The 115,343-nt window shown below is 44.1% G+C and carries 106 protein-coding genes, 1 tRNA gene and 6 pseudogenes (2 of these 113 only partly in view); 39 read left to right on the top strand and 74 right to left on the bottom strand.

The annotated features are described in order from the left end of the window. Together A8140_RS17440 and cueR are read left to right on the top strand one after the other, a co-directional pair. Nucleotides 1-208, top strand: partial view of a YgjV family protein gene (locus A8140_RS17440; protein WP_005431786.1) — the 3' portion only. 41 nt of this gene lie to the left of the window's left edge; 208 of the gene's 249 nt are visible here — the last part of the coding sequence; the start codon falls outside the window, past its left edge; it ends in the stop codon at nucleotides 206-208. A 168-nt stretch (nucleotides 209-376) separates the two neighbouring features. Next, nucleotides 377-763 (top strand): Cu(I)-responsive transcriptional regulator, encoded by a 387-nt coding sequence (gene cueR / locus A8140_RS17435; RefSeq protein ID WP_005530611.1) that lies wholly within the window; start codon nucleotides 377-379, stop codon nucleotides 761-763. 86 nt (nucleotides 764-849) lie between these two features. On the opposite strand, the gene vctC is transcribed toward cueR, so the two are convergent. From vctC to A8140_RS17415, 4 genes are read right to left on the bottom strand one after another with little or no spacing between them, the layout of a single operon-like run. Then, nucleotides 850-1,605, bottom strand: a complete 756-nt coding sequence (vctC, locus tag A8140_RS17430; protein ID WP_005530610.1) for an iron chelate ABC transporter ATP-binding protein VctC — start codon at nucleotides 1,603-1,605, stop codon at nucleotides 850-852. A gap of 2 nt (nucleotides 1,606-1,607) precedes the next feature. Beyond that, a complete protein-coding gene (vctG, locus tag A8140_RS17425) occupies nucleotides 1,608-2,558 on the bottom strand; it encodes an iron chelate uptake ABC transporter permease subunit VctG (RefSeq protein WP_005530608.1) in 951 nt (316 codons plus the stop codon). Continuing rightward, a complete protein-coding gene (gene vctD / locus A8140_RS17420; RefSeq protein ID WP_033000044.1) occupies nucleotides 2,551-3,486 on the bottom strand; it encodes an iron chelate uptake ABC transporter permease subunit VctD in 936 nt (311 codons plus the stop codon). The genes vctG and vctD overlap by 8 nt, the downstream gene beginning before the upstream one ends. 22 nt (nucleotides 3,487-3,508) lie before the next feature. Next, nucleotides 3,509-4,417: a siderophore ABC transporter substrate-binding protein gene (locus tag A8140_RS17415; protein ID WP_005530604.1), complete on the bottom strand. Its 909-nt coding sequence runs from the start codon at nucleotides 4,415-4,417 to the stop codon at nucleotides 3,509-3,511. A 244-nt stretch (nucleotides 4,418-4,661) separates the two neighbouring features. Between A8140_RS17415 and A8140_RS17410 the strand changes: the two genes are divergently transcribed. Continuing rightward, the gene (locus A8140_RS17410; RefSeq protein ID WP_005431817.1) at nucleotides 4,662-4,817 is read left to right on the top strand and encodes a DUF3012 domain-containing protein; all 156 of its coding nucleotides are present in this window, start codon (nucleotides 4,662-4,664) and stop codon (nucleotides 4,815-4,817) included. Between the two features lie 84 nt (nucleotides 4,818-4,901). Here the strand turns inward: A8140_RS17410 and A8140_RS17405 are convergent, their stop codons facing one another. From A8140_RS17405 to rbsD, 10 genes are all read right to left on the bottom strand, one after another. Beyond that, the gene (locus A8140_RS17405; RefSeq protein ID WP_005530602.1) at nucleotides 4,902-5,582 is read right to left on the bottom strand and encodes a Crp/Fnr family transcriptional regulator; all 681 of its coding nucleotides are present in this window, start codon (nucleotides 5,580-5,582) and stop codon (nucleotides 4,902-4,904) included. 122 nt (nucleotides 5,583-5,704) lie between these two features. Then, nucleotides 5,705-6,436 (bottom strand): nucleoside phosphorylase, encoded by a 732-nt coding sequence (locus tag A8140_RS17400; RefSeq protein ID WP_005530601.1) that lies wholly within the window; start codon nucleotides 6,434-6,436, stop codon nucleotides 5,705-5,707. Between the two features lie 4 nt (nucleotides 6,437-6,440). After that, on the bottom strand, nucleotides 6,441-7,178 hold the full coding sequence (gene pnuC / locus A8140_RS17395; RefSeq protein WP_005530599.1) for a nicotinamide riboside transporter PnuC: 738 nt from the start codon (nucleotides 7,176-7,178) through the stop codon (nucleotides 6,441-6,443). A 158-nt stretch (nucleotides 7,179-7,336) separates the two neighbouring features. Next, nucleotides 7,337-7,555, bottom strand: coding sequence for a hypothetical protein (locus A8140_RS25685; protein ID WP_005530596.1), 219 nt, complete (start codon nucleotides 7,553-7,555; stop codon nucleotides 7,337-7,339). A 222-nt stretch (nucleotides 7,556-7,777) separates the two neighbouring features. Next, on the bottom strand, nucleotides 7,778-8,788 hold the full coding sequence (locus tag A8140_RS17385) for a substrate-binding domain-containing protein (protein WP_005530595.1): 1,011 nt from the start codon (nucleotides 8,786-8,788) through the stop codon (nucleotides 7,778-7,780). A 17-nt stretch (nucleotides 8,789-8,805) separates the two neighbouring features. Next, nucleotides 8,806-9,723, bottom strand: coding sequence for a ribokinase (gene rbsK, locus A8140_RS17380; protein WP_005530594.1), 918 nt, complete (start codon nucleotides 9,721-9,723; stop codon nucleotides 8,806-8,808). Nucleotides 9,724-9,925: 202 nt separating this feature from the next. Then, nucleotides 9,926-10,804, bottom strand: coding sequence for a ribose ABC transporter substrate-binding protein RbsB (gene rbsB / locus A8140_RS17375; RefSeq protein ID WP_005530592.1), 879 nt, complete (start codon nucleotides 10,802-10,804; stop codon nucleotides 9,926-9,928). 91 nt (nucleotides 10,805-10,895) lie between these two features. Next, nucleotides 10,896-11,879, bottom strand: coding sequence for a ribose ABC transporter permease (gene rbsC, locus A8140_RS17370; protein WP_005431792.1), 984 nt, complete (start codon nucleotides 11,877-11,879; stop codon nucleotides 10,896-10,898). After that, a complete protein-coding gene (gene rbsA, locus A8140_RS17365) occupies nucleotides 11,876-13,381 on the bottom strand; it encodes a ribose ABC transporter ATP-binding protein RbsA (RefSeq protein ID WP_005530590.1) in 1,506 nt (501 codons plus the stop codon). The genes rbsC and rbsA overlap by 4 nt, the downstream gene beginning before the upstream one ends. Before the next feature lie 24 nt (nucleotides 13,382-13,405). Next, nucleotides 13,406-13,825 carry a D-ribose pyranase gene (gene rbsD / locus A8140_RS17360; protein ID WP_005530588.1) on the bottom strand — a complete coding sequence of 140 codons (420 nt, stop codon included), beginning with the start codon at nucleotides 13,823-13,825 and terminating at the stop codon, nucleotides 13,406-13,408. A 537-nt stretch (nucleotides 13,826-14,362) separates the two neighbouring features. Here rbsD and A8140_RS17355 point away from each other — a divergent pair. Beyond that, nucleotides 14,363-16,699, top strand: a complete 2,337-nt coding sequence (locus A8140_RS17355; protein WP_005530585.1) for a putative bifunctional diguanylate cyclase/phosphodiesterase — start codon at nucleotides 14,363-14,365, stop codon at nucleotides 16,697-16,699. Between the two features lie 190 nt (nucleotides 16,700-16,889). On the opposite strand, the gene A8140_RS17350 is transcribed toward A8140_RS17355, so the two are convergent. Next, complete coding sequence (locus A8140_RS17350; protein ID WP_005530583.1) at nucleotides 16,890-17,327, bottom strand: NUDIX hydrolase; 438 nt, start codon at nucleotides 17,325-17,327, stop codon at nucleotides 16,890-16,892. A gap of 573 nt (nucleotides 17,328-17,900) precedes the next feature. On the opposite strand from A8140_RS17350, the gene A8140_RS17345 reads away from it, so the two are divergent. From A8140_RS17345 to A8140_RS17335, 3 genes are all read left to right on the top strand, one after another. Further along, nucleotides 17,901-18,542 (top strand): murein L,D-transpeptidase catalytic domain family protein, encoded by a 642-nt coding sequence (locus tag A8140_RS17345; RefSeq protein ID WP_005452264.1) that lies wholly within the window; start codon nucleotides 17,901-17,903, stop codon nucleotides 18,540-18,542. 210 nt (nucleotides 18,543-18,752) lie between these two features. Then, a complete protein-coding gene (locus A8140_RS17340; protein WP_005530577.1) occupies nucleotides 18,753-19,160 on the top strand; it encodes a hypothetical protein in 408 nt (135 codons plus the stop codon). A gap of 94 nt (nucleotides 19,161-19,254) precedes the next feature. Next, entirely contained in the window at nucleotides 19,255-19,572 is a 318-nt protein-coding gene (locus A8140_RS17335; RefSeq protein ID WP_005530575.1) for a hypothetical protein, read from the top strand. An 85-nt stretch (nucleotides 19,573-19,657) separates the two neighbouring features. On the opposite strand, the gene A8140_RS17330 is transcribed toward A8140_RS17335, so the two are convergent. From A8140_RS17330 to A8140_RS17320, 3 genes are all read right to left on the bottom strand, one after another. Beyond that, on the bottom strand, nucleotides 19,658-20,335 hold the full coding sequence (locus A8140_RS17330) for a DedA family protein (protein ID WP_005431873.1): 678 nt from the start codon (nucleotides 20,333-20,335) through the stop codon (nucleotides 19,658-19,660). A 50-nt stretch (nucleotides 20,336-20,385) separates the two neighbouring features. Next, entirely contained in the window at nucleotides 20,386-20,793 is a 408-nt protein-coding gene (locus tag A8140_RS17325) for a hypothetical protein (protein ID WP_033000040.1), read from the bottom strand. Nucleotides 20,794-20,930: 137 nt separating this feature from the next. After that, entirely contained in the window at nucleotides 20,931-21,449 is a 519-nt protein-coding gene (locus tag A8140_RS17320; protein ID WP_005530573.1) for a DUF4136 domain-containing protein, read from the bottom strand. A gap of 325 nt (nucleotides 21,450-21,774) precedes the next feature. Between A8140_RS17320 and A8140_RS17310 the strand changes: the two genes are divergently transcribed. Next, a tRNA-Gly gene (locus tag A8140_RS17310) sits at nucleotides 21,775-21,849 on the top strand. A gap of 184 nt (nucleotides 21,850-22,033) precedes the next feature. On the opposite strand, the gene A8140_RS17305 is transcribed toward A8140_RS17310, so the two are convergent. The 6 genes from A8140_RS17305 to A8140_RS17280 form a co-directional block, all read right to left on the bottom strand. After that, on the bottom strand, nucleotides 22,034-22,441 hold the full coding sequence (locus tag A8140_RS17305; protein ID WP_005530571.1) for a hypothetical protein: 408 nt from the start codon (nucleotides 22,439-22,441) through the stop codon (nucleotides 22,034-22,036). A gap of 103 nt (nucleotides 22,442-22,544) precedes the next feature. Continuing rightward, on the bottom strand, nucleotides 22,545-23,402 hold the full coding sequence (locus A8140_RS17300) for a sterol desaturase family protein (protein ID WP_005530570.1): 858 nt from the start codon (nucleotides 23,400-23,402) through the stop codon (nucleotides 22,545-22,547). 9 nt (nucleotides 23,403-23,411) lie between these two features. Further along, entirely contained in the window at nucleotides 23,412-24,422 is a 1,011-nt protein-coding gene (locus A8140_RS17295) for a DUF2804 domain-containing protein (protein WP_005530568.1), read from the bottom strand. A gap of 223 nt (nucleotides 24,423-24,645) precedes the next feature. Then, the gene (locus tag A8140_RS17290; RefSeq protein ID WP_005530567.1) at nucleotides 24,646-25,113 is read right to left on the bottom strand and encodes an OsmC family protein; all 468 of its coding nucleotides are present in this window, start codon (nucleotides 25,111-25,113) and stop codon (nucleotides 24,646-24,648) included. Between the two features lie 121 nt (nucleotides 25,114-25,234). Then, entirely contained in the window at nucleotides 25,235-27,598 is a 2,364-nt protein-coding gene (locus A8140_RS17285; protein WP_005530565.1) for a hybrid sensor histidine kinase/response regulator, read from the bottom strand. Then, nucleotides 27,591-28,562, bottom strand: coding sequence for a cytochrome-c peroxidase (locus A8140_RS17280; protein ID WP_005530562.1), 972 nt, complete (start codon nucleotides 28,560-28,562; stop codon nucleotides 27,591-27,593). Before A8140_RS17280 ends, A8140_RS17285 begins: the two co-directional genes overlap by 8 nt. Before the next feature lie 257 nt (nucleotides 28,563-28,819). Between A8140_RS17280 and A8140_RS17275 the strand changes: the two are divergent. From A8140_RS17275 to A8140_RS17250, 6 genes and pseudogenes are all read left to right on the top strand, one after another. Further along, nucleotides 28,820-32,421: pseudogene (locus A8140_RS17275) on the top strand (ATP-binding protein). Further along, entirely contained in the window at nucleotides 32,422-33,564 is a 1,143-nt protein-coding gene (locus tag A8140_RS17270; protein ID WP_005530556.1) for an EAL domain-containing response regulator, read from the top strand. It begins immediately after the preceding pseudogene. 59 nt (nucleotides 33,565-33,623) lie between these two features. Continuing rightward, entirely contained in the window at nucleotides 33,624-35,282 is a 1,659-nt protein-coding gene (locus A8140_RS17265; RefSeq protein WP_005530554.1) for a response regulator, read from the top strand. Nucleotides 35,283-35,684: 402 nt separating this feature from the next. After that, nucleotides 35,685-37,052, top strand: coding sequence for an NfeD family protein (locus tag A8140_RS17260; protein WP_005530551.1), 1,368 nt, complete (start codon nucleotides 35,685-35,687; stop codon nucleotides 37,050-37,052). Between the two features lie 9 nt (nucleotides 37,053-37,061). Continuing rightward, nucleotides 37,062-37,841, top strand: a complete 780-nt coding sequence (locus A8140_RS17255; protein WP_005530550.1) for a slipin family protein — start codon at nucleotides 37,062-37,064, stop codon at nucleotides 37,839-37,841. A 219-nt stretch (nucleotides 37,842-38,060) separates the two neighbouring features. After that, a complete protein-coding gene (locus A8140_RS17250) occupies nucleotides 38,061-38,717 on the top strand; it encodes an NAD(P)H-dependent oxidoreductase (protein WP_005530548.1) in 657 nt (218 codons plus the stop codon). Nucleotides 38,718-38,870: 153 nt separating this feature from the next. Here A8140_RS17250 and choV read toward each other — a convergent pair whose 3' ends face one another. The 21 genes from choV to A8140_RS17140 form a co-directional block, all read right to left on the bottom strand. Then, nucleotides 38,871-40,055 carry a choline ABC transporter ATP-binding protein gene (gene choV / locus A8140_RS17245; protein WP_005530546.1) on the bottom strand — a complete coding sequence of 395 codons (1,185 nt, stop codon included), beginning with the start codon at nucleotides 40,053-40,055 and terminating at the stop codon, nucleotides 38,871-38,873. 1 nt (nucleotide 40,056) lies between these two features. Further along, nucleotides 40,057-40,899 (bottom strand): choline ABC transporter permease subunit, encoded by an 843-nt coding sequence (gene choW, locus A8140_RS17240; protein WP_005425967.1) that lies wholly within the window; start codon nucleotides 40,897-40,899, stop codon nucleotides 40,057-40,059. Between the two features lie 62 nt (nucleotides 40,900-40,961). Continuing rightward, entirely contained in the window at nucleotides 40,962-41,900 is a 939-nt protein-coding gene (locus A8140_RS17235) for a choline ABC transporter substrate-binding protein (RefSeq protein WP_005530544.1), read from the bottom strand. Between the two features lie 29 nt (nucleotides 41,901-41,929). Beyond that, a complete protein-coding gene (gene betA, locus A8140_RS17230; protein ID WP_005530541.1) occupies nucleotides 41,930-43,630 on the bottom strand; it encodes a choline dehydrogenase in 1,701 nt (566 codons plus the stop codon). Between the two features lie 19 nt (nucleotides 43,631-43,649). Continuing rightward, entirely contained in the window at nucleotides 43,650-45,110 is a 1,461-nt protein-coding gene (gene betB, locus A8140_RS17225; RefSeq protein WP_005530539.1) for a betaine-aldehyde dehydrogenase, read from the bottom strand. Nucleotides 45,111-45,126: 16 nt separating this feature from the next. Further along, nucleotides 45,127-45,726, bottom strand: a complete 600-nt coding sequence (betI, locus tag A8140_RS17220; protein WP_005530538.1) for a transcriptional regulator BetI — start codon at nucleotides 45,724-45,726, stop codon at nucleotides 45,127-45,129. Between the two features lie 1,029 nt (nucleotides 45,727-46,755). Further along, nucleotides 46,756-48,228: a hypothetical protein gene (locus A8140_RS17210; RefSeq protein WP_005530536.1), complete on the bottom strand. Its 1,473-nt coding sequence runs from the start codon at nucleotides 48,226-48,228 to the stop codon at nucleotides 46,756-46,758. Nucleotides 48,229-48,266: 38 nt separating this feature from the next. Continuing rightward, nucleotides 48,267-48,917: an OmpA family protein gene (locus A8140_RS17205; protein WP_005530534.1), complete on the bottom strand. Its 651-nt coding sequence runs from the start codon at nucleotides 48,915-48,917 to the stop codon at nucleotides 48,267-48,269. An 8-nt stretch (nucleotides 48,918-48,925) separates the two neighbouring features. Continuing rightward, the gene (locus A8140_RS17200; protein WP_005530532.1) at nucleotides 48,926-50,473 is read right to left on the bottom strand and encodes a TadE/TadG family type IV pilus assembly protein; all 1,548 of its coding nucleotides are present in this window, start codon (nucleotides 50,471-50,473) and stop codon (nucleotides 48,926-48,928) included. 4 nt (nucleotides 50,474-50,477) lie between these two features. Continuing rightward, nucleotides 50,478-51,038, bottom strand: coding sequence for a tight adherence pilus pseudopilin TadF (tadF, locus tag A8140_RS17195; RefSeq protein WP_005530530.1), 561 nt, complete (start codon nucleotides 51,036-51,038; stop codon nucleotides 50,478-50,480). After that, entirely contained in the window at nucleotides 51,025-51,510 is a 486-nt protein-coding gene (locus A8140_RS17190) for a TadE/TadG family type IV pilus assembly protein (RefSeq protein WP_005530529.1), read from the bottom strand. Before A8140_RS17190 ends, tadF begins: the two co-directional genes overlap by 14 nt. Continuing rightward, nucleotides 51,510-52,232 (bottom strand): tetratricopeptide repeat protein, encoded by a 723-nt coding sequence (locus A8140_RS17185; RefSeq protein WP_005530526.1) that lies wholly within the window; start codon nucleotides 52,230-52,232, stop codon nucleotides 51,510-51,512. The genes A8140_RS17190 and A8140_RS17185 overlap by 1 nt, the downstream gene beginning before the upstream one ends. Nucleotides 52,233-52,251: 19 nt before the next feature. Then, on the bottom strand, nucleotides 52,252-53,085 hold the full coding sequence (locus A8140_RS17180) for a type II secretion system F family protein (protein WP_005530524.1): 834 nt from the start codon (nucleotides 53,083-53,085) through the stop codon (nucleotides 52,252-52,254). Continuing rightward, complete coding sequence (locus tag A8140_RS17175; RefSeq protein ID WP_005530523.1) at nucleotides 53,082-53,984, bottom strand: type II secretion system F family protein; 903 nt, start codon at nucleotides 53,982-53,984, stop codon at nucleotides 53,082-53,084. The genes A8140_RS17180 and A8140_RS17175 overlap by 4 nt, the downstream gene beginning before the upstream one ends. Before the next feature lies 1 nt (nucleotide 53,985). After that, entirely contained in the window at nucleotides 53,986-55,257 is a 1,272-nt protein-coding gene (locus A8140_RS17170) for a CpaF family protein (protein WP_005530520.1), read from the bottom strand. Next, nucleotides 55,254-56,495: a CpaE/TadZ family protein gene (locus A8140_RS17165; protein ID WP_038863045.1), complete on the bottom strand. Its 1,242-nt coding sequence runs from the start codon at nucleotides 56,493-56,495 to the stop codon at nucleotides 55,254-55,256. The genes A8140_RS17170 and A8140_RS17165 overlap by 4 nt, the downstream gene beginning before the upstream one ends. A 2-nt stretch (nucleotides 56,496-56,497) precedes the next feature. Beyond that, complete coding sequence (locus A8140_RS17160) at nucleotides 56,498-56,974, bottom strand: hypothetical protein (protein ID WP_005530518.1); 477 nt, start codon at nucleotides 56,972-56,974, stop codon at nucleotides 56,498-56,500. Next, nucleotides 56,971-58,341, bottom strand: coding sequence for a type II and III secretion system protein family protein (locus A8140_RS17155; protein ID WP_005530516.1), 1,371 nt, complete (start codon nucleotides 58,339-58,341; stop codon nucleotides 56,971-56,973). Before A8140_RS17155 ends, A8140_RS17160 begins: the two co-directional genes overlap by 4 nt. Further along, on the bottom strand, nucleotides 58,341-59,165 hold the full coding sequence (gene cpaB, locus A8140_RS17150; protein WP_010647119.1) for a Flp pilus assembly protein CpaB: 825 nt from the start codon (nucleotides 59,163-59,165) through the stop codon (nucleotides 58,341-58,343). Before cpaB ends, A8140_RS17155 begins: the two co-directional genes overlap by 1 nt. 21 nt (nucleotides 59,166-59,186) lie before the next feature. Continuing rightward, nucleotides 59,187-59,624, bottom strand: a complete 438-nt coding sequence (locus tag A8140_RS17145) for an A24 family peptidase (RefSeq protein ID WP_029388759.1) — start codon at nucleotides 59,622-59,624, stop codon at nucleotides 59,187-59,189. A 142-nt stretch (nucleotides 59,625-59,766) separates the two neighbouring features. Then, nucleotides 59,767-59,973, bottom strand: coding sequence for a Flp family type IVb pilin (locus A8140_RS17140; RefSeq protein ID WP_005530508.1), 207 nt, complete (start codon nucleotides 59,971-59,973; stop codon nucleotides 59,767-59,769). A gap of 463 nt (nucleotides 59,974-60,436) precedes the next feature. Here A8140_RS17140 and A8140_RS17135 point away from each other — a divergent pair, with 463 nt between their 5' ends. The 4 genes from A8140_RS17135 to A8140_RS17120 all read left to right on the top strand — a co-directional run bounded on the left by A8140_RS17135 (nucleotide 60,437) and on the right by A8140_RS17120 (nucleotide 64,996). Continuing rightward, the gene (locus A8140_RS17135) at nucleotides 60,437-61,327 is read left to right on the top strand and encodes a LysR family transcriptional regulator (RefSeq protein ID WP_005530505.1); all 891 of its coding nucleotides are present in this window, start codon (nucleotides 60,437-60,439) and stop codon (nucleotides 61,325-61,327) included. Between the two features lie 373 nt (nucleotides 61,328-61,700). Then, nucleotides 61,701-62,444: a hypothetical protein gene (locus A8140_RS17130; RefSeq protein ID WP_005530503.1), complete on the top strand. Its 744-nt coding sequence runs from the start codon at nucleotides 61,701-61,703 to the stop codon at nucleotides 62,442-62,444. A 714-nt stretch (nucleotides 62,445-63,158) separates the two neighbouring features. Further along, nucleotides 63,159-63,512 carry a hypothetical protein gene (locus tag A8140_RS17125; RefSeq protein WP_005530500.1) on the top strand — a complete coding sequence of 118 codons (354 nt, stop codon included), beginning with the start codon at nucleotides 63,159-63,161 and terminating at the stop codon, nucleotides 63,510-63,512. A gap of 932 nt (nucleotides 63,513-64,444) precedes the next feature. Next, nucleotides 64,445-64,996 (top strand): hypothetical protein, encoded by a 552-nt coding sequence (locus A8140_RS17120; RefSeq protein WP_005534855.1) that lies wholly within the window; start codon nucleotides 64,445-64,447, stop codon nucleotides 64,994-64,996. Between the two features lie 340 nt (nucleotides 64,997-65,336). Here A8140_RS17120 and A8140_RS25910 read toward each other — a convergent pair whose 3' ends face one another. Further along, a complete protein-coding gene (locus A8140_RS25910; protein WP_335726556.1) occupies nucleotides 65,337-65,399 on the bottom strand; it encodes a hypothetical protein in 63 nt (20 codons plus the stop codon). 15 nt (nucleotides 65,400-65,414) lie between these two features. On the opposite strand from A8140_RS25910, the gene A8140_RS25670 reads away from it, so the two are divergent. Then, the gene (locus tag A8140_RS25670) at nucleotides 65,415-65,606 is read left to right on the top strand and encodes a hypothetical protein (protein ID WP_005534857.1); all 192 of its coding nucleotides are present in this window, start codon (nucleotides 65,415-65,417) and stop codon (nucleotides 65,604-65,606) included. 423 nt (nucleotides 65,607-66,029) lie between these two features. Here the strand turns inward: A8140_RS25670 and A8140_RS17110 are convergent, their stop codons facing one another. From A8140_RS17110 to A8140_RS25200, 3 genes and pseudogenes are all read right to left on the bottom strand, one after another. Continuing rightward, the gene (locus tag A8140_RS17110; RefSeq protein WP_005534859.1) at nucleotides 66,030-66,368 is read right to left on the bottom strand and encodes a hypothetical protein; all 339 of its coding nucleotides are present in this window, start codon (nucleotides 66,366-66,368) and stop codon (nucleotides 66,030-66,032) included. Nucleotide 66,369: 1 nt separating this feature from the next. Beyond that, the gene (locus A8140_RS17105; RefSeq protein ID WP_005534861.1) at nucleotides 66,370-66,705 is read right to left on the bottom strand and encodes a hypothetical protein; all 336 of its coding nucleotides are present in this window, start codon (nucleotides 66,703-66,705) and stop codon (nucleotides 66,370-66,372) included. Between the two features lie 305 nt (nucleotides 66,706-67,010). Further along, a pseudogene (locus tag A8140_RS25200) lies at nucleotides 67,011-67,169 on the bottom strand (IS630 family transposase); the annotation flags it as partial. A gap of 123 nt (nucleotides 67,170-67,292) precedes the next feature. Between A8140_RS25200 and A8140_RS17100 the strand changes: the two are divergent. The 3 genes and pseudogenes from A8140_RS17100 (at nucleotide 67,293) to A8140_RS25665 (ending at nucleotide 70,217) form a co-directional block, all read left to right on the top strand. Then, nucleotides 67,293-68,303 (top strand): DUF1254 domain-containing protein, encoded by a 1,011-nt coding sequence (locus A8140_RS17100; protein WP_005534865.1) that lies wholly within the window; start codon nucleotides 67,293-67,295, stop codon nucleotides 68,301-68,303. 577 nt (nucleotides 68,304-68,880) lie between these two features. Next, nucleotides 68,881-69,882, top strand: a complete 1,002-nt coding sequence (locus A8140_RS17095; protein ID WP_005534867.1) for a M26 family metallopeptidase — start codon at nucleotides 68,881-68,883, stop codon at nucleotides 69,880-69,882. A gap of 83 nt (nucleotides 69,883-69,965) precedes the next feature. Further along, a pseudogene (locus A8140_RS25665) lies at nucleotides 69,966-70,217 on the top strand (Ogr/Delta-like zinc finger protein). Nucleotides 70,218-70,501: 284 nt separating this feature from the next. On the opposite strand, the gene A8140_RS17085 reads toward A8140_RS25665, so the two are convergent. The 5 genes from A8140_RS17085 to A8140_RS17065 all read right to left on the bottom strand — a co-directional run bounded on the left by A8140_RS17085 (nucleotide 70,502) and on the right by A8140_RS17065 (nucleotide 76,318). Beyond that, nucleotides 70,502-71,545 (bottom strand): GMP reductase, encoded by a 1,044-nt coding sequence (locus tag A8140_RS17085; protein WP_005534869.1) that lies wholly within the window; start codon nucleotides 71,543-71,545, stop codon nucleotides 70,502-70,504. Between the two features lie 452 nt (nucleotides 71,546-71,997). Further along, a complete protein-coding gene (locus A8140_RS17080) occupies nucleotides 71,998-73,533 on the bottom strand; it encodes a bifunctional ADP-dependent NAD(P)H-hydrate dehydratase/NAD(P)H-hydrate epimerase (protein ID WP_005534871.1) in 1,536 nt (511 codons plus the stop codon). A 109-nt stretch (nucleotides 73,534-73,642) separates the two neighbouring features. Beyond that, a complete protein-coding gene (locus tag A8140_RS17075) occupies nucleotides 73,643-74,083 on the bottom strand; it encodes a PAS domain-containing protein (protein WP_005425904.1) in 441 nt (146 codons plus the stop codon). Next, nucleotides 74,083-75,087 carry a response regulator gene (locus tag A8140_RS17070; protein ID WP_005534873.1) on the bottom strand — a complete coding sequence of 335 codons (1,005 nt, stop codon included), beginning with the start codon at nucleotides 75,085-75,087 and terminating at the stop codon, nucleotides 74,083-74,085. The genes A8140_RS17075 and A8140_RS17070 overlap by 1 nt, the downstream gene beginning before the upstream one ends. Nucleotides 75,088-75,409: 322 nt before the next feature. Continuing rightward, nucleotides 75,410-76,318, bottom strand: coding sequence for an aldo/keto reductase (locus A8140_RS17065; RefSeq protein WP_005534874.1), 909 nt, complete (start codon nucleotides 76,316-76,318; stop codon nucleotides 75,410-75,412). A gap of 96 nt (nucleotides 76,319-76,414) precedes the next feature. Here A8140_RS17065 and A8140_RS17060 point away from each other — a divergent pair, with 96 nt between their 5' ends. Then, a complete protein-coding gene (locus A8140_RS17060; protein WP_005534876.1) occupies nucleotides 76,415-76,834 on the top strand; it encodes a helix-turn-helix domain-containing protein in 420 nt (139 codons plus the stop codon). Between the two features lie 11 nt (nucleotides 76,835-76,845). Here the strand turns inward: A8140_RS17060 and A8140_RS17055 are convergent, their stop codons facing one another. Next, on the bottom strand, nucleotides 76,846-77,406 hold the full coding sequence (locus A8140_RS17055) for a hypothetical protein (protein ID WP_033000504.1): 561 nt from the start codon (nucleotides 77,404-77,406) through the stop codon (nucleotides 76,846-76,848). A gap of 662 nt (nucleotides 77,407-78,068) precedes the next feature. Between A8140_RS17055 and clcA the strand changes: the two genes are divergently transcribed. Continuing rightward, on the top strand, nucleotides 78,069-79,475 hold the full coding sequence (gene clcA / locus A8140_RS17050; RefSeq protein WP_005534879.1) for a H(+)/Cl(-) exchange transporter ClcA: 1,407 nt from the start codon (nucleotides 78,069-78,071) through the stop codon (nucleotides 79,473-79,475). A 241-nt stretch (nucleotides 79,476-79,716) separates the two neighbouring features. Then, the gene (locus A8140_RS17045; RefSeq protein ID WP_086015992.1) at nucleotides 79,717-80,682 is read left to right on the top strand and encodes a TDT family transporter; all 966 of its coding nucleotides are present in this window, start codon (nucleotides 79,717-79,719) and stop codon (nucleotides 80,680-80,682) included. A gap of 44 nt (nucleotides 80,683-80,726) precedes the next feature. On the opposite strand, the gene folE is transcribed toward A8140_RS17045, so the two are convergent. Next, nucleotides 80,727-81,380 (bottom strand): GTP cyclohydrolase I FolE, encoded by a 654-nt coding sequence (gene folE / locus A8140_RS17040; RefSeq protein ID WP_005373478.1) that lies wholly within the window; start codon nucleotides 81,378-81,380, stop codon nucleotides 80,727-80,729. Nucleotides 81,381-81,666: 286 nt separating this feature from the next. On the opposite strand from folE, the gene moeA reads away from it, so the two are divergent. Both moeA and moeB read left to right on the top strand, forming a co-directional pair. Then, a complete protein-coding gene (gene moeA / locus A8140_RS17035; RefSeq protein ID WP_005534883.1) occupies nucleotides 81,667-82,902 on the top strand; it encodes a molybdopterin molybdotransferase MoeA in 1,236 nt (411 codons plus the stop codon). A 9-nt stretch (nucleotides 82,903-82,911) separates the two neighbouring features. Then, complete coding sequence (gene moeB / locus A8140_RS17030) at nucleotides 82,912-83,661, top strand: molybdopterin-synthase adenylyltransferase MoeB (protein WP_005534885.1); 750 nt, start codon at nucleotides 82,912-82,914, stop codon at nucleotides 83,659-83,661. Between the two features lie 348 nt (nucleotides 83,662-84,009). Here the strand turns inward: moeB and luxG are convergent, their stop codons facing one another. From luxG to A8140_RS17015, 3 genes and pseudogenes are all read right to left on the bottom strand, one after another. After that, the gene (luxG, locus tag A8140_RS17025; RefSeq protein WP_231708898.1) at nucleotides 84,010-84,729 is read right to left on the bottom strand and encodes a flavin mononucleotide reductase LuxG; all 720 of its coding nucleotides are present in this window, start codon (nucleotides 84,727-84,729) and stop codon (nucleotides 84,010-84,012) included. Between the two features lie 224 nt (nucleotides 84,730-84,953). Continuing rightward, nucleotides 84,954-85,928 carry a luciferase subunit beta gene (gene luxB, locus A8140_RS17020; protein WP_005534890.1) on the bottom strand — a complete coding sequence of 325 codons (975 nt, stop codon included), beginning with the start codon at nucleotides 85,926-85,928 and terminating at the stop codon, nucleotides 84,954-84,956. A gap of 26 nt (nucleotides 85,929-85,954) precedes the next feature. Next, nucleotides 85,955-86,286, bottom strand: a pseudogene (locus A8140_RS17015) (luciferase subunit alpha); the annotation flags it as partial. A 796-nt stretch (nucleotides 86,287-87,082) separates the two neighbouring features. Here A8140_RS17015 and A8140_RS17010 point away from each other — a divergent pair. The 4 genes from A8140_RS17010 (at nucleotide 87,083) to A8140_RS16995 (ending at nucleotide 90,948) form a co-directional block, all read left to right on the top strand. Further along, a complete protein-coding gene (locus tag A8140_RS17010) occupies nucleotides 87,083-89,188 on the top strand; it encodes an LruC domain-containing protein (protein WP_005535820.1) in 2,106 nt (701 codons plus the stop codon). Next, a complete protein-coding gene (locus A8140_RS17005; RefSeq protein ID WP_005535822.1) occupies nucleotides 89,173-89,625 on the top strand; it encodes a hypothetical protein in 453 nt (150 codons plus the stop codon). The genes A8140_RS17010 and A8140_RS17005 overlap by 16 nt, the downstream gene beginning before the upstream one ends. A gap of 137 nt (nucleotides 89,626-89,762) precedes the next feature. Further along, nucleotides 89,763-90,062 carry a hypothetical protein gene (locus A8140_RS17000; protein ID WP_005535824.1) on the top strand — a complete coding sequence of 100 codons (300 nt, stop codon included), beginning with the start codon at nucleotides 89,763-89,765 and terminating at the stop codon, nucleotides 90,060-90,062. Nucleotides 90,063-90,117: 55 nt separating this feature from the next. Next, nucleotides 90,118-90,948, top strand: coding sequence for a sulfurtransferase (locus A8140_RS16995; RefSeq protein WP_005535826.1), 831 nt, complete (start codon nucleotides 90,118-90,120; stop codon nucleotides 90,946-90,948). Between the two features lie 196 nt (nucleotides 90,949-91,144). Here A8140_RS16995 and A8140_RS16990 read toward each other — a convergent pair whose 3' ends face one another. Both A8140_RS16990 and A8140_RS16985 read right to left on the bottom strand, forming a co-directional pair. Beyond that, entirely contained in the window at nucleotides 91,145-92,440 is a 1,296-nt protein-coding gene (locus tag A8140_RS16990) for a glycoside hydrolase family 18 protein (protein ID WP_005535828.1), read from the bottom strand. Between the two features lie 126 nt (nucleotides 92,441-92,566). Further along, the gene (locus tag A8140_RS16985) at nucleotides 92,567-93,568 is read right to left on the bottom strand and encodes a sugar-binding transcriptional regulator (RefSeq protein WP_005425961.1); all 1,002 of its coding nucleotides are present in this window, start codon (nucleotides 93,566-93,568) and stop codon (nucleotides 92,567-92,569) included. Nucleotides 93,569-94,033: 465 nt separating this feature from the next. On the opposite strand from A8140_RS16985, the gene tal reads away from it, so the two are divergent. Both tal and tkt read left to right on the top strand, forming a co-directional pair. Beyond that, complete coding sequence (gene tal, locus A8140_RS16970) at nucleotides 94,034-94,984, top strand: transaldolase (protein ID WP_005535832.1); 951 nt, start codon at nucleotides 94,034-94,036, stop codon at nucleotides 94,982-94,984. A gap of 125 nt (nucleotides 94,985-95,109) precedes the next feature. After that, the gene (gene tkt, locus A8140_RS16965; RefSeq protein WP_005535834.1) at nucleotides 95,110-97,116 is read left to right on the top strand and encodes a transketolase; all 2,007 of its coding nucleotides are present in this window, start codon (nucleotides 95,110-95,112) and stop codon (nucleotides 97,114-97,116) included. A 121-nt stretch (nucleotides 97,117-97,237) separates the two neighbouring features. On the opposite strand, the gene A8140_RS16960 is transcribed toward tkt, so the two are convergent. The 3 genes and pseudogenes from A8140_RS16960 to aroG all read right to left on the bottom strand — a co-directional run bounded on the left by A8140_RS16960 (nucleotide 97,238) and on the right by aroG (nucleotide 100,472). Continuing rightward, nucleotides 97,238-98,800, bottom strand: coding sequence for a methyl-accepting chemotaxis protein (locus A8140_RS16960; protein WP_005535836.1), 1,563 nt, complete (start codon nucleotides 98,798-98,800; stop codon nucleotides 97,238-97,240). A 291-nt stretch (nucleotides 98,801-99,091) separates the two neighbouring features. Next, nucleotides 99,092-99,265, bottom strand: a pseudogene (locus A8140_RS16955) (MFS transporter); the annotation flags it as partial. Between the two features lie 154 nt (nucleotides 99,266-99,419). Next, complete coding sequence (aroG, locus tag A8140_RS16950) at nucleotides 99,420-100,472, bottom strand: 3-deoxy-7-phosphoheptulonate synthase AroG (protein WP_005535840.1); 1,053 nt, start codon at nucleotides 100,470-100,472, stop codon at nucleotides 99,420-99,422. Nucleotides 100,473-100,932: 460 nt separating this feature from the next. Between aroG and A8140_RS16945 the strand changes: the two genes are divergently transcribed. Continuing rightward, nucleotides 100,933-101,913, top strand: a complete 981-nt coding sequence (locus tag A8140_RS16945; protein WP_005535554.1) for an OmpA family protein — start codon at nucleotides 100,933-100,935, stop codon at nucleotides 101,911-101,913. Nucleotides 101,914-102,374: 461 nt separating this feature from the next. Here the strand turns inward: A8140_RS16945 and cyoE are convergent, their stop codons facing one another. The 4 genes from cyoE to A8140_RS16925 are packed head-to-tail and all read right to left on the bottom strand — an operon-like array spanning nucleotide 102,375 to nucleotide 105,614. Next, nucleotides 102,375-103,289 (bottom strand): heme o synthase, encoded by a 915-nt coding sequence (gene cyoE / locus A8140_RS16940; protein ID WP_005535551.1) that lies wholly within the window; start codon nucleotides 103,287-103,289, stop codon nucleotides 102,375-102,377. Beyond that, nucleotides 103,282-104,301, bottom strand: a complete 1,020-nt coding sequence (locus A8140_RS16935) for a COX15/CtaA family protein (protein WP_005535550.1) — start codon at nucleotides 104,299-104,301, stop codon at nucleotides 103,282-103,284. Before A8140_RS16935 ends, cyoE begins: the two co-directional genes overlap by 8 nt. Before the next feature lie 12 nt (nucleotides 104,302-104,313). Continuing rightward, entirely contained in the window at nucleotides 104,314-104,850 is a 537-nt protein-coding gene (locus A8140_RS16930) for a hypothetical protein (RefSeq protein WP_005535549.1), read from the bottom strand. Beyond that, entirely contained in the window at nucleotides 104,847-105,614 is a 768-nt protein-coding gene (locus A8140_RS16925) for an SURF1 family protein (protein WP_033000578.1), read from the bottom strand. The genes A8140_RS16930 and A8140_RS16925 overlap by 4 nt, the downstream gene beginning before the upstream one ends. Between A8140_RS16925 and A8140_RS16920 the strand changes: the two genes are divergently transcribed. After that, nucleotides 105,613-105,849 (top strand): DUF2909 family protein, encoded by a 237-nt coding sequence (locus A8140_RS16920; protein WP_005535547.1) that lies wholly within the window; start codon nucleotides 105,613-105,615, stop codon nucleotides 105,847-105,849. The genes A8140_RS16925 and A8140_RS16920 overlap by 2 nt on opposite strands. A gap of 2 nt (nucleotides 105,850-105,851) precedes the next feature. On the opposite strand, the gene A8140_RS16915 is transcribed toward A8140_RS16920, so the two are convergent. From A8140_RS16915 to coxB, 4 genes are read right to left on the bottom strand one after another with little or no spacing between them, the layout of a single operon-like run. Next, nucleotides 105,852-106,736, bottom strand: coding sequence for a cytochrome c oxidase subunit 3 (locus A8140_RS16915; RefSeq protein WP_005535546.1), 885 nt, complete (start codon nucleotides 106,734-106,736; stop codon nucleotides 105,852-105,854). 11 nt (nucleotides 106,737-106,747) lie between these two features. Beyond that, nucleotides 106,748-107,338: a cytochrome c oxidase assembly protein gene (locus tag A8140_RS16910; RefSeq protein WP_005535543.1), complete on the bottom strand. Its 591-nt coding sequence runs from the start codon at nucleotides 107,336-107,338 to the stop codon at nucleotides 106,748-106,750. Between the two features lie 20 nt (nucleotides 107,339-107,358). Beyond that, a complete protein-coding gene (gene ctaD, locus A8140_RS16905; RefSeq protein WP_005535541.1) occupies nucleotides 107,359-108,999 on the bottom strand; it encodes a cytochrome c oxidase subunit I in 1,641 nt (546 codons plus the stop codon). Beyond that, nucleotides 108,996-110,159, bottom strand: a complete 1,164-nt coding sequence (gene coxB / locus A8140_RS16900; protein WP_005535539.1) for a cytochrome c oxidase subunit II — start codon at nucleotides 110,157-110,159, stop codon at nucleotides 108,996-108,998. Before coxB ends, ctaD begins: the two co-directional genes overlap by 4 nt. A gap of 329 nt (nucleotides 110,160-110,488) precedes the next feature. Here coxB and A8140_RS16895 point away from each other — a divergent pair, with 329 nt between their 5' ends. Continuing rightward, nucleotides 110,489-112,183 (top strand): phospho-sugar mutase, encoded by a 1,695-nt coding sequence (locus A8140_RS16895; protein ID WP_005535536.1) that lies wholly within the window; start codon nucleotides 110,489-110,491, stop codon nucleotides 112,181-112,183. A gap of 86 nt (nucleotides 112,184-112,269) precedes the next feature. Here the strand turns inward: A8140_RS16895 and A8140_RS16890 are convergent, their stop codons facing one another. Beyond that, nucleotides 112,270-112,689 (bottom strand): GNAT family N-acetyltransferase, encoded by a 420-nt coding sequence (locus A8140_RS16890; protein WP_005535535.1) that lies wholly within the window; start codon nucleotides 112,687-112,689, stop codon nucleotides 112,270-112,272. 89 nt (nucleotides 112,690-112,778) lie between these two features. Continuing rightward, entirely contained in the window at nucleotides 112,779-113,411 is a 633-nt protein-coding gene (locus tag A8140_RS16885) for a LysE family translocator (RefSeq protein ID WP_005535534.1), read from the bottom strand. Nucleotides 113,412-113,652: 241 nt separating this feature from the next. On the opposite strand from A8140_RS16885, the pseudogene A8140_RS16880 reads away from it, so the two are divergent. The 3 genes and pseudogenes from A8140_RS16880 to A8140_RS16870 form a co-directional block, all read left to right on the top strand. Next, a pseudogene (locus A8140_RS16880) lies at nucleotides 113,653-114,479 on the top strand (AraC family transcriptional regulator). Between the two features lie 71 nt (nucleotides 114,480-114,550). Further along, nucleotides 114,551-115,294, top strand: a complete 744-nt coding sequence (locus A8140_RS16875) for an AzlC family ABC transporter permease (protein ID WP_033000575.1) — start codon at nucleotides 114,551-114,553, stop codon at nucleotides 115,292-115,294. Beyond that, a protein-coding gene (locus tag A8140_RS16870) for an AzlD domain-containing protein (RefSeq protein WP_005535528.1) crosses the window boundary here: on the top strand, nucleotides 115,291-115,343 show its 5' portion. It continues 259 nt past the right edge of the window; the window shows 53 of its 312 coding nt (coding positions 1-53); it begins with the start codon at nucleotides 115,291-115,293; its stop codon lies beyond the right edge, outside the window. Before A8140_RS16875 ends, A8140_RS16870 begins: the two co-directional genes overlap by 4 nt.

Genomic DNA, 115,343 nt, shown 5'->3' with positions numbered 1-115,343 from the left:
AATCATGGTTGCTATTTCACTAACTATGAAAGACATCGTTAAGCTTCGTATCCTTAACTTTATCGGCTGTGCACTGTTCACAGCTTACGGTTTGATGATTGACTCATGGCCAGTAGTACTAACAAACGGCTTTATTGCATGTGTTAACGTGTACTTCCTTGCAAAAATGCAGCAGGAAAAAAAAAGCCTAGCGCCTGAAGAAGCCTAGTTAAAACGATTTTAGAAAGCCCGTAAGTGTCATGCTTACGGGCTTTTTTGTTTGCCAAATTTTTAGCCCACAGAATCGACAGACGAAAAACAGCATTAAAGTCGTTTTTGAACACCAACACTTAGCGTTATACTCGCGAGAAAGGTTATCTGAAACACAGAGGTCATCATGAATATTGGTGCAGTTGCAAAACTCACAGGATTGTCTTCTAAATCGATTCGTATGTACGAAGACAAAGGCATCATTTCTTCACCAGCTCGCAGTGACTCAGGCTATCGTGAATATTCTGAAAAACACATCCAAGAGCTAAACCTTGTTTCCAGAGCAAAAAACGCCGGTTTCTCATTACAAGAATGCAAAGAGTTCGTACAATTGGCACACAACCCAAACCGCAAAAGTAGCGAAGTAAAAGCACGAACCATGGACAAACTTCATGAAGTGGAGCAAAAAATTGCCCACTTATTGGAGATTAAAAAGCAGTTGGAGGGCTGGGTTTCTTCATGTCCTGGGGATGCAAAGAGCCGCTGCCCGATCATGGACGAGCTCACCAAGTAAACTCGTCACTATTTCTACTTCATCTTGCTGGACTATTGTTTTGATGAGCTCTGCTTTAACGGAATTTTGGTCGATAGAACATAACTCTAATGGTAAGTGCACATACGCTTGCCATTAAACTCAATGATATTAAACGGAGTCTCGTAGATATCCTCTAGCGTTGAAGACTGAATCACCTCGTCGACTTTCCCACTGGCCACTACTTTCCCTTTCTTGAGCGCAAGGATCTCGTCGGAATAACACGCAGCAAAGTTAATATCATGAATCACCACCACCATGGCTTTGTTCATATCGTGTGCAAGACGCTGAACGACTTTCATGATCTGTAGTGAGTGCTTGATATCAAGGTTATTCAATGGCTCATCGAGAAAAACGTAATCCGTATCTTGGGCAATCACCATTGCAATAAATGCCAGCTGTCGTTGACCACCACTCAATTCATCTAAGAATTTATCTTGAATTTCTTTCAGATCTAAGTAGTCGATAGCTTGATCGATTAACGCATGGTCATCTTTGGTTAGGTTACCTTTCGAATAAGGGAATCGTCCAAATGAGACCAACTCTTTTACGGTAAAGCGCATCGTAATTGTGTTTGCTTGGCGCAGTACTGCCAGCTTTTTTGCAAGCTCTTTGGTGTCCCATTCCGCAATCTCTTTACAGTCGATCATAACGCTACCACCATCACGCTCAGTCAATCGTGACGCCATTGATAGTAACGTACTCTTCCCTGCTCCGTTAGGGCCAATAATTGACGTTACTTTCCCTTTTTCAAATTGAGTATCGGCCTCATCAACCACTTTGTTGGGACCAAATGCTTTCGTTAGTTTATCTATAATAATCATGTTTATACGACTTTGTTTTTCAGCAATAGATACAAAAAGTAGATACCGCCAATGAAGTTAATCACTACGCTCAACGTCGTTTCAAATGAAAAGACGTTTTCTATAATCCATTGCCCCGACAATAAGGCACAAATTGCCATCAATGAGCAGCCTATTAACAGGGTACGATGCTGGTAGGAGCAGAACATCTCACGACTTAAGTTTGTCACCAACAATCCAAAAAACATGATAGGGCCGACGAGCGCGGTCGAGATGGCAATGAGAAGCGCGGAGAGAATGAAGACGTTGCGCGTCACTTTAGGGACATCAACCCCTAGACTCTTAGTATTGTCCTGGTCGAGCCAAAACACATCTAAGGTGTGATGCTTGCGATACAACAACCAACAAGCGATGAACAATATTGGCGAGCTCAGATACACCAAGTTCACCTTCACATTGTTGAAACTGGCATACAGTTTAGATTGCACAAACGCAAAGGTATTTGGGTCCATCAGAAGAGAGAAGAACACCGCAATATTGCTAAACAACTGCCCAAAGATCAGCCCAACCAACAGCAAAGTGATGAGATTACGCCCGCCTTTTGAAAAATAAAATCCAAACAGCAATAGCGAAAAGCCTACCATCACCAATACCGCAATCGAGAAGTTGATGTAAACATTCAGAACGAGAGCGCTTAAACCACCAAACAACAAAACAATCAGAACTTGCGTCAACACATACAACGCATCAAATCCCATGATGCTGGGGGTGAGGATCCGGTTATGGGTAATGGTTTGGAACACCAATGAAGATTGAGCAATCGCAATACCTGCCAATACCATGGCTAACACTTTAGGTACACGTCGCGACAAAAAGTACTGGTAGTTATCTGTTGTTAAGCCAATACCAATAAACAAAAATGCAAAAAGCAGCGCAATGCCTGCCAATAAGATCAGTTTCTTGGAATCACGCACTTTGCTTGCCTCGCAACAACATCGCGATAAACACCACACCACCCAAGATGCTGATCACAATTGAAATAGGCATTTCATGAGGGAAAATGATCACTCGGCTAACCAGGTCACACGCTAAAACAAGGAACGCTCCATACATGGCAGTAAGCGGGATATTGCGTTTGAGGTTATCACCGTAGAAGTAACTGACTAAGTTTGGCACGATAAGTCCAAGAAACGGCAGTTGACCAACGATCATCACCACACTGGCTGACATTACCGACACCAAAAATACGCCTAATGTCACCACTTGTTGGTAGTTAAGACCAAGGTTTACTGCAAAGTCTTTACCAATACCAACCGCAGAAATTCGTGCCGCAAACAAGTAACTTAAAAGGGCGACGGGGACAGCGATATAGAGCAGCTCAAAATCACCGCGCAAAATGTTGGCAAAGTTTGCCACACTCCACGCTGACAGACTTTGTAGTGCATCGTATTTGTAGGCAATGAAAGTAGTAACAGCGTCAACAACGTTACCAAAGATGATGCCCACGAGCGGCACAAATACGACGCTTTTAAATTGGATACGCTGAATGAACTGAACGAAAATTAAAGTGCCGAGAATAGAGACAGCAAAGACAAGCCACAGCTGTTCGCCATTTCCAAAAAACACCACACTCATTACGTAACCAAGCATGGCACACTCAATCGTGCCTGTTGTTGAAGGCGCGGCGAATCGGTTTTGGCTAATTTGCTGCATCACTAATCCAGCGATACCTAGCCCGGCCCCAGCAAGTAGAATCGCAAATAGGCGCGGAATCCGGCTAGTGAAGAAGAGTTCTAGTGCTTTTGCATCACCCGAAAACAACTGTTGGGGTGTCATATTTCCCACCCCAACAAACAACGACGCGACGCTTAGAGCAACAAGAACAAGCAATAACTTTTTCAAAGTTAACCTCTGCTAGCTTGGCTTAAAGTTCGATCGTATGTTTAATTTCACTCACCATCTTTTCCGTTGCAGTCACCCCCGACATAGCTAAGTACCACGCATCAACATCTAGGAAGGTAATTTTCTTGTTCTTGTATGCCGAAGTCGCTTTAACCAAATCGTTATCCAGCGATTTAGCAAGGTCATTGTCAGACTTTGCGTGAAGTGTGTTTCTATCAATAACGAGGATATTTTTCGGGTTGGCTTCGCGAATAAACTCATAAGAAATGACGTCACCATGTGTACCCGTTTTGAGATTCTTCACAGTCTCTGCAAAGCCAAAATCCGTATAAATTGCGCCAAAACGAGATTTCGCACCAAATGCACTGATGTTGTCACCAATGCTTAGAATTGTGAGTGCATCATTATTGTTGGTTTGGTTGTAATCACGAATCGCATTGAACTGTGCATCCAGGTTTTCAATTTTTTGTTCAACCTTTTCTTCCATATTGAAGATCTTGCCAACGTTGCGCCATTGCGCTTTTGTGCCCTGCCAGTAGCCTTCGTTTTCACCTGATGCGAGCACAACTGTTGGTGCTATTTCACTTAACTCATCGTATTTTGACGAACCGCGAGGACCAACCAAAATCAAGTCCGGCCTTTGTATGTAGATGGTTTCAAAGTCTGGTTCGAAAAGACTACCTGCCGATGTGTAATGAGTCTTGCTGTATTTAGATAAGTACTTTGGAAGATGGGAGGCGTTCGATACCGCGACTGGATCGATGCCAAAACTATCCAGCATATCGAGTGGGCCAAAGCCAATCACAACCACTCGTTTGGGGGATTGTTCAACTTCTGTCGTACCCATGTAATGGTCAATTTTGACGGTTGCAGCAAAAGAAGGTGAAATTATAAGCAGCGAAAGAATTGCCGCACTGACGATTTTTTCCATTTTTAAGCCTTAATGAGATCCGTTATCATGCGCATTCGCAATATATCCTTACTCAAACAGGCATTCAACCAATTATTCGATAACTTTACATTCGTTACACTTCTAAATAGGCTTATTAAATCAACAAATTACACCATACAGATATCGAATTTGAGACGGTAAGCGCAAAGTTGTCATTTGGATATTTATCAACTCAGTGAATGTTTATACTAGATTTAAATGACTCACTAGAAAGGACTAGATAATGAAGAAGTTAGCATTGGTTTTATTTGTTGCTGCACAATTGATGGCTTGTACTGAAGTTGGTAGTGAAGCGTGGTGTAACGACATGAAAGAAAAGCCAAAAGGCGAATGGACAGCAAACGAAGCATCTGACTTTGCTAAGCACTGCGTTTTCTAATTCAGAAGTAAGCGCTTATCGCTCTAAGCAAAAAGTGCTCATGATGACCCACAACATTGTATTTCGTAATTCAAACGTTGTGGCTTATTCGTAGGCATCAAGAAATGTTTTTAGTACCGTTTCATCAACAATCTCAAGCCCCTGCTCGCCTTTTCTGATCAAACCTTTGTCCATCAGATCTTTTACCGCTCGACGATAGACGCGTCCTGACGTGCCAAATCTTTCTGCTTCTTGGTTTACCTTGTCAAACCCACCCAGCAAGGTGTTGGTCTGCTTTTGTACGAGCAAGTCATAAGCAATGTTGTAAGTAATTGGGTGTAACAAGCGATTGGTATAGATATCCATTGAATCTTGATAATCCCCCGCCAAAGCAGAAGCAAAGAAAAACATCATGTCAGGTTGCTGGTGCAGTGCCTCAGTCAGTTTTTGGATACAGATAATATCCACTTGCATATGTTCATCTGCGACCACGTTCCATTGGCAAGGCGTTTGCGTGAAGTACTCCATTTCACCATAGATATGATAGTCGCAATTGGCTTCACCTAACTGGAACCGGCGACCGTTGGCTGCAATGATACTCATCGAAACTCGCCCTACTGGCACCACATACAGATATTGAAGCTGCTCACCATGGCGAAGGATCTCTTCACCAGAGTCGAAGTATCGACTGCCGATTTGGCATTGATAGATTAAGTCGCGAAACTCAGCACTTTTCTGTTCTAAAAAGCTTTTGAAACGTCCGGTTGGGTAAGGGCTGATTTTCACGTGAGTTTCTCTTTAATGACAACAATCTCAAATAGATTGTACTCGCTAGAATCGTTTGATGACAGCCAATAAAAAAGCGACACCAAAGTGCCGCTTCAAAAATTAACTAAGCTGTGATCCAGTTAACTCTGCGCAATTAAGGCTTCAAGAGCAGCGTAAGACGCTAAACGCTCCCCTTCCATCATCACTTGTGCTTCATCTACGTACTGCCCTACGCCTTCCTTAACATCTTGTTGATAGAGGACGACATTGTTCAAGATAGAAGCAACGTTTAGACCACGCAGGCGACCGACGGTAAAAAGCGCTGATATTTCCATATCTGCGCCTAGGATGCCTTTCTTGTTCCAGTATTCGCAAATCGCTTCTTCGTCGTCGGTATAGAAGCTGTCATGGGAGCGAACCACACCAAAATGATAGCGCGCTTCTTTTTCGGCTAAATAGCTTTCCAGCGCTTTCAGTAACGAAAAGCTTGCGTAAGCCGGATACGAAGAGCGAACGTATGCTTTCGAGCCACCCTCATCTCTGACGGCGCCTTCAGCCACTATCAACTCACCGAGTTGAATGCTTTTTTGCATCGCACCAGCCGATCCCACACGAATCACGTCTGTCACACCACACTGTTTTAGCTCTTCCACCGCAATGATCATCGAAGGAGCGCCTATACCTGTACTGCATACTGAGATTTGCTGACCTTGGTATGTGCCAGTGAACACTCTATATTCACGGTTCTCAGAGGCCAATTCTGCGTTATCAAACAACGCGGCAATACGGTTTGCTCGATCTGGTTCACCGCAGACGATCACTCGAGGCGCTATTTGAGTGCTGTCTACACCAATATGAGGTTGTTTCATCATTGGCTTAACCTTGTGCTGTCGCTTGAGTTAGGGTCTTCTCACCATTGCGTTTCGCACTACGTGCCCACTCTCTTGTGCCGTTTGCTGCGATGAACATGAGAATCGCGTATTGAACCGACATTGCGTACACGCCTTGTGTCGCGTAAATGCCAACGCTGATGATGTTGATTACGACCCAAAGAATCCAGTTCTCAACGTACTTACGTGTCATCAAGATTTGCGCCACGATAGACAGAACTGTCATGGTTGCATCCCAGAATGGGAAAGCATCTGGCTCCAACACAGGTTCAGACAAACCTGCACCGAATACATTTAACGTATCAACGGCAATGTTAGCCAACGCAAAAAAGAATGGATCGATATAGATGGTTAATAGGGCAATCGCAACAATGCTTACTGAACCTGTCGCGATCAGCTTCTGTTTGCTTAACCAGCGCACCTCTAATGTCTCACCTTGTGCATTTGGTCTTGTCCAAGCATACCAACCATAAATATTGGCGCAGAAGAAGAACAATTGAAGCAGAAGCAATCCGTAAAGCTGAATCTGGAAAAAGATAACGGCAAAAAGTGTTACATTCAGCAAACCAAACAAATAGTTAATGGTTTTTTCTTGGCTCGCAAACCAAATACAAAGCAGACCGAAAACCGTACCAAAGGCTTCGATCCAACTCATTGCGTAGCCATCACCAATAGGAATGTTTACGAGGGTATTGTTGATGTCTAACAGGGCAAATAGGTCCATGAAGATGTCCTTTATTATTGTGCTTGGGGTGCGCTCATCTTATGGTGTCGCAGCAAACAAAAAGGAGGACATTTGTCCTCCCTTCGATGTACCCGATCATAAATCAGATCAATACTTGCTTTAAAGTGCCCAGTGAATACTTATCGCGGTATGGTTATTTAAGACTCGTGCCCCAAATAACGTTTCTTGAAAGATGATGCAGAAGCAAAAAATGCAGTTGCAATGAACGTAAAGGCGATGCCCGATAAGTAGACGAATTCTTCATTCGCAAGCAACTCATATACGCTCACAGAAAAAACGAATAAGACTAGGAGAATATTGATACGGTGAGCCCATGGCCTCTTAACCGAATGCTGCGCGTATCTCTTAACAAACATAAAAACTTCCCACCCACTACTATAATTTATAAATCTATTTATAGACTTTTTTAATAATAAGCTTTTTGGGACATTTCTACACTAAGTCTTTTACTTTACGCGCAAAAAATCACATTTTGATGGGCTTATTATGTAAAAAGAAGGCATTTACTTTCTAAATCCATTCAGAAAGCTGATTATTACAAGTTTAGATAAATAAATAATTGAGAGCGAATAACTTCTTTATTCGGAGAGGCACTTCACACTGTTGCGCTCAACCAATGTTGGTTCAAGCTGCACAACCTGAGCTTCTACAGACTTCTCGTCCAGTTTGCGTAACAGTGTCTCTACTGCGGCTTGTCCTAGACGGTATTTTGGCTGGTGAATCGTGGTAAGCGAAGGCGACATAAACTTCGCAATATGAATATCATCGTAACCTATAATAGAAAGCTGTTCTGGAATTTGAATACCGAGTTCATTAGCTGCATTGATAACGCCCATCGCCATCATGTCATTGGAGACAAAGATCGCGCTAGGTAGCGGGCCGCGTTCCACCATTTTCTTGAAGGCTTGATAACCACCCTCACATTCGAAATCAGATTCAACAATCCAGTTTGCATTGAACTCAAGTTCTGCTTCGAGCATCGCGCGTTTGTAGCCTTCATAACGCATTTGCGCTTGGTGCTTAATTAATGGACCAGTGATACAGCCTACCTCTTTGTGGCCGCAGTCGATAAGGTATTTCGCTGCCAGATAACCACCACGAAGTGAGTTGTCTTGAATCTTATCGCTGGTGAACAACATAGGGCCCCAGTCCATCACTACAACCGGGATATCAGGGTAACGTTCGAATACATCAATACGCTCCCCTTCTAACGATGAACACATCAAAATCAGACCATCAACGCGCTTTTGCAACAACGTATTGATAGATTCACGCATGCGCTCGTTATCTCCTTCGGTATTACAAAGGATAAGGCTGTAACCTTTTTGGTAGCAACTGCGCTCAACACCTTTTACGACTTCACCAAAGAATGGGTTGGTTGAGGTAGTAACCAGCATACCAATGGTTTTGGTGCGGTTTACTTTGAGGCTACGCGCCAAAGCAGACGGCGCGTAGTAATTAAGCTCTTTGGCAGCGTTATTGACTCGTTCCGAGATCTCTTCGCTGACAAAGCGAGTTTTGTTAATAACATGGCTCACAGTTGAGGTGGAAACCCCTGCCAGTTTTGCGATGTCTTTCATCGTTGCCATGCTATTTCTCCTTTTGATTATTGTTGTTCAAGGAACTCCTCAACCTCTTTACGGGTTGGAATGGAGGTTTGCGCGCCAAAGCGAGTTACTGAGATCGCAGCTGCAGCATGGGCAAACTTAATCGCTGATTCTAAAGGTAAGTCTTCCAATAAACCAGTGACTAATGCCCCATTAAACGTATCGCCAGCCGCAGTGGTATCTGTTGCTTCTACGCGGAAGCCAGGAATGATTTCACCACGACCATTTTGACTCAACAACACCCCTTTCGCACCGAGCGTGATCATGACGATTTCAATGCCTTTCGAATGCAGGATGTTTGCCGCTTCTTGTGCGCTATCATCGTCTTTTACCCTCACGCCTGTGAGTACTTCCGCTTCCGTTTCATTTGGTGTGATGACATCAATACAAGACAGTAATTCATCTGACAGTTCGCGAGCTGGTGCTGGGTTTAGAATCACGTTGGTTTTGGCATCTTTCGCGATTCTCGCTGCTTTCTCGATGCCGCACATTGGCGTTTCTAATTGCATCAATAAGTAATCTGCCTGACGAATGCGCTCTAGGTCGGGCTCAATCGCTTCTGAGGTAAGTTTTGCGTTCGCTTCTGCGGAGATACAAATGCTGTTCTCACCACTGTCCGCCACCTGAATCATGGCAATGCCTGTTGGGCAGTTTGGCTGCATCTTCACACCAGTGATATCGATGCCATCCATTTTGAAGTTCTCACGAATGTTGATGCCGAACGAATCATCACCAACACACGCAATAAAACCGATGTCTGCGTTTAATCGAGCTGCCGCCACAGCTTGGTTGGCACCCTTGCCACCTGGGATAACTTGATAGTTGCGACCATGCAGCGTCTCGCCAGGGCGAGGGAAAGAAGGCACTTGAAGAACATGGTCAGCGTTTACACTACCTAACACCACTAACTTATTCATACGGTTATCCTCGGTTCTGAATGAACCCTTTATATTTGAACAGGAGTAATAGGTTTACGCTCTTTGAAAAAACGTAAGCGTATTACGATTCAAATAGATTCAGTTTTCTAACGTACCGCTTTTGTTGTTTGGAATGACCCAACACATTCATTGGGTCATTCCGTTACTTCAGCAAAAAGAATCACTGAGTCGGGCGTTAAACTTACTTAGTCACGACTTTAAGCGGAACAGGAATGTACTCCTCAACCTTCTCGCCTTTCAATACTTTTGCTGCAGTTTCTACACCCAACGCACCAATAAGATCTGGTTGCTGTGCGATAGTTGCTGCGAGCTTGCCACGGTTAACAGCAGCAATGCCGTCGTCAGTACCGTCAAAGCCAACGATAAGTACGTCTTTACCTGATGCTTGTACTGCACGAAGCGCACCCAATGCCATTTCATCATTTTGAGCAAATACCGCTTGTACGTCTGGGTTCGCTGCAAGCAAGTTTTCCATTACGTTCAGACCTTTAGTACGGTCAAAATCAGCAGGTTGGCTTGCTAGTAGCTCCATGTTGCTGCCCTTCACTGCTGTCATGAAGCCTTCACCACGCTCACGCGCTGCAGACGTACCTGCGATACCTTCTAGTTGGATGACTTTCGCTTTCTCGCCCACTTTTTCCATGATGTAGTGACCCGCCATTTCACCACCAACTACGTTGTCAGAAGCGATGTGGCTCACTACTTCGCCACGGCTCGCGCCACGGTCAAGTGTCAACACAGGGATCTTAGAACGGTTCGCCATGCGAATCGCGTTTGACACAGCGTCTGAATCTGTTGGGTTAATCAGAATCGCCTTTACGCCACGAATCGTCAGGTCTTCGATGTTTGATAGTTCTTTACTCGGGTCATTTTGCGAGTCCAGTACAATCAAGTCGTATCCCAGTTCTTTCGCTTTCGCTTCTGCGCCGTCTTTCATCGTTACGAAGAACGGGTTATTTAGCGTAGAAACTACAATCGCCATGGTATCTTGAGCTTGCACCGCTACCGATACGGTTGAAGAAAGAAGAGCAGCAGAGATAAGAGTTGCGAGTTTTTTCATCGTTCTAGTCCTTTGTGTAGGGTGAGCCAGCACACGTCCTCTGGCTCGGTTTGTATTCAGGATTTAGCTTTAATGTATTAGTTGTTATGGATTACTTGTTTTTGTTGTCTACCAGTACCGCTAGCAAGATAACCACTGCTTTCGCAATCATTTGGTAGTAAGAAGAAACATCGAGTAGGTTCAGCGCATTGTTCAAGAAGCCGATGATTAGAGCACCAATCAAGGTACCCATGATGCGACCTTTACCGCCCATCAAGCTAGTACCGCCAAGAACAACCGCTGCGATAGCGTCTAGCTCGTAGCCCATACCCGCAGTTGGCTGTGCTGAAGACAGGCGAGACGTCACGATAATGCCTGCAAGTGCTGCCAACATACCGCAAATGGCGTATACACCAATTTTCACACGGTCAACATTGATACCAGAAAGTCGCGTTGCTGATTCGTTGCCACCAAGTGCGTACACGTAGCGGCCAAAGCGAGTGTGGTTCAGTAGGTACCAAGCTGCCGCAAAGACAATCACCATCAACCAAACTGGAACTGGGATACCAAGAGCGTAACCTGTACCGAACCATGCAAATGCGTCTGCTGTGTCAGTAAAGCCCGTAGAGATAGGACGACCGTCTGTATAAACCATTGTTACGCCGCGTAGTAACGTCATGGTAACCAGCGTTGCGATAAAGGCTTGAACCTTACCTTTGGCAATAATGATACCGCTGATCGCTCCTAGAGCTGCACCAGCGAACAATGCTGTTGGAACCGCGATAAGCACTGGCACTTCTAGTGCAATCATGCTCGCCGCGAAGGCACCACATAGTGCAAGTACAGATCCTACGCTTAGGTCAATTCCAGCAGTCAAAATAACCAGCGTCATACCAACTGCAATGATCGCGTTGACTGAGGTTTGACGAAGGATGTTAAGAATGTTGTCTACCGTAAAAAAGTTTGGGTTCAAAAATGACACAACAACAATCAAGAAAATCAATGCGATCAGTGACTTTTGCTCAATCAGCCATTCTTTGGTGAACAGCTTCTTGCTGCCCGTTTCGTTTGGTTTGCTCATGGTATTAGTACTCATGCTGCTTCCTTATTGATCTTCTTGCCTACGGCACAAGCGAGTAGTGTTTCTTGGTCGGCGTCTTTCGCATCGAATTCGCCAGTAATGCGACCTTCGTGCATCACCATAATGCGGTCACTCATGCCTAGCACTTCTGGCATCTCAGATGAAACCAAGATGATGCTCATGCCGTCGGCTTTAAATTTGTTGATTAGCTGATAGATTTCTTTCTTCGCACCTACGTCAACGCCGCGAGTTGGCTCATCCAGAATCAGAACTTTAGGTTTGGTCATCAACCCTTTTGCGATGGCCACTTTCTGCTGGTTACCACCAGAAAGGTTGCCAATGATTTGGTCTCGGGTTGGCGTTTTGATGTTGAACAGTTTGATAAAGTCTTCAACCGCCACAACTTCTTCACCGTGTTGAATTTGAAAACCTTTGGTGAGCTTATCCAACGCGCACAAAGACATGTTTTCCTTCACGGATAACCCCAGCACTAGGCCATCGCCTTTGCGGTCTTCAGATATGTAAGCAATGCCATTCGCCAAGCCATCTTGTGGGCTAACCGGATTAATGGTCTTGTTGTCTAAGTTGATGACGCCACGCTCACTTGGTAGCGCGCCGTAAATCACCTTCATCAACTCTGTACGACCTGCGCCCATCAAACCTGATACGCCAAGGATTTCTCCGCGTTGAAGGGTGAAGTTGATGTCGTGAACACCAGAACCAGTCAAGCCAATCACTTCGAGGCAAACATCGCCGTGTTTCACATCGATACGCGGGTATTGCTCTTCCAACTTGCGACCTACCATCATCTCGATAAGTCCGTCTTCGTTGGTGTCTTTAACCTCGCACTCGCCGATGAACTTACCATCACGTAGCACAGTAATGTCATCACAAATTTCGAAGATTTCTTTCAGGCGGTGTGAGATATAGACGATGCCGCAACCTTGGTCGCGAAGCTCGTTGATCACTTTAAACAGCGATTCCGTCTCTTTGTCGGTTAGTGCATCGGTTGGCTCATCCATGATGATGACTTTGGATTCGAAAGACAGCGCTTTGGCAATCTCCACCATTTGCTGTTCACCAAGGCTCAAATCACCAAGCAATGTTTTCGATGAGTGCTTCACGTTAAGGCGTTGAAGCAACTTGTCTGCTTCTTCGTACATCTTGCCCCACTGAATACGACCCATCGAGCCGGTAAATTCACGTCCCAGATAGATGTTTTCGGCAATCGTTAGCTCCGGGATCAAGTTCAATTCTTGGTGAATGATACTGATGCCGGCTTCTTGAGAGTCACGCGGACCTTTAAACGCCGCTGGCTGCCCTTGATATTTAATGCTTCCTGCATCCATGTGGTAGATGCCCGTAAGCACTTTCATCAAGGTCGACTTACCAGCCCCGTTCTCGCCCATCAACGCCATCACGCGACCTGGGTAAACATTAAGACTGGCTTTATCCAACGCCTTAACGCCTGGGAAAGCTTTCTCAATCTCGCTGAGTTGTAGAATGGCTTGAGCCATAATTTGTCCTCAATTAATTGTGGTTTAAAACACCACGCCAGCTTGGAAAATTACGTTCGCATACGGTGTACACTCGCCTGTTCTAACGACAGCGCGGCTTTGTGATGTTCGAACTTTGAAATCTTCGTGCGATACATAGTTAATCGCGATTGGCTTACCAGTTAGCCCGCTCTCTTGGGCTAGCTCAGTAATTAACGCATCATGATGAACTGGGCTAACTGTTGCGAATTCTTCAGCAATGATGACTCCTTCAATTTGAGACTCAGACAGAATCACGCGAACGGTATCAAGGAAACCAGGGATACCATGAGACAGCGCTAAATCGATGCGTTGAACATGGTCAGGAATCGGCAAACCCGCGTCACAAATGGTGATTTCATCGGTATGGCCTAGCGTTGCTATCAAGCGAGAAACTTCAGAGTTAATTAAGGTACTTTTTTTCATCTCATCAACCTTTGGTTACACGTGCGTACAAATTTGATCGTCTGTCTTTGATAATTCATTATATTGACAAAAAACACATCGAAACGTTTCGATGAATAATAGAATGTAAAAAAAAATTGACCAGTTACACAGTAATAAGTGTGATATTGATCTGCAATTAAGTGCCAACTGATTAAGAAAAAGGCATTGAGATCACACTTCACCATCGAAACGTTTCGATCGCGTTTTCACCCGAGGAAAAATTATCTTTCTGTTCGTTATCAACCTGAATTCATAAACCGAACAAATTAATTAGCGTGTTTTCAACTGGAACAATCTGTTCAAATTATGAGACTGTGGTACCTATGAACATGAAAAAACCTCTCACGACATCACAAATATCGGAAACCTCACTGACTTTCGAAAAACACACCCTTACAATTTCTTCGAGTACAAGGAAAGTATCATCATCCGTTCGATACCTTAGGTGAGAACCAACTGGTAAAAACCATTAGGTTAGAAGCGTTTGTAAGGACACAAACGGAAAGTAAGAAATACATGAAATTAAGCAACAGAGTCGTTTTGCTTGTCGCCCCTGTCATTCTAATTAGCGCGCTGGTGTCGAGTTACATCATCTATAGCATTCAAAAAGTCACGCTAATCAAAAGGGAAGACAGCTATATCCAGCTACAAATGGAAAAGCTAGCTGGTCAGTTTCGCCAAGCCAATATTTTTCTTAACAGCTACGCCTACACCTTGAGTAAAAGCGAGGTGCTGCAAGATTATTTTGTGAATCATGATAACCGCTATCGTAAGAGGCAACTGTTCAAACGTTTAGATGAAACCATCGAGGTACTCAGTCACGGGTATCGAGGGGATGCAAATATGGCGATCCTCGACGGTAGGCAAGACCTCCTCTACTACACCGAAAATCAATATTACGACTCAAACGGTCGAGTCGACCCCAAGATCCTTGAGTATGTCGACAAAAGCTTTAAAACCAATGAAGACGTAAGCCATACCGGTTTTATTTACAACAGCAGCGGACAGAGCATTCTATTGCAATACGAGCTGTTTGATAAACGTACCGGAGAGCACCCTTTAAGCTTCGACCCACAAAATGTTTTCTTTGTTATCGTGTCTGTCTCACTCGAAGCGTTTAATGACATCAAGCATGAGATTGAGTTTGATACGCACAGCGTGATTACGTTTTCAGATAAGCCGATTATCTTAGATATTCCCCTTGCTCAAACCATCCAGTTTCTGCCTCACTTCTATGCCATTTTATCGCCAGCGGAATATCTGATGTGGAATAAGGTAGATAAGGTCTGGTTAGAGCTAGCATTGTCTTTTGGTATCGCATCTTTTTGTACCATTACTTTAATTGTCTTAGTCCTTTACCGCTATGTTTTGAGTCCAGTCTCTAGGCTAGACAAACAGCTGAGAGAAATCGAAGCCAACAAACGCACTAATATTGAAAAGCTCGATACTGATGATGAGATTGGGCGCCTTTCTTCCCGCTTCTTTGATATGTACGAAGAGCTGAACAACGTCTACCACAAAACTAAGCGTTTAGCGGAAACTGATCACTTAACTCAACTGGCTAATCGCCACCGCTTCCATGAGCTTGCAAGCCAAGAGCTAGCAGAACCCTCAGAGCAGCTTTGGGTGATTTATATCGACCTAGATAACTTTAAATACGTCAACGACAAATACGGTCACGAACTGGGTGACAAGTTATTGCAGGTCTTCTCCAAACACATCCGAAATGCGTGCCAGAAGTTCACTCAGCAGTACAATAGCCCATGTTTCGGGGCACGTTTATCCGGTGATGAATTTGCAATCCTACTCAGCTCAAATCAAGAAAACACCGAATTACCCGATCTGTTTGCCGCGGAGTTGCTCAAGCCAATTAATAACTTAACTCAGTCAGCAAAAAACTCGTTTCCGGTGACAGCCAGCGTGGGTATCGCTCAATATCCAAGAGATGGTGGTGATATCGCTAAGCTCTTGTCTAGTGCAGACGCGGCAATGTACCAAGCTAAGCGCGCGGGTAAAAACCAATACGCTTACTACTCTGCAGCGCTCAATATCGAGGCTCAACGTCGCAGCCAAATTGAACGCGCATTGCGCAAGGCCAACGTTGAAGAAGAGTTTCGTCTTGTTTTCCAACCATACATGAACAGTAATGCCAACGAGATAGAAGGCTTGGAAGTCCTATTACGTTGGGAAGCAGAAGGGATCGGCTCAGTACCACCAAACGAGTTCATCCCTATTGCTGAACAAACTGGTTTGTTCGAAAAGATTGACCGCTGGGTATTCGCGAATGCCATGGCAGAATACCATCAGCTGAAAAGCATCTTTGGGAAAGACATTATTTTGTCTATCAACCTATCGTCTGCGGAACTGAACTCGCTGTCGATGGCAGAATTCATCCATGAAAAAGCCACACAGAATGGTGTGCCTACGCGCTGTATTGAGCTAGAAATTACCGAAACTTTCGCGTCTGACAAGCAAGGTACTGCCCTACTCGATAAGTTATCGAAGCTGGGTTACAAACTGGCAATAGACGACTTTGGATCTGGTTATACTTCTTTGACACAACTAGTGCAGTACCCAGTACAGAAAATCAAATTTGACCGAGAGTTCTTGTTGACCTTAATGAACACCGATAATGGTCATGTCATTAAACCAATTATAGAGCTGTGCCACGCACAGAATAAGAAAGTGACGGCAGAAGGCATTGAGCATAACGTCATGCACGAATGGCTTTCATCTTACCGCTGTGACTTTATGCAGGGTTATTTATTTGGTAAGCCGATGAACAAAGAACAGCTCGGCCATTGGTGGAAGTCCGCTAATGATCAGCCATTTAAAAGCACACATATCGCTTAGTAGGTAAAACATACCGCAAACGAAAAGCAGCACGCTAAGTGCTGCTTTTTCCTCTTGTTTCGGCTAGGAAAAGCTTACTGAAAGAAAAGTTTATTCTGGTCAACATTTCATAATTTACTTAACTTCTTCTTCAGCAACGTTTCATTTCTAATATGACTTCCGTTTTATTTTTAAATTAAAAATATTATAACTATCCACAAATATTATTTATTGAGCACCCATTATTAAATACCGATTTTAATACACTCTGTAATCTTTGATATTCAATTAAGGCGATGCGATCCACTTCCGTAGCAACAGGCGCATTAATTATTGGATACCAATTTACAGACTCTGCTTCTAAGCTCTGAATATCGCCCACCCAATCAGTGACTACATAATAATGAAGCAATTGAAGTTCTGTGGTTGGGTGATATAAAGAACACAAATACCCGCACCTTTGCGGTTTGATATTTAGCTCCTCGTCTAGCTCTCTAAGCAATGTCATTGCTTGGCTTTCACCTTTCTCCATATGCCCTCCAGGTATTGCAATCATACCTGGGTCAGAGTCCTTATCCTTCGATCGTGTTTCTAATAACACTTGATCACCCTTAACTAAGATAAATGATACACACTCATGAACTTCCATCTTCAATGCCTTCTGCTAACGGTTTTATAGCACGCTAACACAAAAAGTTTGGATGATGTGAATAATGAACACGAATAACTTGACGATATACAACAATCTAACTGGTCGTTTGGTTGAATATGCGCAGCAATCCATAGTCGCTATCAATACATTAACCTTTATTCAGTCATGATTTGTTACGACTAGGATCACAGTCTAAAAATTTTTTGTCGAATGCCAAGTTAGAAATAAGTCCATTGAATTAAAACAACATTTTTTTCAAACTATAATTAAACGATGTTTTATTAAATATCTTGCTTAGTAAATGTTGGTAAACGCAGTTTTATTAATTAGCCAAATCGGCTAGTATTTGCTCTGAAGATTTTTAAAGTCATCGATTAACCTCTCAATGTTGATTAAATTCAGCAAGTTAGTTGGATTATCTTTACTAAATACAAAGTGTATTTTAGTAATAGGTGTCACTGCGCATAATAGGCAACATTGAGAATAGAATTAAATTGATGTACATGCTGTATTAGTGACTGCAAAAAGCAATCACTAAATTTGTTGCACCAAGAGTTTTATTTAGTACAAATGAAAAAGCTATTTTTATTATTGATATGGACATCGTTGGCAGTTTCGCCTTTTGCCTTTGCTCATCATTCAGGTAAAGCGACGGAAACGAAAGCCACTAAACAACTTGTTGAAAAGACATATAAAGAAGCCAAGTTGGAAGGCGTCATTGACTTCAGTTTATTCAATGATGCGTTCTTAGCTTATAAGAAAACCTCAGATCGCAAAAAGCCACTTTTGACCATAATCGATTACAGTAAACCATCTACTGAAAAACGCTTTTATGTGGTCGATTTGGACAAGAAGAAGCTCATTTTTAATACTTATGTCTCTCACGGCGTAAACAGCGGCAAGAAGACCGCAACGAAGTTTTCTAATGTTGTGAACTCTCGTAAAACTTCTCTAGGAACATTCTTAACCGATACCACATACTATGGTTCTAACGGGTATTCACTTCGCTTGGATGGACTTACATCCGGCGTTAACGATAAAGCACGAGAGCGTTACATCGTGGTTCATGGTGCAGACTACGCGAATCCTTCTTTTATTAAGAAGAATGGTTATCTTGGTCGCAGTTGGGGTTGCCCCGCTCTACCACAGAAACTATCACGAGAAATCATCGACACCATTAAAGGTGGCAGTGTTATCTACGCTAGCGCTTAAGGTTTCTTGACCTAATGTTGAAAAGGGAGCTAATACGCTCCCTTTTTTAATGCGACAAAAAACTGTTCATCCTTTCAGCAAGTCGTTAGTATACGAAAGCGCCACCTTCAGGCAGCAAACGAATATCGATTCCATAGTGTTTTAGGGTTAGTTTTGGTTCACGTATTTCGCCTTTTGCTTTTGTCGTCACTCTCCCTGTTCTCAGGGCAAATGCTTGCAGCGCAAAATCAGCCATCCTCAGAATTCCACTACACGCATTCAGAAAAGCTTTATAAGCTCACTCAATACGATTATCACGCAATAAAAGCGCCTTATCGTGCATGGAGTACTCGCGACTCTTGGAGTCCAGACGGTTACTTTCGTCACCTAAAACGTGATTTGCTTGGTTTACTCCCTTGTCGCCGTACATCCGGTAACGATGGTGAGTTACCACTAAATATAACGCCCGACTATCACCTGTTAGTCGCGTTTTTGTCTCCATCACTGTTGGACATAGCGCTCAAAGCAACGCCATTACCCGATGCTGCCGATGTATTTGCATACCGTCGCTCGTATCATCTAGCTAGATGGAAGCAAGCCAATTTACTGTACGTGTTTGCACACAGTCGCGACGCTTAGCTCGCACATTGACTGTACTGACACAATATGGAAACCGTCAGTACCAGCCATGGATGATCTCATCTGAACACCGAATTAACTCGAGATCCTGATTATGAAAAAAATCGCGACTATTGCCACTTTGGCGCTTATTACTTTATTCACAACAACTACGCACGCAGCAAAACCAGAAGAAATGAGCAACAGCTCTCTGATGGAGTGTGCCAATGCGTCTAACACCCGAACTGCCGTTCCTGAGCACCGTGCAATGTTTCGTCATTACTTAATGGCAGTACGTGGTTACACATTCAGCCAGCTATCTTCGGCAGAGACCGAATTCAAAGCAAAAGGCATGGATGAGGCCAAGATGGAACAGCTCTACAAAACTGAGTGTAAAGAAGTAGGCGAATACCTTTACAGGAATGGCTACTAATTCACGCTCAATTCAAATTACGTAGAGAACGAAAAAGGCGCGATCATCGCGCCTTTTTTGCTTTTCGAGCTTCAGGTTTATACGACTATGGCAATTGCGGCGTGGTTTTCGATTTACCCCAAGCCTTACGCACCTTCACCAATACAAAGCTCATAATGGCAATAGTCAGGGTAATCACCGGTGCAGCCATCAATCCCATGGTCACAATCTTGTTAAGCTTCTCTGGCAGTAGAGGCAATAATAAACCTAAACCACAAAGCAGCAGAGTCCATAGAATTGCACTCAACCATGCGAAGTAATGGAACTTACTCACGCGATTAACGCGCAAGCCCATCATTAATGGCAGCAAAGAGCGAACAACAGGAATAAAACGCGCGCAGAACAATGCAATTAAACCATGCTTACCAAGTAACATGTCAACTTGCTCCAAGCGTTTTGCTGGCACTGCATTTACCCACCCCTGCACCTTTGGTAAACGGTTTAACCATTTACCTTGTAGGTACGCAGCCCAACTGCCCATTGCCGCACTCACCACGATCACCAACATGATCATCACTGGGTCTAGTACGCCCACCGCCGCCAAAGTGCCAGAAAGCACAACAACACTGTCACAAGGGAAAGGTGCCGCGGGAATAAAACCACTCTCGAGAAAAATAAGCGCACCCACTACAAAGTAGATAAGACCTGCACTACCCGGTGCCATCAGTGCAGTAAAGTCTTGGTGCCACAAAGCAAACAGCACCTGCGTAATTGAATCAAACATAACAAACTCCTAAACATCACAATCAAATTTCGAAAATTAATGAATAGGAATTACCGCGCATGAATAAAGCGATAGATCAGGTTGGACTCTTGCCCTGCCCCCAGCCGATATTTGGAGTGTGAATAAAAAATTTGAATGACAGGCAACGCTACGTCAGTAAACACGCATTTGTTGAAATCCTGCACGTCATTTAACCAACGTGCAGGTAGCACATCGAAATCGTCCGATTCTGGCGATGTATTGGAATGGTTAACGCGGAGTGCGTTGCGGCTGAATAAGCTCGCAGCGACTTTACGTGAAGGAGAAAACGGGGCTTTCTCTAAATGTGCCTCGCCATCAATCAATGAAGAGGTGTAACTGACAGCGTAGGAGATTTTTGGTGACGGTGAAGCCTGACTCAACCCAAAAGCCATCAGCGCAACAAAGAGTCCTAATACACAGACTAAGTAAGCACGCACAGAATTCACCTAAACCACAACGATACGCTGTTGTAACTCCGTGCGTGCAAATTTGCAATTCAAATTCTCAATCGATAATAAAAAGAGCGTTTTGCAAATAATTATTGCCGCAATTAGACGATAATCTAACCTTGAATTTACTCTTTGCCGTAAGGGTAGTTTTCAAACATTTTCGTGACTTCTTCCGAAATCAACTCTTCGCGTTTTTCAGTACTCATGGACTCGGTGAGTTTACGACTAGAAACCCCCTTCCACACCACTTGATTGGCTTTAGTATCGACAAGCTCAACGACCAATTTGCCGTACTTCTTCTCCTTATAACGCTCTGGACTGGACGCCACCACACCAAAGCTGTTCCAACCGTAACCTACACTAAAGCTTGAACCAGAAGATACGATCTCCGACTCCTTGATGATGTCGTGGTGCACGTACAGATCCCCCCCGCTTTTCACGCGCGATAATCCTCTGGATTCCAGTTGAGCCGCCAACCCTTGCTCAATACGACGAGCATCCAAACTGGTTGGGGTATCTGATTGTTCACCGAAATCAAACGTCTTGTAGGATGAGAAATCCGCTTGCTTGTCGACATCGGTCGTTACCGTGGTACAAGCGACCAGCGAGATAGCAAACAGCATTGCCAATAAACCTTTCCACATACTCATTCTCCTCTCTATCACGCCGGTCTCTCTCGGCAAGTTGTGGTATTTAATCTTACGAACCTGAGAAAATATTGAATCATTTCAACATTTAGTCTTGACCATGAATGCCCAGGGTTCAAATTCAAGACGCAATAGAGAGTAAGAACAGAGAAAATCACTGGTTGATAGATAAAGCGAAATCGTATTCAGAGCGACATATCGCCAACAGCACTGTGCACTTTTTGAACGAATCGGTATTTATTTACTCACTAAGCAACTTATTGAGCAAAAAAGACTTTTCTTTTGCACTCAATCTGGCATATTGACTGAGTCCTATCGATGCGCGGGCATCGTATAATGGCTATTACCTCAGCCTTCCAAGCTGATGATGCGGGTTCGATTCCCGCTGCCCGCTCCAAGCTTTCTCCTCAAGCTAACTTCTTTATCAGTCCCCTAAAATATCCTTTAAATTCGTACTTCATTGCTATCATGCTGTGGCTGTAATCGATCTCTGTATTTGCTACCTCTAACCGCAGGCATAAAAAAGCCCCTGCAGAGTGCAGGGGCGCGTCTTCGTTATGATGTTCCCCATATCTTTGGGGTTACTCCAACTGAAGTGTCGTGAACGTATCGTTTTTCAGCCCGCCACCAGCGCGTTTCTTCATGGTGACCTCAACCGATCGCTTCCCTTCATTGACGCGATAACGTATTGCTTGGGCGAAGTATTTGTCATTTCGCTTCAAGTCTCTAGAATCAATCTTTAACGTACGATTCTGACGATTCACCATGCAGCGGTAATCCCAATCGTTTTTGCCATTTTTCAAAGCAAGCAAAATACGTTGACCCGATGTTCCCGCGGATTTAATCCCGCGAGGCTGCTTATCAATAGCCAGTGCCAACCCTGCTTTACACAACTGCTCTGCATTAAAAGCAGGCGTTGCGTATGCGTATCCAGAGCCAAGCGTAGCCACTGTCATCGTTACGATTGAGAAAACTCGATTAAATGTCATCGTAGATCCCTTAAAACTTACAGAACGCCATACTCATTAAAGCAACATCACCGAACACTGTCAAGCATTAATAGTATGGCGTTTAGTTAATCATTCAGAACCGTTACTCAATTGTATCGGACGGAGGAGCAAACAAGCACCGCCAGCGCTGACGCCAAGACAAATTGGGACGAGTCACCTCTTTGAACATATCTTTCCATTCCGCGAACGTCACGGTAATAGGATTAAAGCTGTTAACGGGCTTTGAGATGCCATAACGGACGGTTTCTACTTCTGGCTCGAATGTTCCAAACATGCGATCCCAGATGATCAGCACGCCAGCGTAATTTTTATCAATGTATTGACGATTCACGCCATGATGCACGCGGTGGTGGGATGGTGTATTGAAGACCCACTCCAAAGGTCCAAGGGAACGAATCGACTGAGTATGAACAAAGAATTGCAGACCAAGGTTGAGCAGCACAACAAACACCACCCACTTAGGATCAAAACCAATAATGACCAGTGGCAACCAGAATAACCACATACCCGCTAATGGGTACATTAGGCTTTGACGAAATGCGGTACTGAAGTTCATGCGCTCTGAACTGTGATGCACCACGTGCGCTGCCCACATCCAACGGATACGATGGCTTGCTCGGTGGAACCAATAATAGAAGAAATCTTGCAAGACCATGAGTAACATGAAGATAGAAACCGTCATCTCGATATCAAACAAGCGCCAACCAAACCACCACAAATACAGTTTAGCGATCAACAGCCCTGTTAAGATATCTGTCGCTTGATGAAGCCCAGCCAATACAAAGTTACACACGACTTCTGGCAAGTAATATCGCGCACTCTCAGGTAATCGACCACCACGTTGCCCAAACCAATATTCTGCCGCAATACAAAGAAAGAATATTGGCGCGAGCAACATCAACAATAAATCAGGATGTTCCGTAATCTGTGACCATTCCATAGTCCGTTCCTACCATTTCGCGTAATGATCTTCGGTGAGTCCCATCACCTCATCGAGTTCGTGTTTAATGCCATTGTCATCAATCAAATAGCCCGAAAAGTAACCGACAAACTGACGAAAGTTACTCTTCAAAAACCAAAAGTTCTTTTTCTCTGATCGTTGATTTTTAGGCTTGAAGATCAAGTCGATGCGCTTGTCTTGTGAGGTAATTCGCCATGACGCTTCTTGATGCATGCGAGAAAACTCGAAATGTACGGGCGGCATCAAGTGGCGCTCTCCATCAATCCAAATGACGTTTTCACAATTCCCAGTTTCATTCACACCAGCCGCAAGGTTCAGCCCTATGCTTTTGTCCTCACGGCGATGATTGATACTCGCCCACCGCCAACTGGTCTCTCTGCGCATGTAACCAGCTGAGAAATCATACCCGGCGACTGCGTTGCTTAGATCTTGTGGCTGCCCTTTCACACTCATTTGACCATGTATGGTGAGTGCGTTGTGTTTTTGGGTATAAGTCCAGCCCGAATATGCTGTTGGCGTGCAGACCATCAAAGGCAAGCTTTCTGACTCAGGTTTTAACTTCAAGTCAGCTTGAATAAGGTCTGTTGAAAGCTGTATGTGCCAGAGTCCATGTTCAATCTTAAATTGAATGGCATCATTAGCGAGATAGGCTTGACTGTTCCAACTAGAAGGTTGTGTTTGATAGCCCATGTTAAGCGGCTTTAGCCACTGCTGCTCAACAAGTTCATGGGTTTCCGTATCGAACACATAGCAAAAGCCAGATGCCAAATAGCGAATATCGGCAATCGCGACGCCAATGATGTATTTCTCTGTCACGATCGAGACGAACTGGAACTGCTTATAGTCGAATCGCTTTCGCCAACTCGATGCAGGCAGGTCCATCTCATTAACATACTGAAACGCATCCAACTGAAGGGATTCGGGAATCGATGCTAAATGACCAAATTGAGGTAATCCATTCGCTTGAATAAAGGGATTCAAAGGCGTTTGCACATCCATGCTCGCTATTAATCAATGACACACCATTCGATATTAACATTAATTTAACAACGCACAGTTTGCGCCACTGCACAAGATTGGCCCACATATCGACGTTAAATGAAAGGAAACGTGAGACCAGTCACCCATACTCAAACTATCAAACGGTTAATTAGAGCTTTAACTTGGGTTTAATAGCAGGCAAGAGTGCCTGCCTTCGGAACGCTTTTAATGAATCACTCTTCTAATCCAATAACTCTGTCACGACATCAGTCTTCACGGAGTTGGCAATAAAGCAGTTTTCATGTGCCATGTGATGCATTTTTTCTAACTGTTCACGCGTCGGTTGTTTGTCTCCAAAAAAGACAATGTTTGGCCTAAGCGTTACTTTTGAAACCCACTCTTTGCCATTTTCTCCTGCAGTCAGCTCGCCCACCGCTTCATCAACGTAGGAATCAATCACATAACGACGCTTAGCAGCAATAGAGAGAAAGACCAGCATATGACAGCTTGAAAGTGCCGCAATAAACGCTTCTTCTGGGTCCACATTCTCTGCTACTGATAAAGGCAGCGGGACAACATGAGGAGATGGTGAAGCAGGAACACAAAGCCCGCCGTCGAACTGCCAAACGTGCGCTCGGCTGTATTGATTATCACTGAAGATTTCGCCTGTTTGACGCTGCCACTTAATCACTGCGGTGTGTTGACTCATTGCAATTCCCTGCCCTGCCGTTGCGCACCCCAAAAGGAGAAGGTGCCAAAAAGAGAACTAAGTAAACCACAGTCCGTCTCTTACGCCCACCCACAAGGTAGAAAATACAGCTCTCGCACGACTAAATCACTAGATTTGAATCCGCTTGACGCGTCCGACATCGATCAATCAAGCGTTGCCCTTGGTGTACGTTAACTTGCAATCGGTTAATCAGTTTCTGCAGTTGCTCAATATCAGGTATCTGTTTGTTCTTCACTTGAGTTTCGATGTCTAGAGCCTGATTCGCTAGCGTATCTAATCCAAGGTTCAACGCCATCCCTTTGATGGTGTGCAAGGTGCTATAAAGTGGCGCTAAGTCTTCAGCCATGAAATACTCAATCAATTCATCAACCGACTTTTCGAAGTCGTTCACAATGGTTTCAAGCAAATCTAAACATGCATCAGGATCTTCTTTCAGCACTTCTAACATCTCTGATTGAGTTAACTCTTCTTCCGTGAGCCTCAGCTTCTCAATCGGTTCACGGTGCAACTCAATCACGTTTTCAGTCTGCTCTAATGCTTCATAATTCTGGACAGGTAAACGAGAAGAGAACTGCTTGAGCGCATCAGAAAAACTCTCACGCTGTAGCGGCTTAGTCAGGACATGGTCTGCCCCCGCTTCAATGAAGTTGTCGTGCGCTTCTCTAAATACATCGGCGGTATAGGCAAACAATACGGTGTTGATACCAAGCCTTTCACGAATAAAGCGCGTCGCCTCAACCCCGCTCATCTCTGGCATATGATTGTCCATCAATATCAGGTCATATTGGTGTTCTTGTGCTTTCTTAGTCGCAATCAAACCATTCTCAGCAATCTCAACCGTGTGTCCTAACTTCTCACAAAAGCCTTTCGCCACAATCGCGTTCACTCGGTTGTCTTCCGCAAGGAGAATGTGAAGATGACGTTTACTCTCCCGTTGTTGCTTAACTGGGGTGTTTTGTGTTGCTGGCAATTCTTTCTCTATCCAAGGGATAGGAAGCTCCACTACAAACTGAGTCCCAATGCTCTCAACACTTTTGAGTTTAATCTCTCCACTCATCAATTCCGTGAGCTTTTTGACAATCGCAAGACCAAGCCCGGTTCCGCCAAACTTACGCGTGGTAGAAGTATCAGCCTGTTCAAACGAGTTAAAAATACAACCTTGCTTATCTCCCGGAATACCAATACCAGTATCATTGACTGAGATAAGAAGACATCGCTTTTGCTCATCAAGCTCAGTCCGAATCAATACGTGCCCATCGCCAGTAAACTTCACCGCATTGCCTGCGAGATTAAACAAGATCTGGCGGACACGGGCACAATCCCCCTTAAACTCGATAGTGTCAGGCACTTCATTTTCGACATAAAGCTGGATATTTTTCTCTTCAACAAGCGGCTGAATCGCGCTACAAACGGGAGTTAACACTTGCAACAAATTAAAAGGTGCCGCTTCTAAATCCAGTCTATTCTCTTCCACTTTAGAAAAATCCAATATGTCATTGAGAATCGTCATCAGGTGCTGGCCGGAGTCCAAGATTATTTTCACATGTTCTTTGGTTGATTTTTCTTGAGTTTCATTGGCAATGATTTGTGAAATCCCCAATACCCCATTCATTGGTGTTCTTAACTCATGGCTCATGGTCGCTAAGAATTGTGACTTCGCTTTGGCTGCGCGCTCCGCTTTCTCTGTCGCTTCTATTAACTCGTCATTGAGATGTTTGAGCTTATTCACACGATGTTGAGTTTGCAGCACAAACGCCGTCACTAATAAGATAATGGACAGGAGAACAAACAGCCACGTCAGTCTGGATTCACGTTGCGCGATTTCAAGTAACTGCTGCTCAGAATACTCAACAAACTCAAAGTAATGGCCTTCTAGAATCCTGTTGGTAAGCAACTCTATCTTGCGCTCGCTTTGGCGCAGTCTATTCAAAAATAATGAGCTACTCTGGCTCTGGGGGTTATCGCCTTGTAACGCTGCATTGGTTAAAAAATCAAAATAATGCTCTTCCAACCATATATCATCGGTTTGGGCGCTAAATTGGTCTTTGTAAATGTTATGTAGTGTGAGTAATTCGTATTGATTGGCAACCTGGACACCAATTAGCATGTCTAACGATTGAGTCGCATCTCTAACTTTGCCATCAAATTGAACAACGATACTTTGCGCACGTAACCTAGTGGACGTGATATCAAACCAAATCGACTGTTTGAAATCAGAAATCAATTGTTCAGAAGCAAGCTCTAGCTCAACTAAACTATGCGTGATTTCATAATTCCTCCGCTCTCGGATCGAGTAGGGATTAACCACGCTATCCCGAGCCTCTATCAAATGGTGACCAATCTCAGAAAGCGATGTGTGTACCGCTTGAGTATTTCTTGAATTAACATGAGTCATGCACGCCAGAACCACCATCACGGTAATAATGACGAACAAGGCGGCGTTAGCTAAGCGAAATTTATTCATTTTCAAACACCTCCAAAATTGCAGGCCTTGGGGTGCTTAACGTCATCAGGAAGGCTTCGATATCTACCACTTTGTCGTCGCTCATCGTTACCCCCTGCAAGACCTGCGACATAATTTGAATAGCATCCGATAGTTTATCAACTTGCCCATTGTGAAAATAAGGCCCGGTTTGCCCCACATTTCGCAAGCTTGCCACACGAAAATAGGATTTATCCTCTCCATCAGAGGTTCTTAAATGTCGCCCCGTATCAAGATTTTTTTCTCGCGTTTGAAAATAACTAAACTGCTGAATCATGGACCCGCCAATATTCCGCCCTTGGTGGCACTGAACACAGCCCACTTGCTGAAAGGCCTTCCACCCTCTTATTGACTGTTCATTCATAACGTTCGTATCACCACGTAAATACGCATCAAATGGAGAGCTTGGCGTCTGGAGCCCTTTAACAAACTCCACAATTGCACGCTTAATGTTGGTCACATTAATGCGTTTATCCGTTTGCTCAAATAGAAATTTATATAACGAATTAGCTTGAACATGCTTTTCTATCTCTCCCCAATTAGAATCCATTTCTAAAGGGTTTTGGACAGGTCCGTCGATTTGAACCATCAACGAATTTGCTGTGCCATCCCACAGGAACCGATAATTTAAAGCCGCGTTAAAAACGGAGATTGAATTACGAGTGCCAACGCCATGTACTCCAGTAGAAACTTGCGTCTGTTCTGCACCATTTGTGGATAGGTTATGGCAGGTTTCACAACTGATCTTGCCATTCGATGACAGTTTTGGGTCCCTGAATAAATGCCAGCCAACACGAGCCAGTTGAAAGTCAACCTTGGGATCGCCTTCGAGAGTGGGAACTAAGCTGGTATTGATTTTTGTATTTTGTATTCCTGCTAAAGTTGAAGCGCTAAAACTCATTAATAAACATCCATGTAACACTTTAGTAGTAAGCTTTATCTTCATAGTTGGGATTTCCTTACCCGACCTCTTAATATGAACTTAGTTGCTTTCTGGCTTTTTTCCATTACCTCCTATTTAGATATTGAATCCCCGCTCATAAGTCATTGATTATTCAGGTCTCGATCTCGTTTAAATCACTCACTTGAATATCAAACATCACTTGTCGAAAAGACAAACATCCTTGATTGGCGAATAACGGTGAAAAGCTATACGATTCCGCCCCCTTTTTTGACTCGCGCCCTACTTGGAAAAATAAAACCTTGAAACTGTTTGCCTCAATCGCAGCATTGCTTATCACTCTCTCTTTCAGTGCTTTAGCGGAAGATTTCCTAAGCAAGAATGACCGATTGTTTCTCGACAACCAAAAGAGCTTAAAGGTTGGCGTTCTTGCAGGTGATTGGCTCCCCTATTGGGGAAACTTAGAATCAAAAGAAGGCATTAACATCGAGTATGCAGAAAGCATGTTGCACGATCTGCACATTGACGCCGAGTATGTTCCCTACTCCAGCCTCGACACCCTATTTAATGGCTTAGAAAACGGCGAGATCGATCTCACCGTTGGCTTTGTTGCAACCCAAAAAAGAGCGGAGCGTTTTCTGTTCTCTGAGCCGATTTTTCAGACTTTACGCTTAGTTTGGTTGCGTGACGTTGCTTTGGAAAATACTCCTCTCAGCGAACTCAAGTGGGTTTGCGTCAAGGACTCAAGTGCCTGTGACCAGATTGAAATTCTCGGCTTTGAGCATGTTCATACCGTGCGCAACAGCGTCATGATGACAACGTCGTTAAATACCGGGGCAGCTGACGCAGCAGTTGTAGGCCTGTCTACGCTTAGCTCTTATGGTTTTAAAAATCCTCATGGTGAACTCGCAGGTAAAGTGGTCTATGACAACGCCCTCACGCCTGGCGCTGTCACTATCTTCACGGGGAAAGAATCTCAACAATTGATGGGCATTATCAACAAATACATCAAACACTCTAAAGATTCCAAACACAGCCGTATGCATATTGAAGCGAACATCAACGTGTTGCACAACGAGTTAATGCTGGAGATTTTGGAGCAACAAAATGGCCGACAAACCGTTCGCTACACCATTAAAGACAATGTATACCCACTGTCTTACACAGACCCAAAAACCAAAGAGGTCAAAGGTTATGTGCACGATTTAATGAAGCTGCTCGAACAAAAGAGCATGCTCAAATTTGAGTACATTCATCCTAACGGCAGAGATGTTGATTTAATGCTTCAGGAGCATATTGTTGATGTGCTCCCAACACGAAACATCGCAATTACTGACAATAAACGTTTTATTGCAACACGTTCGTTCGGAGTTCTTCAGTATGGGTATATCGAGTCACTGAACAAACAAGCACAAAAAAGCGTCGGTATTTTAGACCGTGCGGGAAATTTCTATCCGCACTTTTTAGGTAACCCTACGTATGCCTCTTCTCCTGTTTATCGTGATTTTAAAAGCCTTAGTAAGGCATTAGAAGATGGAAAAATCTCCCATGCCTTCGTCAATCAAAATTTGATTGATCACCATTTTTATAAAGGGCAAGGGACGCAGTTTAAAGCAGTGGCGCCACCGGACGACATGGAACTGGGGGTGGCATTGGGTATGGAGTTAAGGAAGGATTCTGAGTTTCTACACAGAGTGTTGGATACCGTACTTCAAGTCACCACCAAAGAAGAACTTCAACAGCTTGAAGAACGACATGAAAAAGTAACGGTTAATTACGGTATTGAGAAAGAGATCGTCGTCATTTCAGCATTGGCTGGCGTCTGTATTTTGTTAATTGCGGTGCTGATTTACATCGTTAGAACTGGCCACCTGACTCGTACCATTAAACGCAAAGAATACGAAACTCAGATTCGCCAAAAGCAGAACAAGTGGCTATCGTCTGTACTGGATCAGCTGCCTAATAAGATCTTGATATCTGATGAAAATAATAAGCAGATTCTGGCCAATAAGCCGTTCATCAACATGCTTTCGCGCTGCAATGTAGATAAAGGCATTACAGACCAAGAACGAGAGCAAGTGCTTGATCTTACGCGAGAGTGTGTGAGCTCAGATTCAGAAAGTACGGAAACATCTTTATGCTCTTTGGGCGACAAGCACTACCGTGTGCGTCAGCAGACCCTACTCCATCCAGAGGAAGGGACTCAATACCGGATGACGGTGTTTGATGACATCAGTGAACTAAAACAGAAAGAGACGGCGTTGAAAGCATCAAACTTGAAAGCCATGAAAGCGATCGAGGCTCGCGAACACTTTCTAGCGGTCGTCAGCCACGAGCTCCGTACCCCAATCGCAGCAATGATGGGATTAATGGAGTTGTTAGAGCAAGATTTAGAACGTAAAGAGAGCAAAGAGTTGTTGAAGAGCGCAATGCAATCAGCAGAACGATTACAGTTGCAAGTTAATGACATTTTGGATTTCTCAAAAATTAATGCAAACCAACTTCAGTTAGATGTTCACAAAGGCAATGTTTATCAAGAGCTCGGGGCAACACTAAGAAGCTTTGAAAAAATCATCGAACGAAAGTCATTGGCGTTTGAGTTGAACTGGACTCCGACACCTCATGCTTTAGTGGTTCTGGATTGGTTGCGCGTCAGCCAAATCATCAACAACCTATTGAGTAATGCGGTGAAGTTCACTGAGGAAGGTAAGGTTCTCGTGAGTGTGCATGTCTGCCCAAGCCAACTTGAATTCAAAGTACAAGACACGGGATGCGGGATGAACAATGCCCAGTTAGCCACTCTGTTCCAGCCTTTTGTTCAGGGGGACAAAAGCACCAGTCGCCGTTTCGGAGGCACAGGCCTTGGCATGTCTATCGTCAAAAGCTTGGTCGACATAATGGAAGGCACCATTGAGGTTGACAGCCAAACAGAACAGGCACAACCATCACCGTACGCTTGCCAATGATCAGTCAACCACTTGATATGACGGCGCTAGTTCCGGTCTATACCGAAGACAAACAAGTTCAGCGATGGTTAAACACATGGCAAGTCACTCTGGATGAGTTTGAAAGCAAGCATCACGTGCTCGAGCTGGAACAACATTACTCCAACGTGTATCCCGATTTAATTTTGCAGAAGCTAAACGGTGAAGTGATAACGCAAACCCACTCAGCACAGACAGTAGAATACCAGTGGGACGGACGCGTGTTAGTCGTCGATGATGATGCGATCAACCGACTATTGTTCAAGCGTCAATTTGAAAAGCTGGGAGTCAATTGCCAGCTTGTTGCAAGTGGCTTAGAAGCGATTGAAGCGCTAGAACAAGCACAAAGCGACAACGTACTGGCACCCTTTAATTTGGTGATTACCGACTGTCACATGCCGGATATGGACGGTTACCAACTGACTCAAGCTCTCAAGGCAAATAAGGTTCTTGCGTCCATTACTGTCGTGACTTGTACGGCAGAGAATTCACGAAACGTGATTGAAAAAGCAGAACAAAGCGGCATTGAAACCGTGTTGTTTAAGCCATACACCCTGAGCGAACTGCAAGCCTTGTGTGAGCAATACTTATCAAGAGTCATTAACGCAGAGTCCCAAGAGGATTGGCTTGAAGCCTATAGCTATGAAGAGAGACTCGAGATGGCACAAGTGATTTGTGAAGCACTAAGCAATGACATCGCACTGATTCACTCTGGAGAGGAAAGCCTTAAGTCAGTGGCACACCGAATCAAAGGATCAGCGGCCGCCCTCAACTTAACCCAACTTGGGCATGCGGCAATGCAATGTGAATCTTTGGTGGGCAGCGAACAAGAAATTCAGGCTCGCACTGCACTTATCAACGAATTAGAAACCATCGTCAGCACGACACAGCATTGGCTGAATATGAATGGGAGCAATTAAATGAACGTTTTGATTGTAGAAGATGATCGATTACAAGCAACCAATCTTAAGATTTTGCTCAATCGTCTATTTAAAGGCACGATTACCGTCGTCCATCGAGGGTCAGAAGTCGCGACCGTTTGCGAGGCCCAACCAATCGATGTGATATTCTGCGATATTGATTTACCAGATATCAATGGGGTGAACCTACTTTCAACCCTTGCCGAAAGCTCACGTCCAAAAGGCGTGGTGATTTTGAGTGCGATGACCCAAGACGTGCTCGAAATTACCTACAACATGTGCTTGTCTGCGGGCTACGGGTTTGTTCGCGCATTAACTAAACCCATTTCTAATCAGCAACTCACTCAGATCTTCGGTGAGTTCAAACAATACTTATCGCAAGAGCAATTCGTGAGCTTGCCTGTGTTAATGAATGACGACGAAATTGACACTGCCTTCAATGAGGGCAGGTTTATCAATTACTACCAACCACAATACTCAACGTCGGATAACCAACTGATTGGAGTCGAAGCATTAGTACGTTGCCGTCACCCCAAGCACGGCATTATTGCACCTACGCAGTTTATTACTGAGATTCAGGTTCGTAATGAGTTGGATAAACTGTTCTGGATTGTGCTAGAGAACGCCCTTCAAGACATGTCCACACTGAAAGTAGACATCAACTTATCAGTCAACATGAACCAAAAAACGCTGAAGCAACCTATGAGTGAGCGACTATTTGCGTTGTGCGAACAATACCAAATAGCACCTGAACGCATCACGCTTGAACTGACCGAAGACGAAGTGTACGACTGCAGCGTCACGTCGCTAGCCAACCTCGCCAACTTACGTTTAAGAGGCGTTGGCTTAGCCATTGACGACTTTGGGACCGGTTACTCGTCCCTGAGCCAGTTAGCAACGCTGCCTTATACAGAATTAAAGATTGACCGCCAATTTATCAAAGATGCATTAACCAACTTCAAGAGCCAACAGCTCACTATTTCTAGCCTACACCTAGCAAAGTCACTAGGACTTAAATCGGTGGCAGAAGGTGTAGAAGATCATGAAACATTGGCGTATTTGCGCGAACTTGGCGTGGAACTTTACCAAGGATTTGTTCGCTGCCGCCCTATCCCCTTTGAACAATTGGAAACGTTGATCTAATTCGAACGTTGCGGCTGTTTGCTATCAGCCGCAACGCTCATTTTCTGAGTCCTTTTTAAATGAACACCAAATCTTTCTCACAGTACAATGTGTTAATTGTCGATGATGCGCCTATCGTGGCGCTGACACTGCGTAACATGCTGACCAAGCTTGGCTTTTCTGATAAACGCATATTCACAGCTCGCTTAGCAAAGGGGGCAGTTTCTATTGCTCAGCAAGAGCGCATTGACCTGATCATTTGTGACTACAACTTCGGTCGAGGCATGAACGGCAAACAGCTGTTTGAAGAGCTTACGCACCTCAAATTACTCAACCATGACACCGTATTTATTCTTGTAACGGGTGAGAACTCTGCGACCATCGTACGTGCCATCATCGAGCTGAAGCCGGACGAGTACCTGCTCAAACCTTTCAACTCCATCACGTTGCGAGAACGTATCTCAAAGCGTAAGAGCCTCTTACAGGCCATCTATCAAGCAGAGATCAACAACGATGCGCATACAGGATTAGAAGCATGCGATGAGCTGACACCATTTCATTCTGAGTATTTTTTCATTATCGAAAAGTTTCGGGCCGACTTCTTAACGCGTTTGAAGCTGCATCAAGAAGCCAAAGTCGTTTACGAGCAAGTCATTGAACGTAAAGACGTTAACTGGGCAAAAATCGGCTTAGCAAACACGCTAATCACACTGGGTGAACACGACGAAGCACAACGCTTAGTACGCGCCTTGTTAGAAGAGTCACCAAACAACGTAGAGATACGCGAGTGCGCGGCTAACTTCAGCATGCTTAACCGAGAAGTACCAAGTGCAATTGGGCATTTGGAATTGGCAAACAGCTGGGTTGAAGGCAATTCGGAGCGTGAACTGGTGATCGTCAATCTATGCTTGGCGGAACATGACTATCGTTCTGCGTTAAAGCACTACCATGTATACATGGAGATCAACAAAGACACTTACCGTAACAATACCTTTGCCAAGCTCAACATGATTCGAATCTTGCTCTATCGTGTGCGTAAACTTGAAGGCCGAGAGGATCTTCTTGTTCAAGCCAAAAACTTATTTAAGTCGATCACGAGCGGGCCAGAAAACAGGGCAATTCAAGACGAGCTCGACCTGTTCGCCGCGAACATTGCCATTGAAGAAAACCAGTACGTCTCAGCGTTTAAAGTGCTCAGTGATTTGTATCGACGTAAGCCCTTCGCTCACTTTTATGCGCAATTTCACCTAGCGTGGTTGCTACATGAGATGAACTTTGAATCAGAGTTTTCCAACGCCATTACTTGGTGTTTTGAGAATCTACAAACCGACTCAAGTGACACGATTCTTTCGAGTAAGATTACCCTTGGTCGCGCCCTAGAAACAGACAATGCAGAACGCCAAACTTGGATGCAAGAGCAATACAGAAAAATCCGAGCGGCAGAACAGGACTATCAAGCCTTGATTGATGCTTTGATTGAGCTACAGACCCGTTGTCCATTGCTACGCACGGTGTGCATCAACATCATTAAAGTACTGACGCGAGCCTTTCCAAGCGACAAGTCTTTGTTGGAAGTCGAAGTGTTGATCAAACGATGCGATAACATCGTTAAACAATTGGTTTCTCGTGAGGAACTAGAGCAAAGTGGTTATGACAAGTTCCTCTTCCTCGCTCAAGATCGCTGTCAACACATGTCAGTGGTAAACAGTCACCTTCCAGAACCAGAACTGGCAAACTAGACAGGCAAAAAGGGGCGCTTTAGCCCCTTTATCTTTCGGATTACAGGTTGAAGAAACGGTTAATCCAAGTCACCTCACCGAATGCAATCAAATCGTAGATGGTAAAGAACACCGAACAGATAACGGCAAGCTTCACCAATCGAATCGCAATTAACATCATAACTTCCCACTTACCTTTTTGTCTGAGTGTCGTTGATTCCTCGCAGTTTACTGGTTTTCTTACGAACCACAACGCATGAAACCCCAGATTACGTGAGAAAGTGTGTATCAGTGCTAAGCCTCACTTTTGTAAATTTGCTTATACATTCGGAGGCGACGGATAAAACCATTCTCTTGTCTACTCGTATCTATACTTTAAATAGTGTTTTCAATAAGTCCCAGTGGTTACACAAGGAGGGCTGTATGAAACAGATACGATTGTGGCTTCTTCCCCTACTCTTGTTTGCAAGCCAAGCGCTAGCAAGCACTGTTTGGGTATTGCCTGTCAAAGGGGCAATTGGACCCGCTCTGAGTGATTATCTGTCACGAGAAATTGAAGAAGCTCAACAAAACGGCGTTGAGCTTGTCATTCTAAAGATGGATACCCCCGGCGGGCTTGATAGCTCAATGAGGGACATCATTCACGCTATCACCACATCCACTGTCCCTATCGCGACTTGGGTCGGTCCTTCAGGCTCTCGCGCTGCTAGTGCTGGAACATACATTCTGCTCGCCAGCCACGTCGCTGCGATGGCAGAAGCCACTAACTTAGGAGCCGCGACTCCTGTTGCGTTGGGGGGAGCACCACAACAGCCGTCTTCAGACGAAGGTAAAGACTCAACAGATTCGCAACCGGAATCCACAGAAAAAGCCTCAGACGAAGTGCCTGCCAAAACCGCAATGGAAAAGAAAGTCATTAATGATGCCAGAGCCTACATCAAAGGCTTGGCGCGATTACATGATAGAAACGCCGAATGGGCAGAAAAAGCAGTCAGTATGGCGGCCAGTTTAGACGCAACCGAAGCGTTAGAACTCAACGTCATCGACTTCATAGCCAACTCACCGGAAGACTTGGTTTCAACGATTAATGGCATCGAAGTCAAACTCAACGGCAAACCGTTTAAGCTAGCGTTAGATAACCCAACTTGGGTGGAGCGCGTTCCAGACTGGCGTGCACAAATGTTGGCGGTAATTACCAATCCCAACGTAGCTTACATCCTCATGCTGATTGGTATTTATGGCTTGCTTCTGGAGTTCTACAACCCAGGTATCGGCTTGCCCGGCGTGCTCGGCGGGATTTGCCTGTTGCTAGCCATGTACGCACTGCAAATGATGCCTGTGAATTACGTTGGTTTGGGATTACTGCTGCTTGGTATTGCTCTGATGATTGCTGAAGCCTTTAACCCGAGCTTTGGCATACTCGGTTTAGGCGGTGTCGTTGCATTTGTGCTTGGCTCAATCTTCCTAATGGACAGCGATATACCCGGCTTCCAAATTGCCCTGCCACTGATTTTCGGTATCGCGATTTTCTCTGTGGGCCTCATCGTCATTACGGTTGGCTTGCTTCTTAAAATTCGCAGTAAACAAGCCACTACAGGGCTCGAAAACTTCCCGGGTAAACTCGCCGTTGTGAGCGATGATTTTGTTGATGGTACCGGTCGAGTGCAATTAGACGGAGCGCTATGGCAAGCCAAAGCAGAACAGAAACTGAAACAAGGTGACCACGTGACTGTGGTGAAAATTAAAGGGTTGACCCTAACCGTGAAACCCAGTGACCGCCCTAAGGAATAGGAGGCGCTTATGATGCTTTACACTGTTGCCGTTATCATCGTTTTATTGTTTGCACTGGCAACGCAAATGTTCAAGGTGCTGCGTGAGTACGAGCGCGGCGTGGTGTTCTTTCTGGGTCGCTTCCAAGAAGTGAAAGGACCGGGTTTGATCATCTTGATCCCCTTCATTCAACAAATGGTTCGCGTCGACTTACGTACCATTGTTTTGGATGTTCCAACTCAAGATTTAATCACCCGTGACAACGTATCGGTCAGAGTCAACGCCGTAGTTTACTTCCGAGTGGTCGACCCACAAATGGCAATCAACAATATTGAAAGCTATAGCGACGCCACTAGCCAGCTAGCACAAACAACACTGCGTTCAGTGCTTGGCCAACACGAACTGGATGAATTGCTTTCAGAACGTGAACGTCTCAATAAAGACCTCCAAGCCATTCTTGATCAGCAAACTGACGATTGGGGAATCAAGATAGCAACGGTTGAAGTGAAACATGTCGATCTTAACGACAGCATGGTGCGCGCCCTTGCCCGCCAAGCCGAAGCAGAACGTAACCGCCGAGCGAAGATCATCCACGCAACCGGTGAGTTAGAAGCGTCTAGCAAATTGAAAGAAGCGGCAGAAATGCTCAATGAAGCGCCAAATGCGTTGCAACTTCGATACATGCAAACGCTCACTGAAATCACCACAGACAAGACATCAACCATCATCTTCCCGATGCCAATCAATCTTGTCGAAGCGGTTTCCGATATCGCCAAGGCTGTGAAGAACAATCAAGGCGATAAAGAGTAAACGTGAGCAACAAAATGAAAGGGAGCAAAATGGCTCCCTTTCTTTTTAATTTTGCTCTAGGCACCTTTTGATTTTCAATAAAAAATAGAAAGTGATTTAAATGAAACGCGTATTATCATTTCGAGAAAAGTCGATATGATGGACTCACTTTCGAGGTACGCATGGTTACCGATGCTAAGCGCATCCTCATTTGTCTAATAGTATTAAGAGGATATAAACGTGTCTCATCAAATCATTACAGACCTAAACAACCGTTACACAGCGAAAAAATACGACGAAGAGAAACGCATCTCTCAAGAAGATATGGCAATCATCAAAGAAGCGATTCGCCTATCTGCGTCTTCTATCAACTCTCAGCCTTGGAAATTCATCGTAATTGAGAGCGACGAAGCGAAACAGCGTTTCCACGACACGTTTGCAAACATGCACCAGTTCAACCAACCGCACGCGAAAGCAGCATCCCACACTATTCTGCTAGCGCACGATCCAAAATTCACTAAAGAGAAATTTGCGAAGCGTGTTGATGCTGAAGTAACTTCTGGCCACCTACCAGCCGAGATGTACGACACTTTCATGGGTGCTTACGCATTTGCTGAGGCAAACACAGATGAGAACGGCTACAACGGTGGCTGGACGAAAGCGCAAGTTTACATCGCTCTTGGTAACCTAATGCACACGCTAGCGCGTCTAGGTATCGACTCGACTCCAATGGAAGGTGTAGACCCAACACTGATCGGCGAAGAGTTCAAAGCAGAACTAGATGGTCACGTATGTGAAGTTGCACTAGCAATCGGCTATCACAAAGACGGCGAAGACTACAACCACGGTCTACCTAAGGCGCGTCTACACATGGATGACGTGATTACTACTCTTTAGTGAGCATCTTCTCCTAGCTCCATGGTTCCTAGCCTAGAGCCTAGCTATCTAAATCATTGTTCAAATTGAAAGAGCCGTACTTCTTAGTCTAAGAGTACGACTCTTTTTTATCTTGCAGAGGGGAATCTACAAACGTTTTGAGTTAAAAGCCAACTAAGCTACTTGCTTGGATTTAAAGTTGCCAAGCAGTGCGTCATACAACTCGTTATCACTCAGTACGCCCACTAACTTGTTCTCTTCTACTAGCAAGATAGGTTGATTGCTGCGTTGCTTCAGTTCAATCGCCTCACGCATACTGATGTCTGGGTTAGCTTGAACGACCGTGCTTTCACCGATGTCGTCGAGTGTGGTTGAATCGCTTTCCCAATTCACCAATGACTTATCGGAATCCACTAGCGTTAAGCCTTTCGGCTCTTGCTCGACCCAAATCTGTTTATCTGCACACACCAACACGCGGTCATTCTGCTGCTTAAGCTCGGTGCAGGCTTGCATCAGCGAACGACCTTTCAAAACATTGAGCGGATTCGTGTGAGCCACAAAATCTGCTACATATTCGTTTTCTGGCGCAAGGATGATTTGCTCAGGCTTGCCGTGTTGAATCAGTTTGCCCGATTCCATAATGGCGATGTTGTTGCCGATTTTCAGCGCTTCGTCTAGGTCGTGGCTCACAAACAAAATCGTTTTGTTGAGCTTCTCTTGCAGTTGAATCAATTCATCTTGAAGCTGAGCGCGAATCAGAGGATCGAGCGCAGAGAACGGTTCATCCATTAGTAAGATGTCGGTATCCATAGCAAAGGCGCGAGCCAAGCCAACGCGTTGCTGCATGCCGCCAGAAAGCTCATGCGGGAACTTACTCTCCCACTCGCTCAGCCCAACCATTTCAAGTTGTTCACGCGCTTTTTTACGACGTTCCGCTTTGCCAATGCCCTGCATCTCAAGACCAAACGCCACGTTATCCAATACCGTTAACCACGGCATAAGCGCAAACTTTTGGAACACCATCGACACGCGATGAGTACGCAGGTTACGTAGAGTTTGTTCGTCACAGTTGGCAAGCTCTACCATATCGTCGCCATCTTTGATTTTGAGTGAACCACGAGAGATCTCATTCAAACCATTAACGGCACGAAGGAGGCTGGATTTACCCGAACCGGAAAGCCCCATCAATACACAGATCTCACCTTGTTTGACGCTCATTGAGACTTTATCAACACCAACCACTTGTCCGGTCTCATCAATGATCTCTTGGCGAGACTTACCTTGGTCTAATAGCGCCAATGCTTGCTCTTGCTGCTGACCAAACACAACGTCGAGGTTTTCAATCGTAATTGCATCCATGTTATGCCTCCTTCTGGTTTGGCGCTTTGCACAAACGGTCGAGAATAATCGCGACCAAAACAATCGCTAAACCCGCTTCAAAGCCTTGAGAAATGTTCACGGTATTCAGAGCTCGTACGACTGGTTTACCCAAGCCATCGGCACCGACTAGCGCAGCAATCACCACCATAGAAAGTGACAACATAATGCACTGCGTAACGCCCGCCATAATACTTGGCAATGCTGCTGGGAGTTCGACTTTGAATAGCAATTTCATGCGGCTAGCACCAAAGGCTTTACCCGCTTCAATTAACTCTTCTGGCACTTTGGTGATGCCAAGGTAAGTCAGACGAATCGGCGCGGCGATGGCAAAGATAATGGTAGAAATCAGCCCCGGAACGATGCCTAAACCAAACAGAACCAATGTTGGGATCAGATACACAAACGTTGGTACGGTCTGCATTAAATCGAGTATCGGGCGTAATAAGGTATACAACCACGGGCGATGCGCCGCCATGATGCCAAGCGGTACGCCAATTAATACGGAAATCGTTGTCGCAGCGAAGACGAGAACAAAGGTTTCCAGCATTTCTTGCCAGTAGCCGAGGTTAAGGATAGTCAGCAGCGCCAATACGATAAACACGACTAGAGGAATGCTGCGGTGTAGGAACCACGCAATCGCTGCGGTCATGATAATAGGTGCTGCCGGAGGCATCCATTTGAATATATCCACCACGAATAGAATGATGGTTTCGAGAAAAATAGAGATAGCATCAAAGAAACCCGACGCGTTCATGGTTAACCAATCCACGCCCGTTTCCATCCATTCGCCCAACGGAAGTTTGTTGTCCGTAATAAAATTCACAATAAAACCTTTGTGTTAATAGGTGGGCATCGCTGCCCACCTTTTCCTAAAGAGAGGAATGATTAAGCGTTTGTTTTTAGATAAGAAGTAATCGCTTGTTTTGCGTCTTTGCCATCTAACGTCTTCACGCCTTCTAGCCACGCTTCAAATTGTTGTGGGTTAGCATTCAACCACTCTTGTGCTGCTTTCGCTGGCTTCTGTTTTTGGTTCAGAATCGCTTCCATCAACTGGTTTTCCATCTCTAAGCTGAACTCTAGATTCTTAAGCAGTTGCCCCACGTTTTGACACTCAGATAGGTAGTCTTGGCGTACGTTAGTGTAAACATTCGCACCGCCGTAGTTAGGACCAAAGAAGTCGTCACCACCAGATAGGTATTCCATCTCAACATTGCTGTTCATTGGGTGTGGTGCCCAACCTAGGTAAACGATCCATTGGTTACGACGCACTGCACGAGACACTTGAGACACCATGCCCGCTTCGCTTGATTCCACTAGGCTGAAGTCTTTCAAGCCGAATGCATCGCTGTCGATCATATCTTGGATCAAACGGTTGCCATCGTTGCCCGGCTCAATCCCGTAGATGCGGTCTTTAAATTTGTCAGCATTTTTTGCCAAGTCAGCAAAGCTTTTCACGCCAGCGTCATACACGTACTTTGGCACAGCTAGTGTGTATTTTGCGCCTTCAAGGTTTGCGCGAACGGTTTCCACTGTGCCAGCTTCACGGTACTTGGCGATATCGCCTTCCATGGTTGGCATCCAGTTACCTAGGAATACGTCAATGTCGCCGTTTGCCATTGAAGAGTACGTCACTGGTACAGACAGAAGATCGGTCTTGGTTTTGTAGCCCAAGCCTTTTAACAGTTCAGAGGTAACAGCAGTGGTCGCTGTAATGTCCGTCCAGCCTACATCGGCAAATCGAACGGTTTCACATTGGTTAGCGTAAGCACCTGTCGCTACTGCACTCAGCGCGATAGATGAAAAGATTTTTGTCATCGTAGACATGTTTAAATTCCTTGTAATGATTACTGACTTTATGAGATTGAGCTTAAGTCTCTTTTCGGCGGACGCATTCTTTGCGTCTCTTGCCAGTTCGGAGCAATCCAAACTGGTGTGTTATTCGATTGTTCGAGTACGTTCCCCAAGATCATGTCCGCGGCACGCTCTGCAACCATGATAGTTGGTGCGTTTAAGTTGCCATTCGGAATGGTTGGGAAGATGGATGAATCCACCACGCGTAAGCCTTCAATGCCGCGCACTTGGCAGGCTTCATTTAGAACTGCCATTGGGTCATCGTCTGCGCCCATTTTGCAGCTACACGATGGGTGGTAAGCACTTTCCACATTTTGCTTGACCCATTCATCAATCGCTTCATCGCTGGTGATGTTAAGACCGGGCTGGATCTCTTCACCACGGAACGCATCCATTGCAGGTTGATTGAGGATTTCACGCGTTAGACGGATACAGTCTCGCCAATCCTGCTTATCTTGTTCCGTCGAGATGTAGTTGAACTCGATTTTTGGCTTGTCATTTGGGTTAGCAGAAACCACTTCGACACTGCCGCGACTCTCAGGCTTGTTTGGACCAACATGCACTTGGAAGCCGTGACCATCAAATGCCGCGCGTCCGTCATAACGCATTGCTGCTGGTAGGAAGTGATATTGAATGTTTGGCGATTTCAATCCTTCACGAGAGCGGATGAACGCACACGATTCAAAGTGGTTGGTTGCGCCCAGACCTTTGCGCGTCAGAATCCACTCCGTACCAATCAAACCTTTGCTGATCAAACCTAACTTGCTGTTGAGAGTAATCGGCTGTTTACAGTGATACTGGAAGTAAACTTCAAGGTGGTCTTGCAAGTTCTTACCCACGCCTTCTAGAGCGTGTTTCACTTCAATACCCGCTTTTTCAAGCACAGTCTTAGGACCAATACCCGAAAGTTGCAGCAGTTGTACCGAGCCGATGGAACCTGCGCTCGACACAACCTCTTTGTTGGCAAAGCACTGTTTGACCTTGCGGGATTGCTCGAACTCAATGCCGACCGCTTTCTTGCCTTCAAGCAAAATACGATGAGCCGTTACGCCTTTCATCAAGGTAAAGTTACTACGTTTTTTTGCACGGCTTAAGTAAGCGTTAGAGGTAGAAGCGCGCACACCTTTATCTACCGTCATGTGCATCGGACCGAAGCCCTCCTGCTGATAACCGTTGTAATCTTGTGTTTCTGGGTAGCCCGCATCTTTGCCCGCATCGATAAACGCTTGGTAAAGTGGGTTCAACTTCATGTCGTTGCCGTTACACGTCCCAACAGGACCACTGTCGCCACGGTATTGGTCTGCGCCGCCTGTCCACGTTTCCGCTTTACGGAAGTACGGCAAACACGCTTGGTAGTTCCAGCCTTTCGCGCCTTCTGCTTCCCATTCGTCAAAGTCACAAGCATGACCACGAACATAAACCATGCCGTTGATCGAAGAACTGCCGCCTAACACTTTGCCACGTGGACAATGCAGTTGGCGTCCGTCTAGTCCCTCTTCCGTTACAGTTTCGAACTGCCATGCGTACTTTTCAGTATTCATCGGGTAAGACAGCGCCGTTGGCATTTGGATGAAGATGCTCTTGTCTGAGCCACCCGCTTCCAACAGTAATACTTGGTGCTGACCGCTTTCACTCAGGCGATCCGCCAAAACACAGCCTGCCGAGCCAGCACCGACGATGATGTAATCGTAGTGTTGTTGCATTACAAGTCCTCCTGACTGATTAGACGTAAGGGCTGTCGAAATCACCCAAATGCACTAGCACGCTCTTGGTTTGGGTGTAATGCTTAAGGGTCTCAACGCCGTTTTCACGTCCAATGCCAGACAGTTTGTAACCGCCAACAGGCATTTCAGCTGGGGAATCGCCCCACGTATTAATCCAACAAATGCCTGCTTGAATTTGATGAATGACGCGGTGTGCACGAGAGAGGTTTTGCGTAAACACGCCAGCCGCAAGCCCGTAATCTGTGTTGTTAGCACGTGCAATCACTTCGTCTTCGTCACTGAACTTAAGCACTGACATTACGGGACCAAAAATCTCTTGCTGCACATGCGGCATGTCGTCTTCGCAATCAATGAAAACCGTTGGCACAACAAAATTACCACTCGCCAAGCCGTTCTCTGTGACTTTGTAGCCACCAGTCAGCAACGTTGCTTTGCTTGCTTTCGCTTGCTCAATTGCGGAAAGAACTTTTGATTCGTGTTCTTTGGAAATTAGCGCGCCAATTTGAGTTAGCTCATCAAGCGGATCGCCAACCACCAGCAGTTCGGTACGTTTCTTAAGTTGAGCGACAAACTCATCATAAATACCTTCATGAACGAACACGCGAGTACCGTGCGTACAGACCTCACCTTGGGTGTAGAAGTTTGCAACCATCGCAGCAGAAACCGCGTCGTCTAGCTTGACATCATCAAAAATGATCATTGGAGATTTACCGCCAAGCTCCATGGTCACTTGCTTTAGCGTATTGGCGCTGTCACCCATCACCACTTTGCCCGTACCCGATTCCCCCGTGAAAGAGACTTTGGCGATGTCTGGATGTGCGGTGAGCATCTGCCCTACTCGGTAATCACCCTGAATGACGTTGAACACGCCATCTGGCAATCCCGCTTCACTGTAGATTTCTGCTAGTTTGAGTGCGGTCAACGGAGTTTCTTCTGATGGTTTAAAGATCATCGCATTACCCGCAGCAAGTGCAGGAGCAGACTTCCACATCGCGATTTGAATTGGGTAGTTCCACGCACCAATGCCCGCACAAATACCCAGAGGTTCGCGGCGAGTGTAGAAAAACTGTGATTCATTCAGCGGTTGCTGTTCGCCATGCATGCTAGGCGCAAGACCTGCGTAGTATTCGATCACATCTGCGCCCGTTACAATGTCTACGCAATTCGCTTCTTGGATCGGTTTGCCTGTATCCACAACTTCTAGCGCAGCCAGTTCATCGTTTCTTTCACGAAGTAGCGCCACCGCTTTAAGCAAAATGCGACTGCGTTCTGTCGCCGTCATGGCAGACCAAATCGCAAAACCGCGCTTGGCAGATTCAATTGCCGCTTGCATATCTTGCTGGTTTGCCTGCTTCACATTCGCAAGCGGTTCACCATTGGCGGGATTGTACGTAGTGAAGTGTTCTTCTGAGCATCCTAGGTGCATGGCACCATCGATGTAGTGTGCTTTCATATCCATTTGAAGGTTTGACTCTTTATTTTAGTTTTGAGTAGAACGTGAGCTGTTTATCGAGATAGTCGTTGATGATGACGCGTGCTTTCTCGGCATCGATGCCTTGCGGGTTGAGCGTTCCGCGCAGCCAAATGCCATCGATCAGTGACGCAATACCATGCGCTACAAGCTCTGCTTGGTCGTTATCCAGCAAAGCTTTTAATTCTTTTTTTAGGTGAGAAAGGAGACGTCGTTCATTCACTCGTTGCAGACGTTTGAGCTGCGCGTCATGCATGGAGTACGACCAGAATGCCAACCAAGTTTTTGCCACTTGGTTCTCGGCTTGGAAACCCACAAAGTTGCCGTCGATGATGGCATTAATACGTTGATGATGCGCATCAGCCGGTAGCTGGCTTAGGTTCTCTTTGATGGTTGCAGAAAGCTGGCGCAAGATCTCACGCATGGTCTCTTCTAACAGACCGTGCTTACCACCGAAATAGTGATTAATGATCCCCGTTGATACCCCTGCTTCTTTGCTGATCAACGAGATGCTCGCGGCGTGCAAACCAACTCTGTCAATGACCGACATCGTCGCTTTGACTAGCTGCGGTTTTCTGATTTCAGGCATCCCAACCTTGGGCATTTTGCATCCTTGTTATTTTTAATTGAACGGTTAGTTAAATATAAAATGCCTTAAATTTAGTTCGAACTCAAACTAATTATCTAGAAAAAACAACAGATACAGCCGAATCATTTCGACTACAATCATTACTAAAACTTGAGAAAAGATAGATTTTACGAAGATTTAATACGTAAAAACAGAAAAATAAAAACCTTAACAATCAACAATTAAACCACCTTTAATGCAAGTTATAGAGATACCAGCTCATGAGCAATTCGTGCGCATCAAAAGTACAAACAAAGACAAATACAATGAACTCAAATAATTTCAGCACGTTTTATTTTTAGAGTTGTCAATTGAGTGAAGGTCATTCGACTATCCTCTGTTCTGCTTTCAAATGTAAAACAAGCTGCCCCCAAGCATGCTAGCTATCTTGCCTCACCACCTACAATTTTTCCTCAAGATCATGCTAATTTGATTACTCATCCTCTGGATAAAAACTCATTTTCTCTTTCCTAAAAACTAATGTCGTTTAATGGCAATTTTTGAAAGTCATTCCCCTTTATCTTACTTATCAACTTGTTTGAATTAGGAAAGAGAAATGTAAGCACGCAATGCCCTTTTAATTTTATTGGCTAGCACGATTGGCTTTAACGCATACGCGATTTCAGACGCTAGCAAGATTGGTGCGAACGCAGGTGCAATGAGTTACTGTTTCGATCACATTGCATCTAGCAAAGACAAATCAAAATATCGCATGCAAGAGCAGAAACCTTGAGAGAGTATCAAGATCTAGATCGTAGTGACCGAACAAAAGTGCTGGTAATTAAAAAGAAATCTGTATCTCTTTGTACGTGCATCATATCGAGTAACTCGGGATTAGAATTGGCATTTCACGACAGATGAATATTCAAGAGCTAAGCACGTTTCTGAGCCACTAAACAAACAGCTAATTACTTCGGGCTATGTTCCGTAGGGTATAAAGGTATAAAAAGAGCCACAAACTGTGGCTCTTGGTGACGATGGTCTATGGTCTATGGTCTATATCGTTTAGTTCATACTCACCATACAAACGAGCTTGTTCTTATCAAATGCTTTATCTAGTTCTTGGTGTTTTACCGATGAATAGACTTTTCCTTGTTCAGTCCAATAATCTCCGTCAGCGAGATTGGCATACTGTTCCAAATACTCATAAGCAGCTTTACTCGGCAAACTTGAGGACAAACGCTCACAGTATTGCGACGCCTCTTCACGATTCAAGAAAATGTCGTGAGACTTTTGGTTTCCTTTGAATTTAGGCAATAAATAGGTGAATGCTTCGTCTTTGTAGAGCACCTTGTTGGTATAACGTTTCACATCTTGCGCTTTAGTCGTGTTCAGTTCCGCCACTGCTCGAGAAGGCAACAGGCTCTCAGAAAACTTTGTATTGGTTTGAGCATCACTCTGGCCGCTATACGTATTCTTTGATTCTTCGGCAATTAAATTGGCCGGGGCCGTTTGCTCGGGATTCGCCTTTTTTGAAAATGGAAAGAAGTAATCACCGCCATTCTTAAGGTTGAGTTTAAGCGACTGGGTTTTGTCTTTGTTAACCGCACGCACACTATAAATCCCAACGTAATTGCCTGTTACATCGACGCTTTCACCACTACCGACTTCTTGATCGTTGATGTAGAAGACCGTATTTTTTGAGTTTGAACGAAATACAAAGCGCACTCTATCTAAGTTTAACGCCTGTCTAAGCTCGACTTCTGTATTTGCACTGTAGGCGTATTTGTAGCTCGCGTCTGCAGTAAAAGACAAGTCACCATTTAATCTTTGGTTTGCATCCACTACTCTAAAACTCGTGAGTTGAATGCGTGACAAGCCGCCTTTACTCAATACGAAGGCGTTCTTAATGGAAGGAAGGTTTCTGTTTACACAGGTCGACAAACTCTCAGCGACGTTACACTGCAAATTACCATCGTAGGAGTCGTGAAGGATGCGTTTCGATTCATCCAAATGACGAGCTTTGATCTTCTCGTAGAGGACGAGAAGTGCGTCATTTTTCACTCGTTCTATCTGACTGGCAACTTGCTGATCTTCTGAAAGCTGGTGTTTGGTCTCAACGAGCAACTTCCCTGCCGTTTCAATTTCCTTTTTCATGGTGTTCACTTTGGCAGACATATTACGCAAAGTGAGAATAAGCGAGTCATCGTAAACGCCATCGACTAACTTATCTTTTAAACGATTTGAATCCGATTTGATCATCTCGACGTTATTAGCCAAATTGATCTTTGTCGACGCAATCTCAGCACTTAACTTATTGTAATGCGAGATAGTTTCGTCAATATTGAGTGCTTTATACTCTTGCTCGTACGTCGAATTAATACTGTTTAGTTTATCTTGCTCATTGAAGTTAATCAGCTCTGAAGAAGAAGCCATACCACTCCATGCTACACCTACTATTATCGCTATTAACTTTTTTGGTTTACCCACTGCCACACCAATTTTTCCTACTAACACAACACTCGTTTGACGCTTCACCCAACTTCGTTAGTAAGATGAAGCGTTGTGATTGAATCCTAATCTTCAGTTTTCACTGAGTCATTTTTTGAAACCCATACTTCGGATCGCCTATTTTGCGCTCTTCCTTCAACCGTTGAATTAGATGCGATAGGCTGAGTCTCACCAAATGAACGAACGACAATACGAGTTCTCTCCACGCCATCAGTACTCAAAACTTTGGACGTCGTTAAGGCTCTTTGCAGCCCCAGTTCTTGGTTGTAACCTTCAGAACCTTTGCTGTCAGTATGGCCTTCTACTGTAATTGGGCTATCACCTTCGCTTAAAGACGACGCTAATTGGGTTAACGCTTTATTGCCCATAGGAGTTAGGCTGGATTGATCAAAACCAAAATGCAGACGCGCAACCAAGCCATCGCTTTGTTGATGGTTATTTTGGTTACTGATCCAAGTCATACACCCAGACTTATCCAAACCTAGCTTCGACACCTCCGCTAGACGCTGTCTGAGTTTGCTACTTTCGGACTGTTGTTCGATTTGTAGAAAGCCCTGTCGATGTTGAGCAATCCCAACGGCATCATCCACACTCACACTATGTTGATACTCGCTGAATGTGTTGTCGCAATAGACGCTAAGTCCTTCCTCCGCCTTAATGGCAACGCTAAATGGCAGCGTTGATATAGCGACTGCACCAATGACTAACTTCTTCATATTTTCCTCTAGTACAACTTAGTTATTCCGCTTGTTTTTGAGCCTTTGCGGATAAGTTCTTCAATCTTTTCAATTAATTCGTCTAGGTTAGAGACATCAATAATGTCTTCACGAGGGTCAACAACGCAGTCTTGAAAACCACTTTGTTGGGAGGCGCGAAAGTCGATACCAATAACCCCAATGTATAAACCCGGAATCTCTTGCCTTGCTTTGTCACACATCCCCCAGTCCACAAGACCTTTGAGGATGCCGTTGTCTGGACTTTCCTGACCATCACTTAAAATCAGCAGCATTTTGATCTTCTTGTTGTACGCTTGCTGCTCTTCCTGGTCGGCGCTATTTGGATTACCCTCATTTAGGATCTGTGCTCCGCGCAAAATACCTTGAAAAGCTGCAGTACCACCATTTGCCCACATAGAATCAACAGCGGTTAGGTCAGAGAGTCTGTTGGAAAGGCGCAGATTGTAAAATTGCGACGAATTATTATCACCATGTGCGTTAAACAACCGGCTTCCATTGACACCATAGTAGTTTGCTTTAAATCCAGATTTATCAGTGAACATCGTAGATACCGAGGTTGGAATATCTGTATAATTGTATACGTCCGCAACTTCGTATCTATCTAGATCTATTACATCTTTGATTCTCTTGGCGTATTTATGATTAGTACTTTTTGGCTGAGGACACCGGTCCTGATTACGAGCACATCTTTCAACTTCATCCTTAGAAAAACCATTCCAATAATCCCAGTCTACATCGTTATAGGAGTACGGAGAGAGGTAAGAATTGTAGCTATACTTATAACTTAGTTGACTTGTAGCATTTGCTCGATACCAATTAGCTACTTCTCTAGTCCTTACATTAAATGGTACAAATCCAACACGATTCAGTAATTTGTCACTTGTTGTATCGTCTCCCGGATCATCACAAACGTCTTTCCACTCTCCGTCAACGTATTCTTGTCGAGTTGATTTACACAAAATATTGTTTGATATCTGTCTAATAGCCGTTTTCAAATCATCGATTTTTTTATGTCGATTGGATCCCCACTTGTCTTTCATCGAACCTGAAAAATCGGACACAAATACAATGTCAATATTGTTGTCTGCAAGATAAACTGGGTATTTCCTGGCCAGCGACCTTCCCGCTAAATCTTGTTGTTTACCGAATGAAGGAATAAAGCTACTAGCAAACCAAGAGTCATGCGTCGTTCTAGCGTTCACAGTATATTGGATGTATTCAAGAGCCCCAGTATTTTTATCTTCAGCTTGATAAAACCGCTGAGCAGAGAGACTACTTGACTTGATGTCTCGTACATAACTTTCAACGTATTTGGTTGCTAATTTACGTGCAGCGCCAGGTTGGTCCTCGATAGTCACTGCCAAAACTGCGGCTTCTGCGGCATCTCTCAAGCGACTTGTCTCTTGAACATATCGAGTCCCTTCAACCGCCCAAAATGTGAACCCCATAATGGGCACAAGTAATAAGCCCATCCAAACTGCAGCGACACCTTTCTGCCGACTTAGGCTTCGATACTGATACTGCTTAATTCTCATATCATTATCTCCCCGGCATTATTGAAGAAGAAGTAATGGCAACAGTTGTGCTATTACCACCGTTAAAGAAAGGTTTAAACCAAGAGGTCTGCTCTTCACACAAACTGACTCGATATAGTGGGAACACCACCGTGTTTTCAACTGGCACTAGCTCTGCGTAGGAACGAATAGAATCGGTTTTGCAATTTAGGCTTTTGAATTTATCACTCGTAAATACAGCCATGTTCGTCTTGTTAGTCAAAGACTCTATTCTTATCGCTACATCCTCTGGTGGAATATTCAGCATTCGACCAGCCACTGCAGCAAGATCCAATAGATCATCGTGGGTCACCGATAAGTTCTTTCCTGCTAATACGTCTGCCTCGAAATAGCGGGTTCGTTCTTTAATGACATTAACTAAAGCGAAACTGGAACGATCAAGTTTGGCGCGAACAAACAATTGGTGACTAAGATCTGCGCCAAACAAATACACACCCCATAACGCGGCGAGGACAAAAACTAGCTCAATAGTAAATGAGCCCTTTTGGTATTTATTTGGAAAAGCAGCCCTCTTATGGAGTGTCATTGTCCCACCCCTCATGCTCTAAATTTAGAACCATAGTACTAGATATATTTCTGTTTGAAGCACCCGACAGTTTTAGTATCGGGGAATATCGGTAAGTCACAGTGATCTCTGCAAGGTCATAATTAAAACTCAAGCCTTGACCTGCATGTCCCTTATCTTTAATGAAATCGTCATAACTCTGGTAGTAACGACCCGAAATCGAGAATCGAGAACTATCAATTAAAAAGTGCCAAAGGCTTTCATCGTCTTCAATCAAAGACTTAAATTTATCTTCATATTGTTCATTAACTCCCCTACCTTCATAAATTTTGGTATTCCGGATCGTTTCTCGTAAGGAGTACTCCGTCATATTCACAACATAAATTTGATAGCTCGACTCAAAAATCGCGAAGGTGGCAAAAAATAAAATGAGTGCACCTACGACAAATTCAATCGCTGTAACCCCTCTTTGCCTACACAAACTTCTCATCATTAACCCCTAACTTGAGTTAATTCTGTAGTAATTCTCAGAATCTCTTGGTCAGAAAAATCGCCCTTAAGTAGCTTTCTGGCTGCCTCCACTTGTTGCGTTTTAATCAAGGCGATGGCTAGATTTGCCTTAATCACTTTATTTGCCGGATTGTCTTTTAAAACTGGCGTGAGCATTGCTATTGCCTGTTCATATTCACCATTAGCCATGTGAATCATCGCGATGTTGTTTTTGATTACGACATCGTCATAGCCACGTAAACGGGCATTATTCAATTCTTGATAAGCAGCATCGTATTGGCCTGCTTTGGTATAGGACACTGCAAGCAAAACATGCACTTGCCCTGATGAATTGCCAGACTTGATGGAAGACAAATAGGCCGAGATTGCACTAGTCGTGTCGCCCTTAGCATCAAATACTTGTCCCGCTAGCTGGTACAAGTTTGATGTTTCAACACCTTCTTTTTGTAGATGCTGAACATAGAAATTAGCCGATTCAATATCCCCTTTATGGAAATACGCCCAAGCCAACTTTTCCTTTATTTTTGTATCTTGAGAGCCTTGCTTTAGCATGGATTTGTAATGGCTGATTAAGCCGTCGTAGTTTTTCACTTTTTCCATGTTAGTGACGTCGTCTTGTGTCTGGCTCTGTTGCGAAGAGGTCGACTGACAGCCCGCCAAAATGCCCAACGTAAGCAATACAATACAAATACGTTTTCCAATCACTCGATAGTCCTCTCTATATTTATGGCATTTGCATGATTCCCGGAGCGAGAATCAGAATAACGATTGGAAACATGATGAAAAGGATCAAAGGCACACTCATCTTCGCAGAAAGTTTACCGACCTTTTCCTCTACCGTAAGGATTTGTACCTTTCGCATGTCCTCCGCAAGGTCGCTCAATACTTGAGCTACGGAAGTTCCGTATTGCAAATTTTGAATAATGGTAAGTACAAAACTTCGTATCGCTGGCGTAGGGATACGCTCACTAAGATCAGTTAATGACTTCTCCAAACCATGTATTTTTGCGGAATCGGAAGTGCGTTTGATTTGATAGCATAAGTCCGAATCAAAATCTGCCAGCTCTCTACCCAGGTAAACTAGGGCTGCCTCTATGGTCATGCCAGTTTGAACACAAACAGACATCATATCTAAAAGGTAAGGCAATTGAGCAGAGGTCTTTCTTATCAGTAATTTGCGTCTAATTTGAAGCAGCGAATCAGGACCAACGATCACAGTAATTAGAGTGAAAGTAATAAAGATAAGTTGATTCCGCTGTTCCATGCCTGAAAACAATACGGCTCCTGACACCAAAGCTAGCACCAGCAATTTGGCAGGAAAATAAAACTTTGCCCACTCAGTGTTGTAATAGCCAGCCTCAATCATCTTTTGTTCAAGTTCATGTCGATGTTCTTTACCAAAACGAACAAAAAAGCGATTGACCATTGAAGGTGATTGATGAGTATGATCCTCCACGTATAGCGCAATTTTTTTGCGTCTCTGATCTCTACGAAATGAATCTACTATCAGAAAAGACATCGAAATAACGAGCACAATTAGAGCAACCAATAGCATCATGCGCGCACACCTCTCACGAGCAACCAAACAATAAATAGCCCAAAGAACTCACTACCAAGAACATAAAATAAAACCTGTCGACCAGCTGGGTCATATAAAACGAAGTTGACATTTTCTGGGTTTACATAGTTGAGCATGATCATGAATATCAGAGGAATAGCAGCGACGATTTTTGCCGAAATTCTCGCTTCAGACGTCATTGCCATTTTCTTTTTCTCAAGTGTCCTAGCATCAACAAGTACTCGAATTAACCTTGCTAGCACGCCCTTTAATTGGCCACCACGCGTAATGTTTGCCCGTAATGTGACAGTAAAGAAGAGAAATTCAGGATATGGGTAGTTTTTACAGGAACGTTTTAGAACAACTTCCGGGGACTCCCCCAGTTTTAGGCGGTCTCCCATTAATTTAAACTCTTGGCCAATCGAGTTATCCATCACATCACCAACGTAACTAATGGCCTGCATTAGACTGTCACCTGCTGTAACGGCACTCATCAAAATGTTTAGAGCATCAGGAAATGTATTTTCAAAGTCTCTGCGCCTTTTAGTCATCAAGTAGCGGTACCCGAACAGCGTCAGCAGCAGTGATAAACCAAAGATGAAAAATATGTTAGAAAGCAAAAGTAACTTAACGACAAAATACCAAGAAGCGATGAGGCTACCCGTAATGTACAGAGCGATATAAAGAGACGAACGCGGCCCCAGTACTTTCAGAGTTGGTGAGACCGACTCTTTAAACTTTTGCCAGCTTTGTTTACGCACCAGAGATTTAACGTTAATTGCGTTAAAGTTTTCCGCTTCCACTTCTTCAATATTGAAAAACTGGTCGACCTTTTTAACCTTTGAATCTCGGACTAAAAGCAGAACTACAGCAAAGAGGAGGAGAGAGAGCCAAAGCATGCTATATCCCCTTAAATGATGCCATCAGCTCATCATAAAGACCGAAAAAGTGGGCCTTTTTTACAAGCTCAGAGCGCTGCATAATACCACTGGTGACAAAGTCACCTTTCACGGTTTCGCCAAAATGAGTATCGTCATGACGGAAACGGTAAATCTCTTCCATCACTACACTATCCCCTTCTAAACCAACGATCTCAGAGATACTCGTTATTTTACGAGAACCATCGCGTAGTCGGTTAACCTGCACAACCATTTGCACAGCACTGACGATCGTTCTTCGAATCGCATCAAGAGGCTGATTTAAATTCGCCATCATAACCATGGACTCAACACGAGCGATCGCATCGCGCGGTGTATTCGCGTGTAGCGTCGACATAGAACCATCGTGGCCAGTATTCATCGCCTGTAACATTTCAAATGCTTCAGAACCACGACACTCACCAAGAATGATTCGATCTGGGCGCATACGTAGCGCATTGATAACCAAATCACGCTGGTTCACCGCACCAGTTTGTTCAACGCTGGAGGTTCGCGTTTCAAGTCGAACCAGGTTTGGTTGTTGTAAACGAAGCTCAGCTGCATCCTCAATCGTTATAATACGCTCATCTTCTGCAATATACTGAGATAGTGCATTGAGTAGTGTGGTTTTGCCGGAGCCGGTGCCGCCTGAAATAAGAATATTTATTCGACAGCGGGAAGCGATCATCAAAACTCTTGCCATGTCTGGAGACATAGAGCCAAAACCAATTAAATCCTCGAAGCCAATGTTCTGTTCTCTAAACTTACGGATAGAAATTGAGGTTCCGTCCAAAGCAATCGGTGGGATAACTATGTTTACACGACTGCCGTCTTCAAGTCTCGCATCAACAGTTGGAGATAACTCATCAACGCGTCTACCAACGCGAGAAGCGATACGTTTTGCAATCGCTAGAAGCTGCTCTTCATTAACAAACGAGACTTCTGATTTTTGCACCTTACCGTGTCGTTCAAAGAAGATATTGTCTGGGCCATTAACCATGATGTCTGAGATCGATTGATCTTCAACTAGTGGTTGCAATGGCCCAAGACCAAAAAGCTCGTCCATGAGGCTTTTTACTAACCCAGACTTCATCATTGAAGTTATCGGACGTTGATAGCCGTTGGCTAACAGATCAACTGCGGCTTGTATTTGTGACTCTAGATCTTTGCGATTCATTTTCTGAACCGCTTCGGCATCTAGCGCTTCAAATATCTGACCACGAAACGCTAGGTATAAATCCTTGTTTGAACTCATTTAACACGCACCCTTTTCAACCAAGATCCCTTACTTTTTTGAGTGACAGGCTGGCCATTGATCAGCTTCAGTAGCTGTTCCATAGAACGGCTGATGTTGCGGTCGTGTTTATGCGCTCGCTTACCATCGATAATGATATGTGATAGTGACTTGCAATAGTCAATTTCGAGATCAACAGGTACGCCCAAATATTTAGGTAGATCGTCTTTTTGCAGTACAAACGCATTTTCCGGGCGGTGATAGTTCACCATTGTGATCACTCGGGTTCGAGATGAAAGTGTAAGCTGTAAATTAGCTATTTTTTCAAACAGTCGTTTGGCACTTCTTGTAGAAGACACGGAAGCATCAAGAACCAACACAACCACATCAAAATTTTCCACCAACAGCTGAGGTTCAACTTTAAAATCAACACCACCAGAAAAATCTTCAATGATGAAATTAGTATTACGAGCTAATAGCTCACAAAGCGTTTGGTTGTAGTTGAGGATATCGTTCTGGCTCATATCGCCATCAATCGCCAACACACGTAGATTTTTTCGTGCATTGAACAGGTAGCTCAATGCCCCTTCCTCATCCATCTCATGCAATGGCGCAGTGAACTCGTCTATAGCACGGGATTTAAAGTCTTTTAGTCCCAGCAGAACATCGATATTGGTGTCCGCATATTGATGGTCGACAAGAATCGTATCGCTACCTTGAGTAGAGAGCAGTGAACTTAACTCGGTAGTAATGAAGGATGCTCCAACCCCACCTTTCGAACCAACAACCGCGACACGTTTTGCTTTACGCTTCTGACTTACGCCAGAAAATGTCTTGAGGTTTTTGTTCACATGATTCAAGAAGTCAGCAAACTCTTGTTTATTGACTGGCCAAAAAACGTAATAGAAGCCCATCTCTTTGAGAGAACGAAGCGTCGAGATCGCGTCTTCCTTGCCAATTACTACCACCCCTTTATGAGTTGGCACTTTGCTGGCAAACGCTTTAGCATCTTCAACAACGCTGCGGGATTCATTCAGTTCAAGGATGACGATGTGACTGCTTTGTTGCTCTGTCAGCTTGGTTGAGCCCGAGTTCGCTTTTACGCATTCAGGATCATTCCAGCCTTCAAAGCGGAACACTTCTTGAACTAGGTTCAAACACTCTTGTGATTGATAAAATAGCGTACAACCAGCGACCCCTGTCGTTGTGGATGGTGCGGGCTTTGCCTTGGTCGTTAGGGCTTTCGTCAGATCAAACATGATTATTCACCTATCAATCGAGACTTATCGGATACTTGCTTTAAACGCATCGATTCGACAAAACAATCTGGTTGTCCAATTCGAGCCTGAAACTTTGCTGGCAAGCATTGTTGAGTCCTCAAACGCGTTAACGTCACATGAATATTGAGATCGCTCGACAAAGAAGGCCTAGAGCGGTACTCAACTCTTTGTGGTGCGATGATATGTGACGGATACTGCTTAAAAATCGGCTCCAACATCGCTTTAGCGCGTGTGGATTTGTACTCCACTACGTAAGTAGCGCCTTTATCCATCGACTCAATATCGCGAATAAGTTGCTCAATCTTCTTAGCAGTTTCAGTGCGCTTTTTGATTGCAAACTCAAAACTGTGGTTTTCTTTATACACAATCGCTTCTGCGCCATTGCCGCCGAAATACCGCTCGTTTGCACAACCTAGGAGTGATGATGTCAACAAAGCAATGAATACAAGGTTCTTCATTGGATAAACCCTCCTTCCGACAACAGACGAATCGTGGCATCAGAAGACGCAATAGAATCTTTATTGGTCTCGATGTTCAACCAACGAGCCAATGTTGACGTTTTTTTGATGTACGGTAGTTGCACATCTCTCGGCTTAATAGGCTCAACTAGGTTTACCGTTGCCACGATAATCAATTCCGTGCGCTTTCTCTCAGTCATAGCTTTGCGAAACGCAGCACCTAATATTGGGATATCGCCGACAAAGGGAATTTTTTGCATTTTTTCTAGGTCAGCACTGCTCATCAAGCCACCTAGAACAAAGCTGTCGCCATCAGCTAACTCAACCGTTGTTAACGCTCGTCTTGAAGCCAATTGCGGCACTTTTATACCTGCTGCTTCTACGTAGCTTTCGACCTCACTCACTTCCGGTGCGAGTTGCATGCGAATTTTGTCTTTGCTTAAAACTTTTGCTGTAAGATCCAGCTTTATACCAAACTCTTTGAAGGAAATGTTTACGTTATTATTCGTTGAGATAATCACTGGTACTTCACCACCAACTAAAAAACTAGCCGATTCGCCAGATAGCACCGTCAGGTTTGGTTCTGCCAATACTTCAGCAACTTGATCATTGCCTAAAGCGGTAATTAACGTACTTAGATTCGCGGCATCAAACTGATCGAAAACGAACTCACCAACACTAGAGCCGACAGAACTCCAGTCTACACCAACAGTTTTACCAAAGGATTCTGTCACTTGTGCCACCGAGATTTTAACGTTTACTTGTTGAGTCGTTGCAACCTCAATGCGCTCGACAATTCCTCTCCAAGACATGTTACGCGCAAAAATCATCCCTTCCGGAGCCTCGTACTGGGCGTAATCAGATTTAAACTCAAACTTATCCGCTTTATCCCATTTCTTAATTTTTTCACGCCCAAGTAAAGTTGCAACTAAACGATAGATTTCATCTCGTGTCTCTTCTGAATCGACAACACCACTGACAGCGACTTGTTCCCCAATTGACTGAAGCGTGACCTTCGCATCCGGAAAATTAAATTTGATCTGACGTCTAACATCAGTCAAATCCAAGTCCACAATAATTCGGTCTGAAAGCAAGACATCTTCATCGATGCCATAGACAATCAAGCGTGCTTGCCCGATACCGTTAGCAAACACGACCAAGGTGGTGTCGTTAATGACTTTATAGTCAGCAAGATCAGGATTGCTGATGAACACTTTGCCAATCGGCTGTTTAAGCGAAATATGCTGTCCATCATGTAGAGTGATTGAACGATCAGCTGCGTGTGTTTTTGTCACAAAGAACAAGCAAAGAAAGACGGACGTGATGAATATTGAAAGTGATTGGCTAATTCGAGATTGTATTACCATTAAAGAGCCTCCCTTCGTTCAATGACATTGCCACGTAGTTCTTCGATGCCGGTGTAATTATCAATAACATTGCGCACTTCAGCGTACTCTGGTTTGTTGTAGGTTTGACTTCGGTATATTTCGATATGCATGGTTCGTTGTGCCAAAGCCAGTTTTGCTAAGTCGTCCGGTTTCACCTCAATGACCACGGTTGTCAGCCCATCTTCATTAATTGGGGAACGCGCGGTAACAGAGCTGTCATCTTCGTCATCACCACCAATATTTAGGACCTTGACGTGCTTTAAGAACATTGAAGCTTTTAAACCTTTAAAGCGTTTAGGTTTATCAATATTCTTAGCAAGGTTATCGTTGGGTGAGCTGACCGTGAGAATATCGATATAAGAGCCAGGACGAATGTAGTCATTGATTAAGTTCTGGTCGCTTACTTCAAGCGGATATAATGTCATTCCTTCCGTTACCAGAAGATCGATATAACCAGCTTGTCCGGGACTAACTTGATATTCCGGTAACACAACAGCACCTTTTTCAAGACTTCTATTGAGCAAAACTGAGGGTGAAAAATTTATCTGAGCATCTTCCCTTACACCAAGTACCAGGGCTTCGCTCAAAGGAAATTGCTGTTTAGCCACACCTTGAGCATCGATAGCATGCCCTTTTTCATAAGCTTTTGTGGTCACCCAAACAGCAACGTATTCTTCGTTTGGCTTCTCCACCACTTCAGTATTAGCTTTCGGTTGAGGATTGCTTTTGAATAAATCGACAACACCTAACGCGCCCACTATCAAAGCAGCGATTGCAACAAGTAATACCAGTCGAGATCTCATATTGTCCCTATTCTTGGAGGATTAAATGTGTGGCGTATTTTGAGTTAAAATGACTAAGTAAAATCCAACACTTATTGCTATCCCATATGGGATGCCTTCTCTCGTGTTAGCTGTGTTAGTTACCAGTTTTCGGTTCACCAAATAAGCAATGGCTAAAAATCCACCAAAAAAAGCCATCATAACGAGGCTCCAAAGTAAATCTTGTAGCGGGATAGTAAGTGATAAAACTGCAGCATATTTAATATCACCAGCCCCAACCCAGATAAAAGCATATAGGATTAAACCACCCACTAACACGACCAAAAACGTAGTAAGTTGGATGTCTAATGGTGACAGAAAGTACTGAAAAAAAAGCAGCATCCATAAGGTATGGTTATGTATTTTTCGATGAATAAAATCAACGATGGACACATATATGCATATTATTAACAATACCAATAAATACGATTCATAACTCAAAACAAAGACTCTTACCTGACTATATATTAGTTAATAATAATATTTTTAAGACATCATAAATTGACAGAGCCAGACCAATGAAAGCAAAGGTCTGGCAAAAACATCTAGCGATATTATTTATACTAGTAAGTAAGTTTTTATTTTACTGGCCAGCATTGCTAATAGCGGTTGCTACTTGCTCAAATGCAGCTTCTAATGAACCGATAAATCCAGAAGGGCTTACAGCAGTAGTTACTAATACAGCCATTGCTACTGCAATTAGGCCGTATTCAATAGCTGTTACGCCGCTCTCATCATTGTTAAATTTTGATAGAAAAGCATCAGTTTTTGCATATAGTTTAGTGATCATTTTTCATTCCTGTAAGACTATTTTATAAAAGAGCAACTAGTTTAATTAACAAGCTTAGAAAGTAGAAAATACCACCTATTGATAAAATCAATATGCTGAACAAATAACGACCAACAACATGGATGACAAGTCAACGAAAAACCAAATAAAGACATAAATTACAATAACTTGAATAAACAAAAACAGAAAAATGACAAGTTCAATTTTTATTTAATATTCAGCAAAAAATGGAACCAAGATCACTAACACGCCTACAAGTAAAATTATTAATAAATAAGTGACATTAAAATTATTTGCTATAGTTATGATTCATTATGCTGAGTGGGAATATAATTTAGACCTTTAACCGTAAAATTAAACACTTATGAATCATAAAACCAGTTGTAATATGGCAACCATCACGATATACATACACAAACAAACCTAAAACTATAAATACTTGCTTAAAAAGGTTGGTCGAATCATGAAACTGCAATTCGAAAGTATTGTTTCGTTTGTAGCTGTTGTTGAGGAAGGTTCATTTAGCTCCGCGGCTCGTAAACTTGGTAAATCACAATCTACCGTTAGCACTGCAATTCAAAATCTTGAGTCAGACTTAGGGTTCAGTTTATTTAATCGGCAATATTCTAAAGTTTGGCTGACTGAAAAAGGGAAGCGCCTATTTCATTTGTCTACTCCTGTTGTATCAAAGTATCGAGAGTTGATGACAACAGCGCAGCAAATGCACATATCAGAACAAATTATTTTCCGTGTAGGTATTGATCCACTGGTGTTCAATAAAGAAGTAAAGCAAACACTTCTTGAGTTTTCAGAAGCGTTTCCTAATGTAGATTTGCTGGTTGTCACCAAACCAAGTTTTGTTTTGGGTAACTACATAAATGAAGGGAAGATCGATCTAGCCTTGGGTAACCCCTACCACAAAACAGGGAACGACTTTAATATTGATGAGTTATTTTACGTCAACTGCTGGTGGGTAGCACACGAGGCCTTGACGAATATTGAAAACAATACGTCACAACGGATCCTCTTAATGGATGGCAGCGAAGAGTTACTCAATTTATCTAACATAGCAGCCTATAATTTATGGCGTCTGGATGACTTGGGAACCATCCTAGACCTGTGTAAAGCCCAAAAGGGCATTGCTTTTTTGCCGGAATTTCTCATCGAGGAAAATGAAAAGCAGAACAAGCTAAGACGGATTAACGACCACCCAGATTTGTTTGGCAAGCGAGTGACTGCTTCTCTATTCTGGCCAACGCACTCTGATTTTAGTCATTTCAATCAGTGGATTAAAGGTGAGCTAAGGCGAAGTGTTGATCATCAACCAAAGTTCATGGCAGATTTAGCTCAATAAACTTCTATCCCTCCCTCTTTTACCTAAATCTTCTTTCTTGATTACAAAGGAGCCGTAAAATTACGGCTCTTGTTAAATTCAAAAGTTTAGTCTCCAGCGTTATGTCTAACAGATATCAGCACAGTGTTTAATTCTTCTTGTGAAGCCATTTAACAATGAAATATTAGTATTGGCGTCTAATATCAGAAACTTTTAACCAGCTACCGCTCTACGCTTTTATTTGGAGCAAATCATTCTGAGCAATCCTGCCGTAGCAGATACAATGACTACCAACAGCCAACACTCAGCCCAAATGTAAAATCAGTTGCACATTAGAAAAAAGCGCATATATTGACCAAACAAATTAAAGATACAAGTTAGGTTGATTTAAATTATGAAAAAACACATTCTGTGCGCTTCTCTGTTATTAGTATCGTACGCCAATGCTGCAATAGAACTTGCTGCCACTGCAAAAATGGATAACGGATTCCCGATAGAAATACCTTATCCTGGGCTGGAGTTTTCAGCAAGCCAGTATGGAAGCGTCAACTTCGGCACTAAATTCAAATCAGTACAAGAACTTTGCTTCAAATTCAACAGTATTGAAGATTATAACCCTTTCTATTTTCGTCCTTTCATCGAAGGTCAGCTATTCAGCTCGTCTTTTTCACTTTCTTACCGACCAGGTCAATATCAATGCTGGACAGGTTCCGGTGACATATTCTTAGCTGGCAATATTCGCTTTATTCTTTGGAGTACTCGGGAAACGACCATAAATGATTTCGAGTTTAAGATCATTGGTGAACCTGACATTGAAGGTGAGGTTCTTCGCATAACTGCTGAGGACAACACGATAAATGGGATCAATGGAAGCTACTTTACACATGTCGTTCAACCCAATACTGTCTATTCTGTATCAATATTAAAAAATGACGCAATTAACAATACTACTTCAGCTCAGATTGGTAGCGTAGGAATCATTTTTACAGCTCCCGATGGAGTTAAACGACTTGTTTCCATTGAAAAAAAAGAGGTATTGCTCTCGACTCAAGGTGAGATGAATTTTTTCTTAGCTGACACTGCTTTCGATAACACAGGTGAAGTTTTGTTGAATATCAAGAGAGTTTCCCTCGAATAATGTCGTAATACAGACTGATTTTTTACCTTTCGCTACAACGAATGTGTTTAGGTGTTAGAGTTACGATAAAAGCCAGAAAAAGAGCAGCGGTACGCCATCAACACTGGTCTTTTTTTGACTTAATTGAGCGGTTCTCAAATGTGATAGCTATAAAGGAGTAAGGTGTGGTTTACGCTCATTTCAATTTAGATTGTTGTCTTACTAGCACCTCTTGCCACGAGTTTACTATAAGGGTTAGTGTTTATTGGATTTAACCTATTCTCGCTTAACTCATGTTAGTTATCTTCTAACCACCTAAACTTTTTTCACCCCTCAATCTGAAGAAGCTTTTTTCTATGATTACTTTTCAAAACAACCAAGAGACTATTATTACCTTGCACCAGATTACACAACAGACATAGTAAATCATATTCCCTATCTCACTTGTAACCTTTCTCATCCTCACTTTAGACTCTTAAAGCAAACCAGTTGAATATCCACACTATTTTATTAAAAAATAAATTCATTTAGATGCGCTATACAATACGAACTAAAATTACATCTCCCCCCCTCCATTTCGTCTATTTATCTTATTTATAGCTATAATTGACATAAACAAAACAATATACATTTTTTTATAAATACAATGCAGTCGATTACTCATGATGATCCTAGCTCACTATCTAAAAAGTAAAGCTCTGTTTTGATTGGGTATTAATAGTAAAGGAAAATAGAATGAAATTTAAAACCGCTTCAATTGCAATTCTTATCGGCTCAAGCATCACATTGTCTGGTTGCAGCAACCCTATTGAGTGGGCAGAAGGCTTTCTTGCAGAAAAAGTCGACCAACTTTTCGAAATGGAAGGCTATCCGATGGCAAATGATATGAAATGTAAGCTTTCACCTAAAGGAAAAGGGAAATACAAAACATTCGTTGATTGTTCAGGCTCAACAGCAGATGGTCGTGTTGCAACATATGCTGGTGGTAAGTTGAAGCATGCAGATAAAGAAGGTCACGAAGATTTCTATATAGGTAAAATTAACGGCAAAAAAGTATTGGTTAGCCATGGTGATGGCCTCGAGCATTGATGCTTTTAGCCCGTTCCTTATCTAAAGTCTACATCTGCAATTTTATAATCTGCAATCACTGATTAGTATGTTTTAGGTGACAAAGAGTGACTTCAAGGTCACTCTTTTGAAAATATTACTAATAGACCAGAATACCAGTTTTTTCACTCAACATTGTCTTTTTAGTGAAGTAAATAAAAGCATCTTTATACAATATATATCAGGTATATTTCTACTATCTTCTTTTTTAATAAGTTCGGTATGTACAATTATCCATAATTACGTACCCTGTTAATTAAACCTCGAGTTAAATTAGAAGATGTCTATTAGAACTTTGCCACATTGGTATAACTCAGCCATCAATATGGCGCAAACAAACATGCAACTTTATTCTACGCCCAATCCCCTATGGGAGTGTTATAGGGCACTTCATAAACTCAACAACCTATGAACGCCGCTTAATTAGAGAACGGGTCTAGAGAGTTTTTGCAAGATATCAGCTGGGAGAAACGCTTCTGAGCATTGATTTTTTCGCTTTGAATTATTTCTAGTTTTCAGGAAACCGATAGATACAAAGCCAATAACTATGAATCCAATTCTAGTGTTAAGTTAAAGCAGCATGTCAACTAGCCCGATAAAAGGTTTATGTACAAATCTATTAGCATCGTTTACCAGTTAAATAATCAACATTATTGTTATTATTGCATTGATAAGCATCTAAAATTAGGGTTCAAGTCTCACTATCCGGAAATTATCTATAACCCTTTATATAAATTCATCTTATATTTTTGGTAATATACTCCCAAGAACACGTTTGGAACATATAAACAAACTATCATTAAGATAGTTTTTCGCAGTCTTTGGATATAATTTTAATTTCCTAATTATGTTTTCAACGCCTTATTATTGATAAAAAATACACTAAACTCCGGTTACTAAAAGGAATACCTAACATGATCACTTGGATAATGAGAACCCAATTGATGCTCCTGCTTTTAATGTTACTAAGCTTCTCAGCTTCAGCTTTTGATAAAGATTGTCGTGAAGAGCCATCTGGCCTTTGTGTTAGCCTATTAACTGCAGATAATCATTATGTAAATGTATGGTTCGACCGAGAACTGCGTGTAGAAATCCTTGCTGTTGGGTATGATTTAAACTCCTGGCGTAGCTGGTTTTTGTTAAGAGATAAAATAACTCCTTTTAGCTCTTTCCAAGTTTCACATTTCGCAGACTACAACAATGACCGAAACGAAAGTGTATGGTTTACAGCATACAAAGCTAAGGGGGCTCAGTGTTGGGTAAAGTCTAAGTCGCTTTATTTTTACGAGTCCTGGGACGGTGCTGACCGTATAAAACGCCCCAAAAAATACTCTGATAGCAGAGCTTACGACATCTCAGTTGATGAAATGGTATACAGAGTAAATGAAAGGTACGGGTTTACTGATAAATCAGGAAGTCAAATCACCTTTTGTAATAGTGACATCCCGGTAGTTATGGCTAATTAAAAAGTCTGGTGCACCTTTTTACAAAGCCAAGTTGTTTGTATTCTTTAGGCCTACTTACGTAACTTATAGGTAAGACATGTCATTTAACTTAATAAAATTAAGTTAAAAAAGGCGATTTTCACCCATAAATAACGCTGTTCTACAATGAACGCCGCCATTTTCGCAGCCACTTTTTGAGAATGACTCAACCAACAAAAAGCCGGCGTTGAATCCATCAACACTGGCTTTTGTTTAGTTAAACCGATGAGAGGGTTAGTCTACTAAATACGGCAGTTGTTCTTCAGTCAGAGCACCATCTTTGGCAAAGTCAGTATGCCCCAGTACCCTGCTAACGTTCCAGTTAGTTAATTAAGTCTCGGTTAAATACCTTAGACTTAGCAAACATGTTTTCCATACTCGTCACATTAGACGTATTCCAATGACATATATCTTGGCTAAAGGCATGGGCAGACAAAACGGATGGCGTTATATGCTGCGCGAACAAACGATTGATGAGTCGATCACGGACCAGTACATCCAAGGCAGGATGTTTACGGATGCCGTAAACAGTGACCCTGAGGTGCCAAAAAGCCTGAATTTAGCCTTTAATCTCGGCAACGTTGCCACTTAAGAACTGCAATATTTCTTGCAATTTTTTGCACTCTTCGCAATTTTATTAGACACCATATAAGCCATTCTGAGCACTATTAACTCTCGGCAAGCCCAGTTATTTCAAAAGGGCTAACGGCTCGTTAACTCTCATAAGCGGTGGCAGAATTGCACTGATTTAGAATTGCGAAAAAATGAGGTCGAAAACGCTGCATGCGGGTAGGAGGAGTGCTTTTTCCGTGGGTTGGGCATGCCTTCGTTGGCGCTGTGTCACAGGCATACAAAAGCCACCGGCTGCGGTGGCTAAAGAGCGTAAAGCAATAAACTTATTATTTTACACTAAAGCTCCCGACCAACGAAATGACCTTAAAGTCACAGAGAGTATCGTTGGTTTAGACACATAGTCTCAAAGCGAAAGGAATTCTTTAGCAATTTCTTACCAAATTTATAACTTACAGTATTCTGTGCTAACGAGATACTTAACGTCATGAGAGAAAAAGCCGTATTCTTGAGCCATATAGGTCTTAATTTTACCCTCACACCACGTGAAAGCTGCTGCTTTGGTTGGATAGCCATAACCATACTCACTCCAGCATTGTTTTAGATCTTTTTCGCGTTCGTCAGCATATGGAGAACTTGATTCTATAATCTGACATGACGAGTAGGTATCTTTGCGTGAGCCATCACTGTTATAAGGATTCTGGTAAGACGGAGATGAAGCTGAATCGCCTCCCCCACACCCATACAAAGCGAAAATAGTCGTGACTATTAATAAATTTTTCATCTTATTCACCTTGTGTACGTTGATTTTTGAATGATTCATTGAACTCTACACGCGATGAACAAGGTACTTCAAAGAATTCGTGGTCATTGTTCGTAATTTCAAGTTGAAGAAATTCATAACCTGAACAGTTAAACAAAAGGTTAACCCCAGAAGTTAATTTAAAATTATCACCATGTATGTCAATGACAACTGTTTCGTCCGAGTAGTTGCGAATTGACAACATCGGTTCTTCAGTTTCGAACACGCCTACGTTTTCTAGCGGAGAAATATAATCGTTTGCTAATGCAGATGAGGATAATAGCCCTAAAAATAAGGCTGACTTATGACCAAATTTCATTACAGCTCCTGTTGGTCGTAAAATATAAGATATACAAAATAGGTAAAAGTTCTAAAGTTTGAATTTTTATGAAAATTTAGCCATCCAAGGAGGCGACCTTTCAATTACATCCAAAAATTCAAGTTCGTAACATTTTTAACGCGGCGAGTATATATGGCATTTATTCCAATTGACACATATGCAGGCAATATATCTTATGACCATTATCACAAATATTTAAATGACCCGACTATATAAATGCACAAAAAACCACCGCAATCGTTTGCTATTGGAAAGCGGAGTGAAGCAAGCAATGTTTACTAATCGAGCATACGGTGGCTACCGCCATTCTCAGGTTTCAGTTTTAAGTTTTCAGTTAGAGCATAATCAATAAGGTGACGAACAACTGTAGATTCACGGATGCAAAGAGCTGCAGAGATAATGGTCATGCTCCAGCCCTTGGCAGCCAGCAGTACCATTTTCATGGTGAGCATGCATGACTCAGGCTTAATGACAAATCACGTACTTTCAATAGTCACGAGTATATTTGCAACATCCCAAGGTATGAACTAATTTTTCTAAGTATTATCTATGAAAAGGAAAAAATTATGAAACCTGTTTTTTTTATTTTAAGTTCTTTGATTCTATTTAGTGTCAAAGTAAATGCTAAAGAAAGTGAAAATATAGTTACATTTGAGAATTACCCATATGTTGAATCGACTATTGAAATATCTAATTATCAAAATTTAGCTGAAGGGGTTAACAAATGGTATCATTTTAGAACTCCGACACCTCTAGATAATCAGCCTACTATTAGGATGAATAGAGATACTTTATATAGTATGGCCACTATCGATGTGTCTCAAGGAGCTAAAGTAACTTTACCCGATGCAGGGGAAAGATATATTTCACTAATGATAGTGAACGAGGATGGTTACACAAATAAAGTATGGTATGGCAAAGGTGAATATGAGCTAAATAAAGATGTAGTTGGAACAGATTATGCCTTTGTTATAGTCAGAATTTTTTTGGATAGCAATGATAAGAATGATGTGACCACGGTTAACAATTTACAAGATAATCTTAAAATCGAAGCAGCGAGTGATATCCCATTTGAACCAAAAAATTGGGATATGACAAGTTATCACAAGGTTCACGAAACACTTATTGATATGTTTCAGCTTCTTCCTAACACGTTGGGTGCTTTTGGTAAAAAGGAAAACGTTGACCCAATACGATTTATCTTAGGTAGTGCAGGTGGTTACGGTGGGTTACCAGAGGAAGATGCATTCTACATGAATGTGAGCCCAGGACTGAGTGATGGAAAGTATGAAATGACATTAAAAGATGTACCAGTTGATGGCTTTATTTCGTTCAGCTTATACAACAAAGAAGGTTTTTTCTTTCAGTCTGACAGTGGCCTTCCTAGCTTAAACAATGTTACAGCTCAAAAGAATCCGGACAATAGTTTTACAGTCTACTTTGGAGGGTGTGATACTCGTAAAATAAATTGTTTAGCACTTACAGATGGTTGGAATTTTGTTGTGAGACTCTATCAACCAAGAAAAGAAATTTTAAACGGAAGCTGGAGTCTTCCAAGTATTAAAAAATCACAATAATTAATGTAGTTATCAGAGCTGTGTTAAAGCAGCCCTGATAACTACTAGTTAAATAACCCCATTATGAAAGACAAAAAAGGCGGTCTCTAAAACGGTATAGCATTATAAAACCTCACAATAATTTATTACCATGGGCTTATAAATTTGATAGGCTTCTAGTGTTATATGAGAGTAGTTTGTCATTAATACGACCACACCTTCTTGATTAACCTTTCCTTCAGCCATACCCCCAACCCTCAACTATACTATCCCCTGTTCATCTTTTTATTCCTAAAGGACTAACGGCTAGTTAACTCTCTACCACGATAGCGAATTTCATTGAAATAGAATTGCGACAAAATGAATTCGAAAACACTGCAGGTGAGCAGGAGTGCGTTTTACGTGGATTAGGCATAGTTACCTTAGCTCTTTAAGAACCGACCTCATATTATTTGACCATTCTCACTACCCGCTCCACCCACATATGCAATGCGTGTCACATAAAGGTATTAAGTAATCTCACTTAAATATACATATCAATTAAACATCTTTATATTCGCATTGACTATACAAGCAACTCATAAAAATGGAATCAGTTATGCTAAAAAATACCCTTTTATTATCAAGTTTTATATCTCTAGGTGCTACAGCTTCACCTATTCAGATTGACAGCTGCGAACAGTTGCTCAATCTTGAAGACAAAACCAACTCTGATTACGTGTTACTTCAAAACATTGATTGCTCTGGTTTTATTCATACCGAGCCAAAGTCGTTCGCCGGGAACTTTGATGGTAATGGTTACGCGATATCAAACTTAACAATTTCAGCGGCCAAAGGTGATGTGGGATTATTTTCCAGAATTAATGCTGGGGAAATCAAAAACCTTACCATCAGTAATTTCCAAATAAATACACAAGACAAAGAAGCCAAAACCGTTGGAGCTTTGGCCGGGTTACTAAACGGCGGGCTTATTAAAAACGTTACAATTACCGATTCAGCAATTTCAAACGCTGTAGGTTCTTGGGCTGTAGGTTTGCTTGTCGGTAGAGCCGATAGTGCTATGCTACAAGATATTGTTGTTCAACATAGCGCATTAAGTTCATCCACAGATTCGAACAAAATTGGGGGCGTATCAGGTTGGTTAATAGAGGGCGCTGGCGCAAACAACATTAAGGTTAACGATGTTAAAATAACTGTCAAAAATAGTGGTTTTAATTACGTTGGTGGGATATTTGGAAATGTAAAACAAACAAAACTTGAATTGCTTGATATAGCAGATAGCTCACTTAAAAGAAATGATTTAGGAAAAAGTGGGAGAAACGGGCTTTTAGTAGGACAACTAGATAAATCAACCATCACCAATGGCAGCGTCGTAAACGTTGTCCATAATCTAGTGCTTGGTAAATATAACGGTATTGCGGCTGGAACAATTTTACAGTCAGCAGATGATGAAGTTTTACTCGATAGCATCTCTCACAATGATGTCGATAACTCATTACAGTGGCATTACGTTAACCCGAAAGAGACTTATAGAACTAACAATCTGTATCTCAATTTGAGTAACGAATCTACATTACCACCTTCTGTGTGTCGCTACTGAGCGTAAGTATTTAGCTTTCATAATAAATAATCAGTACAATTTAGTGCCATGAGCATATCATTTAGATAGGTTCATGGTGCTATATGAGAGTAATTTGCCAGGAGTGTAGCGAGAAAGCCCGCATACTAAAGCCAGGCCGTATTTCAGCAGGATATGGCGATTTATATTATAGTTGTGGTGACCCTGAGTGAGACCATACCTTCTTAATGAATCTCTCTTTCAGCCATACCCTTAGCCCTTCTGCTAAAACGACTTCAAAAAGGGCCTTTAGCCTAGTTAGAGCACTAGGCCCAGAACAACAGAAAGAGCTGAAACAACAGCTCTCGATGTTATAGCTTAAATTCATAGGGCTATCCGACTCATCGGCCATTTGAATAACCATCTTAATGGCTTTCACCCTGTTCGCTATCAAGCTTGCCTTGATTATCAGCGACAACCAATCCCATCAACGGCTGTCAGTTTCTGTAGTAATTGCGCTGAATATAATCAGTGTATTTTTTCTACCTTTACTTGAGTAACTGCTATTTACCGTATCAGCCTTTTGGCATTTCGTTTTTTGATCAAAAAAAGAGCCGCAAACTGCGGCTCTTAATCTATCTAATTCTATTTAAGCAAAAGCTTATTCTTTACCGAATACGTTGTTTTCTTGCTCTTGTACGCGGATGAAGGTAGTACGCTTGGTTAGCTCTTTAAGCTTTGCTGCACCTACGTAAGTACATGTTGAGCGAACACCGCCAAGGATGTCTTGGATAGTACCGTGAACGCTGCCACGGAATGGTAGAAGTACGGTTTTACCCTCAGCTGCGCGGTAGCCAGCAACACCACCAGAGTGCTTGTCCATCGCGCTCTTCGACGACATGCCATAGAATTTCATGAACTTCTTGCCGTCTTGTTCGATCACTTCACCGCCTGACTCTTCGTGACCTGCTAGCATACCGCCTAGCATGACAAAGTCAGCGCCGCCGCCGAATGCTTTTGCAACGTCACCCGCACATGAACAGCCACCGTCACCGATGATCATGCCGCCAAGGCCGTGTGCTGCATCACCACACTCGATGATTGCAGAAAGTTGCGGGTAACCAACACCTGTTTTAACACGTGTAGTACATACAGAACCTGGGCCGATACCCACTTTAACGATGTCTGCGCCCGCTAGGATTAGCTCTTCACACATGTCGCCAGTCACTACGTTACCTGCAGAGATAACTTTGTCTGGGAATGCAGCACGTACACGTTGTACGTACTCGACTAGGTGCTCTGAGTAACCGTTCGCGATATCGATACAGATGAAGATAAACTCATCAGAGATCGCCATGATGTCTTTGGTTTTTTGGAAGTCTGCTTCAGACGTACCCGTAGACACCATAACGTTGTTTAGTGTTGCTTTATCTGCTGTTTTCGCAAACTCAGCCCAGTCTTCTACTGTGTAGTGTTTGTGAACAGCAGTCATTACACCATGCTCTGCTAGCGCTTTCGCCATTGCGAAGCTACCAACCGAATCCATGTTCGCCGCAATTACTGGTACACCAGACCATTGACGGCCACTGTGCTTGAATGTAAAATCGCGGGTTAAATTTACTTGAGAACGGCTCTTAAGGGTTGAACGTTTCGGGCGAAACAGTACATCTTTGAAACCTAACTTAAGTTCTTGTTCGATACGCATTGTGTAATTCCTTGATTCATAAGTATATGTGTCATCTCAGAGTGCGTAGTGAAGTCGTTGGCAGACGAGTTCACTGTTCTTCGGACACAAAAAAACCGGAGCGTTGGCAGACGCTCCGGTTTTCAGCATTATAGGTCGTGATTTATTTCCTACAAGTCTGATATTTGAATTTTTTTTGTGATACCATCTTGGAAATCGCATATCAAAAACACCTCACCACGCTCCAAATTCATAACTTTATTAACAATATCAGACAGTTAAAACCAATCTCCATTTAATCGTTTGCGCAAGCCTTTGCGTTAAACAACAGGAATTTTACCGTTCAACCTCTCATAAACGCTCAAAATTACACCAAACGATACTTATTAGTCGGTTTGTACAAGAATAATTTTCTAATTTTTTCACGTTTCACATCACTTTTCTGCCACTTTTTTGAGTGTATCAAGCACGCTCTAGCCCTCTGTAACGTTTATAGCGCATCGAAGTGATTCAATAACATCACTTGCCAATAACCCAATTTCACCTTTTTGTTGAACATTAATGTCCGCAGCATGACTATGAAGCATCACTCCCAAACGTGCAGCAACAGCAATAGGTAACCCTTTGGCAAGCAGCGCGGCAATCACACCAGAGAGCACATCACCCATTCCACCACTTGCCATTCCCGGATTCCCAGCAAGACACACGTACATTCTTACCCCATCATAGATAAGCGTCCCTGCGCCCTTAAGTACAATGACACCGCCATAACGTTCATGGAGCTGTCTCGCGGCAGCAAAGCGGTCTTGCTCTATTTCCTTAGTTGAGACATTAAGTAAACGGGCTGCCTCTCCTGGGTGTGGTGTCATCACGCGCTGTTCATCTCGTAGAACCACGACATCATTACGCTGATTCAGCATCGCAAGAATATTGAGTCCATCAGCATCCACGACCTTAGGTTTGTGTTGCTGAGATAAGAGCTGGTATGCCTGATGCGCCCATTCATCCTCACCGAAACCAGGACCGAAAGCCAAGACATCCGCCCAACGTGTCCGTTTAATCAGTTCGTTATCTACCTCTGTTAACTCATCAAACGTAATAGCCTGACTCATGACTTCTGGAGAGCCAACTTGCAATGGCAATAAAGAGCTCGGGTGTGTCAGAGCAGCCGTAAGTCCTGCGCCTGTTCTTACTGCTGCTGAGGCGCACAAACGAATAGCGCCAGACATGCCTTGATTACCGCCTATACATAAAAGCTTGCCATTATTACCTTTGTGGGCTGTGGCTTTTCTTTTTGGTAGTAGCCTTTTGATGATTTGATGGTCGATGCCCAACGCACTTTCTTCTTCAATCGACTCAAACTCAACCTTTACACCTAAACCAGAAAAATGCAGCTCACCGACGTAGTCTCTCGCCTGCCCTGTGCATAAGCCTTGCTTCACACCAATAAAAGTCACCGTATGATCAGCTTGTATGGCATCTCCGAGGACGGAACCTGTGTCTGCACTTAACCCCGAAGGAATATCGACTGAGATGACTGGACAATGAATTTGATTAACTTGCTCAATGTAGCGACGATACTCATGCCTTACTTCACCAGAAAGCCCTGTACCAAGCATGGCATCGACGATCACATCCGCCTCTAATAGTGCAGTGTGCCAATCATCCCAAGAACTATTCTCGCCATCCACAGACTGCCAATCTTCAAACGCTCGCAACGCATCCCCTTTCAATGATGTAGTGTCACCTAGCTGGAAGACACGAACATTCAACTGTGCCTGTTTTGCGAGAGTGGCAAACACATACCCATCCCCACCGTTGTTCCCTTTTCCGCAAACCACCAGCACAGTTCGAGCCTTTGGGTAAAGGTGGAGAAATCGCTCGTAAACCGCCATGCCAGCACGCTGCATCAAACTGTACATTGAGACTCCAGCCATTTGAGCTGCGATCACTTCTCCATTTCTGACTTGCTCTGCGGTATAGAGCTTGAGGGCGAGATTAAAATCCATAACGATATTCTACGGTTCAAAAGACACGATTTAAGTATACGAAAAAGCCGAGGCGAACCTCGGCTTTTGCGCGTTTATTTTCTCAAGCTTTATTTTTGCCGTTGCAACATCAAGTTTGCTGCTGAGACATCAAAGCTTCTGCCGTTGCATCTTGAATCGACAAAAACAGTGAGTTGATTTTCCCTGTTGGGGTGCGCATTGGGTTAAGCGTCACGTTTTGATACATGAACTCCGCTTGTTGCGTCACTGGTCGAACGTTGCGGCAACGGAACAAATACGGACGCTGGCGCCATGTGATGAAGCTTCGACACCCTAAATCATAAACAGGCTTGGTTTTTAGCTTGAACCACTCTTGTGGGATCTCAGGAAAGATATCAAAGATTGAGCGCCCAATGGCTTCGTGAGATTGTAAGCCGCTGTGGTGCGTCATAAAGCCGTTCCACACTTGAACGTTGTAGTCTTTATCGATCACAACTAAACCCATGTCGACATTCTGCACCATGTCGACCATCCAATGGAATTGTTCAAATTCTGCAGGTAAGTTCAGCATTAGAAATCCTCCATTAGGTACGACAATTTGTTATCCAGCAACGGCAGTGACTCATCAACAAACATAAACAGTAGGTCACAACGGATGGAAGTGCCTTCAATGTTGTAGCTGACCTCAAATGTCATGGTTCGGCTAAATGCACCAGTTGTCGACTCGATAATAGAATCGATGGAAATATGCTGACCAAGCAGCACTGGTGAGCTCTGGAAAAAGCGGACTTCAGACTGCTCGCCCAAACCATTCAAGAATGACCCAACCAAGATATTGGATATGTCCATCAACAGTTCTAGCTCTTCCAACTCTTCACTGTCTGCTGGCACCTTCATCAGTTTCTTAAGATCAGAAACACTGGAGTCGCTTAGGATCACTAACGCTTCGCCAGCGATGCCTTCACCACAAAAGCCTTGGCAAACACCGGAGACGTTATCGTGAGAAGCTAAATCTCGCAGCGCCATGTGCAGCTCACTGACTTCAAAGATATTCACGTTTGGAAGAGGGAGCTGAACAAACACATCAAAGTGGCGAGCTAGCGCGTCGGCCGCACGACCAATAGAGACGTTGGCCACTTCCATATAGATGTCGCGGCGACGCAGAATGGGTAATTCAATCGTGGTAGGAGTAATGACTTGGGGACGATCATTAGGCTCTATCAGCTCTTTTAACGTCGCCTTAAGCTCATCTTTACCAATAGGCTTTTGGATAAATGCTTTCGCACCGAGCGCAAAGACACGCTCTTTCGCTTTAGGTTGAATATCACCAGACACAACCACCACGGGCGTTTGGATACCCAAGCATTTCATGTTTTCTAATGTTTCAAAACCGTCCATTTCTGGCATGGTGAGGTCGAGAAACATCAGCTTGAATTCTTTTTGCGCCAACTCTTCAAGCGCATTTTTACCATGAATGGCAAATGTCACGTCTGCATTCAATGTTGCTGGCAGTGATCTTGCCATCTGCTTGCGTGCTAACGCTGAATCATCACAGATGAGTACAGGAAAAGACATTCTACCACCTTTAATATTCAACAATCTGCGCAGGAGTCTAACAGATTGATACCGCCTATAATACGAAGAAACTGACGAGGAGTTTTTTCTTTGTTGTTTACTGGGTAAGCATACGCAATATGAATAGATGAGTGAACCAGTGAAACAAGAAAATCCCGAATTCCCTATACATTTAGTGACATTGCGCAGGAGTGATTAAAACTTCTACAGAGCTTGATACGCAAGGGGTTGCCTTTATTGGCTCCTGCTCTTTTAGCTGAATAGTAAATAAAAAAAGGCACCCGATGAGAGCGCCTTACTTTTCGTTTGATTATTGTACTTTCTATGGCACACCGTGACCTTTTGATGCTACCCAAACTCGATACCATTGCTCACGAGTGAGTTCAATGTTCAAAGCATTCACTGCTGCTTGAACGCGCTCAATTTTACCAGAACCGATAATTGGCATTGGTTTAGAAGGTAAGCGACGAACCCAAGCGTAAATGACTTCATCAATGCTGTTTGCACCCACTTCTTCTCGAATAGCTTCCAGTTCGTTCCGAACACGAACCGCTTGCTCTGTATCACCAGTGAAAATGGAACCACCGCCCAAACATGACCATGCCATTGGACGAACACGATGTGTTTGAAGTAGATCTAACGTACCATCGTGTGCCACTTCAAAGTTCAGTGGGTTTATTTCCACTTGGTTAGTCACAAGAGGTTTGCTTAAACGAGATTGTAGAAGCTCGAATTGACGAGGCGTGAAGTTAGAAACACCAAGGTGCTTAACCTTACCCACTTTATGTAGCTCAGAGAACGCTTCTGCAACCTCATCTGCGTCCATCAACACGTCTGGACGGTGAATCAGTAGAACATCAATCTCTTCGACTTTTAGGCGCTCAAGTGAGTTATTTACGGATTGGTAGATGTGCGCTGCACTCGTATCGTAGTAGTTAATCTTACGTTCTGGCGTTTTGTCACTACATAAATTGATGTCGCACTTCGTCACGATCTGAATTTGCTCTCGAACGCTCTTGTCTAGTGATAATGCTTCACCAAACAACGCTTCACATTCGTAATTACCGTAAATGTCAGCGTGATCAACGGTGGTAATACCTAACTCAATGTGTTGCTTTAGGAACGACAAACGCTCTTGCGCTGTCATGCCCCAATCTACTGCACGCCAATATCCTTGAACCAGCTCAGAAAACTCTGGACCGTTTGGTGCAGTCACTACTTTTGCAACCATGGGTTTCTCTCCTTTTCTTAATCTGCATTCATCCTAGTCTTGTTTTACCGCTTGCTCAACGGGTAAACTTTCGCAATTCGAACTGGAGTACGAAATATGTCTTTTGCCCAACGACTCGCCACGTTAATTGGCGAGGAAAGCATCAGCGGTTTTGCCCGACGCGTCGACGTCTCCGAGGCTTTAATTCGCAAATACCTCAAAGGAAGCGAACCCAGCTTAACCAAAGCCAACCAAATCGCAATGCGAGCCAACTGCTCATTGGAGTGGCTAGCCACCGGCTGTGGCTATTTATACCGTCAGGCAGAGGTTGTGGATATGGAAGCCTACAAACTTGCCTTCCAGCACGTCATGAGTGGAACAATCTCTCAGGTTGAAGAAGCACAACATCGCAAACTGATTGCGGGTTACCAGTATCTGCGTGCTCATAAAAAGTCGGATGGATTTTTGGACGAGTCCGCAATGGCTAAATTTTTAGCCTTGCACCATGAGAATAAAACGGAAACATCAGAGAGCTAAAGCATGGCACTTTAGAAACGAATCACCTTTAGCTTAATCATCTCGCCATCACTGTTTAAGGTGACGTTTAATCTTGGCGCTGGAGAACCAAACTCTTGTGCTAAAACCCAATCAATGCGACGTGGTACTTGCTGAGGGTAGCGGTTGATAAATAGGACCAGTGCTTTATCGACCACTTCTGGCGAGTTGTGTTTTAATGCTTCAGCAACATCGTACTGCTCACCTTGTATTGCTATTCGCTTCATCACCAATCCATCTTTTCTCAGGTTCAGTGTCAGCTCACTTAGATTTTGCGGTTGGTAGTCCGTGAGAAAGATTAGACGTATTGCTTTTGCCTCTGTTGTTGCTTCTCCATAGAGATGTTGCTGATAGTAGTGAAAGTGATCCAAACAGAATGCACCTGCACTTTCTTGCGCCTCACAGGTATACCACTCTCCGCCCTCTTGCAAAGTCTGTTGGACCTCAACGACAGATGCGTCCGATAATATAACTTGCCACCATGCCCCCTGCGCATAAGCAGTTTGCGTCAATAAACAGAGGGAGAGCAACGAACAAAAAGAAAAACGCAGCATGGCCTTACTATTAAGCTAACTCAAGAAGATGAATAAGAGCTTTATCTTTGCTGTAAGTCGAGCGAGAAGCAAGGTGTGATGTCGAATTTCAGGTACAAAAAAGCGGACCTCCTAGTCCGCATCAATCTTTGTACAAAGCCTAAACTGCGTAATCCATCACGCTGAGAACCATCACAACAAACTGAACACTATACTGTTTAAATTTATCAACATTGCATTCTGTTTTTTTGTAGGGAATGGAACGTTCAGGATCAAGCAGGCATTAAAAAGGCGCACAGTGCGTGCGCCTCTGCCTCGTGACTCAATCGTGAGTATGCGAATCGGGATGACTATTGATGCGTCCCGAACAAATGACGAGGAATTTCTGTAGGGTTTGAATCCATCCAAATTGTGTGTAAAACCTCACATCCCTCCTTCTGAAGCAGTCATGTTGCTTTACACTTAAAGCATGGTTCATTTCGCTCAGAAAACAAGTTTTACCAATAAAAAAATAGCGCCGAATATGGAACCAATAGCACAATATTAATCAATATTTAGACAATTGATACTTGAACCGCTCAATAGTGGAAAGCTAAATTGCATCTTTATTGATTAGGTCTAGACTCTCCGAGGCGTATAATTTCTTTCGTCCCTTCCAATTAGTAGTCTAGGAGAATCTGTTAATGACCAAACGCGAGAGAATTGTGAAATCTGTGTTAGCGCACGTACCGAAAGATGCGATTAACCAGTTTGTCTCTCGAGGGTCAACGCCAACATCATTTTCCGTCCTCTTTATGGCCGCAATCGTTGGTACGCTAGCAGGCCTTGTTGGAACCTACTTTGAAATTGCGGTTCACTTTGTATCCGAGACTCGTACCGAATGGCTAAAGAGTGAGATCGGTAGCGTACTGCCTTTGTGGCTCGCTGCGATTTTGATCAGCGGCGCGTTAGCGTTCATCGGTTACTACCTTGTGCACCGTTTTGCCCCTGAGGCATCAGGCTCGGGTATTCCAGAAATCGAAGGTGCAATGGATAACATTCGCCCCGTTCGTTGGTGGCGAGTGATCCCAGTAAAATTCTTTGGCGGTATGGGTGCACTTGGCTCAGGTATGGTACTGGGTCGCGAAGGTCCAACAGTACAGATGGGCGGTGCGGTTGGCCGTATGGTTACAGACATCTTCCGTATAAAGGACGATGATACCCGTCACTCTCTATTGGCATCCGGTGCCGCCGGTGGCTTGGCGGCGGCATTTAACGCACCGTTGGCAGGCATCATGTTTGTGGTTGAGGAGATGCGCCCTCAGTTTCGTTACTCTTTGATTTCGATTCGCGCAGTGATCATCTCAGCCATCATGGCAAACATTGTGTTTCGAGCCATCAACGGTCAAGAAGCCGTTATCACCATGCCACAATACCAATCTCCTGAATTGCAATCGTTGTGGTTGTTCCTGCTTCTCGGTTCTTTGTTCGGCGTGTTTGGTGTTGTATTCAACAAACTGATAACCATTGCACAAGACAGCTTTGTTGCATTGCATAAAAACGACCGTAAACGCTACCTAATCACTGGTACCATTTTAGGCGGCGTATTTGGTCTGTTGCTGCTTTACGTGCCACAGCTTACCGGTGGTGGTATTGGCTTGATCCCAGATATTACCAATGGTAATTACTCGATCTCGATTTTAGTCATGCTGTTCGTTGGTCGCGTGATTACCACCCTACTTTGTTTCGGCTCTGGTGCGCCTGGTGGTATTTTTGCACCAATGCTGGCGCTTGGTACTCTCTTTGGCTACGCATTCGGTGCCAGTGCAGACATGCTGTTGCCTTCACTGACTATCGAGCCGGGTGTATTCGCAATTGCAGGCATGGGGGCGCTATTTGCAGCAACAGTGCGTGCACCGATTACTGGTATCTTGCTGGTTATCGAGATGACGAATAACTACTACCTAATCTTGCCACTCATTATTACCAGTTTGGGCGCAGTCATCGTAGCGCAGTTACTTGGCGGACAACCGATTTACAACCAATTGCTACATCGTACGCTTAAAAATGACAAGCTACGTCAACAAGACCTACCAGAAAACCAAGCATAAGTTGATATACCCAAGTAACTTCGAGATGCTTGGCTAAACAGGCTCCAAATTATCTTTCATAAAGAACCATGATTTGGAGCCAGTAATTTTGCATTTTTACATCTCTCTACAAAAATAACCTATCAAACTCACAAAATTCCCACTCTCTGATATTTACTTATAATAACTAAGGGTAAGAAGCCGTTAAACTTGTTAGTATTCGCGGCTCAAATAGAGTAAATCACCCAATCTCGGAGTAGTTTTGAACTGGAGAAGACTTGTGCAGTTTTATAGTGTCCCGCCATCACAAGCGGCGCTGGCACTAGGCATGATAGGGCTTGGACAAGCTTGGGCTTTATATCTCCCAGAGATTGGTGAGCCAATCAGACCATTCCTTGCTGCACTCGGAGCACTGCTTCTTACCCCTGTTCTGCTGAAATACGCCACCAGCCCTCGCCTATTCATGACGGACATCAAGCACCCGCTGAGCGGCAGCTTAATGGCTCCGATGAGTATGGCGTTACTCATGCTTTGCGACTACCTTGCTGCGGTTGCGCCCATCATAGCTTATCCACTTTGGTTTATGGCGGTGTTACTGCACTTTACGATGATGGTGTTGTTCTTTGGTTTCCAGATCATGAACTTCAAGATATCGAACATTGTGCCAAGTTGGTTCTTATATCCTGTTGGTTTGATCAGCTCTTCCCTTGCAGGTTCTCAATTCGGCCATAATGTATTTTCTGAAACCTTGGCAATGATGTGTATTGGCATTTACTTCTTTATGTTGCCATTAGTCCTTTATCGCCTTGTGTTCTTTGGTTCTCTTCCGCGTCGCGCACGCCCAACATTGGCGATCATGGCAGCTCCGGTGAACTTGTCTTTAGCAGCTTATTTGGTCAACTTTGGCGAGCCAGATCCGATACTAACAGGCGCATTAGCAGGCATCGCAATCACTATGACGTTGTTGATTTACCTGTGTTATTTCCGTTTGATGCGCTTGAAGTTCCAGCCATCTATTGCTGCAGCAACCTTTCCTTCTGTTATCAGCGCGATTGCGATGCATCGTCTTACCACTTTTTTTGCAGAATCTTACCCACAGTGGCATTGGTTACATGATTTTGGATTTCTTGAATTGAGTGTTGCCACCGTGCTCGTGATTTGGGTTTCCGCTGGCTATGTAAAAATATACTGGCCAGAACTCATCAGCACACCCTCCAAGCAAATGTAAAAAAGGATGGCGTTTGCCATCCTCTTAGAATATTGCTTTGTTACTTAGCGTAAACCGTGCAGAAACTCGGCACGCGTTGCTGGGTTGCTTTTGAAGATGCCACCCAATGCTGTTGTCGTCGTTTCGCTGGTTGCATCCATCACACCGCGAGATTTCACACAGTAATGTGTTGCATCAATCGTCACTGCCACATCATCAGACTCAAGCAACGTTTGAAGAGCAACAAGAATCTGCTGAGTCATACGCTCTTGAACTTGTGGACGCTGGGCAAAGAAGCGAACGATACGGTTGATCTTTGATAAGCCAATGATCTTGCCACGTGGGATGTAAGCCACAGCCGCCTTACCATCAATGGTCACAAGGTGGTGTTCACAAGTACTGGTCACTGTAATGTCCTTCACGCGAACCATCTCGCTCACGTTCATCTTGTTTTCAATCACCGTGATTTTAGGGAAGTTAGAGTAATCCAGACCAGAGAAGATTTCGTCAACGTACATCTTAGCAATGCGGTGTGGGGTTTCTTCTAGGCTATCGTCGGTAAGGTCAAGTTGAAGTAGACCTAAGATCTCACGCATGTGGTGTTCGATCTTCTCTTTCTTCTCTTCACGACTTACGTTGTTTGGACGCATTGGCGTTTCCAAACCGCGTTGCTCTAGCGCTTCTTTTACTAACTTCGCTGACTCGCTAAGACCTGACATTCCACTTCCTCTTTTGTTACTTCAGCTTTAATACAAACCCAATCAAAATTGCATTCATATTTTTCGCTTTGAGTTGCTCAGTTCGTGTCTTCACACCAAGGCACATCAAATGTAGGTACTGAGCTGATTTTCTTGAGCTCCGCAGGTTTTTTACCCCTTTCGGATGGCTGACAAGGATACTCGGATTTTTGAATAATTACACCCATATTTTATAGGTGGACATTCTTACTCGGTCCCCTTTTTATGGTAAAGTTGCCACAAAACAAAAGAACACAGGATTTTCTCAATGGGCTGCTGCGACGCACCTGGCTTGATGCCAATTGAAGAAGCGATGGACAAAATGCTATCGCGAATCAAACCTATCCAAACTACGCTTTCTCTTCCACTTGCTGAAGCACTCGGTTTTGTACTGGCAGAAGACATCTTGTCTCCTATTCACGTACCGCCATTCGATAACTCAGCAATGGATGGTTACGCAATTCGCATTCAAGATCTTGAGTCATCTTCTGTATTGCCTCTAGCAGGTAAATCATTTGCAGGACAACCTTTTGAAGGTGAATGGCCACAAGGTACCTGTGTTCGCATCATGACTGGCGCAAAAATCCCTGAAGGTTGCGACGCCGTTATCATGCAAGAAAACACAGAAGTGACGGATGCTGGCATTCAGTTCAACCAAACTGACGTGAAGCCACAAAACAACATCCGCCCAACAGGTGACGACATCAAGCAAGGCGACATCGTGCTTGCACAAGGTGCACGTTTAACACCTCGCGATATTCCGATGATTGCGTCTCTTGGTGTAAGCCATGTGACGGTAGTGCGTAAACCAAAAGTTGCTTTCTTCTCTACTGGTGATGAACTTAAACCACTAGGCGAACCATTAGACGAAGGGCAGATCTACGATAGTAATCGTTACGGTATTAAACCGCTTATTGAGAGCTTCGGTTGTGAGGCGATTGATCTTGGCATCATTCCAGATTGCCCAGAGACTCTGAAAGCAACTTTTGAACAAGCGCAAACGTTGGCTGATGTCGTTGTTACCTCTGGTGGTGTTAGCGTCGGCGAAGCGGATTACACCAAGGACATTCTTGAAGAGCTTGGTGAAATAGGTTTCTGGAAGCTAGCAATCAAGCCGGGTAAACCTTTCGCATTTGGTAAGCTAAGTACAGCTTGGTTCTGTGGTCTGCCGGGTAACCCGGTTTCCGCCGTACTTACCATGTACGTACTTGTTCAACCAATGCTGGCAAAACTTGCAGGCCATACAGAATGGAAAGCACCTGAGTCTATTCCTGCAACAACCAAAACTGCCTTTAAGAAAGCGCCAGGTCGTACCGATTACCAACGTGGTATCTACACATTGGAAGATGGTAAGTTTGTAGTTGAAACAACCGGAAACCAAAGCTCTGGTGCATTCCGCTCCATGAGCCTAGCGAACTGTTTTGTTGTGTTAGAGCGCGAGCGCGGCCGTGTTGAAGTAGGTGAAACGGTTCAGATCCAACTATTCAACTCAACCCTATACTAGGAAATCGTTGTGGATATTCTTTCCGATCAGGAAATGCTGCGTTACAACCGCCAAATCATTCTTCGTCAATTTGACTTTGAAGGGCAAGAGGCGCTCAAACAAGCGTCTGTATTGATGCTTGGTGCTGGCGGCTTAGGTTGTGCATCAAGCCAATATTTGGCCACTGCCGGTGTCGGTAAAATCACGCTGATTGATGATGATATCGTCGAGTTGTCTAACCTTCAGCGCCAAGTACTGCATCACGATGCGGATATTGGCCGTAAGAAGGTAGAGTCGGCGGCAGATGCATTACGCGAACTTAACCCGCACATCATTGTAGATACCATCGCAAAGCGTCTTGATGATACCGAGCTAAAAAGCTTGATCGAGCAGCACACAATTGTTGTTGATGCATCAGATAACGTAGATACGCGTAATCAACTTAACCGCCTATGTTTTGCGACCAAAACACCGCTAATTTCAGGCGCCGCCATTCGCATGGAAGGCCAAGTGAGCGTGTTTACTTACGATGAACCAGCGCAACCATGTTACCAGTGCTTGAGTGCCCTTTTTGGCAGTGGTGCGTTAAGTTGTGTCGAAGCCGGAGTCATGGCGCCTGTTGTTGGTATTGTTGGCGCATTACAAGCGATGGAAGCGATTAAAGTGATAGCTGATTACGGCCAACCAAAGAAAGGCAAAATTCTGATTTTGGATGCGCTCAGCATGTCTTGGCGAGAAATGAATCTGATGAAAATGCCAACCTGTCCGGTTTGCAGCTAGCAGGTTTGCAACTAACCACCCTATATCAATAAGCCCGCTTTTGCGGGTTTATTTTTGACTTCTGCAAAACAAAAAAACCGCCCGATAAGGGCGGAAAGTCAGCTAGGCGACTGAACAAACAAAGGAACTTTAAATACTAAGAGCAACTCACTTCAGACACTGAGCTACTCTCATGTTCATTTCTCAGGTCGATGCCCGTTTGATAATCGACGATATCTTCAATAGTGAGTACTGGCATTCCATGGCGCATTGCTCAAACTTCTGGCTGAGCATCAATCGCTCTTGACTAGATTACTATACCCATCAAGTGGTGACGTTGATCTCATAGTTTCTTCTCCTTGATACTAATTACAAATAAGCGAACGCATCCGCATAAAGTTGCTCTGGTTCTGCCCCTCTTTTGTCACAGAGCCAGTCACGAGCGACTTCAACCATTTTGCAAGGACCACACAGGTAGATATCGAACTCAGATAAGTTACGGAAGTCACTCATCACACAATCCAACACCTTTCCTTGCTTGGCATATTGGGGGCAAGTTGATATTTCAGTGACTGGTACGTAACTGACATTTTTGTTTTCAAGCGCAATATCCACCAGTTCGTCATGCACATACAGGTTATCCATATCCTTGGCACCCCAATAGACGTAAATCGGCTGGGTAAACCCTTGCTCCAAGCTATTTTTCAAAATACTTAGGGTGTAAGACATACCGGTCCCGCCTGCGATCAATAACAAGGGTTTAACACTCTCATCACGCAGCCAAGCCTCGCCTCGCGCCTCACTTACTTCAACCATGTTGCCGCAAATCCACGAATTCGTGAGTTCTTCCATCACAAGCGTATTTTTCTTACTGATATCTGAGCCACCAATATGCAGTTCTAAAAACTCTCCATTAGAGGGACATGAGGCTATAGAAAACGGTAAACTACCAAAGCTTAAACTGACGTTAATGTACTGCCCAGCCCTAAATTCAAAAGGCTGATCCGGCTTGAGCAATACTCGGAATATGAAGTTAGTCAACGGCTCAATTTTTTCTATCGAACATAACATCTCAGTTGCCTCCTTCATTATTAGCTGTAAACGCTTGAGACATACTGAGAGATCTCCCCTTGATACCCCGCGTCTGAGGAGTTACCGTGAAAATCAAGTCATTGATTTCTATCCTCGCTGCGATATTTTCCTGCTTAACCGCTGAAAGTACGTCCATATAAATGCCTCTATTAGTTAGCGCTATCGCGCGAAAAGAATGGTGATATAAGGGGCATCGCTGCCCCCTCGGCATCGTTTAAACGTTACGAGTGGTATTTGACGATGTTGGCGTTTACTACATCGATAACCGCTCTTTGCTGCGCTTTATCTTCAATCGACTCAAAAGACATCAATAAGTCCGCGGCACCACAATATTCAATCGCAACTCGCGCTGCCTGAGTACTTTCTTCATAAGTACCGATGGCATTTTCTGACAACAGCTCTGCCATTTTTTGCTCAAATTCGGTATTTGGGTAAGATTCACGGACAAACTCTTCCAAATACAGGCGTGCTTCTGCCCTTGCTGCTTCACCATCTACATTTTGGTTGACCAACAACGTCAGCTTGTGTTGAACCTGGCCAACATCGACACCATGTGCCTGAGCAACTTCATGGTACAAACCGGCGTATTCTTTTCTTTGCGCGTTTGAGTCGTCCCATTTAAACACAAGTGGAAGCCCTAACTTAGCCGCCCATTCAACCACTTCTTTGCTCGTCGCATTCACAAATTGCGCAGGACCGCCTTCAGTGTAAGCGTGTGGGTTAACAGAGATTTTAGGAAAACTATAAAAATCATTGTTTGGATGGCAGTACCCAGTAGTGAATGCATCATTGATGATCTTGTGACACTCACTGAACAACTGAAACTGAGAATCCGTTGGTCGATTAAAGAAGCGCATATCTGCACTCTTTTCACAATCACTAAAGCCAAAGACAAAACGGCCTTCACTCATTTGGTCGAGTAGACACGCTTCTTCCGCCACACGTACGGGATGATGTGTTGTAATAACGTGATTCAACGAAGCCACTTTGGCGTTCTTTGTCATACCAAGTAAAAAACCAGCCACTGTTAATGGGGCACCAACCACACCATTGTTCGAGAAATGGTTTTCGTAAACAGCCAACGTGTCAAACTTCAACTGATCTACGTAATGTGCGGTATCTAACATTTCTTCAATGACTTGATCAGAAGAACACTTTGAATTCATAAAATTGAGGAAGAATAATCCAAATTTCATGTCTCTTTCCTTTTAGAAAATATTAATTACTGTTTTTCTTTGAGATATGGCATCACATCGAACTGGAATAGCTTCATAGATGCGATAATTTCTTCTTCAGAACCGTTTACTTCAAAACCAAAACAAATATTGTTAACACCCGTCGGATCGATATCTTGCTGGATAATCGCTATACTCTCTCCAGGCGTTTCTAATGGATTGATTACATAGTTGTAATTAATTAGGCAATCAGTGCCTGTGTTGCCTTTCAAAACAAAATCACACCATTGGTCTTATTACAGTCATAAGCTTTTGTTTGGTCAGAATCGCCAAAGATATTGATGACCTTCACACATGATTCGTTCCAATGATTCAAGAAGCAACCATTTCATCCACATAACTAATTAATTTTTTACAAGTGTCCTATCCGATGTATGGCACCAATACAATAAGAAAATGGAACGAGAAACTGAATGATTCGGCTCAACGCCAACAGAACTCACCTTGCATTAGCCATTCATCTTGTATAGGCGTAGAGCCAAATTCGGTATAAATAATGTCGTAGCGAACTCTTAGAGCAAGGGAGCACATTTTTGATTTCTGAACATTAATGTCTATCCTCATATTTTCATAGTTAATTTAGAGGTTTCAACCAAATATATTAAACAGATCATATTAGTAGAGATTATTATCATTCAATTTAACTGTAGTTTCATTTATTTATAATTGATTATAACATTTAATAGTTACCTAACTTTCAGATACTTAGTTTTTGGCTTTATCAGCAAGTTAAACATTAAGGGAAATATACTTATAAACATTGCTTAATGTTATTAATGCTCTCTGCAAAATTATAAAGAAGTATTGATATTCAAGTGGTTGTTACTTCTAACGTTAACTGTAGTTCTTCAATATTACTCTCTCTGAGAACGCACAAGACTGATGAGAAATGTTCTCGATTGCGTACTCGCGAGCTGGATGTGTGACGGTGTATGCGCGCAACTCTGGCAAAGCGCCGGTTTTGAAAACCAATTTATCCGCTTAAACCGAAAGTCATTTTGAGATTCATATTTGAAAAAATGAATAACAAAAACCTAAAATATTGATATAGCAAATATTGTCAGTTGGCACACTCCTTTCATTGCTTACATACCCAATTAACGATAGGGCGAATTATGAAAGGGACATTATTGCTACTCGGGCTTATTGTGGCGAGCACTTATGCTCAAGCCGCGCCTTTCGATACTTGCCCAAGTAAAGCATACCTATTTCAGTCGATCCCGGTTCAAATCTATGGCGTCAACTTGGTTACGGGCTCTACTACTCTATTAGAAGATGACACAGGTTTAGCTTCGGGTATTAACGGCGTGGGCTTTGACTTCACTGACCGTTACATTTACGGCTATGACACTACAAACAAGAAAATCGTTCGATTAGGTAAAGACTTTCAAGCTAAAACACTCAGTGTTTCGGGTCTGCCTACCGACCACACGTTTTACGTAGGTGACGTTTACAATCACGTGTACTACTTGTATCGCAAAGGAAAAGGCCTATTTTCCATTGACCTATCGCCGCTAGATTCTGATCCAAACGCGACGCTAAACATAGTTAGAATCACCTCAACAGCCAGCGTTAACCTGACAGACTTTGCTTTCCACCCGGGTGACGGCTCACTCTACGGCATTGATAACAACTCGGGCATCCTATACGAGTTCGACCCTACCAATGGCAACGCGAATGCAATTGGCGACACTGGCGAGACGGGTACATTTGGTGCTGGCTATTTTGATGTGAATGGCAACTATTATGTGTCACGTAACGAAGACGGTAAGATCTATCGAGTGGACCTATCTGAAGATAATGCAGCCAACATTGCTGCTGGTATTGTTCCAGCGGTTGAATTTGTCTCAAACGGCCCAAGCTCAAGCCAAAATGATGGTGCCCGTTGCGCTAATGCTCCGGTGACTGATGAAGATAATCCCGTCGATTTTGGTGACGCTCCTGATAGCTACAACACAACACTTGCTTCCAACGGGCCACGCCATGAAGTCGATGATGTCACTTGGTTAGGTGCTGTCGCGCCAGATGGTGACGCTGACGGTCAAGCCAATGACAACTCTGTGGGAACGGCCGATGAAGACGGTGTGGGTTTTGTTTCATCACTCGATCCCGGCTTAAGCTCCATTATCAATGTCACAGCATCCACTTCCGGGTACCTGTCTGCGTGGTTTGACTGGAACCGCGATGGCGACTTCAATGATGCTAGTGAACAAGTCTTTACCGACGAAATGCTCTCTGCTGGCAATAATTCTCTGCCATTCGTGGTTTCCACTGCCGCAACCCCTGGTGCTAGCTGGAGCCGATTCCGCTTCAGCCAACAAACGGAGTTGAATTACTATGGCGGCTCTACATCTGGTGAAGTAGAAGATCATCCAATTATCATTACTGACAATGGATGCACAATAGAATACTTTCCAAGCGTAGAAGGTTACGCGATCGTCGCTTATGAAGATAACTGGCCATACACTGCTGACTACGATATGAACGATGTGGTAATGAAGTTCCGTATCACCGAAACCAGCCATGCCGATCATGTCGAAAATATCCTAATTACCGGAGACTTAGCCGCTTACGGTGCGGGTTACAAAAACGGTTTCGCAATCAGGTTACCCGGAGTCTTAAGAACCGCCATTGAAAATAAACTCACTACGCTGTCCTTCAACGGTGTGGAACAAGCATCAAACGGTTTGGAAAGTATTTCTGACGAAGCAATTTTCATCATCAGTGAAGACTTGAGCACGCACGCCGAAAGCAGTTGCAACTATTTCAGAACCGAGCCTGGTTGTTATGACAGCGTTTCACTTACCTTTACACTGAATGTCTACTTCACCGAAGATTCGGACCGCTCAGCCATTCAAGCTATGCCATACGACCCGTTCATCTTTGCAACTCCGGGGACCTACCATGGTGATGGCATTACGTTCCAACCAGGTCGAAAGTGGGAAGTACACCTAGCTGACCAGGCACCAACAGAACAATTTGACGACCAAAACCTCTTCGGCGTCGGCGTTGATGCAAGTGACCCTGCACAAGGTAAGTACTTCAAAACCGCCAACAACTTACCATGGGCGCTATTGATAGTAGAGGATTGGAATTGGCCTCTTGAGCGTGTCGATATGGTGGACGCTTATCCTCAATTCCAAACTTGGGCAGAATCTGCTGGCGAACAAAGCACTGACTGGCATACGGCTCCAGCACCAAACAAATGCTACATTCCGTAGGAGATAGCAGCACCCCTTCGCCACCACCAAAACAAATTACAGTACCAGAGGGTGATACCAACGAAAATGAAGAGCCCGTTGAGAAAGAAGAGACAGCGGTACCGATAGAAGATGTGACAATGCAGGATCTTGAGGTACCAGATAACATTAGCTACAAATCTTTAAACGAAGGTAGCCTCAATGCAGACATCAATGGCTTCTCTTCACAACGTGCGCACCTCAGCGTTTACAAAGAGTTTGTTGAACACAGCTCGGGGGGCTACGACGCAAGATACCCAAGCAAGGTTGCTTCTGTCCCACTAGATAAAGGTACAGCGAACATTAACTTTAACGTCTCTGATAGCCAAGGCCGCCTGGTTGTTGAAATTTGGTTCTATGATGGCAGCGCCCCAATCCAGAGAGTCATTACTTCTGGTGACAGTTCTTGGGTCATGTAGCCAAATAGGAGTAAGGTCTAGAAAACGACCTTCCAATATAATTCCTCACTCTTTTACTTCAAAATCGCATCGTTCTTTTGAACATGCGATTTTTTTGTTGTAAAACAGTAGGGTTACTCATTCGACGGGAAAATACGTTGGACAATCCGAAAACCTTCATTTTGGTCTTTGTTGCTGCCATCGTCGCATTATGTCTGGCTCTGTGGCTAACATCTTCTGATGAAACACAGACCATTACCGCAACCGTCATTTCAAATACGTTAACGCAATCACTTGATGGTCAAAGACGTTATCTAACGATTGAATCGGAAGAATCAGGAATCAAACGCGTCGCTGTACCAATTTCCACCCATTGCCCTAAAGGTGCATTGGCAACATTCAGCCAACCAACAGATTCACTCTTCGAGCAACCGCTCACGTTTTTAAGCTGCGAATAAGCTTACTCTTCACATTTATCTCAGGCGTCATACTACTTTGAGGAAACAAAAGACGATGCAAGCACTGATCAGTACTCAAGAACTCAATAACCTACTCGACCAACCTAACGTCAAACTCCTCGACGCGAGTATTACGTTTCAAATCCCTTCAGAAGGTGAAAAAGTTAAAGATAAGTGGCTTCCTAATTCCCTACGCTTTGACTATGACAACGACTTCTGCTTACCTGATTCACCTCTGCCACATATGATGTCAACAGAAGAAGGCTTCAACCAAAGCGCGCGACAGCTCGGTTTGAACAACGAAGATTTGATCGTGGTATACGACAACTCAGGGACACTTGCTGCACCAAGAGCATGGTGGATGTTCAGAGCAATGGGTCATGAGAATGTTCGAGTTCTGAACGGCGGTCTTCCCGCTTGGATTAAAGCTGGGCTTTCTGTTACGAGTGCTTTATCGCAACCAAGCGGAAATGGAAACTTTTCAGGCAAGCTCAACCAAGAAGCGTTTTTGAACGCCCAAGCTGTACTTGCCCATTCAAATAACCGGAGTGCAAACATCATCGATGCAAGAGCCAAAGCTCGTTTCCTTGGTGAAGTGCCAGAACCACGAGAAGGGCTACGCAGTGGGCATATTCCAAATTCAGTTTGCTTACCGTTTCAAGAACTCTTAACCAACGGTCACATTAAACCGAATTCAGAGTTGCAACAGATATTTAGCGCACTAACAATAGATAGTGATAATTCAATCATTTTTAGTTGTGGCTCCGGTGTAACCGCATGCATTTTGTTACTTGCAGCGTATCAAATTGGTCTGGACAACCTGTCGGTGTACGACGGTTCTTGGACTGAATGGGGTGCAGATCATTCTTTACCTATCGAGCGTTAAGGCTAGGAAGTGCGGAAACTCGCCATCAACGTGATAACTTACTGCTTGTGGGTGTGATTTGATTCAGGGCTACTTCTATTCCAAACCATTGCCTTTTGAGCAGTTGATTAGCTTTGCCGAAGAGAACCACAACGAAAAAGCCGTCGAACAATAACGACGGCTTGATTTACGTAGTTACAACGTAAGGGGACAGAGACTAGTTCTGCATTTCCTTATACATCACTTCGACTAACTCTCCTTTCGGATCTCCTGACAGTTCCCATGTAAAGATTCCGCCTAAGTTAGATTGTTTCGCCCAGTCGGCTTTGGCTTTGATAGATCGCTGATCTTCAAATGAGATAAACACCTTCTTGTCTGGGTTCCATAAGTATGGCGCTTGAGCTTGCTCATCATATTTATACTCATATCCTTGTTTCGCACTGTAGTTCTTCATCAGATCCCAGAACATGAAGTAGCCATTCTCACCAGTACCAAACTGCGCGCCTTTCTCTGACAATAAGTCTTGAGTTGGTAAACCACCGGCAAAATCTTTAGTTCCTTGCCAACCGCGACCATAAAACGCGGCACCAATCACCAGCTTCTCACTAGGAATACCCAGCTCAATCATTTGATTAATGAACACGTCTGCGCCCATTCCCCACCAACTGCGGTCGGTCGCATGTAGGTTAGTCGTATGCCCTGTCTGTTGCCCCCAACCGCCAAGGAAGTCGTATGTCATCGCAAACATGTTGGTTAGGTAAGGCTGCGCCGCTTTCCAGTCAATGCCTGCCGCTTTTGGACCAACACCTACCGCGGTTGAAAGCTCGTACTCACGCTTGGTCTTTTTCGCTAGAGTATCTAAATCGCCACGCATGGTTTTAACTAGATATGTGAAAGCGTCACGTTCAAGCGCTTTTTGCTCATCTGTCAGCTTAGTATCTGGATTCCAAGGAGAAGTAGTCAAACCACCACCACCTGGATATTCCCAGTCCAAGTCAATGCCATCAAAAAAATCGTACTTTGCAATCAACTCGACCGCCGTTTTCGAGAACTGATCCATTGCTTGCTGGTTTTTAGCCATAGCGTGGAAAGGTTCAGACATGGTCCAACCGCCAAAAGAAGGAAGAATTTTTAGATCAGGATGTTGCTTCTTAAGTTCGGCCAATTGGGCGAAGTGCCCTTTATATGGAACGTCTACAGAGACCGGACCAAAGTCTTTTTCAAGTGCCGCCTCGGTATCAACCAAAATCGCCGTATACGGTTCTTTGCCTTCACAGTACTTTGCAACCAGCTTTTGAATATTTTCCGAAGCACCAGTGTGAGGACCACACATACTTAAAAATGCGTAGATAATGTGAGTCAGGTTATCAGCCGGAATGTCTTTAACCGTGTATGGGTTGTCTGTATTTGCGTACTGCCAATCGGCAAAATAGCCTGCCACGACTTTTTGCTCAGCTTGTGCAATACCTGTAAGCCCCGTAAATAAAGCAGCTGCGAGAAGTGTCTTTTTCATAATTTCCTCCAGAGTAATCAACTACAAATTACTCCTGAGGATTATTTTTAACTTGGAAACGAAATCAGGCTGCGAGTCATTTATAAATCCTCGCAGCCTGATTACATAGTTTGCATATTATTTGTGCTAAACCTCTGATGTACTGTTGCCGTGCATCTGCTCATCCAAGTTAAGAACCGTCAGTGCATTACTAACGCTGGTTGCAATAACATCTATCGCGCCAGTTCTTAAGGCCCCAAGTAGCGCCAATGGTTTACTGTTTTCTGCCGCAATCGCAATCACTTCTGCAATTGGACGAAATTCTTCAATACCTAAGCCGATGACTCGGTCACTCATTACTGTGTTTGCTACATCGCCGTGGATGTCAAAGAAGTCATAACCGGCAAAGTCCCCTACGACGCCTTGCATCAAACGGGATTGCACCACTTCATCTGGAGTAAACCAGCCAAGGTCAACCATGTAGCTGTTCTCACTCATATCACCGATACCAACAAGAGCGACATCCGCCTTGCGCGCCAAGTCCAGAGTCTGTTTAACCGTGGCGTTTTGCATAAAGGCCACCTTTTGCTCTCGGTTTTCAGCGTAGGCAGGGGCATACAGGGTTTCCGATGTGCCGCCGTATTTCTTGGCGAATTGTCGGCAAATGTGGTCCGCATTGTACATACCGCCACGAGGGTGAATCCCGCCAATACCGCACACAAACTTACAATCACGCGGAGTGATAACACCAATATGGTGAGCTACAGAAGAAACGTTACGCCCTTGCCCTACCGTCACCACCATGCCGTTCTTTAAAGTACTCGTCAGGTAGTTAGAGACCAAACCAGACACTTGGAGACGCTGCGCTTCTTCATTAGGTTGGTCCAAAGCGACCAACGCTCGTTTCACACCAAAGCGTTCGATGAGGCGCTGCTCTATCTTGGCGCTAAACACAGGGTGATATTTTACGGTAATCTCTACAATGCCTTCATCACGAGCCTGCTTCAGCATTCGCCCTACTTTGGCCCGCGATATGGAAAACTTTTTCGAGATCTCTTCTTGGGTCGCACCGTCTTGATAATAGGCAACGGAGATCTCAGTTAGTAAATCTGTGCTTTCAATAGAAATGTCTTGATTAGAACTGCTCATGTTTTTCTCGCCCTTTTTAGAGGATCGACATTGTATGCATTAGTGAGCATCCGCTCATTGACTTAGCATATGTTACCCTCCAATTTTACTGCAACATTTGCTCACTGCAATGACATTTTCTCACTACGTAATTTTATTAATGTCAGCACTGCTCAAGCCTTGAACAATAAGGGCAAACGTTTATTTCGGCGATGCTATGAACACGCAGCAAAAAAACGTTGATGAACATCACTTAAAGTCGGTTTCGGCGATTGACTTTCAGCATGGATCGGATAAATATGGATTCATCATTTACTCAGCTACCGATCAAATGTTCATAGCAAATGTTCGGTACCGAAATTTTCCGTAGTTGGCTGAGCAGATGTCTCGTTAAATATGATGAGACGATTAGCCGACACGCTTGCAAATGCACAAGCTGTGGTACTCAAAACCACACTTAAGCCCATTTATATAGGATGATCGATTATGAGCAACAAGTTAGAGCAACTTCGTAAACTAACAACTGTAGTAGCGGACACTGGTGAAATTGACGCAATCAAAAAGTACCAACCTGAAGATGCAACAACGAACCCATCTCTTATCCTAAAAGCGGCTCAAATCGAAGAGTACGCACCTCTAATCGACGCTTCTATCGAATACGCAAAAGCACAAAGCAACGACAAAGCACAACAAGTACAAGACACTTGTGACATGCTTGCAGTAAACATCGGTAAAGAGATCCTAAAAACTATCCCTGGCCGTATCTCTACAGAAGTAGATGCTCGTCTTTCTTACGATACAGAAGGCAGCGTTGCTAAAGCTCGCCAGCTTGTAAAAATGTACAACGACGCAGGCATCACTAACGACCGCATCCTAATCAAACTGGCTTCTACTTGGGAAGGCATCCGCGCTGCAGAGATCCTAGAGAAAGAAGGCATCAACTGTAACCTAACGCTTCTATTCTCTTTCGCGCAAGCTCGTGCATGTGCTGAAGCAGGCGTATTCCTAATCTCGCCATTCGTTGGCCGCATCATGGACTGGTACAAAGCAAAAGAAGGACGTGACTTTGAAGCTTCAGAAGATCCAGGTGTAATCTCAGTAACAGACATCTACAACTACTACAAAGACTACGGTTACAACACAGTTGTTATGGGCGCAAGCTTCCGTAACATCGGCGAGATCCTAGAACTTGCTGGCTGTGACCGTCTAACTATCGCTCCTGCTCTTCTTGCTGAGCTAGAAGCGGCTGAAGGCGAAGTTGTAGAGAAGCTGGTTGATTCTAAAGGTTCTAAAGAGCGTCCAGCTCCAATGTCTCACGCTGAGTTCCTATGGGAGCACAACCTAGACGCAATGGCTGTTGAGAAAGTAGCTGAAGGTATCCGTAACTTCGCGGTTGACCAAGGCAAACTAGAAGACATGATCTCAGCTAAGCTTTAATCGCTTACCAAAAGCGAGTAACCAGCCTACTCGCTTTTAGCATCAGCGCTTTATTCAAAAAATTCTATTTGAACTTGTTCCGACGAGTTCCCTCTACTTAAATCAAATATCGAGAAGTAACTACTATGGATCGCTCTCTTCTAACACGAAAGTATCTAGCTAATGCAATCCGTGCACTAAGCATGGACGGTGTTCAACAAGCTAACTCTGGTCACCCAGGTGCACCTATGGGTATGGCTGACATCGCTGAAGTTCTTTGGCGTTCTCACCTAAACCACAACCCATCAAACCCAGAGTGGGCTGACCGCGACCGTTTCGTACTGTCTAACGGCCACGGCTCTATGCTTATCTACTCTCTACTGCACCTTGCAGGCTACGAGCTATCTATCGACGATCTTAAAAACTTCCGTCAGCTTCACTCTAAGACTCCTGGTCACCCAGAGTACGGCTACGCACCTGGTATCGAGACAACAACGGGTCCTCTAGGTCAAGGCATCACTAACGCTGTTGGTATGGCGATGGCTGAGAAAGCACTTGCGGCTCAGTTCAACAAAGAAGGCCACGACATCGTTGACCACTTCACTTACGTGTTCATGGGTGATGGCTGTCTGATGGAAGGTATCTCGCACGAGGCATGTTCTCTTGCAGGTACACTAGGCCTTGGCAAACTGATCGCATTCTGGGATGACAACGGCATCTCTATCGACGGTCACGTTGAAGGTTGGTTCTCTGACGACACGCCTAAGCGTTTTGAATCTTACGGCTGGCACGTAATCCCTGCTGTAGATGGTCACGATTCTGAAGCGATCAACGCAGCAATCGAAGCGGCAAAAGCAGATCCACGCCCTACACTTATCTGTACTAAAACTATCATCGGTTTTGGTTCTCCAAACAAATCTGGTTCACACGACTGTCACGGTGCGCCACTAGGTGCTGAAGAAATTGCAGCAACACGTAAAGAACTAGGTTGGGAGCACGGTCCTTTTGAAATTCCGCAGGAAGTCTATGCAGAGTGGTCAGCGAAAGAAGCAGGCGCAGCTAAGGAAGCAGCGTGGGACGAGAAATTTGCAGCTTATGAAGCAGCGTACCCTGAGCTGGCAGCTGAATTCAAACGCCGCGTAAACGGTGACCTACCAGCTGAGTGGGAAGAGAAAGCAAACCAAATCATTGCTGACCTTCAAGCAAACCCAGCAAACATCGCATCACGTAAAGCATCTCAAAACGCACTAGAAGCGTTTGGTCAAATGCTTCCAGAATTCATGGGCGGCTCTGCTGACCTAGCGCCTTCTAACCTAACTATGTGGTCTGGTTCTAAGTCTCTAGAAGCGAACGATTTCTCTGGTAACTACATCCACTACGGTGTACGTGAATTTGGTATGACAGCGATCATGAACGGTATCGCGCTACACGGCGGTTTTGTTCCTTACGGCGCAACATTCCTAATGTTCATGGAATACGCACGTAACGCTATGCGTATGGCTGCTCTGATGAAGATTCAGAACATCCAGGTTTACACGCACGACTCTATCGGTCTTGGCGAAGATGGCCCAACTCACCAACCTGTTGAGCAAATCGCGTCTCTACGCCTGACTCCAAACATGAGCACGTGGCGTCCATGTGACCAAGTTGAGTCTGCAGTAGCATGGAAACTGGCGATTGAACGTAAAGATGCACCATCTGCACTTATCTTCTCTCGTCAAAACCTAGCACAGCAAGAGCGTACTGCTGAGCAAGTTGCAGACATCGCAAAAGGTGGCTACATCCTGAAAGACAGCGATGGTAAACCTGAGCTAATCCTAATCGCGACTGGTTCTGAAGTTGAGCTGGCTGTGAAAGCGGCAGAACAACTAACTGCTGAAGGTAAGAAAGTACGCGTGGTTTCAATGCCAGCTACTGATACTTTCGACAAGCAAGACGCAGCTTACCGTGAATCGGTACTGCCATCAGACGTAACGGCACGTATCGCTGTAGAAGCTGGCATTGCTGACTTCTGGTACAAGTACGTTGGCTTCGACGGTCGCATCATCGGTATGACAACATTCGGTGAGTCTGCACCAGCTGATCAACTGTTCGAAATGTTTGGTTTCACTGTAGAAAACGTAGTGAACACAGCAAAAGAACTGCTAGCTTAATCGCTTAGAATTATCAGTTTTCTCTATTGCGAATTTGAAAACTGAAAAGCCCCGCTTCGGCGGGGCTTTATTTTATCTATTCATTTTGAACGACGATTCAACGATCTAGTTCTAGTTCGTATCACTTCTCTTCAAACTGATTCGCAAGTCGGTAGAAGTCTTGAACCTGCTCTTTTAACTGCTTACTGTTTTGCTCTACAGAATATGTCGCGGCCAAGTTCTGCTCCGCGGTAGAAGCAATAGAATGAATGTGCTGATTCACGTCGCTAGAAAGCTGCAACTGCTTATTAGCAGAGTCTGCGACATTCACCATCAAACCACTCATGGTTTGCATCATCTGCTCTACTTCCGACAAACGCAACGCACTTTGCTCTGCAACTTGTGAGCATGTATCCGTTTGATCTTTGTTAGCGATAATGTCTTTCTGCCAGCCCTGAATCGTCATCAGCATGGTTTCAATGGATGCTTTAATTTGCTCAGTTGCATTCGAAGTCCGTCCAGATAGCGCTCTCACTTCATCGGCAACCACAGCGAAGCCGCGACCTTGTTCACCCGCTCGTGCTGCTTCAATTGCTGCATTAAGCGCTAGCAGATTCGTTTGATCGGCAATTCCGCCAATCTCTTCCATTAATTGACTTACCTTTTGGGCTTGATCGCTCAATTGATAGGTCGTTTCTGTCGCTTTCTCAGCTTGTAAACTAAGTTGTGCTAAATTGGTATGAGTTTGGTCGATGGTCTCTTTCGCCATCAGGCATGACTGCAACGTATCATCGATCAGTAGATGCGCGTCGTTCGTGCTGGATGAAACTGAATTTGCAGACGCTTCCATCGCCTCTGTCGCATCACGAACTTGCCGAATGTCTATATTCTGCTGAGTTAGCGCTGATGAAACTTCTATCATTGTGCTGCTAAGCTCTTCTGCGCAACTTTGTAAAGGCAAGGCTGAGTCCGTCATACGTCCTAACACGGTGCGAATACGGGCAGAGAGCATCTTGATATGGAAATCTGCAATCGAAAATGGTTTATTCCCGGAATATACCAGACGACTTACACTGTCGTACTGCGCTTGTAACCTTTTAAATTGCAGAGGCGTATCAACAAGTTCCTGGCGGAAGAGAACAGCTAAAACACCTGCAGGAAACAATGTCGCTAGCCAAGCAAGAGGGCCTTCAAGTGACAGAGCCAAGCTCGTTACTGGTGCTGCTAATGCACCAAGAAGAATTGCATAGCGTAATGTTTCATTTAACTTCAGTGACCATGCACGTCCCGACTTCTCTGCTTTCAAAAGCCCTTGGTACGCCTTAGAAGCGATATCCACCCACTCTCGCCGAGGCTTAACACGAACCGACTGATAACCCACAACTTGATGACCTTCATAAATGGGAGTTACATAAGCATCCACCCAATAGTAACCACCCGACTTCGTACGGTTCTTTACAATGCCGCGCCACGCTTTGCCTTTTTTTAGGCGATCCCACATATCACCAAAAGCGGCTTTGGGCATATCTCCGTGACGCACGATACTGTGGTTTTGTCCGAGCAGTTCATCGTGGCTGTATTCTGCGATTCGGCAAAACGCATCATTACAGTAAGTAATGACACCTTTGAGATCGGTTGTTGAGACTAGCTCGTCGGAATCTCCTACAAGGGTTTCTTGAGCTTTATTGGAAGTTGAGACTGACATAGGTGAGGCTTCTATAGTTTTTATTAAATTGCGACAGGTTATATACACGATTGTTATATTTATTACAAAATGCTAGAGAAAAAACCTTACAGATGCGACATTTTGAGCTCGAAAAACTTACCTAGATAACAATAATTAACCAATTATTTTGTGGGTTGTGAGCCGATAGACAAAAAAGACCCAGCGTACATAACTGGGTCTTATAAAATCTTGACGTTAATTTATGCGACTTGAGATTCAGAGTTATTACTCGCCTTGATAAAAAATATTCCCATTACCGATAGTACAAAAGGCAGGAATGGTCGCTGACATCAAACCAAGAAACTGCAGCGCCACAGGGAGAGTGATCATACTGGATGAGGGCGCAATTTGTTTTCCGATCAACGCAATGACGGAAATCAGCAGTATGTTCCCTGTCATCAATAAAGCTTGGCAAAGCGATAGTAGCCAGACGTTTCGATTCATCTCACTCCTTGAGTCTTTTTTAACCTATTTAGACACCATAACGGATTTAAAACTAAAACACATCGAATATGTGCAACAGGTGAATTTTCATATTGCTGGGATATTAAAAAAGCCAGCGAACTGCTGGCTTTTGAAAGATTAGAAACGCTTATGTTTACTTAGCGCGACGTGCTTTTACTGCATCGGATAGCTGACGTAGAACTGTTTCTGTGTCTTCCCAACCGATACATGCATCAGTAATGGACTGCCCGTAAGTTGCTGCTTTACCGTCAATTAAGTCCTGACGATCTTCAACGAGATGAGATTCGATCATTACACCAAAAATCGCATCTTCGCCGCCAGAGATTTGCTCTGATACGTCATCAGAAACCAACATCTGACGTTTGAACTGCTTAGAGCTGTTAGCGTGACTAAAGTCGATCATCACTTTCTTCGGTAGACCCGCCGCGTCTAGCTCGTCTTTGATTTGCGCGACATGAGACGCACTGTAGTTAGGCTCTTTACCACCACGAAGGATGATATGACAATCAGGGTTACCCGCCGTTTCAACAATCGCAGAGTGACCGTACTTAGTAACTGATAAGAAGTGGTGAGATGCGCTTGCTGAACGGATTGCATCACTCGCGATTTTGATGTTGCCGTCTGTACCGTTTTTGAAGCCAACTGGGCAAGACAAACCTGACGCTAGCTCACGGTGTACCTGAGATTCAGTCGTACGTGCACCGATAGCACCCCAGCTAATAAGGTCCGCTACGTACTGTGGCGTGATCATATCTAGGAATTCACTTGCAGTAGGAAGGCCCATGTCTGTTAAGTCAAGCAACAGCTTACGACCAATACGAAGACCGTCGTTTAGCTTGTAAGTGTCATTTAGGTAAGGGTCGTTAATAAGGCCTTTCCAACCTACCGTTGTGCGCGGTTTTTCAAAGTAAACGCGCATCACTACTTCTAGTTGCCCACCGAGTTCGTCTCGAAGTACTTTCAATTTCTTACCATACTCAACCGCAGCTTCTGGATCGTGAATAGAACACGGGCCAACGATCACAAGCAGACGGTCATCTTTGCCTTCAAGAATATTGTGGATGGCGTTGCGACATTCAAACGTCGTTGTGGAAGCAGTTTCGGTTGCCGGAAATTTCTCAAGCACTGCAACAGGTGGCAATAGCTCTTTTACTTTATTAATTCTTACATCATCAGTTTGAAACATTACTTCTACTTCCTAATTACTATCCCTGACCCACTATTTTGCCCCAACTTTACTCAGTGCAACATTGTTCACAAAGCAAGCAATAACAATGGCTGTAGGCTCATTTAATTGTGTCGATGGAAGTAACTTATCGACTTAACAGTAGACTTGCAATCACTTTTTCTAAAAAAATGCAAATTAACAACTAATGTTCACTTCAAAACACGGCGTACATTTAAGTTTACGAAAAAAGTTCAATAAAATTAGTTATTTTCTTAAAAGTTTAAAAATCTTGTCTACAATGTAAGAGATATCAGAAGTTTGTGAGGAAGTTCGCGACGAAAATTGTAGCAAGTTCTAAGATAATGTTGCTTGATGTTAAATTAAATGAATATTAAACTAATTTCTTATAACTACCTAGTTTTACTCTAATTGTTAAAACAAAGTAGAAATTAATATGCAATCAATACAAGGAAACACTATGAAAAAAGTAGCAATTGCAGTAGCAGCAGTGGTAGCTGGTGGTTTAATTAACTCTGCTCAAGCTGAAATGTATATCGGGGGCAAAGTGGGCATGACTACTTTAGATAATGCTTGCTATTTAAACAGCCCTTGTGATGATGATGCTTTCGGTGCCGGAATGCACATCGGTTACGATTTTACCGATATCATTGGTCTTGAGTATGGCGTTGATTACTTAGGCGACTACAAAGCCAACTTCAAGTCAGGGGCTAATACAGTTGATACGATTGACGGCGACCTTTGGGCTCTAACTCTCGCACCTAAATTTAACTGGCATCTAAACGATACGTGGAACCTATTCGCGAAAATCGGTGGTGCTTACATGATGTCTGGTGATGAGAAAGACCTTGTACCAACGGGTTCATTAGGTGCCGAGTACACTATCGACAGAAACTGGAGCGTTCGTGGTGAATACCAACGTTACCAAGGTATGTCTGATAATGTGATAGATGACATGGATGCAAACTTCTTCGGTATCGGTGTTAATTACAAATTCGCGGCAGCGCCAGTTGTAGCTGCAATCGTAACAGAAGAGGTTCTTGAAGAAGAGCCTGTTTTATTAACGAAGACGCACAAAGAAGAGTACGGTTCAGGCACATTTGAATTCGACAGTGCGAAACTAACTGACTCAGTATCTGAGCGTCTAGACAACTTCGTTAACTTTTTGAACGAATACCCACAAGCTCAAGTTGAGATTACAGGCTACACTGATAGCTCTGGTCCAGCAGCTTACAACCTAAAACTGTCTGAGCGCCGTGCCCAAGCTGTTGCAGATTACCTAATCGCAGCAGGTATCGATGCGGACCGTTTCACGGTAACAGGTATGGGTGAAGAAGATCCAGTTGCTGACAACAGCACTCACGAAGGTCGCGAGCAGAACCGTCGTGTTGTGGTACATGTACCTGAGTTCCAATACGAAGAACTTGTACAACCAGAATAAGATTTTCCACTCTTTTCTCTAGAATAAGGGGTGCTTCGGCATCCCTTTTTGTTTGCTTCGTATTTGTTCACTCCAGCACCATTTACAGCTCAGAATCCCTCAACTCGCCTCCTGCTTAAATCAAACCTCGTACTTACGCTCCCACCGCTTCTGGTTCGGGCTGTTTTCCCAAACGTGACGGACAATTTAACCAACAAGTTAAGTTTTTGTGCAGCAATACCCGACTGGCTCAAACGGAAAACCGTGTTGCTCTACCCAACTCAAACTTCCCCCTCCTGCTTCCATCACTAAAGAAAGAGTGTTTTATAGTCTCACCGATAATAAAACAAGGGATAAATATGGAATGAATAAACGGATTAGAGCGCACCGCTAAGAGTTACTCAGCAAAGTAATTTTCGATATATACGCCAACAAAAAACCGCACCTAATCAGTGCGGTTTGAAACAACAGCTAAACGGCTTTTATGGCGTGAAGAACAGACCAAGATAATGATCCGCTAACAAAGCAACAAACAAAGCGAGTAAGTGATAAATGGAGAATTTAAAGGTTTCCATAGCGCTGTTCTGCTCAGGAGAAAACTTCAATTTCCAAGCGTGATACATAAAACCTGCATTGAGAAGCAGCGACGAAAAAAGATAAACCGAGCCAACCATACCCACCAGCACAGGAAGAATACAAACAAGTGTGAGTAGTATCGTGTAAAGAAGAATCGAAGTTTTAGTGTATTCAATGCCATGAGTCACAGGGAGCATCGGGATATCCACTTTTCGATAGTCTTCGACGCGATGAATCGCAAGCGCCCAAAAATGTGGTGGTGTCCAAATAAAAATAATCATCACCAGTAGCCAAGCATGGGCGTGCAGTTCTCCGGTTACAGCCGTCCAACCAAGTAGTGGTGGCATTGCACCTGCAATTCCCGCAATCACAATGTTTTGCGGCGTTGCTCGCTTTAGGTACATGGTATAAACCACCGCATATCCTAGCAAACTTAAGAAAGTCATCCATGCTGTCAGTGGATTAACCAAGACATAAAGCAACACGAAACCAATCACACCCAAAGCAGTAGAAAAAATCGCGACAGATATAGGGTTGATATCGCCCGAAGGCAATGGTCGTTTGTGCGTTCGAGCCATACGCGCATCAATACGTCGGTCGATGAGATGATTAAACGCTGCCGCCGACCCCGCCATCAAACCAATGCCAACGAGACCGAACGCAGCTTGTAGCCATGGGAAGTCAACGACTGGGGCCAAGCTCATACCAACAACTGCTGTGATAAGCATTAGGGCGACCACTTTAGGCTTTGTCAGTTTTAAATAGGTTGAACCAATCTTTTTCTTACCACTTTCTAGAGATAACGCGATTTCTTTACTCATAGCGAACTCCTTTCGCTTGATGACTCCAATAAGCCTTACCTTGCCATAGATAGAACTGACTAACGCAGATAAGTGTAAGCATGATGGCTGCACCGAGATTATGCGCAACCGCTACATAGATAGGCAGTTGGAACACAACATTACTAACGCCTAATAGGATTTGACAAACCAAAGCTAAGCCAATCCAAGCACCCAAGCGCTGAGAATGATGTGAGTCTTGTTTTAATAGTAATACGCAGTAAATCAGCACAACACATGTAGTAATGATGGCACCAATACGATGACTGACATGAATTGTCATTCGTGCTGGGTAATCTAGAACACCGAACTCATAGTTATCAAACCCTGTTTGCCAGAAAGAAAACGCCTCTTCCCAAGATAAGTAACTGGCCCAGTTCCCCTCACAAATCGGTAAAGCGGTACACATAAGAGCAGCGTAGTTAGATGATGTCCAGCCACCAAGCAGTACCTGCAATACCACCACGCCAAAAGCGATAAATGAGAAGACTCTCAAGCTCTTCGAAGAGGGAGAGAAATAGAGGCTACGTTGAGATTGTAATTGACAATAGAATACCGCTTGGAGTGCAAGTAGCGTAAAACCACCCAGTAGATGCAGCATGACAATCACTGGCATCAGCTTTAATGTCACTGTCCACATTCCTAATGCCGCTTGCCCCAGGACAAGAATGCACAGCAAAACCGGAATTGTCGGATTGACACGCTCGGCTCTCACTGCCATTATTGCCATCATCAGGATAACCAAGCCTAAAGTTCCGGCGAAGTAACGGTGAATCATCTCTAACCATGCTTTCCCTTGCTCGACTGCTCGTTCCGGAAACAACGCATTTGCCTTCGTGACTTCGGCTTCGGTTTGAGGAACAAATAACTGACCATAACAACCCGGCCAATCTGGGCACCCCAAACCTGCATCAGCCAGTCGCGTGTATGCACCTAACATGATGACCACAAGAGTAAGACACAGGCTGAACCTGACCAAACCACTTAACGTCATATTGCCCCCTCCCTAGCCTACTCGTGACAACTTCAATAGTTTTCGTAAGTCCGCCAAGACGTCCTTACTTAACCGCACCAAATCCTCATTGGCTTCAGGTGTATAGGACATCACAAGCTGCCCGAGCGGATCGACGATCAACATCTGGCCAGCTTTTACTCTCGATGAAAGCGCGCCATTCATTTGCATCACGACAATGCTCTGGTCAACGTCATTCGTCTCTTCCGAGGTCCATATAACAGGTACAACACGCTCCTGATATCTACCTAATGCAATATGGCTTTGCTGCATCAAGTGTATTTGCTGCTGACATTGTTTTTGACAATCTGAGGGCAATACATACGCTAGTTGCCAACCTTTTTCGTCTAGCGGGGATGGCTGACCTAATTGTTCGAGCGTGACATATGGCTCTACCAGTTCGCCTCGATTGGTTACTCCCGTTTCGTACCAACCTTGACTCAATACAACCTTGGCAATAATCGCGGGTAGCGCAAATAGACAAATCAGAGACACCAATACAATTCGTCCTTTCGTGACTGCATTTGTCATCTCTCACCTCCTTGTGAGCGTGGTTGTCGAATCCAACGAATAAAGATCAGGATTGTGATAAGCAAAAATACACCAGCCATAGCAAACCACTGAAAAGCATAACCAAAATGCTTTGCACTAGTTAAAGGTAACGGGTTCCAAGGGAATGAATACGGCCACTGCGCTAAATTGTCGGGTTGAATGACCGTTGGCATTAACTCAATGTTAAGTAATTGGCTAAGTTGATTGATGTTGAGGTTTTGCACTCTGATCGTATCGCCGACTTCGGCCATCAGATCTGAACTTAGCGGATTAGTCGATTTACGATACAAACGCCCGGTGATGTCATATGATGCAGCCAGATGTTCAACCTTCGGAAGTACAGCTCTGGAGCGTTCTCCCTTCACAAAACCAAGTTCAAGTAATGTAAGAGTCGAGGGATCATGAGACATCGACACGATTTGAAACGCAAGGTAACCCACTTCGCTCTGATATGTCTGGTTATCTAATAAAATGATTGGCAGTGGTTCAGGTGTCACATTCGCTTTTACTTTAATCCCTATGACACTCTCTTCTCGCCAATCGTTCATTTCAAATACTTCAGACATGTCCTTATATGAGGTATTTGTCCTTGCTAAAATGGCTTGCTCCAAAAGCTGCTTTTCATTGCCACGTTCCAACTGCCAAAAGCCCAGTTTGACCAATAGAGAAAACACAGCCACAGTTAAAAAGACAGCAACCCAAACCCATTTCGATAATATCGACGACGAAACCGGAGGTGCTATGTCCACCGTATTTCTGTTCAAATTAACGCTTGTCCTTTTGCTGCTTTTCATCATCTTTAACCTCGCAAAAGCGCTTATCGAAATGGTTCGCGAAGACCCAGCGGATTCATCGAAAAAAGGTAAGCCAATGAGTCATTACCTCGGTCGTCGTGTCATGTTTTCTGCGTTAGTCGTGATACTCCTCCTGATTGCTCTAGGGGCTGGATGGATAGCCCCTAACCCTCGCCCTTACTAGCTTTACAGCACATAAACGAAAACAAACAAGCATAGCCAAACCACATCAACGAAGTGCCAATACCAACTGCCCGCTTGGAAAGCAAAATGGTCTTTCGGCGAGAAATGGTCTTTAGCGATGCGGAACAGCAATACAATGAGGAAAATGGTACCAAGGCAAACGTGCAAACCATGGAAGCCCGTGAGCATAAAGAAGGTGTTTCCGTAAATACCGGATTGCAGCGTTAGTCCAATGTCTTGATAAGCGTGCGCATACTCAACGGCTTGGTAATAAAGGAAGAAGCCCGCCAAGACGATAGTGATTTCCAACCAAACAATCAGTGCGGTTCGTTTGTCTTGTTCTAAGCTAATGTGTGCCATATGTAAGGTAATCGAAGACAATAGCAGCAAGATAGTGTTGGTTAATGGAATCCCTTGCCATGGCATAGCTTGCGTTGTTTCCCCACCTGGCGTCGTGGTGAGCGGCCATATCGCCTCAAAACTTGGCCACAACACTTCATGGGTCATGAAGTTGTTATCGGCACCGCCTAACCAAGGTACCGAAATCATTCTCGCGTAAAACAGGGCACCAAAGAACGCGCCAAAGAACATCACTTCTGAAAAGATGAACCAACTCATCCCTTGTCTAAATGAACGCGTGATTTGCGCACTGTATTTTCCGGTAAGGGACTCCGTGATAACGTTACTGAACCACCCTGCTAGCATGTAAAGCAGAAACAGCATACCAACCGCGAGAATAATGCCGCCAAGTGTGCCAACCGCACCATCACTTTGGGTACCTTGTACCGTCATCCCAGCTCCGACCGCAACAAGGAATAACGCAAATGCCCCAACAATAGGCCAGCAGCTCTGTGCAGGAACATAATAGGTCTCAGGCTTGTTACTCATAAGTTCTCTCCTTACAGACGCTCACCCGCCTGCTGCTCACTCCTTGAGAGGCTAACTACCGACGACTCGCCCGATTGAGGAGGAAATTTGTAGAGTGTGTAAGACAAGGTCAATGTATGAATTGAATCCGGCACATCCGGTTCAATGTAAAAAATCAAAGGCATACTCGCTTGTTGCTTACCTTCCAATGGTTGTTGATTGAAGCAAAAACACTCGATTTTATTGAAGTAAGCCGCACCAGTACCCGGCGATACGGATGGTACAGCTTGCCCTACCAAGTCTTCGCCACTTTGATTAAATGCAAGATATTCAGTTTGAATAACTTCGCCCGGATGAACATCCATGGATACAACCTTGGGTTTGAATTCCCAAGGCATATCTGGGCTTACGTGTGCCATAAATTCCACGCGAATGGTTCTGGTGATATCTGCTTGCATGCCCGTTGGTTGAATCGCTGCCACATCACTGGTTTTGCCGTTAATGCCAAGCGCATCGCACATGATGTCGTAGAGTGGCACAAGAGCAAAACCGAAGCCGAACATCAGCGCAGTCGCTAACAGCAACTTGATAGTGAGTTTTTTATTGGATGAATTACTTTGCATCTCACTCACCTCACGCGTTCTTAATCAACTTTTGGCGGTGTTGTGAACGTATGATGCGGAGCAGGACTTGGCACCGTCCACTCTAAACCTTCTGCACGTTCCCACGGTTTGGCTGTTGCTTTTTCACCACCACGGATACATTTGATCACCAACCACAAGAAGATCAGTTGAGAGAGACCAAAGGCAAAGCCACCTATCGATACGATTTGGTTTATGTCAGCAAACTGGATAGCGTAATCGGGAATACGTCGTGGCATCCCAGCTAAGCCCAAGAAATGCATTGGGAAGAACAGTACGTTAACCGAGATGATGGAACACCAGAAATGCCATAGACTCAGCTTGTGGTCATACATATTGCCTGTCCACTTCGGTAGCCAGTAATATGCTGCCGCCATAATCGAGAACACCGCACCAGATACCAAGACATAATGGAAATGCGCGACAACAAAGTACGTGTCGTGGTATTGGAAGTCCGCAGGCACAATTGCCAGCATCAAGCCCGAGAACCCACCTATTGTGAATAGGACAATAAAGGCGATGGCAAACAACATCGGTGTCTCGAAAGTCATTGCACCTCGCCACATGGTCGCTACCCAGTTAAACACTTTCACCCCGGTTGGCACCGCTATTAACATGGTGCAGTACATAAAGAAGAGTTCAGCGAATACCGGCATCCCTGTGGTGAACATATGATGCGCCCACACTAGGAATGACAGCAATGCAATACTACAAGTCGCGTAAACCATTGAATGGTAACCGAACAACTTCTTACCGCTAAACGCCGGAATGATTGCAGAGACAATACCAAACGAAGGCAAGATCATGATGTACACCTCTGGGTGACCAAAGAACCAGAAAATGTGTTGGAACATCACCGGGTCACCGCCACCAGCGGCATCAAAGAAGCTGGTACCGAAGTATTTGTCGGTCAAAACCATGGTCACCGCACCGGCTAATACGGGCATCACAGCTATCAGCAAGAACGCCGTGATTAGCCAAGTCCAGACGAACATAGGTAGCTTGAACCAAGTCATGCCCGGTGCACGCATATTTACAATCGTCACGATGACGTTGATGGCACCCATGATGGAACTGATACCCATGATGTGGACTGAGAAAACAAACAACGCCGTACTGTCAGGGCCGTAGGTTGTAGAAAGTGGCGCGTAGAAAGTCCACCCGAAATCAGGCCCCCCACCCGGTAAGAACAAAGAGCCGATCAAAATGAGGAAAGCAAAAGGTAAGATCCAAAAGCTCAAGTTGTTCATTCGTGGCAAAGCCATGTCCGGCGCGCCAATCATCATTGGAATCATCCAGTTGGCTAAGCCAGTAAACGCAGGCATGACGGCACCAAATACCATTACAAGCCCATGCACGGTAGTCATCTGGTTAAAGAACTGAGGATCAACCAATTGCAAACCCGGTTGGAATAGCTCAGCGCGAATGATCATCGCCATTGCTCCGCCTGTAAGGAACATGGCAAAGCTAAACCACAAGTAAAGCGTACCGATGTCTTTATGGCTGGTGGAGTAGAGCCAACGCGTTAGTCCTTTCGGCGCGTGATGATGGTCGTGATCGTCTTCAATCGCAATGGTGGTATTTGCGGTCGTTTGCGCTTCTGCAGGGGCAGACTTCACCGCTTTTTCAATTGGCTTACTCATATTTCCTCCTTGGCACTGTCTTGTGCCTTAAAGGCGTTAACATCGGATGCTTGAACGGTATCGCCTGTGTCATTTCCCCAAGCATTTCGTTGATAGGTAATAACAGCAGCAATTTCCTGGTCGCTAAGTTGGTTAGCAAAAGCTTGCATCGCTGTCCCTGCACGACCGTTTACTAGTACATCGATGTGAGCCATAACCGGGCCTTTAGCTATTTCGCTACCTTTAATCGCCGGGAATGCGCCCGGAATGCCCTCACCATTTGCTTGATGACACACGGCACAACGCGCGGTGTAAATCGACTCGCCTTGCCCCATCAAATCTTCCATCGACAGATCTTGCGTCAACGCTTCTTGTGCGGCCGCTTTTTGTAAAGCAAGCTCTTGCTTCTTGTCTGACATCCACTGGTCAAAGTCGTCTTCTGCCATTGCATGAACAACTACTGGCATAAAACCATGTGCTCGACCACAAAGTTCGGCACACTGACCGCGGTAGACGCCCGGCTCATCAATCTTGGTCCACGCTTCATTGATAAACCCCGGGATGGTGTCTTTCTTAACCGCGAAGTCAGGCACCCACCATGAATGTATCACGTCATCTGAGGTCATTAAGAAGCGAACTTTACGATTGATAGGCAGAACGAGCGGGTTATCCACTTCAAGTAAGTAGTGCGCCCCTTTTGCTTTGATGCCATCAATTTCTTTTTGACTGGTTGCGAGCAGACTAAAGAATTCGACATCCTCGCCGAAGTAGCTGTAATGCCACTTCCATTGAGAGCCTGTGATCTTAATAGTGAGGTCAGATTGGCTAGTATCTTCCATTGCCACCAGTGTTTTGGTTGCTGGAATCGCCATCGCGATAAGGATAATGACGGGGATGACGGTCCAGATAATCTCCACTTTGGTGCTTTCGTGGAAATTAGCCGCAACTGCCCCTTTTGACTTGCGGTGTCGGAAGATGGAATAAAACATCGCACCGAATACAACAAAGGCGATGGCGCAGCATATGTAGAAGATCAGCATATGTAATTCATACACTTGCTCACTGATCCCCGTAACACCCCGCGTCATGTTGTAATCATTTTGCTCTGACCAACTTGACGAAGAAAATGTGATAAAAATCACATTCGTTAATAAGGCTAGAGTAGTTGCTAATCTTTTCAAAAGAACTCTCCTCTGCACAGCCGCTGCGCTTGCGCCAGCTTCCTTGCTTCCCGATGCAAATATCGAACAAATTTACAAAAAATCTTAAAAACTACGATTTCAGCGCCCTTTGTTATATTTATGTTAAAAGGCTAGTTATAGTTCAATAGTTCTTCAAGAAATTAACTGTGAATAAATTCTGTACAGACTGAAAAATAAATTTGGTTTATCGATTGCTCTCTTTGAAATGTAATTGAGAACCATTTACATTGTGAAAAGGAAAACATTGGGACACTTTCCGTATAAAAGTGTCTAAACAAGTAGGTTCCTCCTGCTAAGGAAAGATGAATATGACAACACAAATTACTCAGTGGCTAGCACGAGACCCAGACCCTAAAACCCGCGAAGAACTCCAGCACTTAGTCGATGAAAATAATGAACAAGAACTGGCAGATCGCTTCGGCTCACGTTTGGCTTTTGGTACTGCTGGTTTGCGTGGCAAAGTGGGCGCGGGCCCAAACCGAATGAACCGCTTAGTGATTCAAGAAACAGTTACGGGGCTCGGTCATTATCTAATTGAACAGGTGAAAGATGCTTCATCTCGTGGCGTGGTTATCGGTTACGATGGTCGCCCTGACTCCAAACAGTTTGCACACGATACTGCTTCAGTACTGACCGCCCTAGGCATCAAGGTTTACCTAACCTACAAGGTAGCGGCAACACCAATTGTTGCCTTCGGTGTTCGTGAGTTAAATGCGGCTGCGGCTGTCGTCGTGACAGCAAGCCATAACCCACCAGAGTACAATGGCTTTAAAGTCTACTGGGAAAATGGCGCACAAATCATTCCACCACATGATTCCGGAATTGCTGCAAGAATTGATGAGGCAACAACAAAACCGCTTCCCCTGATGTCACTAGACGATGCAAAACAAAAAGGTTTGTTAGTTTGGCTTGAAGACGAGTACTACCAAACATACCGCAAAACAATGAACGACAATGCCCTGCTAACACCGGACAGCAACACAGATATCTCGATTGCTTACACGGCAATGCACGGTGTCGGTGCGGACATGGCAGAAACGTTGCTCGCAGATGCTGGCTTTGAAAAAGTGGCAAGTGTTCCAGAACAGCGTGAACCGGACGGTACATTCCCTACGGTAAATTTCCCAAACCCTGAAGAAGCAGGCGCAATGGACATGGTGATGGCGCTGGGTAAATCTGTCGATGCCGATATTGCCTGCGCAAACGACCCTGACGCAGACCGCTTTGCGGTGGCAGTAAAACGCCCAGATGGCGAATACCAAATGCTGACGGGTGACCAAGTGGGTTCATTGTTTGGTGATTACTTACTGCAAGGTCAACCAAACGCACTTGTTGGTAATACCATTGTCTCTTCTCGCCTATTGAGCAGCATTGCTAAAGCACACGGATCAGAATACTACCAAACGCTAACGGGCTTTAAATGGCTAACCAACGTAGCAATGACGCAAGAGAGCGAAGCAAATCCATTCCTATTCGCTTACGAAGAAGCGCTTGGCTACACCGTGGGCAATAAGGTATGGGATAAAGATGGTTTGTCAGCACTGGTCGCTTTCTCTCAATTGACAGGTAAGCTAAAAGCACAAGGCAAAACGCTTTGGGATAAGTTAGAAGAGTTATACCGCCAACACGGTTTCTACTTTAACGCACAGCGCAGCATTGCTCTTGATCCTAAATCACCACCAATCGGTGACAAACTGCGCGCAAACCCACCGAAAGAGATCGCGGGTAAACGTATTAAAGTGATCGAAGATCTGAAGTCATCACTTCGCTTTGTAACTGATGGCCCAACAGAAGCAATCAACTTACCAGCGAGTGACGTACTGGTTTATCACCTAGAAGACAAATCGCGTGTGATTGTTCGTCCTTCTGGTACTGAGCCTAAGTTGAAGTGTTACTACGAAGTGATCAGCGACTTCCCTACTGAGATGGACTACGCGCAAGCTAACCAAGCAGCAGAAGCGAAGATGAATGCATTGATCGAAGCGCATCAACAAAGCTTGTAATTCGAGTTTGAAACATCGATTCTGTGAAAATAGCGATTAGCAAAAGAGGCGCATTGGGCGCCTCTTTTTGTTCAATTCAAACCAAATCAAGCAATCTGTTTTTGCAAGAAGTGTTTATCGATACCCGCGGCAGGGTAACCTGAATACTGACCGACTTTTTCAAAGCCCAGTTTCAAGTAAAAGTCGAGCGCTTGGAAGCTATAAGTATCGAGATACAAATGCGTCACCCCGTGTGGCTTCACTTGCTCTTCTAGTAAAGCAATCAGCTTGCTTCCTACCCCCGACGTGCGCGCCTCGGCATCAACCCAAAGGTATTCCACGAACACAGTGTTATTGAACATTTCACCCGTGAGCCCGCCAACAATCTTGCCCTCGTCATTCCGAGCAAAACAGCCAATGGCGTCTACATCACCATCCGGTAAATGCATGCGGTTATATGCTCGGATGCCATCACGGATAAGGTCGAGATCGTTTTGTTCTGGATTGAGTTTAAATTCAAGTTTCATACCACCACTCCTTGGAAATCGGTGTGATACTAAAACAAAAAGCCAGCGAGTGCTGGCTTTTTGTTTAGAAATCTAATTGTTCCTACATATTACATCGCGAAGCTACTGAGCATCCATACTGCAAGGATAATGAACACCAAGCCCATCAGTTTGCCTTGGTACATGCGGAATTTGTCATTTTCCAACAATCCTTTACCCAGTGTACCCGCCAGAGCAACCAACAAGATGTTGAATAGCAAACCGAGTACGTTTAACAGCAAACCAAGCGCAAGCATTTGCTCACCCGAAGATGCGGTAATGTTGCTAGAGACAAACTGAGGCAAAAACATAACGAAGAACACCAACGCCTTCGGGTTCAGCAGGTTACTCATCAAAGCACGTTGATAGTAAGTCGATGCTATTTTGTTTTTCTGATCCAGCACTGGTGTCGCAGAAACATCCGCTCTTAAACAGTCCCAGCCCATTTTTAGTAAGTACGCGCCACCCAGTAGATGAAGCACTTTTAACGCGATTGGACTCATCGCAATCAAAGTCGACACACCCATTGCTGCCAGTAGGGTCAAAATCACACCCGACGTCGCATTGCCTAAGCTCGCAAACAAACCGACTTTCTTACCATAGCTCATGCTAGAGCTAGCAATCAGCAACATGTCAGGTCCGGGCAACAAAAGAAGTGCAACAACGGCGGTAAGATAAACAGGAAGTACAGATAAATCGATCATGGTGGAACTGGCTTTCAAAAACAGGCGACGGATCTTATACCAATGAATAGATAACAACCAGACCAAATGTCTTCCCAATGAGTAAAATTCAGAAAATACAAAATATTTAACGCTCAATTTAAAAATAATTAATCTTTTTGATATTTGTTTTTCATACCGATAGCAATTTTGTACAAAAATAAGCAGGATGGATCCGGTAGACTCGAAAGCCACTAGGCGACACTTGGCAAAATAGAAAGAGATGAAAGAAAAGAATAGGGAAGTTGCGACATTTAAAATTGCCCAAGAGCTGGGGGGTTTAGAGCTGCTCGAGGCTAAATATGAAAAGCAAAACTTCTCTCGCCATAGTCATGAGGGCTATACCATTGGTGTGATTGAAAAAGGCGCACAACAATTCTTTCGTACTGGCGGCAACCATATTGCGCCGCAAGACAGCATCATTCTTGTCAACGCCGACGAGGTACATAATGGTCACTCAGCATCAGAAGGAGGCTGGGAATATAAAGCCATGTACCCCGTGCCAGAGCAGTTTCAAACGCTCGGGGAGGAACTTGGTGCATCCAATGTCGCTTTGCCCTACTTCCCGCAGCCCGTCGTTTACGATCCGGAACTCGCTAACCAATTACGGTTGGTGTTCGATACGCTGGAGAAGTCAGATAACCGCTTACTGCGAGAAACACTTGTCTACGGCACACTGATCAAACTAGCAAGCAAACACAGTACACATCGAGCCCCGCTTCAAGATGTGACCAAAGCACAAAGGCAGGTGCATCTGGTCAAAGAGTTTCTTGAAGACTTTCCTCAAACCGATGTTTCTTTGGAAGAACTTGCAAAGCTGGCAGGATTGAGCCCTTTCCATTTGTTGCGTGAGTTTCAAAAACAATTCGGCTTTCCGCCGCACGCGTTTCAGATTCAACAAAGACTGAGAATGGCGAAAAAACTGCTCAAACTGGGGCAAAAGATTTCTGATGTTGCTCAGGAATGTGGCTTTCACGATCAGAGCCATTTGCATCGTCACTTTAAAAAGCCATGGGCGTAACACCTGGGCAGTACATCAAGCATTGTTAGCAATATTGTACAAGGCAACATTCTGAGGTCAGCCTACCTTAACAGCATGTTTTTCTATTCAAGTTGAAGTTATGGATACTATTTTGCCTACTCATCAAGACTCAAAGTCCTCACTCTTTTTACAAGGTACGATCGCAATGATGCCATTGAGCATCGCCGTATTACCTTGGGGGGTACTCGCAGGGTCATTTGCTATCGATACTGGCTTACATCCTTTGGAAGGCCAGGCGCTCTCCGCCATTCTGTTTGCAGGCTCAGTGCAACTTGTCGCGATGGGCATGATTAAAGCAGGCGCTGGCCTAACCAGCATGCTGCTCGCCACGTTTTTCATTACCTGTCGCCACTTTCTCTACGGTGTTTCGATGCGCAGTAAAATATCACCTCTGCCTCTAAAGTGGCGACTTTCGTTAGGGTTCTTACTTACCGATGAGCTGTTTGCCATTGCTGGGCACCAATCCGATAAGCAGTTCGATCGATGGTACGCCCTCGGCGCTGGGTTAAGCTTCTATCTGTTTTGGAACTTCGCAACGCTTACTGGCATCGTCGCAGGTAGTTTGATGCCTGAATTAAATGAGCTCGGATTGGAATTTGCCGTCGCTGCTACCTTCATCGCGATTGTGGTCCCAACGATAAAAAGTATTCCCGTGTTATGCAGTGTGTTGGTGGCATTAGTTAGCTCAGTGACCCTGAACTATTACCAAGTGGAAGGAGGCTTAATGATAGCCAGTATTCTCGCCATGTTGACGGGCTATTTTGTGGAACAATTTACGACGAAGACTCCAAGCCTTGATAGCACGCAGGAGGAACGCCTATGACTTTTTTGTTTCTCTTAGCCATGACTGCGTTGGTATTCACCAGCCGTTA

Source organism: Vibrio campbellii CAIM 519 = NBRC 15631 = ATCC 25920 (assembly GCF_002163755.1).
Taxonomy (GTDB): Bacteria; Pseudomonadota; Gammaproteobacteria; order Enterobacterales; family Vibrionaceae; genus Vibrio; species Vibrio campbellii.
This window is presented reverse-complemented; position numbering and strand designations above follow the sequence as displayed.

Coding starts and splice junctions, on each gene's coding strand:
- cueR (WP_005530611.1), top strand. CDS start 377: ATGAATATTGGTGCAGTTGCAAAACTCACAGGATTGTCTTCTAAATCG.
- vctC (WP_005530610.1), bottom strand. CDS start 1,605: ATGATTATTATAGATAAACTAACGAAAGCATTTGGTCCCAACAAAGTG.
- A8140_RS17415 (WP_005530604.1), bottom strand. CDS start 4,417: ATGGAAAAAATCGTCAGTGCGGCAATTCTTTCGCTGCTTATAATTTCA.
- A8140_RS17410 (WP_005431817.1), top strand. CDS start 4,662: ATGAAGAAGTTAGCATTGGTTTTATTTGTTGCTGCACAATTGATGGCT.
- A8140_RS17400 (WP_005530601.1), bottom strand. CDS start 6,436: ATGATGAAACAACCTCATATTGGTGTAGACAGCACTCAAATAGCGCCT.
- pnuC (WP_005530599.1), bottom strand. CDS start 7,178: ATGGACCTATTTGCCCTGTTAGACATCAACAATACCCTCGTAAACATT.
- A8140_RS25685 (WP_005530596.1), bottom strand. CDS start 7,555: ATGTTTGTTAAGAGATACGCGCAGCATTCGGTTAAGAGGCCATGGGCT.
- A8140_RS17385 (WP_005530595.1), bottom strand. CDS start 8,788: ATGGCAACGATGAAAGACATCGCAAAACTGGCAGGGGTTTCCACCTCA.
- rbsK (WP_005530594.1), bottom strand. CDS start 9,723: ATGAATAAGTTAGTGGTGTTAGGTAGTGTAAACGCTGACCATGTTCTT.
- rbsB (WP_005530592.1), bottom strand. CDS start 10,804: ATGAAAAAACTCGCAACTCTTATCTCTGCTGCTCTTCTTTCTTCAACC.
- rbsC (WP_005431792.1), bottom strand. CDS start 11,879: ATGAGTACTAATACCATGAGCAAACCAAACGAAACGGGCAGCAAGAAG.
- rbsA (WP_005530590.1), bottom strand. CDS start 13,381: ATGGCTCAAGCCATTCTACAACTCAGCGAGATTGAGAAAGCTTTCCCA.
- rbsD (WP_005530588.1), bottom strand. CDS start 13,825: ATGAAAAAAAGTACCTTAATTAACTCTGAAGTTTCTCGCTTGATAGCA.
- A8140_RS17355 (WP_005530585.1), top strand. CDS start 14,363: ATGAAATTAAGCAACAGAGTCGTTTTGCTTGTCGCCCCTGTCATTCTA.
- A8140_RS17350 (WP_005530583.1), bottom strand. CDS start 17,327: ATGGAAGTTCATGAGTGTGTATCATTTATCTTAGTTAAGGGTGATCAA.
- A8140_RS17345 (WP_005452264.1), top strand. CDS start 17,901: ATGAAAAAGCTATTTTTATTATTGATATGGACATCGTTGGCAGTTTCG.
- A8140_RS17340 (WP_005530577.1), top strand. CDS start 18,753: ATGCTTGCAGCGCAAAATCAGCCATCCTCAGAATTCCACTACACGCAT.
- A8140_RS17335 (WP_005530575.1), top strand. CDS start 19,255: ATGAAAAAAATCGCGACTATTGCCACTTTGGCGCTTATTACTTTATTC.
- A8140_RS17330 (WP_005431873.1), bottom strand. CDS start 20,335: ATGTTTGATTCAATTACGCAGGTGCTGTTTGCTTTGTGGCACCAAGAC.
- A8140_RS17320 (WP_005530573.1), bottom strand. CDS start 21,449: ATGTGGAAAGGTTTATTGGCAATGCTGTTTGCTATCTCGCTGGTCGCT.
- A8140_RS17305 (WP_005530571.1), bottom strand. CDS start 22,441: ATGACATTTAATCGAGTTTTCTCAATCGTAACGATGACAGTGGCTACG.
- A8140_RS17300 (WP_005530570.1), bottom strand. CDS start 23,402: ATGGAATGGTCACAGATTACGGAACATCCTGATTTATTGTTGATGTTG.
- A8140_RS17295 (WP_005530568.1), bottom strand. CDS start 24,422: ATGGATGTGCAAACGCCTTTGAATCCCTTTATTCAAGCGAATGGATTA.
- A8140_RS17290 (WP_005530567.1), bottom strand. CDS start 25,113: ATGAGTCAACACACCGCAGTGATTAAGTGGCAGCGTCAAACAGGCGAA.
- A8140_RS17285 (WP_005530565.1), bottom strand. CDS start 27,598: ATGAATAAATTTCGCTTAGCTAACGCCGCCTTGTTCGTCATTATTACC.
- A8140_RS17280 (WP_005530562.1), bottom strand. CDS start 28,562: ATGAAGATAAAGCTTACTACTAAAGTGTTACATGGATGTTTATTAATG.
- A8140_RS17270 (WP_005530556.1), top strand. CDS start 32,422: ATGAACGTTTTGATTGTAGAAGATGATCGATTACAAGCAACCAATCTT.
- A8140_RS17265 (WP_005530554.1), top strand. CDS start 33,624: ATGAACACCAAATCTTTCTCACAGTACAATGTGTTAATTGTCGATGAT.
- A8140_RS17260 (WP_005530551.1), top strand. CDS start 35,685: ATGAAACAGATACGATTGTGGCTTCTTCCCCTACTCTTGTTTGCAAGC.
- A8140_RS17255 (WP_005530550.1), top strand. CDS start 37,062: ATGATGCTTTACACTGTTGCCGTTATCATCGTTTTATTGTTTGCACTG.
- choV (WP_005530546.1), bottom strand. CDS start 40,055: ATGGATGCAATTACGATTGAAAACCTCGACGTTGTGTTTGGTCAGCAG.
- A8140_RS17235 (WP_005530544.1), bottom strand. CDS start 41,900: ATGTCTACGATGACAAAAATCTTTTCATCTATCGCGCTGAGTGCAGTA.
- betA (WP_005530541.1), bottom strand. CDS start 43,630: ATGCAACAACACTACGATTACATCATCGTCGGTGCTGGCTCGGCAGGC.
- betB (WP_005530539.1), bottom strand. CDS start 45,110: ATGGATATGAAAGCACACTACATCGATGGTGCCATGCACCTAGGATGC.
- betI (WP_005530538.1), bottom strand. CDS start 45,726: ATGCCCAAGGTTGGGATGCCTGAAATCAGAAAACCGCAGCTAGTCAAA.
- A8140_RS17205 (WP_005530534.1), bottom strand. CDS start 48,917: ATGAAGAAGTTAGTCATTGGTGCAGTCGCTATATCAACGCTGCCATTT.
- A8140_RS17200 (WP_005530532.1), bottom strand. CDS start 50,473: ATGAGAATTAAGCAGTATCAGTATCGAAGCCTAAGTCGGCAGAAAGGT.
- tadF (WP_005530530.1), bottom strand. CDS start 51,038: ATGACACTCCATAAGAGGGCTGCTTTTCCAAATAAATACCAAAAGGGC.
- A8140_RS17190 (WP_005530529.1), bottom strand. CDS start 51,510: ATGATGAGAAGTTTGTGTAGGCAAAGAGGGGTTACAGCGATTGAATTT.
- A8140_RS17180 (WP_005530524.1), bottom strand. CDS start 53,085: ATGATGCTATTGGTTGCTCTAATTGTGCTCGTTATTTCGATGTCTTTT.
- A8140_RS17175 (WP_005530523.1), bottom strand. CDS start 53,984: ATGCTTTGGCTCTCTCTCCTCCTCTTTGCTGTAGTTCTGCTTTTAGTC.
- A8140_RS17170 (WP_005530520.1), bottom strand. CDS start 55,257: ATGAGTTCAAACAAGGATTTATACCTAGCGTTTCGTGGTCAGATATTT.
- A8140_RS17165 (WP_038863045.1), bottom strand. CDS start 56,495: ATGTTTGATCTGACGAAAGCCCTAACGACCAAGGCAAAGCCCGCACCA.
- A8140_RS17160 (WP_005530518.1), bottom strand. CDS start 56,974: ATGAAGAACCTTGTATTCATTGCTTTGTTGACATCATCACTCCTAGGT.
- A8140_RS17155 (WP_005530516.1), bottom strand. CDS start 58,341: ATGGTAATACAATCTCGAATTAGCCAATCACTTTCAATATTCATCACG.
- cpaB (WP_010647119.1), bottom strand. CDS start 59,165: ATGAGATCTCGACTGGTATTACTTGTTGCAATCGCTGCTTTGATAGTG.
- A8140_RS17140 (WP_005530508.1), bottom strand. CDS start 59,973: ATGATCACTAAACTATATGCAAAAACTGATGCTTTTCTATCAAAATTT.
- A8140_RS17135 (WP_005530505.1), top strand. CDS start 60,437: ATGAAACTGCAATTCGAAAGTATTGTTTCGTTTGTAGCTGTTGTTGAG.
- A8140_RS17130 (WP_005530503.1), top strand. CDS start 61,701: ATGAAAAAACACATTCTGTGCGCTTCTCTGTTATTAGTATCGTACGCC.
- A8140_RS17125 (WP_005530500.1), top strand. CDS start 63,159: ATGAAATTTAAAACCGCTTCAATTGCAATTCTTATCGGCTCAAGCATC.
- A8140_RS17120 (WP_005534855.1), top strand. CDS start 64,445: ATGATCACTTGGATAATGAGAACCCAATTGATGCTCCTGCTTTTAATG.
- A8140_RS25670 (WP_005534857.1), top strand. CDS start 65,415: ATGACATATATCTTGGCTAAAGGCATGGGCAGACAAAACGGATGGCGT.
- A8140_RS17110 (WP_005534859.1), bottom strand. CDS start 66,368: ATGAAAAATTTATTAATAGTCACGACTATTTTCGCTTTGTATGGGTGT.
- A8140_RS17105 (WP_005534861.1), bottom strand. CDS start 66,705: ATGAAATTTGGTCATAAGTCAGCCTTATTTTTAGGGCTATTATCCTCA.
- A8140_RS17100 (WP_005534865.1), top strand. CDS start 67,293: ATGAAACCTGTTTTTTTTATTTTAAGTTCTTTGATTCTATTTAGTGTC.
- A8140_RS17095 (WP_005534867.1), top strand. CDS start 68,881: ATGCTAAAAAATACCCTTTTATTATCAAGTTTTATATCTCTAGGTGCT.
- A8140_RS17085 (WP_005534869.1), bottom strand. CDS start 71,545: ATGCGTATCGAACAAGAACTTAAGTTAGGTTTCAAAGATGTACTGTTT.
- A8140_RS17080 (WP_005534871.1), bottom strand. CDS start 73,533: ATGGATTTTAATCTCGCCCTCAAGCTCTATACCGCAGAGCAAGTCAGA.
- A8140_RS17075 (WP_005425904.1), bottom strand. CDS start 74,083: ATGCTGAACTTACCTGCAGAATTTGAACAATTCCATTGGATGGTCGAC.
- A8140_RS17070 (WP_005534873.1), bottom strand. CDS start 75,087: ATGTCTTTTCCTGTACTCATCTGTGATGATTCAGCGTTAGCACGCAAG.
- A8140_RS17065 (WP_005534874.1), bottom strand. CDS start 76,318: ATGGTTGCAAAAGTAGTGACTGCACCAAACGGTCCAGAGTTTTCTGAG.
- A8140_RS17060 (WP_005534876.1), top strand. CDS start 76,415: ATGTCTTTTGCCCAACGACTCGCCACGTTAATTGGCGAGGAAAGCATC.
- A8140_RS17055 (WP_033000504.1), bottom strand. CDS start 77,406: ATGCTGCGTTTTTCTTTTTGTTCGTTGCTCTCCCTCTGTTTATTGACG.
- clcA (WP_005534879.1), top strand. CDS start 78,069: ATGACCAAACGCGAGAGAATTGTGAAATCTGTGTTAGCGCACGTACCG.
- folE (WP_005373478.1), bottom strand. CDS start 81,380: ATGTCAGGTCTTAGCGAGTCAGCGAAGTTAGTAAAAGAAGCGCTAGAG.
- moeA (WP_005534883.1), top strand. CDS start 81,667: ATGGGCTGCTGCGACGCACCTGGCTTGATGCCAATTGAAGAAGCGATG.
- luxG (WP_231708898.1), bottom strand. CDS start 84,729: ATGAAGGAGGCAACTGAGATGTTATGTTCGATAGAAAAAATTGAGCCG.
- luxB (WP_005534890.1), bottom strand. CDS start 85,928: ATGAAATTTGGATTATTCTTCCTCAATTTTATGAATTCAAAGTGTTCT.
- A8140_RS17010 (WP_005535820.1), top strand. CDS start 87,083: ATGAAAGGGACATTATTGCTACTCGGGCTTATTGTGGCGAGCACTTAT.
- A8140_RS17005 (WP_005535822.1), top strand. CDS start 89,173: ATGCTACATTCCGTAGGAGATAGCAGCACCCCTTCGCCACCACCAAAA.
- A8140_RS16995 (WP_005535826.1), top strand. CDS start 90,118: ATGCAAGCACTGATCAGTACTCAAGAACTCAATAACCTACTCGACCAA.
- A8140_RS16990 (WP_005535828.1), bottom strand. CDS start 92,440: ATGAAAAAGACACTTCTCGCAGCTGCTTTATTTACGGGGCTTACAGGT.
- A8140_RS16985 (WP_005425961.1), bottom strand. CDS start 93,568: ATGAGCAGTTCTAATCAAGACATTTCTATTGAAAGCACAGATTTACTA.
- tal (WP_005535832.1), top strand. CDS start 94,034: ATGAGCAACAAGTTAGAGCAACTTCGTAAACTAACAACTGTAGTAGCG.
- tkt (WP_005535834.1), top strand. CDS start 95,110: ATGGATCGCTCTCTTCTAACACGAAAGTATCTAGCTAATGCAATCCGT.
- A8140_RS16960 (WP_005535836.1), bottom strand. CDS start 98,800: ATGTCAGTCTCAACTTCCAATAAAGCTCAAGAAACCCTTGTAGGAGAT.
- aroG (WP_005535840.1), bottom strand. CDS start 100,472: ATGTTTCAAACTGATGATGTAAGAATTAATAAAGTAAAAGAGCTATTG.
- A8140_RS16945 (WP_005535554.1), top strand. CDS start 100,933: ATGAAAAAAGTAGCAATTGCAGTAGCAGCAGTGGTAGCTGGTGGTTTA.
- cyoE (WP_005535551.1), bottom strand. CDS start 103,289: ATGAGTAAAGAAATCGCGTTATCTCTAGAAAGTGGTAAGAAAAAGATT.
- A8140_RS16935 (WP_005535550.1), bottom strand. CDS start 104,301: ATGACGTTAAGTGGTTTGGTCAGGTTCAGCCTGTGTCTTACTCTTGTG.
- A8140_RS16930 (WP_005535549.1), bottom strand. CDS start 104,850: ATGACAAATGCAGTCACGAAAGGACGAATTGTATTGGTGTCTCTGATT.
- A8140_RS16920 (WP_005535547.1), top strand. CDS start 105,613: ATGTCCACCGTATTTCTGTTCAAATTAACGCTTGTCCTTTTGCTGCTT.
- A8140_RS16915 (WP_005535546.1), bottom strand. CDS start 106,736: ATGAGTAACAAGCCTGAGACCTATTATGTTCCTGCACAGAGCTGCTGG.
- A8140_RS16910 (WP_005535543.1), bottom strand. CDS start 107,338: ATGCAAAGTAATTCATCCAATAAAAAACTCACTATCAAGTTGCTGTTA.
- ctaD (WP_005535541.1), bottom strand. CDS start 108,999: ATGAGTAAGCCAATTGAAAAAGCGGTGAAGTCTGCCCCTGCAGAAGCG.
- A8140_RS16895 (WP_005535536.1), top strand. CDS start 110,489: ATGACAACACAAATTACTCAGTGGCTAGCACGAGACCCAGACCCTAAA.
- A8140_RS16890 (WP_005535535.1), bottom strand. CDS start 112,689: ATGAAACTTGAATTTAAACTCAATCCAGAACAAAACGATCTCGACCTT.
- A8140_RS16885 (WP_005535534.1), bottom strand. CDS start 113,411: ATGATCGATTTATCTGTACTTCCTGTTTATCTTACCGCCGTTGTTGCA.
- A8140_RS16875 (WP_033000575.1), top strand. CDS start 114,551: ATGGATACTATTTTGCCTACTCATCAAGACTCAAAGTCCTCACTCTTT.